Below are 109867 nucleotides of genomic sequence, written 5' to 3'. Positions count from 1 at the left end.
GGCGCCCCGGGCGGGGGCGGGGGCCCCGGGCCCCCGGGGCCCCCCCCGCCGCCGGGCGGCTGCTGCGGATAGGAGGGCAGCCCGCCCGGCCCGGCCTGCGGTCCGGCGGGCGGGGCGGTGGGTGGACCGGGCGGCGCGGCGGCGGGCGCGGGCGGCGGCGCCCAGGGCCTCGGCGGCACCGACGGCTGCCCGCCCCCACCCTCCCGTTGCGGTCCGCCCTGCCCGGGCACCTGGCCGTTGCCGTCGTTCGTCACCGTTCCGACCCCCGATCCTCGCCGGGCCGCGCCCTGCGGCCCGCATGAACAACAGACGACGATCGACGCCGTGTCGTTGCAGGAGGGACGAAGCTTACGCGCGGGATCTGCCCGCCGGCCGGGCACCCGGGTACCGGTAACTCCCCCGCGAGCGCCCGGGACTCAGATCCCCAGCCGCGCCGCGATGCCGTCGAGCAGGGCGTCGAGCCCGGTCTCGAACTGCCAGTCCGCGTCGTCCTTGCGGGTCGCCTCGTTGATGTAGCGCCGGTAGGTCGGGTAGCGGCCGGTGTTCATCAGCCATGTCATGCGCGGGGCCAGGGCGACGCGTGTCTCGTCCGCGCTGGCCCAGCCCTGCTCCTTCATCAGCTCCGCGAGGCCGATCTCACGGTCCACGGCGCCCTTCACATAGGGCGCCGCCACCGGCACCGTCACCCTGCTGCGCACCATCGGCGGCTCCCTCGGCGTCGCCGCCCTCGGAGCCGTGCACATCGGCCGGATGACGGCCGAACTCGCCGACCGGCGGACTGCACGGCGTCCTCATCGGCGCGGCCGTCCTGGCCGTGGCCGCCTTCGCGCTGGCCTGGTGCGTCGGCCGGGAACGGAGATCTGCCGAGCGCGTCCGTCCGCCTTCGGGTACACGTCTGTCTTCGGGTACACATGAAGCGCAACTGTCGCGACAGCGTGGTACCAGCACAGAGGAGGCGTGTTGACGGTGGGGGAAGCGGACGAGCCCGTAGCGGTGTCCCGGCGGATCGAGGCCCCGGCGGGTGAACTCTTCCGGATCCTGGCCGATCCCAGGCGCCATCTGGACATGGATGGTTCCGGCATGTTGCGGGGAGCGGCCTCCGAGGGGGTGATCTCGGGCGTCGGCGACGTGTTCGTCATGAAGATGCACTACGCGCGGCTGGGCGACTACGAGATGAACAACCACGTCGTGGAGTACGAGCAGGACCGGCGCATCGGGTGGGAGCCGAGGCCCGGGCGTGGCTATCCGGACGCGTCCTCGGCCGAGGGCCGGCTGGGGCATCGGTGGATATTCGAACTGGTCCCCGACGGGGCCGGAGCCACGGTCGTGACGGAGATCTTCGACGCCTCCCGACTGCCGGAGGGCAGGCGCGCCGAGCTGCGCCAGGCTCGTGCCGTGTGGATCACCAACATGACGAAGACACTGGAGCGGCTCGACGAGCTGTGCGGCGAGCGGTCGGGCGGAGCGGGGTGACGGCGGTTCACGGCTGAGGCCCACGACGCGACGGCAAGGAGATCGAGCGGTCGCTCGACGGCTGAAAGGGCCCCGCGCCACGGCTGAAAGCGCCCCGCACGACGGTTGAAAGGGCCCTGTGCCATGGCTGAAAGCGCCCCGCGCCACGGCTGAACGGCCGTCGGCGCGGGGCGCCGCTCAGTCGGGCCGGCCGTCGCGCAGCAGCGCCAGGGTCTGCTCCAACTCGGCCCGCAGCACATCGCCCGCCGCCTCCGCGTCGCCCCGCTCGACGGCCCGGACCAGGGCGGTGTGGGCCTCCTCGCCGTGGTCCGGTGCGCCGGCGCGCAGGGCGAGCAGGTCCACCAGGTCGATCAGGCCTTGCCGCAGCCGGGGGGTGAACTCGGCGAACAGGTCGGTGAGCACCGGATTGTGCGCGGCGGCGACCACCGCAGCGTGCAGCGCGATGTCGGCGTCGACGAAGGAGGCGTCGTCGCCCGCGGCGGCGGCCTTCCGGGCTTCCAGGGCGGCGCCCAGGGTGGTGAGGTCGGCGTCGGTGCGGCGGCGCGCGGCGAGCTGGGCGGCCTGGACCTCGATCAGCATGCGCACCTCGAAAACGTCCGTGACGGCCGCGCGGCGGAGCCGGGCGGGCCAGTCCTCGGCGGGTTCGGTGGCGATGACGAAGACGCCGGAGCCCTGGCGGGCCCGCACCAGCCCGGCGCCGGCCAGGACGCGCACGGCCTCGCGCACGGTGGAGCGGCCCACGCCGAGGGTCTTGGCCAGGGTGGTCTCGCCGGGGAGCCGGGTGCCGACCGGCCAGTGGCCCCCGGTGATCTCCTCGCGCAGCCGCGCGGCCGCCTGTTCGACCAGGGGAGTGGGGCGGAGGGTGCCCAGCGGCATCCGGTTCACCTTTCGGGGTGCGGTCGTCGTCTCGACGTCTTCTTCTCCTGTGCGGAGGCTCCCAGTTTCCCAGAGAGTCCCCGCTCCCCAGGTTGTCAGCTTGTCTGAGGAGCTGACATGTGGCTAACCTGTCCCGCATGACGCTGCGCGGGCTTCTCCTCGGCTGCCGCGGCGGGGCCTGATCCGACCGGCACCCCGCCGCGGGTGCCGTGCGTGCCGGTCGCCCTCCGACCGAGCGAAGGAAAACCGGCCCCATGGCTGTTCAGCACGACGAGCCCACCCAGCACCAAGAGTCCGACCGGCACGACGACATCCCCTCCTGGAACCCGCAGCGGCCCGGCCCCATGCCGTACCACCGCTACCGGTCCGTGTACGACCGGGTCGCGGTGCCGCTGACCGACCGCGCCTGGCCGGCCCGGCGGATCGAACGGGCGCCGCTGTGGGTGCCGGTCGACCTGCGCGACGGCAACCAGGCCCTGGCCGAGCCGATGGACACCACGCGCAAGCGCCGGATGTTCGACCTCCTGGTCGCGATGGGCTTCAAGGAGATCGAGATCGGCTATCCCTCGGCGAGCCGGACCGACTTCGACTTCGTACGGCACCTGGCCGTGAGCGACGCCGTCCCCGCCGATGTGACCGTGGTGGTCTTCACCCCGGCCCGTCGCGACCTGATCGAGCGGACCTTCGCGGCCATCGAGGGCCTGCCCCGCTCGGTGGTGCATCTGTACACCGCCACCGCCCCCGTCTGGCGCGAGGTGGTGCTCGGCCGCGGCCGCGCCGAGGTGCACGAGATGATCCGGGACGCCGCCGGGCACCTGGCCAGGCTCGCCGAAGCCCGCCCGGAGGACATCCGGTTCCAGTTCTCCCCGGAGGTCTTCAACCTCACCGAGCCCGACTTCGTGCTGGAGGTCTGCAACGGCCTCACCGCGCTGTGGGACGCCTGCCCCGAGCGGCCAGTGATCCACAACCTGCCCGCCACCGTCGAGTGCGCCACCCCCAACGTGTACGCCGACCAGATCGAGTACATGCACCGCCACCTGGAGCGGCGCGCCGACGTCATCCTCTCCGTGCACCCGCACAACGACCGCGGCACCGGGGTCGCCTGCGCGGAGCTGGCCGTCCTGGCGGGCGCCCAGCGCGTCGAGGGCTGTCTGTTCGGCAACGGCGAGCGCACGGGCAACGTGGACCTGGTCACCCTCGCGCTCAACCTCTACGCCCAGGGCGTGGACCCGATGCTCGACTTCTCCGACATCGACGCGATCCGCGACACCGTCGAACACTGCAACCGGCTGCCGGTCCACCCCCGCCACCCCTACGGCGGCGAACTGGTCTACACCGCCTTCTCCGGCACCCACCAGGACGCCATCAGCAAGGGGCTGGCCCACCACGCCCGGCGGGCCGCCGAGTCCGGCGTGCCGGAGGGCCGGGCGCCGTGGGCGGTGCCGTACCTGCCCATCGACCCCGCCGACGTGGGACGCAGCTACGAGGCGGTCATCCGCGTCAACAGCCAGTCCGGCAAGGGCGGCATCGGCCATCTGCTCCAGGCCCACTACGGCCTCGACCTGCCCAAACGGCTCCGCGCCGACTTCTCCCGGACCGTCCAGGCCGCCACCGACGACAGCGGCCGGGAGGCCACGGCCAAGGACCTGTGGGAGCTGTTCCGGGCCTCCTACCTCGCCCCCGGCCACGACGGGCCGATCACCCTCGCCTCCTGGACCACCGAGGAGACCGCCCCCGGCCTGCACCGCTTCGTCTGCGAGCTGCGCACGGGGGAGGGCGGTACGGGGGACGGCGAGCGCCGGTACGAGGGCACGGGCAACGGGCCGCTGTCCGCCTTCGCCGACGCCCTGGCCGGGGCCGGGATCGCCGTGGACATCCTCCACTACGCCGAGCACGCGACCGCCGCCGGACCCGGCAGCCCCGCCGTGGCCTACGTCGAATGCCGCGTCGCCGGCACGACCCGGTGGGGGGCCGGTCAGGACACCTCCGTGCTCACCGCCTCGGTGTACGCCGTCCTGGCCGCGGTGAACCGCGCGCTGTGACCGGCGAGGCGTGAGGAAGGGGCGACGAGAGGGGCGGGGCGCTCGCTAGACGCCGAGCTTGGCGGTGTGCAGCGCCGCCACCGCCTCCTTGTCGCCCTCCAGCTCGACCCGGGCGGCGTCCTGACGGCCGAACAGGAAGACCGCCAGCTCGCCCGGCTCCGCGGTGACCGTGACCACCGGGGTGCCCCGGTGCGCCACCGCCGTACGGCCGTCCGGGCGCCGCAGCACCAGGCCGACCGGGGACTTGCGGCCGAACACCTTGGCGATCCGCTCGATCCGGGACCACAGCGCGTCGGCGAGGACCGGGTCGAGCTCGCGCGGTTCCCAGTCCGGCTGGGCCCGGCGGACGTCCTCGGTGTGGACGTAGAACTCGATGGTGTTGGCCGCCTCGTCCACCTGCTTCAGGGAGAACGGGGACATCCGCGGCGGGCCCTCGCGGAAGAGCCGGACCAGCTCCGCGTACGGCTTCGCGGCGAACTCGGCCTGCACCCGGTCCAGCCGCCCGGACAGCGGCTTGATCACCAGGCCGGCGGCCGCGTCGGCGCGGCGCTCGCGCACCACCAGATGGGCGGCCAGGTCATGGGTGGTCCAGCCCTCGCACAGCGTCGGGGCCTCGGGTCCGGAGGTCTCCAACAGGTCGGCCAGCAGCAGGCGTTCGCGCCTCGCGTGAGTGGACATACGGCCCACCCTAAGGCCGCCGTCCGGCCCTCGCCACGGCGCCGCGCGGCACCCGTCACTCCGGGAGCGGCTTGGTCAGCTTCTTGCCGTTCAGGCTCCCGCTGAGCGTCAGGGCACAGGAGACCTGGTCCTGGCCCTGGATCCGGTAGGTGCCGAGGGCCGGGTAGAGCGCGTAGTAGTAATACATCCGGCCGTCGTTCGGTATGGACTTCAGGCGCTCCTTGGCGTCCGTCTCGCACAGCGTGAGCGCCTTGTCCTGGATCGCCTTCTCGGTGGCGAAGTCCCCGGTCAGGGTCTCGTTGGCGATGACCTCACCGTCGTGCGGACCGTCGCACCCCCGCTTCTCGACCTTCGTCACGCTGCTGTCCAGCGCGGGGTGGTCGAAGCACTGGCCGGGCTTGAGCACCACGTACGGCACCAGGTCGCCCGGGTCCGCGGACTCGGAGGCCGAGGGGGTGGAACCGCCGTCGGGGACGTCACTGCCGCCGCCCAGCGGCGCGCCCTTCCCGGGGTCCGCCGAGCCGGACGGATCGGCGGAGCCGGAGGAGGAGGGCGAGGGGGACGCCGACTCGGAGGCCGAGGCCGACGGGGAGCCCGACGACTTCGGGTCGGCCGACGCCTCGGTCTTGCCGCCGTCGTCCCGCGTGCCGAGCACGATCCCGCCGATGACCAGCGCGCCGGCCACCACCGAGGCCACGGCGATCGCCGCGACCCTGGCCCCGCCCCGGCCGGGGCCCGGCGGGGGCAGAGGCGGCAGAGCGCCGGGGGGAAGCGCGCCAGGAGGAAGCGCACCGGGCGGGAGCGCGCCAGTGGGCGGGCCGAAGCCGCCCGACGGCGGCAGCGGGGCTTGCGGCGCGGGCGGGCCGGGCTGTGCGGGCGGGCCGAACCCCTGCTCCGGGGGAGGGCCGAACCCCTGCTGCGGGGGCGGTCCGAAACCCTGCTCCGGCGGTGGCCCGAACCCCCCGCCGTTTCCGGGCCGGTTGGGATCGTGCGGCGACGGCGGAAACGTCATGCCCGAAGCATGCCCCATCCCACCGACATACCGGCCATCGGGCCGGGCGGTCGCGAGTGCAGAATGGTCGCATGACCGGCTCCGACCGCCCCTCCTCCCTCGACCCGGCCCTCGCCGCCCGCCTCAAGCGGAACGCCGACGGTCTCCTCCCCGCCATCGCCCAGCAGTACGACACCGGCGAGGTGCTGATGCTCGGCTGGATGGACGACGAGGCGCTGCACCGCACCCTCACCACCGGCCGCTGCACCTACTGGAGCCGCAGCCGCCGGGAGTACTGGGTCAAGGGCGACACCTCCGGGCACATCCAGCTGGTGAAGTCCGTCGCCCTCGACTGCGACGCCGACACCATCCTGGTCAAGGTCGACCAGGTCGGCGCGGCCTGCCACACCGGCGACCGCACCTGCTTCGATTCCGACGTCCTGCCGCTCGGCCAGTAGGCTCGCCGGCCATGACCCAGGGTGCGCACACGATGGACCTCGAGACCTTCCGCAAGCTGGCGGCCGACCGCCGCGTCATCCCCGTCAGCCGCCGGCTGCTCGCGGACGGCGACACCCCGGTCGGGCTCTACCGCAAACTGACCGCCGAACGCCCCGGCACCTTCCTCCTGGAGTCCGCCGAGAACGGCCGGTCCTGGTCCCGCTACTCCTTCATCGGCGTACGCAGCGCCGCCACCCTCACCGAGCGCGACGGCCGCGCGCACTGGCTGGGCACCCCGCCCGTCGGCGTGCCCACCGACGGCGACCCGCTCCAGGCGCTGCGCGCCACCATCGAGACCCTGCACACCCCCCGCGACCTCGGGGGACTGGTCCAGCTGCCGCCCTTCACCGGCGGCATGGTCGGCTACCTCGGCTACGACATCGTGCGCCGGCTGGAGAAGATCGGCGAGAGCGGCCGGGACGAGCTGGGGCTGCCCGAGCTGACCATGCTGCTCACCTCGGACCTGGCCGTACTCGACCACTGGGACGGCACCGTCCTGCTGATCGCCAACGCGATCAACCACAACGACCTCGACACGGGCGTCGACGAGGCGTACGCGGACGCCGTGGCGCGGCTGGACGCGATGACCGCCGACCTCGCCCGGCCCGTCCCCACGGACCCCACCGCCCTGCCGGCCTCCGAGCTGCCCGAGTACACGGCCCGGTGGGGCGGGGCCGACTTCATGGCGGCCGTGGAGGACGTCAAGGAGCGCATCCGCGCCGGCGAGGCGTTCCAGGTCGTGCCCTCCCAGCGGTTCGAGACCCCCTGCGGGGCCAGTGCCCTGGACGTCTACCGCGTGCTGCGGGCCACCAACCCGAGCCCGTACATGTACCTCTTCCGCTTCGACGGGTTCGATGTCGTGGGCTCCAGTCCGGAAGCGCTGGTCAAGGTCGAGGACGGCCGGGCGATGGTGCACCCGATCGCCGGTACGCGCCCCCGCGGCGCCACTCCGCGCGAGGACGCCGCCCTCGCCGACGAGCTCCTCGCCGACCCCAAGGAGCGGGCCGAGCACCTCATGCTCGTCGACCTCGGGCGCAACGACCTGGGCCGGGTCTGCGAGCCCGGCAGCGTCGAGGTCGTCGACTTCATGTCGATCGAGCGCTACAGCCACGTCATGCACATCGTCTCCACGGTCACCGGCCGGCTCGCCGAGGGCCGCACCGCCTTCGACGTGCTCACCGCCTGCTTCCCCGCGGGCACCCTCTCCGGCGCGCCCAAGCCGCGCGCCATGCAGATCATCGAGGAGCTGGAGCCGAGCCGCCGCGGCCTGTACGGCGGGTGCGTGGGATACCTCGACTTCGCCGGCGACTCCGACACCGCCATCGCCATCCGTACCGCGCTGCTGCGGGACGGCACGGCGTATGTGCAGGCCGGGGCGGGGATCGTCGCGGACTCCGACCCGGCGGCGGAGGACGCGGAGTGCCGGAACAAGGCGGCGGCGGTGCTGCGGGCCGTGCACACGGCGGGGCGGCTGGAGCGGGGCTGACGTCCGGGGCCGCTGCCGCGGGTCGACGTTCCGGGGCGCCGTTCCCGGACGTACGGGTGACACCCGCACCGAAGCATCGAATCAGGCATTCCGTATCCCCGCGGCGGGCTTGTCCGAGCCGTGGGGGATAGTGGTACGCGTGAGTGCAGCAGCCGTACCCCAGCCCCGGGCCCACCATGAGCCCACCGCCTCAGCCGCGCGCGGCCGCAGACGCAGCCTCGGCGTCGCCCTGCTGTCCGGGGCGCTCGGCGCCGCGCTCGTGCTGCTGGCCACCAGCCGCACCTGGGCCAAGGGCACGGCCGCGGTCGCCAAGGGCACCCTGCCGCAGCATGCGAACGGTGACGACATCACCGGGCTGCCCGGGGCGCTGGCGGTCGTCGGCCTCGCCGCGCTGGTCGCGGTGTTCGCCGTCAACCGCGTCGGGCGCTGGGTCGTCTCCGGGCTGCTGACCCTCAGCGGGGCGGGCATCGTGGTCAGCTCGGTGCTGGGCGCCTCCGACAAGGCGGCGCTCGAGGAGAAGGCGTCCCAGGCGACCGGCCTGGCCGACAGCGCCATCCACGACGTCGCGTACACCCCGTGGCCCTGGGTCGCCATGGGAGGCGGGGCGCTGCTGCTGCTCGCCGGCGTGCTCGCCCTGGGCTACGGCCGCCACTGGCCCGCCATGTCCGGCCGGTACGAGCGTGCGGGCGACAGCGGCAAGGGCGGCGGCGGGAGCCGCGGGGCGGGCCGCGCGCGGCGCGGTGGCGCGGCGCCGGACCCGGAGCGGCCCGAGGAGCTGTGGAAGGCCCTCGACCGCGGAGAGGACCCGACGGAGGCCTGAGCGTCCCGGCCGGGCACCCCTGATGGAGCGGACCCCCGCTCACGGCGGTTTCGGCCGTCGGGGACAATGTCCTGGGAGCGTTCGCCCCGCGCGCCCGGGACCCGGGGGCAGTAGAGCAACGAGGAGTATTCATGGCGGGTAACAACCACGGACACACCCCGGCCGCCTGGACCGGCGTCACCATCGCCTTCATCGGCTTCTGTGTCGCCGCCGCGTTCATCGTGCTGGCCAACCCGATCGGCTTCTGGGCGGGCATGGTCGTGGTGGTCCTCGGCGGCGTCGTCGGTGCGGCGATGCGCGCGGCCGGGCTCGGGCAGGCGCCGAAGCGGCAGCCGCAGGCCCAGCCACAGGCGCAGACCCAGCAGTGAGCCGGGGGCGGGGCTGAGGCGACCCGCCTGATCCGCCTCGAGGCGCGGCGCGGGGCCCGGGCGTACGGCCGTACGGCGGCAGATACGCGGGCCCTGAGCTGCGCCTTCGCGTATCCGCCGCGAGACTCGGCGATGTGACCGAGAACCGGCCCGTGCGGCGGCTGGCCGCGCCCCTGGGGGTGCTCGCGGCGGTCGTGGGCGCCTTCGCCTTCGTGGGGCTCGTCGACCCGAACGAGCCGGGCCACTACCCGGCGTGCCCGCTGCTGAGGCTCACCGGCCTGTACTGCCCCGGCTGCGGCGGGCTGCGCGGCGCGTACGCGGTCGCCCACGGGGAGCCGCTCACCGCGCTCGGGGCCAACGCGCTCGCTGTCCTCGGCTATCTCGGCTTCCTCGCCGTCTGGCTGCGCTGGTTCCTGGACCGCGCGCGGGGGAGCACGGCGGGGCCGGTGGTGCCGCTGCGGGCCGCGCACGGGTGGCTGATCGGCGGGGCGGTTCTCGGCTTCACCGTTATCCGGAACCTCCCCTTCGGAAGTTTTCTCGCCCCGTGACCGTTGAAGATGAAGGCGGCCGTCGGTTCCGTACCGGTCCCGGCGGCGGCCGGGGGCGCTGGTCCGCGTCAACCGGATGCGAGACCTCGGTCCTCCGGCAGATACCATCGCAGTGCCTGGTGAATCGGTCGCGTCCCCGTGGACGCCCGCTGCGCCAGTAGTGATCAGAAGCTCCATCCCGTCCGGAAGGGGGCCGCTCGCGTGAGTGTGCTCGACGAGATCATCGACGGAGTCCGTGCCGACCTCGCGGAGCGGCAGGCGCGCGTCACCCTCGACGAGCTCAAGGAGCGGGCCGCGAGGGCACCCCAGGCCAAGGACGGGGTCGCCGCGCTCAAGGGCGACAGTGTCAAGGTGATCTGCGAGGTCAAGCGGTCCAGCCCGTCCAAGGGCGCGCTCGCCGCGATCGCCGACCCGGCCGGGCTCGCCGCCGACTACGAGGCGGGCGGCGCGGCCGTCATCAGCGTGCTCACCGAGCAGCGGCGGTTCGGCGGCTCGCTGGCCGACCTGGAGGCCGTCCGCGCGAAGGTCGACATCCCGGTGCTGCGGAAGGACTTCATCGTCACCTCCTACCAGCTCTGGGAGGCGCGGGCGTACGGCGCGGACGTCGCCCTGCTGATCGTCGCCGCGCTGGACCAGCCGGCGCTGGTCTCGCTCATCGAGCGCGCCGAGTCGATCGGGCTGACGCCGCTGGTCGAGGTGCACGACGAGGACGAGGTCGAGCGGGCGGTGGACGCCGGGGCGCGGGTGATCGGCGTCAACGCGCGGAACCTGAAGACGCTCCAGGTGGACCGGGGGACCTTCGCGCGGGTCGCGCCGGAGATCCCGGACCACATCGTGAAGGTCGCGGAGTCGGGCGTGCGCGGCCCGCACGACCTGATCGCGTACGCGAACGACGGCGCGGACGCCGTGCTGGTGGGCGAGTCGCTGGTCACCGGCCGGGACCCGAAGGGCGCGGTCGCGGACCTGGTCGCGGCGGGAGCGCACCCCGCGCTGCGGCACGGGCGGGACTGAGGCCTTCTCCATGGACACGTACGCGCGCTTGGCCCGGGGGTGCCGCCCCCGTGGCTGTCGTGCGCCCGCGAGGCGGGTGCGGGGACGGCGCGTGCGGTACCACATCGGCTGCGAGCCGGGGCAGATCAATGGGCGCCGATGGCGTGAGGCGCTGGTGCCGCGCGGGGCGCGCGGGTAGCTCCCGGCCGGGTGCGGCTCCCTTGGCGAGTCGACCGGTGGTGAGTCGGCCGGTGGCGAGTCGACCGGTGCTGGATCGGCCGGTGGTGAGCCGGTCGGCGCTCATGCGTGGCGATCTTCGTCATTTGTCCGTTATGACGTCTGGGGCGGTCGCCCCGATGTGATGTTTCGGGGCGTGCGCCCCGACTGAGGAGTACGTCAGATGCCGTCTGACTTCTTTGTCCCGGACCCCGAGGGTCATCTCCCCAGCGCCGAGGGGTATTTCGGCGCGTTCGGCGGTCAGTTCATCCCCGAGGCGCTGGTCTCCGCCGTCGGCGAGGTCGCCGCCGAGTACGACAAGCTGAAGGCCGACCCGACGTTCGCCGCCGAGCTCGAGGACCTGCTGGTCAACTACGCGGGGCGGCCCAGCGCGCTGACCGAGGCGCCCCGGTTCGCCGAGCACGCCGGCGGCGCGCGGATCTTCCTCAAGCGCGAGGACCTCAACCACACCGGCTCCCACAAGATCAACAACGTGCTGGGCCAGGTGCTGCTCGCCAAGCGCATGGGCAAGACCCGGGTGGTCGCCGAGACCGGCGCCGGGCAGCACGGCGTCGCCACGGCCACCGGGTGTGCCCTGTTCGGGCTCGAGTGCGTCATCTACATGGGCGAGATCGACACCGAGCGGCAGGCGCTCAACGTCGCCCGGATGCGGATGCTGGGCGCCGAGGTCATCGCCGTGAAGACCGGCAGCCGGACGCTCAAGGACGCGATCAACGAGGCGTTCCGCGACTGGGTGGCCCATGTGGACCGCACCCACTACCTGTTCGGCACCGCCGCCGGGCCGCACCCGTTCCCGGCGCTGGTGCGCGACTTCCACCGGGTGATCGGCGTGGAGGCGCGGCGGCAGATCCTGGAGCGGGTCGGCCGGCTGCCGGACGCCGTCGCGGCGTGCGTCGGGGGCGGGTCCAACGCCATCGGGCTGTTCCACGCCTTCCTGCCGGACGACTCCGTGCGGCTGTTCGGCTTCGAGCCGGCCGGGCACGGCCTGGAGACCGGGGAGCACGCGGCCACGCTGACCAAGGGGGACCCGGGGATCCTGCACGGCTCCCGGTCCTATGTGCTGCAGGACGAGGACGGGCAGATCGTGGAGCCGTACTCGATCTCGGCCGGTCTGGACTACCCGGGGGTGGGCCCGGAGCACGCCTATCTGAAGGACGTGGGGCGGGCCGAGTACCGGGCCGTCACCGACGACGCGGCCATGGAGGCGCTGCGGCTGCTGTCCCGGACCGAGGGCATCATCCCGGCGATCGAGAGCGCGCACGCCCTGGCGGGGGCGCTCGAGCTGGGGCGTGAGCTCGGGAGCGACGGGCTGCTGCTGGTGAATCTGTCGGGCCGTGGCGACAAGGACATGGACACGGCGGCGCGGTATTTCGGGCTCTACGAGGGAGAGAAGTGATGAGCGCAGAGCTGCTGGGGTCCGTGCTCGCCAAGGCCGGGGCGGAGGGGCGCGCCGCGCTCATCGGCTATATGCCGGCCGGCTATCCGACCGTGGACGGCGCGGTGCGCGCCATGACGGCGATGGTCGAGGGCGGCTGCGATGTGATCGAGGTCGGGCTGCCGTACAGCGACCCGGTGCTGGACGGCCCGGTCATCCAGACCGCCGACGACATCGCCCTGCGGGGCGGGGTGCGCATCCGCGATGTGATCCGTACGGTCGGCGAGGTCCACGAGCGGACCGGGGCGCCCGTGCTGTGCATGACGTACTGGAACCCGGTCGACCGGTACGGGGCCGAGCGGTTCGCCGCCGATCTGGCGGCGGCCGGCGGCGCGGGCTGCATCCTGCCGGACCTGCCGGTCCAGGAGTCGGAGGGATGGCGGAAGGCCGCCGAGCAGCACGGCCTCGCCACGGTCTTCGTGGTGGCGCAGAGCACCGGCGACGAGCGGCTGGCGAGGATCACCGCGGCGGGCAGCGGCTTTGTGTACGCGGCCTCGATCATGGGCGTCACCGGCACCCGCGATTCGGTGGGGGAGGGGGCGCGGGAGCTGGTGGAGCGCACCCGCGCGACGACCGACCTGCCGGTGTGCGTGGGGCTCGGGGTGTCCAACGCCGGGCAGGCCGCCGAGGTGGCCGAGTACGCGGACGGCGTCATCGTCGGGACGGCCTTCGTCCGGCGGCTGATGGACGCCGAGGACCTGGAGTCGGGGATCGCGGCCGTGCGCGCCCTGGCGGGTGAGCTGGCGGAGGGAGTCCGCGTCGCTCGTTAGGGGGAATACGGGGCGGAGGGGCTCAGCGGGGCTCCTCCGCCTCGTTAGGCGAGGGCGTGAGCGAGAAAAACCGTGAGGGGAAGCGCAGCGCCCGGGAGCGGCTGCGGGAACAGCGAGAGAAGGAGCGGCTCCGCGCCAGGCGCAGGCGCACCATGGGCGTGGCCGGGGCTGTGGTGGCCGTGCTCGGGGTGGCCGCGGGCGTGGGCATGGTCGCCTCGAAGAGCGGCGAGGACTCGTCGGGGAAGTCCGGGAGCCGGGCGGTCGCGCCCCGCGGCGCGGCGGGCACGGTGATCACCTCCGGGAAGGCGGGCGCGAAGAAGACGCTGACCGTCTACGAGGACTTCCGCTGCCCCGGCTGCAAGCAGTTCGAGGACGTCTTCCGCACGACCGTGCACCGGCTCCAGGACAAGGGGCGGATGAAGGTGCGCTACCACCTGGTGACGATCATCGACGGGAACATGGGCGGCACCGGCTCGCTCCACGCGGCGAACGCGGCGGCCTGCGCACAGGACGCCGGGAAGTTCCGGGCGTACCACGACGTGCTCTACAAGAACCAGCCCCCGGAGACCGAGGACGCGTACGCGAACAAGTCGAAGCTGATCAAGCTGGCGGGCAAGGTCCCGGGGCTGGACACCCGGACCTTCCGCAGGTGTGTGGAGGACGGCCGGCACGACGGGTGGGTGCGGAAGTCCAACGCCGCCTTCACCCGCTCGGGCTACAACAGCACACCGACCATCCTGCTGGACGGGAAGGCGGTCTACGGCGACCCGGACAAGCCGCTGAGCCCGCGGAAGCTCAAGCGGATGGTGACCAAGTAGCTCGTTATGCAGCCGTTGTGGCGGGTGGGTTGCCGCATCCGCCGCCCGGCAGGGTAGCGTCGACTTCGACATGGACCTCGCATACATTCCCAGCCCGTCGTCCGGCGTGATCTATCTCGGCCCGATCCCGCTGCGCGGCTATGCCTTCTGCATCATCATCGGTGTCTTCGTGGCGGTCTGGCTCGGCGGGCGGCGCTGGGTCGCCCGCGGCGGCCGGGTCGGCACGGTCGCCGACATCGCCGTGTGGGCGGTGCCCTTCGGGCTCGTCGGTGGTCGGCTGTACCACGTCATCACCGACTACGAGCTGTACTTCACCGACGGTCGCGACTGGGTGGACGCCTTCAAGATCTGGGAGGGCGGCCTCGGGATCTGGGGCGCGATCGCGATGGGCGCGCTCGGCGCCTGGATCGGCTGCCGGCGCCGGGGCATCCCGCTCCCGGCGTATGCCGACGCGGTCGCGCCGGGGATCGCCTTCGCCCAGGCGATCGGCCGCTGGGGCAACTGGTTCAACCAGGAGCTGTACGGCAAGCGGACCGATGTGCCGTGGGCGCTGAAGATCGACGCCGACCCGGGGATAGGGCGGGTGGCCGGGACGTACCAACCGACGTTCCTGTACGAGTCGCTGTGGTGCGTGGGCGTGGCGCTGCTGGTGATCTGGGCGGACCGGAAGTTCAAGCTGGGGCACGGCCGGGCGTTCGCGCTGTATGTCGCCGCGTACACGGTGGGCCGCTTCTGGGTGGAGTACCTGCGGGTGGACACCGCCCATCATGTGCTGGGCCTGCGGCTGAACAACTGGACGGCGGTCGCCGTCTTCCTGGCGGCGGTGGTCTACTTCGTGCTCTCCGCGAAGAGGTCCCCCGGGCGCGAGGAGGTCGTGGAGCCCGCCGCCGTGGCCGAGGCCGGGGAGGGCGAGGACGGCGGCGAGCCGGCCCGCGCGGAGAGCGGCGAGGACGGAACCCAGGCGAAGGCCGGAACCAAGGCGAAGGGCGAGGCCGAGGCGAGGAGCGAGGCCAAGGCGGACGGTGAGGCGAAGGCCGGGCCCGCCGAGCCGGCCGAGCAGTCCAAGTAGTTTCCGAGCCCCCCGAGGCCGCCGGACCCGCGAGGGTCCGGCGGTCTTCGCGTTTGCGCAGGTCAGCGAGGTAAGTTCGGCCTTCCTTGCTGGCGGCGGCAGGGAATTCGCGCGTACCTTCGAGCTGTTGGGTCGAGGGCGGCCATGCCCGCACACCCCCGAAGGGAGCACCATGTCGGTCATCGAGGGCACCGAACAACCTCACATCGCGCACCGCGACAACCACACCCACCGCGATGTGAACGGCGGCTGGCTGCGCCCCGCCGTGTTCGGCGCCATGGACGGTCTCGTGTCCAATCTCGCCCTGATGACCGGCGTCGCCGGCGGCTCCATGGACCGGCAGACCATCGTGATCACCGGCCTGGCCGGGCTGGCGGCCGGCGCGTTCTCGATGGCCGCCGGGGAGTACACCTCCGTGGCCTCCCAGCGCGAGCTGGTGGAGGCCGAGCTGGAGGTCGAGCGGATCGAGCTGCGCAAGCACCCGGTGGACGAGCTGGAGGAGCTGGCCGCGCTGTACGAGTCGCGGGGCGTGGAGCCGAAGCTGGCGCGCCAGGTGGCCGAGCAGTTGTCGAGGGACCCGGAGCAGGCGCTGGAGATACACGCCCGCGAGGAGCTGGGCGTCGACCCGGACGACCTGCCGTCGCCGCTGGTCGCCGCGGTGTCCTCGTTCGGCTCGTTCGCGCTGGGCGCCCTGCTGCCGGTGCTGCCGTATCTGCTGGGGGCCACCGCGCTGTGGCCGGCCGTGGTACTGGCGCTGATCGGGCTGTTCGCGTGCGGTGCGGTGGTGGCGCGGGTGACCGCCCGTAGCTGGTGGTTCAGCGGGCTGCGGCAGCTGGCGCTGGGTGGCGCGGCCGCCGGTGTGACATATGCCCTGGGCACACTCTTCGATACCGCGGTGGGTTGATTTACCATACGGCGAGCCGCAAGATTACGCCGTTACCCGACGGTTTCAATCCGTTTACCGGCGGGCATAACGCCGTAGCGCCGTGGGCAGCGTCGCCCGCTTCGCGCTGACGGCGGGGTGATCGTTTGATCCCCCTTGCCTCACTTCATCCCTCGTGCACGTTGTCCGCATGGTGGAACGAGCTATCCACTTCTCGGGATCCGACTCATCATGTAACCTGCACGAAAATTTCTTGGCGGAGGGCCAGCGTCGTCCCTCGGCACACCCACATGCCGTAGACGACGACGGGAGAGCCGATGCGTTCCGCGTCCCACCCCGCCCGACAGGGGATGTACGACCCGCGCGATGAGCACGACGCCTGTGGCGTCGGCTTCGTGGCGACCCTCACCGGCGAGGCCAGCCATGAGCTCGTGGAGCAGGCTCTGACCGTCCTGCGCAACCTCGAGCACCGCGGGGCCACCGGTTCCGAGCCGGACTCCGGTGACGGCGCGGGCATCCTGGTGCAGGTCCCCGACGCCTTCCTGCGGGAGAGCGTCAGCGGCTTCGAGCTCCCCGAGGCCGGCTCGTACGCCGTGGGCATCGCCTTCCTCCCGGACGGGGAGGCCGAGGGCGCCGCCGGCCACATCGAGCGCCTCGCCGCCGAGGAGGGCCTGACCGTCCTCGGCTGGCGCGAGGTCCCGGTCGCCCCCGAGCTGCTGGGCAACGGCGCGCGCGCCACCATGCCCGCCTTCCGCCAGCTCTTCGTCACCGACGGCGCCAGCAGCGGGCTCGCCCTGGACCGCAAGGCGTTCGTGCTGCGCAAGCGCGCCGAGCGGGAGGCCGGGGTCTACTTCCCGTCGCTGTCCTCGCGCACCCTGGTCTACAAGGGGATGCTGACCACCGGCCAGCTGGAGCCGTTCTTCCCCGACCTGTCCGACCGCCGCTTCGCCACCGCGATCGCGCTGGTCCACTCACGCTTCTCCACCAACACCTTCCCGAGCTGGCCGCTGGCCCACCCGTACCGCTTCGTCGCCCACAACGGCGAGATCAACACGGTCAAGGGCAACCGCAACTGGATGCGCGCCCGGGAGTCGCAGCTGGTCAGCGACCTGTTCGGGGACAAGGGCCTGGAGCGGATCTTCCCGATCTGCACCCCCGACGCCTCCGACTCCGCGACCTTCGACGAGGTCCTGGAGCTGCTCCACCTCGGCGGCCGCTCGCTGCCGCACAGCGTGCTGATGATGGTCCCCGAGGCCTGGGAGAACCACCCCTCCATGGACCCGGCGCGGCGCGCCTTCTACCAGTACCACTCCACGCTGATGGAGCCCTGGGACGGCCCGGCCTGCGTCACCTTCACCGACGGCACCCAGGTCGGCGCGGTCCTGGACCGCAACGGCCTGCGGCCCGGGCGCTACTGGGTCACCGACGACGGCCTGGTCGTACTGGCCTCCGAGGTCGGCGTCCTGGACATCGACCCGGCCAAGGTGGTGCGCAAGGGCCGGCTCCAGCCGGGCCGGATGTTCCTGGTCGACACCGCCGAGCACCGCATCATCGAGGACGACGAGATCAAGGCCGCGCTCGCCGCCGAGCAGCCGTACGGCGACTGGCTGGACGCGGGCCTGATCGACCTGGCCGACCTGCCCGAGCGTGAGCACATCGTGCACACCCACGCCTCGGTTACCCGCCGCCAGCAGACCTTCGGCTACACCGAGGAGGAGCTGCGGGTCATCCTGGCCCCGATGGCCAAGACCGGCGCCGAGCCGATCGGCTCGATGGGCACCGACTCCCCGATCGCCGCCCTCTCCGAGCGGCCGCGGCTGCTGTTCGACTACTTCACCCAGCTGTTCGCGCAGGTCACCAACCCGCCGCTGGACGCCATCCGCGAGGAGTTGGTCACCTCGCTGATCTCCTCGCTGGGCCCGCAGGGCAATCTGCTGGAGCCGACCCCGGCCTCCTGCCGCAGCGTCACCCTGCCCTTCCCGGTGATCGACAACGACGAGCTGGCCAAGCTCATCCACATCAACGCCGACGGCGACATGCCGGGCCTGAAGGCCGCCACCCTCTCGGGCCTGTACCGGGTCGGCGGGGGCGGCGAGGCGCTGGCCGCGCGGCTGGCGGAGATCTGTGCGGAGGCCGACGCCGCCATCGAGGACGGCGCCCGGCTGATCGTGCTCTCCGACCGCCACTCGGACGCCGAGCACGCCCCGATCCCCTCCCTGCTGCTCACCTCCGCCGTCCACCACCACCTCATCCGCACCAAGCAGCGCACCCAGGTGGGCCTGCTGGTCGAGGCGGGCGACGTCCGCGAGGTGCACCATGTCGCGCTGCTGATCGGCTACGGCGCCGCGGCCGTCAACCCCTACCTGGCCATGGAGTCCGTCGAGGACCTGGTCCGCGCCGGTACCTTCTTGCCGGGCCTCGAGGCCGAGACCGCGATCCGCAACCTGATCAAGGCGCTCGGCAAGGGCGTGCTCAAGGTGATGTCCAAGATGGGCATCTCCACCGTGGCCTCCTACCGCGGCGCGCAGGTCTTTGAGGCCGTCGGCCTGGACGAGGCCTTCGTGGACAGCTACTTCCACGGCACCGCCACCAAGATCGGCGGCGCGGGCCTGGACGTCGTCGCCCAGGAGGTCGCCGCCCGGCACGCCAAGGCGTACCCCGCCTCCGGCGTCCCCTCCGCCCACCGGGCGCTGGAGATCGGCGGCGAGTACCAGTGGCGCCGCGAGGGCGAGCCGCACCTCTTCGACCCCGAGACGGTCTTCCGGCTCCAGCACTCCACCCGCTCCCGGCGCTTCGACATCTTCAAGAAGTACACCGAGCGGGTGAACGAGCAGTCCGAGCGGCTGATGACGCTGCGCGGCCTGTTCGCCTTCAAGAGCGACCGGCCCTCGATCCCCCTCGAGGAGGTCGAGCCCGCCAGTGAGATCGTCAAGCGCTTCTCCACCGGCGCCATGTCGTACGGCTCCATCTCCCAGGAGGCGCACGAGACCCTGGCCATCGCCATGAACCGGCTGGGCGCCAAGTCCAACACCGGCGAGGGCGGCGAGGACCCGGAGCGCCTGTACGACCCGGAGCGCCGCTCGGCGATCAAGCAGGTGGCCTCCGGCCGCTTCGGCGTCACCAGCGAGTACCTGGTCAACTCCGACGACATCCAGATCAAGATGGCGCAGGGCGCCAAGCCCGGCGAGGGCGGCCAGCTGCCCGGCCACAAGGTCTACCCGTGGGTGGCCAGGACCCGGCACTCCACCCCGGGCGTCGGCCTGATCTCCCCGCCGCCGCACCACGACATCTACTCCATCGAGGACCTCGCCCAGCTCATCCACGACCTGAAGAACGCCAACCCGAAGGCGCGCATTCACGTCAAGCTGGTCTCCGAGGTCGGGGTCGGCACCGTGGCCGCGGGCGTCTCCAAGGCGCACGCCGACGTGGTGCTGATCTCCGGTCACGACGGCGGCACCGGCGCCTCCCCGCTCACCTCGCTCAAGCACGCGGGCGGCCCCTGGGAGCTCGGCCTGGCCGAGACCCAGCAGACGCTGCTGCTCAACGGCCTGCGCGACCGCATCGTGGTGCAGACCGACGGTCAGCTGAAGACCGGCCGCGACGTGGTGATCGCCGCGCTGCTCGGCGCGGAGGAGTTCGGCTTCGCGACCGCCCCGCTGGTGGTCTCCGGCTGCGTGATGATGCGCGTGTGCCACCTGGACACCTGCCCGGTCGGCATCGCCACCCAGAACCCGGTGCTGCGCGAGCGGTTCAGCGGCAAGCCGGAGTTCGTGGTGAACTTCTTCGAGTTCATCGCCGAGGAGGTCCGCGAGCTGCTGGCCGAGCTGGGCTTCCGCACCCTCGACGAGGCCGTCGGCCACGCCGAGCTGCTGGACACCGCCCGGGCCGTGGCGCACTGGAAGGCGCAGGGGCTGGACCTCGCCCCGCTGCTGTACGTCCCCGACCTGCCCGAGGGCGCGGCGCGCCACCAGGTGGTGGGCCAGGACCACGGCCTGGAGAAGGCGCTGGACAACCAGCTGATCAAGCTCGCGGCCGACGCGCTGAACGCGGAGAGCGCCGAGGCGGCCCAGCCGGTCCGCGCCCAGGTCGCGATCCGCAACATCAACCGGACCGTGGGTACCATGCTCGGCCACGAGGTGACCCGGAAGTTCGGTGGCGCGGGCCTGCCCGAGGACACCGTCGACATCACCTTCACCGGCTCGGCCGGCCAGTCCTTCGGGGCGTTCCTGCCGCACGGCGTCACCCTGCGGCTGGAGGGCGACGCCAACGACTACGTCGGCAAGGGCCTGTCCGGCGGCCGGGTGATCGTCCGCCCGGACCGGGGCGCCGACCACCTGGCCGAGTACTCGACCATCGCGGGCAACACCCTCGCCTACGGCGCCACCGGCGGCGAGATGTTCCTGCGCGGCAGCGTCGGCGAGCGGTTCTGCGTCCGCAACTCGGGCGCGACCGTGGTCTCCGAGGGCGTGGGCGACCACGGCTGCGAGTACATGACCGGCGGCCGGGCCGTGGTGCTCGGCCCGACCGGCCGCAACTTCGCGGCGGGCATGTCCGGGGGCATCGCCTACGTCGTCGACCTGGACCGGGACAACGTCAACGCCGGCAACCTCGATGCGATCGAGCCGCTCGACGACGCCGACCAGCGGTGGCTGCACGACGTGGTGCGCCGCCACCACGAGGAGACCGGCTCCACCGTCGCGGGCACCCTGCTCGCCGACTGGGACGCCGCCCTCACCCGCTTCAGCAAGATCATCCCCACCACGTACAAGGCAGTGCTCGCCGCCAAGGACGCCGCCGAGCGAGCCGGGCTCTCCGAGTCCGAGACCACCGAGAAGATGATGGAGGCGGCGACCAATGGCTGATCCCAAGGGCTTTCTGACCACGGACCGCGAGGTCGCCAGGACCCGCCCGGTGGCCGAGCGCGTCAAGGACTGGAACGAGGTCTACGTCCCCGGCTCGCTGCTGCCGATCATCAGCAAGCAGGCCGGCCGCTGCATGGACTGCGGCATCCCGTTCTGCCACAACGGCTGTCCGCTCGGAAACCTGATCCCCGAGTGGAACGACTACGCCTACCGCGAGGACTGGCGGGAGGCCAGCGAGCGGTTGCACGCGACCAACAACTTCCCCGAGTTCACCGGGCGGCTGTGCCCCGCCCCGTGCGAGGCCGCGTGCGTGCTGGGCATCAACCAGCCCGCGGTGACCATCAAGAACGTCGAGGTCACCATCATCGACAAGGCATGGGAGACGGGCGACGTCACCCCGCAGCCGCCCGAGCGGCTGTCCGGCAAGACCGTCGCCGTCATCGGCTCCGGGCCGGCCGGACTGGCCGCCGCCCAGCAGCTGACCCGGGCCGGCCACACGGTCGCGGTGTACGAGCGCGCCGACCGCATCGGCGGGCTGCTGCGCTACGGCATCCCCGAGTTCAAGATGGAGAAGCGCCACATCAACCGGCGCATCGAGCAGATGCGCGCGGAGGGCACCAAGTTCCGCACCGGTGTGGAGATCGGCCGCGACATCGACGCCGCCAAGCTGCGCAAGCGCTACGACGCCGTGGTCATCGCGGCCGGCGCCACCACCGCCCGCGACCTGCCGGTGCCCGGGCGCGAGCTCAAGGGCGTCCACCAGGCCATGGAGTACCTGCCGCTGGCCAACAAGGTGCAGGAGGGCGACTACGTCACCGCCCCGATCAGCGCCGAGGGCAAGCACGTGGTGGTGATCGGCGGCGGCGACACCGGCGCCGACTGCGTCGGCACCGCCCACCGCCAGGGCGCCGCCTCGGTCACCCAGCTGGAGATCATGCCGCGGCCGGGCGAGGAGCGCTCCCCGGCCCACCCCTGGCCGACCTTCCCGATGCTCTACAAGGTCACCTCGGCCCACGAGGAGGGCGGCGAGCGGGTCTACTCCGTCTCCACCACCCACTTCGAGGGCGACGAGGACGGCAATGTGCAGTGGCTCCACCTGATCGAGGTGGAGTTCAAGGACGGCAAGCTCGAGCAGAAGCCGGGCACCGAGCGGAAGATCCCGGCCCAGCTGGTCACCCTGGCCATGGGCTTCACCGGCACCGACCAGGAGAACGGCCTGGTCAGGCAGTTCGGCCTGGAGCTGGACGCGCGCGGCAACATCGCCCGCGACGCGGACTTCGCCACCAACGTGGACGGCGTCTTCGTGGCCGGCGACGCGGGCCGCGGCCAGTCGCTGATCGTGTGGGCCATCGCCGAGGGCCGCTCGGCCGCCCGCGGCGTGGACCGCTACCTGGCCGGGACCAGCGCCCTGCCCGCCCCGATCCGCCCGACGGACCGCGCCCTGACCGTCTGACCCCACCCTCAGGCGCTCCCCGAGACTCCGCCCGTACAACGGCGTACGGAACGGTGCACGGCGCCCGCCCCCTCCCGACCGGGGGCGGGCGCCGTGTGTTGTCCGCGCCCCCACCCGCCCGCCTTGACATTGCCCGGAGACCATCACACCATCATTCCACTAACTGATTAGTGAAAGGGTGGTGGTGGCTGGTGGAATACCGCATCGACCGCCGCAGCGGCATCGCCACCTACCTCCAGATCGTCCAGCAGACCAAGCAGGCGCTGCGCCTGGGACTGCTCCAGCCTGGGGACCGGCTGCCCACGGCCAAGGAGGTCGTCGCGGCCACCGCCATCAACCCGAACACCGTCCTGAAGGCCTACCGGGAACTGGAGCGCGAGGGCCTGGTCGAGCCGCGGCCCGGCCTCGGCACCTTCGTACGGCGCTCCCTGGCCCGCCCCGGCGCGGCCGCCGACTCGCCGCTGCGCGCCGAACTGGCCGCCTGGACGGACCGGGCGCGCGCCGCCGGTCTCGACCGCGAGGACATCGCCGCGCTCATCGCCTCCGTCCTCGACGAGCGCTTTCGCGACGACGACACCACCACCGCCCGCACCGCCACCGGCGAGAGCACGGTCCGAAACGGGGAGAACGGGTGACCCACCGACACGATCCCTCCACCGCCCTGGAGGCCACCGGGCTGGGCAAGAGATACCGGCGCGGCTGGGCCCTGCGGGACGTCTCCTTCCGGCTGCCCGCCGGGCGGATCTGCGCCCTGGTCGGCCCCAACGGCTCGGGCAAGAGCACCCTGCTGTCCCTGGCCGCGGACCTGCTCGCGCCGACCACCGGGACCGTACGGGTCTTCGGCGCCGACCCGAGGTCGGCCGAGGCCCGGCGGCGCGTCGCCTTCGTCGCCCAGGACAAGCCCCTCTACCCGCGCTTCACCGTCGCCGAGACCCTCCGCCTGGGCCGCGAGCTCAACCCCGGCTGGGACCAGGCCGCCGCCGAGCGCTTCGTCGCCGAGGCCGAGGTGGAGCCGACCGCGCGCGTCGGCTCCCTCTCCGGCGGGCAGCGCACCTGCGTGGCCCTGGCCCTCGCCCTCGGCAAACGCGCCGACCTGCTGCTGCTCGACGAACCCATGTCCGACCAGGACCCGCTGCGCCGGCACCGGACGATGGGCGCCCTGATGGCCGAGGCCGCCGAACACGGCACCAGCGTGGTCATCTCCACCCATGTGCTCGCCGAACTCGACGGCGTCTGCGACTACCTGCTGCTGGTCGGCGGCGGCCGGATCCGCCTCGCGGGCGAGACCGACGCCCTCCAGTCCGCCCACCGCCTCGTCACCGGCCCGCGCGGCCCCCACGGCACGACACCCGCCGAGATCGCCCGCCACACCGTGGTCGAGGCCCGCGCGACGGGCCGTCAGCTCACCGCGCTGATACGCCCCCGGGGCGCCCCGGCCGAGGACGGCTGGATCGTCCGGGAACCCACCCTGGAGGAGGTCCTCCTCGGCTACCTGCGCGCCCCCGACGCCCCGCCGCTGCTCACGGCCGGAGCGCGTCCGGCCGCCCCGGAGGCCGGGGCGTGAACACGGTCCCGGCACGGCCCGCCGCGCCCCGCGAACACCCGCCCGTACGAGGGCTGCTGTGGCTGGTGGGGCGTCAGCACCGGGCCGCCCTCTGCGCGGGCCTCGTCCTGGTCGCGGCCGTCGCCGCGTACATCCTGTGGATGCGCGCCGACATGGTCGGCTATCTGCGGGCGCACGGCATCGAGGACTGCGCGCAGTGGCGCGCCGGCTGCGGGCCGCACTCCGAGGCGTACGCCCACGTCCACCGCGCCTACCGCGACCCGCTGCTGAACACCGGGCGGCTGATCCTCGCCCTGCCCGCGCTGGCCGGCGTCTTCCTCGGCGCCCCCCTGTTCGCCCGCGAACTGGAGAGCGGCACCTACCGGCTGATGTGGTCCCAGTCCGTCGGCCGGGTCCGCTGGGCCGTCGCCAAGCTCGCGCTGCCCGCCGCCGCCGTGCTGGCCGGCACCACCGCCCTGTCCGCCCTCTACACCTGGTGGTGGCGGGCCGCCCGGCTCGCGCTGCCGGACGTCGCCTGGGGCACCGCCGTGCCCTTCGACACCACGGGCCCGGCGCAGGTGGCCCTCGCCGCGCTGCTCTTCTTCCTCGGCGCGGCGATCGGACTGCTGCTGCCGCGCACCCTGCCCGCCATGGCCGCCACCCTGGCGGCCGGCGCCGGCGCCCAGTACGGCCTGGACACCCTGCGCCCGCACCTCATGCCACGCACCACCGTGGTCTCCGACGCCACCGGCGACTTCGGGCGCGTCCCCGACGAGGTCTTCCACACCTCCTGGCGCGGCGGGCCCCTGGGACAGCTCACCCCCTCCGGGGCGAAGATCCCGCTGGAGCGCTGCCTGTCCGCCGACGGCGGCAGCGGCACGGAGAACTGCCTCGCCCGGCTCGGCGCCACCCGGCGGGCGTACGAGGAACTGCACCCGGCGGGCCACTACTGGCCCCTCCAGTGGATCCAGGCCGGGATCTGCCTGTCCGCGGCCGCCGCGCTCGCCGCGTTCTGCGTGTGGTGGGTCCGGCGCCGACCCGCTGTGAAGGAGACGGCGTGACGACCGGAACCATCTCCCGCCCCGGCCCCCGCGCCACCGGCGCCGGCCCGGGCCCGCGCGGCCCGCTCTGGCTGGCCTGGCGCCGCCGGCGCGCCGCCCTGCTGGCGGGCGGCGTGCTCGTCCTCGCCCTCGCCGGATACCTCGCCCACCAGCGCACCGGAATGGCCGCCTTCGTCGCCGACCACCACCTGACCGGCTGCCGGCTGTGGCAGGACTGCGGGGGCAGGCGGGTGGGGTCCGAGAGCGACCGTCCCACCGCGCTGGCCCAGGCCTACAGCCACCTGGGGACGTATCGCACGCCGCTGCTCACCACCGGGCGGCTGATGCTCGCCCTCCCCGCCGTCATCGGGGCCTTCGTCGGCGCGCCCCTGGTCGCGCGCGAACTGGAGAGCGGCACCGCCACCGTCGTCTGGTCCCAGTCCGTCGACAGGAGGCGCTGGCTCCTCGCCACCCTCGCCGTCCCCGCCGCCGCCACCGTGGCCGCCACCACGCTGCTGGCCGCGCTGTTCACCTGGTGGTGGTGGCCCGACCGCGCCCTGTTCGACGGCGTCGCATGGGGCACCGCCGTGCCCTTCGACGCGGCCGGCCCGGCCCCCGTGGCGCTGTCCCTGCTGTCCCTCCTCCTCGGCACGGCCTGCGGACTGCTGCTCCGGCGGACCCTGCCCGCCATGGCCTGCGCCCTCACCCTCACCGCCGGCGCCCTGTACGGCCTCCAGTGGCTGCGCCCCCGGCTGCTGTCCCCGCACACCGCCACCGCGAACGCCGGCACCTACCCGGAGACGCCCGCCGACGCGTGGCGGCTCGACTCGGGCTACCTCACCCGGTCCGGCGGCCGGATCGCCGAGACCGGCTGCGACTCGATCGCCGACCCGGCCTCCCGCATGCGCTGCTTCGACCGCCACCACCTGCTCGCGCAGTACGCGGACTACCACCCCCTCGGCCACTTCTGGCCCCTCCAGTGGATACAGGCGGGCATCTGCCTGGCCGCGGCCGCCGCGCTCGCCGCCTTCTGCCTGTGGTGGATCGGGCGCCGACGGGGCTGACCCGCGACCGCCCGCCGGCCCCCTCCGCCGTCCGCTCCGATCGGAGTCCCCTTCCCATGGCCCGCTCGCCCGCCCTCGACACCGCCCCGGGCCTCCCGCGCACCCGCCCCGGGACCGGGCCCCGGCCGCCCCGCCGCCCGGGGCGCGCCGCCGTCGCGCTGGCCCCGGCCGGGCTGACGCTGGCGCTCGGCCTGTGGGGGATCCGCCGCGGAAACAGCATGTGGCGGGACGAGTCGACGACCTATCAGGTCGCCCACCGCTCCGTCGCCCAGATCGTGCGTCTGCTCGGCGACGCCGATGTCGCCCACGGCGTGTACTACCTGCTGATGCACGGCCTCTTCGCCCTGTGGGACGGCGGGCTGCTCGCGCTGCGGCTCCCCTCGGTGCTCGCCATGGCCGCGGCGGCCGCCGGGGTGGCGCTGCTCGGCCACCGGCTCGCGGGCCCACGGACCGGCCTGGCGGCCGGGACGGTCTTCTCGCTCGCCCCGGCGGTGCAGCGCTACGCGCAGGAGGGGCGCTCGTACGCCCTGGTCTGCGCCGCGGTCGTGGGGAGCACCCACCTGCTGCTCTCCGCCGTCGCCCGGCCCCGCAAGCGGACCTGGACCGGATACGCCGCCGCCGCGTCGGCGACCTGCCTGCTGCACGAGTTCGCGGTCCTGGCCGTGCTCGCGCACGGCGCCACGCTGCTCTGCGCCCGCGTCCCCGCGCCCGTCCGCTGGGCCTGGGCCAAGGCGGCGTCGGCCGTGGCCGTCGTCCTGGCCCCGCTGGCGACAGTCAGCCAGCAGCAGGCGGCGCTGGTGGGCTGGATAGCCTCCCCGGGCCCGCCCGAGCTGCTGGGCTTCGCGGCCCTGGCGCTGGTCGGGCTCGGCTGCGCCAAGGCCGCGCCGGCCGCGCCCGGCCCGCTCCCGCTGCCCGCCCTCGCGCTGCCCCTGCTGACTCTGCCGGGGGCCACGCTGCTGGCGGTGTCCTTCCTCCACCCGATCTACGTCGACCGGTACGTCCTCTACTCCTGCGCCGGGCTCGCGCTGCTCGCGGGCGCGGCGCTGGAGGCCGTACTGCGCGCCGTGCCGCGCCCGAGGGCCGCGGCCGCGGCGCTGGCCGCCGTCGCGGTGGCCGCTCTGCTGCCGTGCTCGATCCACCTGCGCACGCCGCAGAGCCGCCTGGACGACCCGATGGCCGCGGCGCGCGCCGTACGGGAGCTGACCAGGCCCGGCGACGGGGTGCTGTTCATGCCCGCCAGGCGGCGGGAGCCGATCCTGTCCAGCCCCGGGGAGTTCCGGGGCCTGCGGGAACTCGCCCTGGCCCGGCACGCGGTGGCCTCGGGCACCCTGCACGGCATCGAGCTGCCCGCGCCCCGCATCCGCGCCCGCATGCTGACCGCCGAGCGGATCGCCGCGGTGACCGACCCACCCGACCAGCCGCTGGACGACACCCCGCAGGAGCGGGTGAAACGCGAGGTGCTCGACCGGTACTTCCGCCGGTGCGCCCAGCGGGAGGTCCAGGGGATGGTGGTCGTCCTGTACGCCCGCCCCGGCCGCTGCTGACCCGGGCGCGGCAGGTCACGGGGCCCGCCGCGCCCGGCTCCTCACCCCTCGCTCACCCCTCGTCCTCCGCCAGGCGGGCGGGGAAGCCGCCGGTGGCGATCGGGCCCCAGCGCTCGGGGGTGATCCGGATCAGTGACTTGCCCTGCTTGACCATGGCGGCGCGGTACTCGTCCCAGTCCGGGTGCTCGCCCGCGATGTTGCGGTAGTACTCGACCAGCGGCTCCACGGACTCGGGGGTGTCGATCACCTCGGCGGTGCCGTCGATCTGGACCCACGGCCCGTTCCATTCGTCGGACAGCACGATCACGCTGACCGCCGGATCGCGCCGCGCGTTGCGGACCTTGGCGCGCTCGGGGTAGGTCGAGACCACGAGCCGCCCCGCGTCATCGACGCCGCATGTCAGGGGCGAGGCCTGGGGCGAGCCGTCGGCGCGGCGGGTCATCAGGACGGCGCGGTGGCGCGGCCGTACGAACTCCAGCAGCTCGTCGCGGCCGACCCGGGTGTTGGTGGCGATGGAGGGGCTCATGCGACCGAGCGTACGACGTCAGGAGCGTCGCGCGGTCAGGTGTCGCACTCCAGGACCGTGCGGCACAGCCCACAGCGGGCCCGCATCCTGCCGCGCACCGGGACCCGGATGCGCTGCCGGCAGGTCGGGCAGGGGAAGGAGACGCGCGGCGGGGAGCCGGTCTCGAAGGCGTACCCGGCCGCGCCGACCGCCGGCGGCGCCTCGGGGTCGCCCAGCGCCCAGCGACGGTCCCGCGCGTAGCGGCGGCGGCCCGCCCAGCCCGACGCGGCCAGCGGCGGCTGCCGCTCGTCGCGCCGGGCCACGGCCAGACCCTCGTCGTACGCCTCGTACGCCTGCGGGCTGGTGAACCAGACGGCGGGGTCCTCGCCGAACGCCAGGGCCCGCTTGGCCAGCACGTACCCGAACTCCTCCGGGGTCAGATAGCCGAGCTTCTGGCTGGAGACCGAGTCCTCGCGGTAGGCGTCGAGCAGCAGCCAGCCCGCGCCGAGGTACGCGGCGGTGGTGTCGGTGAGGATCTCGTTGTCGCGGGTGCCGGGGAACGCCAGGTCGAGCCGGTGCAGATAGACGTGGGTGACCTCGTGGGCGAGGGCCGCGCCGATGTCGCGGCGGTGGGTCTTGAAGCGGGAGTTGAGCTCGATGAAGTACTCCGGGCCGGCGGTCAGTTCGATGTTCGCGGCGTGTCGCATCTCGCGGAAGCTCACGATCACCCGGGCGTCCGGCAGCCGCAGGTGCCGCACCATGACCCGCGCGACGCGCTGGACGCCGAGATACAGGTCGTCCTGGTCGGAGAAGGCCACATCGCCGGGGGCCACGCTCAGCCCGTAGGTGCGCACCCCGTCGTACGACAGCCGCCGGTAGAGCGCGGTCAGCGCGGCCCGGACGGTCTCCAGGTGCGGAAAGCCGTGCTCGATGTCGCTGCCCGGTGCCCTCACACCGCCACCCCGTCCCCGCTGTTCGCCGTGCCCCATATTGTCACTTTACGGGCGTCCGCCCTGGCCGTGGCGCAGGCCGGGGCGCTCGGTGTGGCTGGAAAGCGCCCCTTGTCATGTCGTTCGAGCCGTCCGGATAATCGCAACGCACTTGGCATGAGCCTGGCAAGTGCCCCAACCCCCCACGAAAGGAATCCCGTTGCGGAACCTCCGGAAGCCCGTCAAGAGATCGGCCGCCGTCGGAGCGGTCGCTCTCGCCGCGTTCAGCCTGATGCCCGGCACCTCCCTGGCCCAGGCCAAGGGCGCCGAACCCAGCCCCTCCGTGGCTCAGGCCAAGAGCGCCGAGCCCGTCCCCTCCGTCGTGGGCGGCACCCGCGCCGCCCAGGGCGAATTCCCCTTCATGGTGCGGCTGTCCATGGGCTGTGGCGGCGCCCTCTACACCCAGGACATCGTGCTCACCGCCGCCCACTGCGTGTCCGGCAGCGGCGCGAACACCTCCATCACCGCCACCGCCGGCGTCGTGGACCTCCAGAGCTCCAGCGCCATCAAGGTCAAGTCCACCCGCGTGCTCCAGGCCCCGGGTTACAACGGCACCGGCAAGGACTGGGCACTGATCAAGCTCGCCAAGCCCATCAACCAGCCCACCCTCAAGATCGCCGAGACCACCGCCTACAACAAGGGCGACTTCACCGTCGCCGGCTGGGGCGCCGCCAGGGAAGGCGGCGCCCAGCAGCGCTACCTGCTCAAGGCCACCGTGCCGTTCGTCGACGACGCCACCTGCAAGACGGCGTACAGCGACCTCGTCGCGGGCGAGGAGATCTGCGCCGGGCTCATGGACACCGGCGGCGTCGACACCTGCCAGGGCGACTCCGGCGGCCCGATGTTCCGCAAGGACGAGGCCGGACAGTGGATCCAGGTCGGCATCGTCAGCTGGGGCGACGGCTGCGCCCGGCCCGGCAAGCCCGGCGTCTACACCGAGGTGAGCACCTTCGCCAAGGACATCAAGGCGGGCGCCACCCAGCTCGGCGGCTGACCCACCACTCGCGCCCCTGGCCCGTCGGCCAGGGGCGCGAACGCGTCGGCTCTGCCCGTACGCGTCAGCTCTGCCCGTAACAGAGGCAGAAGGGGTGCCCCGCCGGATCGCTGAACACCCGGAACCCGGACCGCTCCCCGCCGCTGTCGTACAGGAACGTCGCCCCCAGCGCGATCACCTCCACCTGAGCGCGCTCCACGTCTTCGATCGTGTCCACGTCGAAGTCCAGATGGAACTGCTGCGGATGGTCCGGGTCGGGCCAGCGCGGCGGCCTGTGGTCCGGGGCCGCCTGGAAGGCGAACCGCTGGCCCTCCGGAGAGGTGAGCGTCACCCACCCCGGGTCGCTCTCGTGCACCCGCCCGCCCAGGATCCCCGCGTAGAAGCGGGCCAGCGCGACGGGGTCGGGACAGTCGATGACGGTGCACTGCAGCTTCGCGATCACGAGCGTGAGCATAGGCGCCCCCAGAAACCCCGGCCCGGATGGAACCCACGGCTCCGTACCGCACTCCTCCACGGTGGAGGAGCTCAACCGGGGAGAGCACTCCGAGCGGTCGACCGCCTCCAGACCCTCACCCAACCCCCCACAGGGACCGGAGGCGGTCCCGCGACCCCCGCCCCGGCCACCCACTGGTCACCGGACCGCTCCGGGCCGCATAGGGTCACTGGTCATGAAGCACACCGAGACCGAGGGGACCGACGGGACCGCCGCCATGAGCACCAACGACGACATCGACGAGTCCGTCCGCGCCGAGCTGACCCGGCTGCGCGACTCCATCGACAACATCGACGCGGCCGTGGTCCACATGCTGGCCGAGCGCTTCAAGTGCACCCAGCAGGTCGGCTACCTCAAGGCCGCCCACAAACTCCCCCCGGCCGACCCCGCCCGGGAAGCCCGCCAGATCGAGCGCCTCCGCGACCTCGCGGAAAGCGCCAAGCTCGACCCGGCCTTCGCGGAGAAGCTCCTGAACTTCATCATCGCCGAGGTCATCCGCCACCACGAGACGATCGCGCGCTCGTAGGCGCGGCAGCGGGGAACGGGGGGCGGCGGGCGGCGCGGGCCCGGCGCGGCCGCGTGGCCCCGGTGTGCCCGCGACCGCCCGCGCCGCCCACGCCTGGGCCGGGACACACCACCACACGCCGGGCGCACCACCCCCCGGACCCGCGCGGAACCCCACCGCCCCGAGGAACCCCTTCCCACGCGTGTGACGCCCGCGGGGAGTAGGGCAGCATGTCCCCATGTCCGTACTGACGCGCGACGAAGCGCAGACCCGAGCCCGCCTCATCGAGGTGCACCGCTACACCATCGACCTCGACCTGACCCGGGGCGACGAGACCTTCGGCTCCATCACCACCATCCGCTTCAGCGCGCGCGAACCGGACGCGGACACCTTCGTCGAGCTCAACCCGGCCGCCCTGCACCGCGTCGTCCTCGACGGCCGGGAGCTGCCCCTCGACAACGCCGAGGACCTGATCGCCGAGGAGCGGCTGCCGCTCACCGGCCTCGCCGAGGGCGAGCACGAGCTGCGCGTCGAGGCGGACATGCGCTACTCCCGCACCGGCGAGGGCATGCACCGCTTCACCGACCCCGCCGACGGCGAGACGTACCTCTACACCATGTGCTGCATGTCCGACGCCAACGGCGTCTTCGCGGCCTTCGACCAGCCCGACCTCAAGGCCGTCTTCGAGGTGCACGTCACCGCCCCGCCCGAGTGGACCGTCCTCGGCAACGGCATCGCCACCCGCGTCGGCGAACCCGACGAGGGCCGCTGGAGCGTCGCGCCCACCCCGCCCATCAGCACCTACCTGGTCGCGCTGGCCGCCGGCCCGTACCACTCGGTGCGCACCGAGCACGCCGGACTCCCCTTCGGCCTGCACGTACGCCGCTCCCTCGCGCCCTACCTCGACGCCGACGCCGAGGAGCTCTTCGACATCACCCGCCGCTGCTTCGACCGCTACCACGAGATCTTCGAGGAGCCGTACCCCTTCGACTCCTACGACCAGGCCTTCGTCCCCGAGTTCAACTCCGGCGCCATGGAGAACCCCGGCCTCGTCACCTTCCGCGACGAATTCGTCTACCGCTCCGCCGTCACCGACGCCGAACGGCAGACCCGCGCCATGGTCATCGCCCACGAGATGGCCCACATGTGGTTCGGCGACCTGGTCACCATGAAGTGGTGGGACGACATCTGGCTCAACGAGTCCTTCGCCGAGTACATGGGCTACCAGACCCTCACCGAGACCACCCGCTACACCGACACCTGGGCCGACTTCGGGGTCCGCCGCAAGAACTGGGGCTACGACGCCGACCAGCGCCCCTCCACCCACCCCGTGGCCCCCGAGCCCGAGCAGGTCCCCGACACCGGCGCCGCCCGCCTCAACTTCGACGGCATCTCCTACGCCAAGGGCGCCTCCGCGCTGCGCCAGCTCGTCGCCTGGCTCGGCCAGAAGGACTTCCTCGCCGGCATCAACACCCACTTCGCCCGCCACCGCTTCGGCAACGCCACCCTCGCCGACTTCATCGACTCCCTCGCCGAGGCGTCCGGCCGCGACGTGCACACCTGGGCCGACCGCTGGCTGCGCACCACCGGCGTGGACACCCTCACCCCGACGATCACCGCCAACGGCGGCCAGTGGACCGCCGAGATCCACCACCGGGGCAGCCACGACACCGGCACGACCCGCCCGCACCGCATCGCCATCGGCCTGTACGACCACGAGCCCGCCGCCCCCCACAAGCTGGTGCTGCGCGACCGCGTCGAGGCCGAGCTGAACGGCGCGCCCGGCGACGCGCCGGACGGGACCCCGGGCGGCGACGGCTCCACCCTGACCCTCTCCTTCACCGGCCCCCGCCCCGACCTGCTGCTCCTCAACGACGGCGACCTCACCTACGCCAAGATCCGGCTCGACCCCGGCTCCTGGAAGACCGTCGTACGCTCCCTGTCCGGCCTCCCCGACGCCGTCGCCCGCGCCGTCGTCTGGAACGCCGCCCGCGACATGGTGCGCGACGGCGAACTGGCACCCGGTGCCTATCTCGACGCCGCCCGCGCCCACCTCCCGCACGAGACCGACATAGCCATCGTCCAGGGCGTCCTGGCCTTCGCCCGCACCCAGATCGCCGACCGCTACCTCCCCGCGCACCGGCGCGCCGCCGCCCTCGCCACCATCACCGCCACCTGCCGCGACCTGCTGCGCCGCACCGAGGACGGCTCCGGCCCCGGCCTGCGGCTCGCCGCCGTACGCACCTTCGTCGACAGCGCTACCTCGGCCGCCGAGCTGCGCGACTGGCTCGACGGGGACACCGTGCCCGGCGGCCCGGCCCTCGACCCCGAGCTGCGCTGGCAGATCCTCGGGCGGCTCGCCGTCCTCGGCGCCGCCACTCCCGACGACATCGACGCCGAACTCGCCCGGGACTCCAGCGCCACCGGCCAGGAGGGCGCCGCCCGCTGCCGCGCCGCCCTCCCCGACGCCGACGCCAAGCGCGCCGCCTGGGCCGCGCTCTTCGCCACCGACGGCGGCCCCGAGCTGTCCAACTACCTCGTCACCGCCACGGCCGGGGGCTTCTGGCAGCCCGAGCAGCACGGCCTGCTCGCCGAGTACGTCCCCGCCTACTTCCCGGCCGCCGTCGCCGTGGCCACCCGCCGCGGTCCCGCCATCGCCGACGCGGTCGCCCGCTGGGGCTTCCCGACCACGGTGGACGCGACGACCCTGCGGCTGGGGGAGGAGTGCCTGAGCGCCGACGACCCGTCCGCCGCCCCGTCCCCGGCGCTGCGCCGCCGCCTCGCCGACCAGATCGACGACCTGCGCCGGGCGCTGCGGGTCCGAGAAGGGCAAGAGGCCGAGGAGGCCAAGGAGGCCAAGGAGGCCGAAGGGACCGAGAAGGCCGAGGAGGCCGAGGAGGCCGAAGCGGCCCAGGGGGCGCAGCGGGCCGAGGCGTAGCCGGCCGGCCCGGGCCGGCCTGGCCCGGCCGGTGCCTGCGCGAGGCCCGGGCGGTGCCTGCGCGAGGCCCGGCCGGTGCCTGCGCGAGGCCCGGGCGGTGCCCGCGCGAGGCCCGGGCGGTGCCCGCGCGGTTGCCTGCAGGAGGGCCGGGCGGTGCCCGCAGGAGGGCCGGGCGGTGCCCGCAAGCCCCGGCCGGTGTCCGCAAGCCCCGGCCGGTGTCCGCACGACGCCCGGCCGGTGCCCGCACGGGGTCCGCACGAGGCCCGCGCGGTGCCCGCAAGCCCCGCGCGGTGCCCGCACGAGGGCCGAGCGGGGGCCGAACGAGCCCGCACCCGGCCCGTTCGGCCCCCGCCGACCCCGCCGACCCCGCCGACCCCGCCGACCCCGCCGACCCCGCCGACCCCGCCGACCCCGCCCGGAATGCCCCCCGGAGGCTCCCCACAGGACCCCCGGAAGACTTCCCGGAGGCTTCCCGGCGGGCTTCGCAAGGACCTTCCGGCCCCTTGCGACGGGGGTGTTCACCTGTTCGCGGCGCCGTTCGCGACAGGGCTTCGACCTGCCCGGCCCGGACGGGGCCGGGCGGCGGCCCGTCGGGTATTGGATGTCTCTGCCCGGCGCCAAGCGATTACCAAGACGGCGTGGCGAAATCATGGGGTGCCGTTGGCCGAACACACCCCCGTCCGGCGTCGGCGCCGCCGAGGCACGGCGTCGGCCCGCCCGGCCGGTGGCAGCCTGCTGGCGTGATGTGGACGAAGTGGGTGCGGGTGGAGCCGGAGCTGCGGCCCGGCGGATTCGCGCCGGTGATGGCGACCGGCATCGTCTCCCAGGCCGTCGGGGCGGCAGGCGCGCGACGGCTGTCCGACGGGCTGCTCGCGGTGGCCGTGGCGCTGTACGGACTGCTCCTGGCGGGCTGGGCGCGGCGGCTGGCGAGACATCGGCGGGACGTGGCGCGGGAGCTGCGGGAGCCGGCGAAGGTGTTCGGCTTCTTCACCTTCGTGGCGGGATCCGACGTCCTCGCCACCCGGCTGGCGGCCGGGCCGGGGCGGCCGGTGGCGGCGGTCCTGCTGGCCGTGGCGCTGCCCGTATGGCTGGCCCTGATGTGGTGCGCGGCGCGCGTGGTGCGCGGTCTCGGGGTCGGGGGAGTGCCGCGGCACGTGGACGGCAGCTGGTTCCTGTGCGTGGTGGGCCTGCAGTCGTTGGTGCTGGCAGGGGGCGCGCTGGAGCCCCACCGGGCCCTGGCGGCGAAGGTGGCCGGCTGGGTGCTGGGGGTGGCGCTGTACGTGGCGGTGGCCGCGGCGGTGGCGGGCCGGGTGGTGTCCGTCGGCCTGCGGCCGCGGGAGCTGACCCCGCCGTACTGGGTCACCATGGGCGCCTGCGCCATCAGCCTGCTGGCCGGCGCCCGGCTCGTCCCCCAGGGGCTCGACCCCGCGCCCACGGGCGGGGCCGTGGCCGATTTCCTGCTGGCGATGTGGGGCTGGATAACCCTTCTGGTACCGGTGCTGCTGGCCGCCGGGATCTGGCGGCACGGAGTGCACCGGGTGCCGCTCGCCTATGAGCCGACCTGGTGGACGATCGTCTTCCCGCTGGGCATGTACGCCATGTCCTCGGCCGTCCTCGGCACCACCGAGGGGCAGCACCGCCTGGTGTCCGTGGGGCACGCGATGGCGTGGGGTGCCTCTGGGGCATGGACGCTGGCCGCGCTCGGCGCGTTGCTCCCCCGGCTGCCGGGGGGTGCCCCAGGCCGGGGATCCGGTCAGAAAAAGAGGTCAAGAAAAGGCAAGGCCCGTCGTCAGGCGCCCTTCGCGTCGTGAGGGACGCCGGCTAGCGCCCCCGGGCCAGGCAGGTTTGAGGCCCCGTCAACTTCCGTTAACTTTTTGCCTCCCGGGCAGGACGTACGCCTGAGGCAAGCATTGCAAAGTGCAAGAAAAAACAGTTTCAGGTGATGCTAAATGGCCGAAAGCAGGCAGGCTGTGTGGCTGAGACGCGAGTGATGCTGTGGCGCGAACCGAAGCCGGTCACGTCCGCTGCCGGGGAGACGGCGCGGGCCCCGGCCCCATCCCAAGGAGTAGCTCCGTGGCGCGTCGCACCACACGATCGCAGGCCGAGGCCGCCGCGTCAGCGGTGACCGAACGCCTGCTCCGGGCCGGGGCGGCCCTGCGCCGCACCGCCACCACCCCGGACCTGCGGGCCGTCTACCGGACCGACCAGGCCGTGGAGGACTCCCCGTACCGGGAGCGCTGGGCCCACGACAAGGTGGTGCGCTCCACCCACGGTGTGAACTGCACCGGTTCCTGCTCGTGGAAGGTGTACGTCAAGGACGGGCTGATCACCTGGGAGACCCAGCAGACCGACTACCCCTCGGTCGGCCCCGACCGGCCCGAGTACGAGCCCCGGGGCTGCCCGCGCGGCGCCTCCTTCTCCTGGTACACCTACTCGCCCACCCGGGTGCGCTACCCCCACGCCCGAGGCGTGCTGGTCGAGCTCTACCGCGAGGCCAAGGCGCGGCTCGGCGACCCGGTCGCCGCCTGGGCGGAGATCACCGGCGACCCCGCCAAGCGCCATCGCTACCAGTCCGCCCGCGGCAAGGGCGGGCTGGTCCGCATCGGCTGGGAGGAGGCGCTCGAGATCGCGGCGGCCGCGCATGTGCACACCCTGAAGGCCTACGGCCCCGACCGGATCGCCGGCTTCTCCCCGATCCCCGCCATGTCCATGGCCTCGCACGCCGTCGGCGCCCGCTTCATGTCGCTGATCGGCGCCCCGATGATCTCCTTCTACGACTGGTACGCCGACCTGCCGATCGCCTCCCCCCAGGTGTTCGGCGACCAGACCGACGTACCCGAGTCGGGCGACTGGTGGGACGCCGCCTACCTGATGCTGTGGGGATCGAACGTGCCGGTCACCCGCACCCCCGACGCCCACTGGATGGCCGAGGCCCGCTATCGGGGACAGAAGGTGGTGGTGGTCTCCCCGGACTACTCGGACGCCACCAAGTTCGCCGACGAATGGCTGCACCCCCACCCCGGCACCGACGGCGCCGTCGCCATGGCGATGGGACACGTCATCCTCACGGAGTTCTTCACCGAGCGGCAGGTCCCCTACTTCACCGACTACGTCAGCCGCTTCACCGACCTGCCCTTCCTCGTCGAACTCGTCGAACGGGACGGGACCCCCGGCGGCCACACACCCGGCAAGTTCCTCACCGCGGCCGACCTGCGCGCCACCCACCCGGACCTGGCCGCCCACGCCGACGAGGCGGCCCAGCGCTGGATGCCGGTGCTCCACGACGCGGACACCGACCGCCCCGTCGTCCCCGGCGGCACCCTCGGCGACCGCTGGAGCAGGAGCGGCGAGGGCCACTGGAACCTCGACCTGGCCGGCATCACCCCCCGCCTCACCTTCCACCGCACCACCGGCGCCCGGACCATCGACGTCGAACTGCCCCGCTTCGACGAACCCGGCGCCACCGTCCGCCGCGCCGTCCCCGCCCGGCGGATCGGCGGCCGGCTCGTCACCACCGTCTTCGACCTCCTCCTGGCCCAGTACGCGGTCGGCCGCCCCGGCCTCACCGGACAGTGGCCCACCGGCTACGACGACGCCTCCGTGCCCTCCACCCCCGCCTGGCAGGAGGCCATCACCTCCGTCCCGGCCGCGGCCGTCATCCGCGCCGCCCGGGAATTCGCGGACACCGCCGAGAAGAGCCGCGGCCGCTGCATGATCGTGATGGGCGCCGGCACCAACCACTGGTTCCACTCCGACACCATCTACCGCTCCTTCCTCACCCTGCTGCTCCTCACCGGCTGCCAGGGCGTCAACGGCGGAGGCTGGGCCCACTACGTCGGCCAGGAGAAGGTGCGCCCCTTCACCGGCTGGCAGCAGCTCGCCACCGCCGCCGACTGGGTGCGCCCCTCCCGGCAGATGGCCGGCACCCCGTACTGGTACCTGCACACCGACCAGTGGCGCTACGAGCGGTACGGCGCCGACGCCCTGGCGTCCCCCACCGCCCGCGGCCTGTTCACCGGCCGGCACACCGCCGACCTCGTCGCCCAGTCCATGCGGCTCGGCTGGATGCCCTCCTACCCCACCTTCTCCGCCAACCCCCTCGACCTCGGCCGCCGGGCCAAGGAGAGCGGACAGCCGGCGGGGGAGTGGATCGCCGGACAACTCGCCGACGGCGCACTCGACTTCGCCTGCGAGGACCCCGACGCGCCACAGAACTGGCCCCGCGTGCTCACCGTCTGGCGGGCCAACCTCATCGGTTCCTCCGCCAAGGGAAACGAGTACTTCCTGCGCCACCTGCTCGGCGCCCGCGACAACGCCACCGCCGAGGAGGCACCCCCAGGCAACCGCCCGACCGACGTCACCTGGCGCGACGAGGCCCCCCGCGGCAAGCTCGACCTGCTGATGGCGCTCGACTTCCGGATGACCTCCACCACCCTCTTCGCCGACCTCGTCCTGCCCGCCGCCACCTGGTACGAGAAGCACGACCTGTCGTCCACCGACATGCACCCCTACGTGCACGCCTTCACCCCGGCGATCATCCCGCCCTGGCAGGCCCGCACCGACTTCGAGATCTTCCACGGCCTCGCCCGCAAACTCAGCGAACTCGCCGCCGGACACCTGGACGTCGCCCACGACCTGGTGGCCTGCGCCCTCATGCACGACACCCCCGGCGAGACCGCCCAGCCCGGCGGCACCGCACCCGACTGGCGCGACGGCCGTACCCAAGCCGTACCCGGCCGCAACCTCCCCGACTTCGCCCTCGTCGCACGCGACTACACCGCCGTCGCCGACCAGCTCGCGGCCTTCGGCCCGCTCGCCGAACGCCAGGGCATGCGGGTCAAGGGCGTCAGCGTCGACCCCACCCCCGAAGCCGGCTGGCTGGCCGACCGCTGTGGCACCGCCACCTCCGGCGCCGCCAAGGGACGGCCCCTGCTGGACACCGACACCAAGATGTGCGAAGCCATCCTCGCCCTCTCCGGCACCACCAACGGGCGCGTCGCCGCCGAAGGATTCCGGCAACTCGCCGAACGCTGCGGCGCCGACTCCGGCCTCACCGAACTCGGCCACTCGGTCGCCGAGCGCCGCGTCGCCTTCTCCGACACCCAGACCCGCCCCGTCCAGGTCGGCGCCAGCTTCGAATGGTCCGGCAAGGAGGCAGTGGACCGCCGGTACGCGCCCTTCACCATCAACACCGAACACCGCAAGCCCTGGCACACCCTCACCGGCCGCCAGCACTTCTACCTGGACCACGACTGGATGGCCGAACTCGGCGAACAACTGCCCGTCTACCGGCCCCCGCTGGACATGACCGCCCTGGGCGAAGCCCCGCCCCCCGGCACCGCCGACACCGGCCGCTCGGTCACCGTCCGCTACATCACGCCGCACTCCAAGTGGTCCATCCACTCCGAGTACCAGGAAAACCTGATCATGCAGACGCTGGCCCGCGGCGGCCCCGTCATCTGGATCGGCGTGGAGGACGCCGAGGCCATCGAAGTGGCCGACAACGACTGGATCGAAGCCGTCAACGCCAACGGCGTCGTCGTCGCCCGAGCCGTGGTCTCCCACCGCATGCCCAAAGGCACGGTGTTCATGTACCACGTGCAGGAACGGCTGGTGAACGTGCCCAAGTCCGAGGCCACCGGCGGCCGCGGCGGCACCCACAACGCCCTCACCAAGCTGCTCATCAAACCCACCCACCTCATCGGCGGCTACGCCCAGCTCTCCTTCGCCCCCAACTACTACGGACCCACCGGCAACCAGCGCGATGCCCTCACCGTCATCCGGCGCCGGTCCCAGAACGTGGAGTACTGACATGCCCCGCCGCCAGCCGACCGGGCCCCGGGTGATGGCCCAGGTCGCCATGGTCATGAACCTCGACAAGTGCATCGGCTGCCACACCTGCTCGGTCACCTGCAAACAGACCTGGACCAACCGCTCCGGCACCGAATACGTCTGGTTCAACAACGTCGAGACCCGCCCCGGCCAGGGCTACCCCCGCGGCTACGAGGACCAGGACAAGTGGCAGGGCGGCTGGCGGCTCAAGGGCGGCCGCCTCGTGCCCCGCGCCGGCGGCCGCGCCCGCCGCCTCGCCCGCCTCTTCGCCAACCCCGAACTCCCCTCCCTCGACGACTACTACCAGCCCTGGACCTACGACTACGACAACCTCACCACCGCCCCCCTCGGCGAAGACCTGCCCACCGCCCCGCCCCGCTCCCTCATCGACGGCCGCCCCACCGACATCACCTGGGGCCCCAACTGGGACGACGACCTCGGCGGCGGCCCCGAACACCTCGCCGGCGACCCCGTCCTCGCCAAGATGACCGAGAAGGTCCGCCTGGAGTACGAGCAGGCTTATCTGTTCTACCTGCCGCGGATCTGCGAACACTGCCTCAACCCGTCCTGCGTCGCCGTCTGCCCCTCCGGCGCCCTCTACAAGCGGGTCGAGGACGGCATCGTCCTCGTCGACCAGGACCGCTGCCGCGGCTGGCGCATGTGCGTCAGCGGCTGCCCGTACAAGAAGGTCTACTTCAACCACCGCAGCGGCAAAGCCGAGAAGTGCACCTTCTGCTACCCGCGGATCGAAGCCGGAGAGCCCACCGTCTGCTCCGAGACCTGCGTCGGCCGGCTCCGCTACCTCGGCGTGCTCCTCTACGACCCCGACAAGGTCGGCGAAGCCGCCGCCGTCCCCGACGAGAAAGACCTCTACGAGGCGCAACTCCGCTGCTTCCTCGACCCCCACGACCCGGACGTGGCCCGCACCGCCGAAGCCTCCGGCATCCCCCACGACTGGATCGAGGCCGCCCGCCGCTCCCCGGTCCACGCCCTCATCTCCCGCTACAAGGTCGCCCTGCCCCTGCACCCCGAATACCGCACCATGCCCATGGTCTGGTACATCCCCCCGCTCTCCCCCGTCGTGGACGCCCTCACCACCACCGGCCACGACGGCGAGGACCCCGCCAACCTCTTCGGCGCCATCGACGCCCTGCGCATCCCCGTCTCCTACCTCGCCGAACTCTTCACCGCCGGCGACCCGGAACCGGTCGAAGCCGCCCTGTGCCGACTGGCCGCCATGCGCTCCCACATGCGCCGGATCAACCTCGGCGAGGAACGCGACCCCGCCATCGCCCACGCCGTCGACATGGACCAGGACACCATCGAATCCATGTACCGCCTGCTGGCCCTCGCCAAATACGAGGAGCGGTACGTCATCCCCACCGGCTACGCCGCCGGCGCCGGCCACGAGGGGATGAACGACGGCTGCAGCCTCGACGGCGACGGACTGCCCGGCATGATGCCCGGCGCCTTCCCGGACGCCGACACCTTCCACGCCCCACCCGTGCCCACCCCCGCCGGAGCCGGAAGCGGAGCAGGAACGGGGCTCGCCGGCCGCTTCAACCTGCTCAACTGGAACGGCCGGGGACGCCCCAGCGGACTGTTCCCGCAGCGCGGAGAGGCCACCGAGTGAACCCCGCCACCCCCGCCGTACACCAGGCCGCGGCCCTCCTCCTCGGCTACCCCGACCAGCGGTGGCCCGACCGGCTGACCCTCGTCCGGGAAGCCCTCGCCCACCTCACCGGCCCCGGCACCACACCACTCCTGCGCTTCTGCGCCGCCGTCCAGGACACCCCCGTCCTCGACCTCGCCGCCCGCTACGTCGTCACCTTCGACCGCAGCCGGCGACGCACCCTGCACCTCACCTACTACACCGACGGCGACACCCGGCGCCGCGGCGGCTCCCTCGCCGACTGGAAGGCCCGCTACCGCGCCCACGGCTGGGAACCCCCCGAGGACGAACTCCCCGACCACCTGCCCCTGGCACTCGAATTCGCCGCCCGCTGCCCCGGCCCGGGCACCGAGCTGCTGAGCGAACACCGCCCCGCCATCGAACTCCTCAGAATGGCCCTCGCCGACCACCACAGCCCCTACGCCGACGTCCTGCTCGCCGTCTGCGACACCCTGCCGGGCGCCTCACCCGCCGACCGCGCCACCGCCCTCGCACTCGCCCGAAGCGGACCACCCGCCGAAGCCGTCGGCCTGGCCCCCTTCTCCGCCACCCCCCGGCACGCCGGCCACCTACCGGGAGGAACCGGCCGATGAACCACATCGACATCGCCCTGTGGGGCGTGCTGCCCTACCTCGTCCTCGCCCTCTTCACCGCGGGCACCGCCTGGCGCTACCACTACGACCGCTTCGGCTTCACCACCCGCTCCAGCCAACTCCACGAAAGCCGCCTGCTGAGCATCGGCGGCCCGCTCTTCCACTTCGGACTGCTGTTCGTCGCCGCGGGCCACGTCGTCGGGCTCGTCGTCCCCGAATCACTCACCGAGCGACTGCATGTCACCGAAGGGCTCTACCACGCCAACGCCCTGCTCGTCGGCGGCACCGCCGGCCTCGCCACCGCCGCCGGCCTCGCCCTGCTGCTCTACCGGCGCCTCAAGGTCCCCGCCGTACGCGCCGCCACCAGCCGCAGCGACCGGGCCGTCTACCCCGTACTCGCCGCCGTCCTGCTGGCCGGACTCACCGCCACCGCCACCGGGGCGAGCGCCGACGCCTACGACTACCGGCAGGGCGTGTCCGTCTGGTTCCGCAGCCTGTTCGCCCTCGACCCCGACGTCCCCGCCATGGCCCACGCGCCCCTCGTCTACCGGCTCCACGCCCTGCTCGGCATGGCGCTGTTCGCCCTCTGGCCCTTCAGCCGGCTCGTACACGCCTTCACCGCACCCCTCGGCTACCTCGCCAGGCCCTACGTCGTCTACCGCTCCCGCACCCCCGCCCGGCCCTACCGCCACCCCGCCCTCACCGGGCCCGACGACGCGGACGCACCCCTCCGGAAGCGGCGGCGAGCACATCGCTGAACCGCGCCGGACCCGACCCCGACAGCCCGGCCCCCCGCAGGTCGGGCTCGTCGGCGACCGCGCTCAACGCCCGCAGCCCCCGCGCGAGCCCCGCCCGCTCGGCCGCGGGCAACCGCCCCACCAACACCGCGATCTCCCCGCGCCGGTACTCCAGAACCCGCGCCACCAACTCCGCGCCCCCGTCCGTCAACCGCAGCACCACCTCCCGGCGGCTGTCCGGATTGACCTGCCGATCCACCAGCCCCCGCGACTCCAGCCGGGCCACCGTCCGCAGCGCGGTGGACGGATTCACGCCCAACCCCGCCGCCAGCTCCGCCAACTTCGCGGGCCCGCACCCGTCCAGCACCATCAGGGCCCGCAGCTGCGTCAGCGTCAGCGTCTCGTCGATCGAGGCCAGCGCACGCGCGGAAATCGCCACCAGCAGCCGTGAGGCGGCCATCACCGAAGCGATCAGCTCCTCGGCCAGGCCACCGTCCTCCGGCTGCTCATCCATGCCCGCCCCCGCCCACTCGTCCCACCGGTCCCGGGCATCCTAGGGGCGCCTCGTGGATCACGCCGGGCTCCCGACGCCTGCCACGCCCGCCCCCGCCCCCGCGGCCGAAAACCGGCCCCCCGAACAGGGGCGCGCGACCCCACACCGTACGCCCCTCACCCCGCCCGCCATTACCACGTACGAGTGGACCCGCGCCCGCCCCCCACCGAACCGCCCTCCCGCGAAGTACTTTTAAGCCGTCCTCACCCGTGAGCCGTCCTCACTCCTGAGCCGTCATCGCCGTGCCGCCACGCGCGAAAAGCCGTGGCCCGGACCGTGGCACAGACCATGGCCCGGACAGCCCCGGGACCCCGTCCCCGCCCCCGCACACCCACCCCGCACACCCAGCCCAGCGCCCCCGGACGCCGGTCGAACCGTCGAAGGCAGCCCCCATGAGCACCACCCAGCCCCCCACCCCCGCCGCGGCCCCACCCGACCACCCCCTGGACCTCGCCGGCATCGGCATCGGCCCGCTCAACCTCTCCCTGGCCGTCCTCGCCCACCGCATCCCCCACCTCCGCACCGCCTTCTACGAACAACGCCCCGCCTTCCACTGGCACCCCGGGCTCCTCATCGACGGCGCCACCATCCAAGTCCCCTACCTCGCCGACCTCGTCACCCTCGCCGACCCCACCAGCCCCTGGAGCTTCCTCAACTACCTCAAAACCCACGACCGGCTCTTCCCCTTCTACATCGCCGAGCGCTTCCACATCGAACGAACCGAATACGACGCCTACTGCCGCTGGGTCAGCCGCCAACTCCCCGGCCTCCACTTCAGCCACCAGATCGACGCCATCCGCTGGAACCACGACCACCTGCTCTTCGAGATCGACTACACCGAACTCGACCCCACCGGCGAAGCCCGGCACATGGGCCGCAGCTACGCCCGCGCCCTCGTCCTCGGCGTCGGCACCGAACCCCACGTCCCCCCGCCCCTGTGCCCCCTCGTCGACACCCCCGGCGTACCCGTCATCCACTCCGCCGACTACCTCCAACACCGCGACCGGCTCCTGGCCGCGGGCCACATCACCGTCGTCGGCTCCGGCCAGTCGGGCGCCGAAGTCTTCCTCGACCTCCTCCGCAACCGGCCCCCGGGCGCCGAAGGACTCCACTGGCTCACCCGCACCCCCGCCTTCGCCCCCATGGAATACAGCAAACTCGGCCTCGAACACTTCACCCCCGACTACGCCCGCTACTTCCACGCCCTGCCCGAGTGCGTACGCGACCAACTCCTGCCCCGCCAATGGCAGCTCTACAAGGGCATCGCCCACGACACCATGACGGCCATCCACGACGAGCTCTACCGCCGCACCCGACACGGCCGCTGGCCCGACGCCGTCCTCACCCCCGGCGTCACCGTCCGCACCGCCGGCCGCATCGCCACCGCCCGCCTCGAACTCCACCTCGAACACCACCAACAAGGCACCCGCACCCGCCACACCACCGAAGCCGTCGTCCTCGCCACCGGCTACCGCGAACGACGCATCGAGACCCTCATCGCCGCCCTCGACCCCTACATCCGCCGCGACCACCGCGAACGCCCCCGCATCGACGAACACCACCGCATCGTCCTCGACCCCCTCGTCAAAGGCCCCATCTACGTCCAGAACGCCGAACGCCACGCCCATGGCGTCGGCGCTCCCGACCTCGGCTTCGCCGCCTGGCGCTCCGCCGTCATCCTCAACTCACTCACCCCCCGGCCCACCTACACCCTCCCCGCACGCACCGCCTTCACCACCTTCGGCCTGACCCCCACCACCCCCGGCGGCCCCACCACCGCCGGCGGCCACCTCCCCGAGCAGCGCGACAGCTTTCGATCACCCGACACCCAAGCCATGCTTGGGTGATGGCCAACAGACAACTCAGAGTCGCCGCATACGCCGTCTGCATCCAGGACGGCAACATCCTCCTCGCCCGATGGGTCGGCCCCGACGGTAAACAATGGACCATGCCCGGCGGCGGCATCCGACACGGCGAAGACCCCTACGACGCCGCCATCCGCGAAGTCGAAGAGGAAACCGGCTACACCGTCGAGATAGACCAACTGCTGGGCATCGACTCCGTCCACCACCGCTACGCCCGCCGCCGCGGCCGCGACGCCGACTTCCACGGGCTCCGCGTCGTCTACACCGCCCACGTCACCGGCGGACAGCTGCGCCACGAGACCAACGGCTCCACCGACCAGGCCGCCTGGATCCCACTCGACCGCGTCGCGGAACTGCCCCGGGTCCCCCTCGTGGACATCGCCCTCTCCCTGCACCGGACCCGCCCCGCGCAAGGCCGCGTCCAGACGTCCGCCTGACGAGCGTCCTCCCCACCCCCTACGCTCTCCTGCCACCACCACCGACCCAGGAGCCCACCCCATGGACCAGGCCTCCCCGCAGCCCACGACCGCCCTGCCCTACGGCACCCCCGAAGCCCCGCGCGTCGCGGTCCGCGGCGAGGCCCGCCTCGAATTCGACCCCGAGATCGCCCGCCTCGGCATCAGCGTCAGCGCGCGCGGCAGCGACCGCCGCACCGCCCTCGAAGACCTCACCCGCCGCAACGGCCAGGTCATCGAGCTGGTGAAGTCCTACGGACAGGCGGTCGAGAAGCTGGAGACCGGCGCCTTCGCCATCACCCCGCAGCTCACCGCCAAGGGCCGCCACGAGCGCGTCCACGCCTACCACGGCCGGGTCCACCTCTCCGTCACCATCGCCGACTTCACCGCCCTCGGCGAGCTCACCACCCGCCTCGCCGACCTGGAGCTCACCCAGGTCAACGGCCCCTGGTGGGCCCTGCGCCCCGACTCACCCGCCCACGGCGAGGCGCGCCGCCAGGCCGTACGCGAAGCCGTCCAGCGCGCCCGCGAGTACGCGGGCGCGCTCGGCGCCCGGCTCGTCGCCCTCGTCGAGCTCGCCGACCTCGACGCGGAGAGCACCGAGCAGCCCTACCCGGTCACCTTCGGGGGGACACGCAGCGCCGGCGGCTACGGCGCCGCACCCCAAGCCGCCCCCGCCCTGGACCTCGAACCCCAGCGCCAGACCGTGTACGCCCAGGTCAACGCCCGCTTTACGATGTCCCCTCCGCAGCTGTGAAACCGCCCGGAAACCGCTCATCGGAGCACCGCCCTGCACGTTTCATTAGTTGTCGACGAGCGGTCACCCAAAGGCCATGGAGGAGTGGCAGGTTCCCGGTTCTTTACCCGCCGGTAAGTCATAGGCTCGCCGCATGCGCCGAGCAAAAATCGTCTGTACCTTGGGACCCGCAACCGACTCGTACGAGCAGATCAAGGCGCTCGTCGAAGCCGGAATGGACGTGGCCCGCTTCAACCTCAGCCACGGCACCTACGCCGAGCACGAGGAGCGTTACCGGCGAGTCCGGAAGGCCTCGCTCGAAACCGGTCGCAGCGTCGGCATCCTCGCCGACCTTCAAGGCCCGAAGATTCGTCTCGGCCGCTTCCGCGAAGGCCCCGTACTCCTTGAACGCGGCGACGAGTTCACCATCACCGTCGAACCCATCGAGGGCGACCGCCTGCGCTGCGGCACCACCTACAAGGGCCTGGCCACCGACGTCAGCCGGGGCGAGCGCATCCTCGTCGACGACGGCCGGGTCACCCTTGAAGTAGTGGACGTCGAAGGCCCCCGCGTGCACACCATGGTCATCGAGGGCGGCATGGTCTCCGACCACAAGGGCCTCAACCTCCCCGGAGTCGCCGTCTCCGTCCCGGCGCTCTCCGACAAGGACATCGAGGACCTCCGCTGGGCGCTGCGCACCGGCGCCGACATCATCGCCCTCTCCTTCGTCCGCAACGGCAAGGACGTCGTGGACGTGCACCGCGTCATGCGGGAGGAGGGCGTCCGGCTCCCGGTCATCGCCAAGATCGAGAAACCGCAGGCGGTCCAGGACCTGGAAGGGATCGTCGACGCCTTCGACGGAATCATGGTCGCCCGCGGCGACCTCGGCGTCGAGATGCCGCTGGAGCAGGTGCCGCTGGTCCAGAAGCGCGCGATCAAGCTCGCCAAGCGGAACGCGAAGCCGGTGATCGTCGCGACCCAGATGCTCGACTCCATGATCGAGAACTCCCGCCCCACCCGCGCCGAGGCCTCCGACGTCGCCAACGCGGTCATCGACGGCACGGACGCGGTGATGCTCTCCGGCGAGACCAGCGTCGGCAAGTACCCGATCGAGACGGTCAAGACCATGGGCCGCATCGTCGCGGCGGCGGAAGAGGACATCCTCGCCAAGGGCCTCCCGCCCCTCACGGAGCGCAGCAAGCCCCGCACCCAGGGTGGCGCGGTCGCCCGCGCCGCCGCCGAGATGGGCGACTTCCTCGGCGCGAAGTTCCTCGTCGCCTTCACCCAGAGCGGCGACACCGTCCGCCGCCTCTCCCGCTACCGCTCACCCATCCCCCTCCTCGCCTTCACCCCCGAGCACTCCACCCGCTCCCAGCTCAACCTCACCTGGGGAGTGGAGACCTTCCTCGGCCCCATGGTCGACTCCACGGACGAGATGGTGGCCCAGGTCGACGAGGAACTCCTCCGCATCGGCCGCTGCCGCAAGGGCGACCTCGTCATCATCACCGCCGGCTCCCCGCCCGGCGTCTCCGGCTCCACGAACCTGGTGCGCGTGCACCGCATCGGCGAGGGCGGCGACTTGCGGTAGCGGTGCGTGTCCGGGGCTGGTCCTGGTTCGGGCCGGAGTGCGGGGCGGTGGGCGCGCGCTCAGTACTTCGGCCCGATGTGGGCGTCCATGAGGGCGACGGAGGCGCGCTTGGCGACGGAGATGTTCCAGGCGTTCGGCTGCTTCCACTCGACGCCCAGCCGGTCGAGCGTGTCGGTGTACAACTTCCGGATGTCGTCCGACCTGTTGGTGAAGAAGTACCTTGGGTACTCGTACCGCTTCCGCACCCCGCCGACCTCCTTCGCCGTCCAGTTGGTGATCCGGCAGCCGTCGGAGTGCACGAGTCCCCGCACGAACTCCCATGGGTGCGTATCCACGATCTCGAGTTGCCAGGGCTCCAGAACGATCGGCCGCTGGTGCTTCTTTCCCGGCCCGTGCTGCGGGAACAGGCAAGGCCAGTGCTTGCTGTAGCCGGTCACCATGACGCATCCCTGCCGCTGGACGCGGTACACCCTGTTGTCGGGGCACAGGGCACGCACCGCCGCTTCACAGGCTTCGATGAGGCCCGGCCAGGCATCCGCGCACGCGACGCGCAGAAAGTACACCCCTTTCTTGAGGCGGCTTATGCAGCCGTCCCCGAGATAGAGGCCGAGCAGATACGCATAGGCGGCGGGCTCTTCCGGTAAGCGCGGCATGGATGCACACCTGGGACAGGTGCCGCCCCGGGGCAGGGGCTTGATCCGGATTTGCCACGCACGGATCGCGGCGCGGGATATCCCGGTCTGCTTGCTTACGGAGTTGAGGCTGTGGCCTTGGCCGACGAGAGCGAGGGCTCGCTTGCGCGTTTCCAAGTCGTACACACTGACGAGTGTGGAGAGCGCGAGGGCTGCGGCCTGCGCGCTCGAAGAGATGTTCACTTTATCGAGTGAACGGCCTCAATTCGGCGGTGACCTTGGAATTGAAGGTAAAGTGCCCCGGGTGGGATTCGAACCCACACTGAATACCTTTTGAGGGTATCGTCTCTACCGATTGGACTACCGGAGCCCCTGTGTTCTGAAGGTGAGTGTAGCCCCTTCGTGCGTCAACGGTACACGAGATAGGTAGGCTCAAGGTGCAGAACCTGCCACGACCGAGGAGCCACGTGAGCACCACCGACGCCCCCGACGCGCAGTCGCACGTCCCCCCACACACCACCCGCGTGGTCATCGCCGAGGACGAGGCCCTCATCCGCCTCGATCTCAAGGAGATGCTCGAGGAGGAGGGGTACTCCGTCGTCGGCGAGGCGGGCGATGGGGAGACGGCCGTCGCGCTCGCTCAGGAGCACCGACCCGACCTGGTGATCCTCGATGTGAAGATGCCGGTCCTCGACGGCATCTCCGCCGCCGAGCGGATCGCCGCCGACCGTATCGCCCCGGTCCTGATGCTCACCGCCTTCTCGCAGCGCGAACTCGTCGAGCGGGCGCGGGACGCGGGGGCGATGGCGTATCTCGTGAAGCCGTTCAGCAAGAGCGACGTGGTCCCGGCCATCGAGATGGCCGTCTCCCGGTTCACGGAGCTGAAGACGCTGGAGAAGGAGGTCGCCGACCTCGCCCAGCGGCTGGAGACCCGCAAGCTCGTGGACCGCGCGAAGAGCATTCTGCAGACCCAGTACGGGCTGACCGAGCCCGCCGCGTTCCGCTGGATCCAGAAGACCTCGATGGACCGCCGGATGTCCATGCAGCAGGTGGCCGAGGCGGTCATCGAGGACGCGGAGGAGAAGAAGCAGCAGTAGGGGCGGAGGAAGCGGCAGGGACAGAGGCGGGGCCGTCGAGCAGCGCCCGTACGTCCTCGGCTTCCGCCGCTCCCAGCCGCTCGTGGATCGCGAGCGCTTCGCGCCAGCAGGCCTGGGCGCGATCGGAGTGGCCGAGCCCCGCCAGCGCCCTGCCGAGCACGGTCAGGATGATGGCGCGCCGCCATTCGCCGCCGATGATACCCAGGGCGAGGGCCTGCTCGGCGTGGGTGGCGGCCGGCGCGGGGAGGCGCATGGCCAGGTGGGCCTCCGCCAGCCGGTAGTGCGTCATGCCTTCCCAGAGGCGCTGCCGGTTCTCGTGGAAGAGGGCGGCAGCGGCGGTCAGTTGCTCGACCGCTTCCCCGGCCCGTCCCGCCTGCGTCAGCGCGATCCCGAGAGCGTAGTTTCCGTTGGCGAGGCGCAGCGTTCGGCCCAGGCCCTCGTACATCGCGACCGCGTGCCGCGCCAGCTCGACCGCTTCGGCTGTGCGGCCGTGTGCGAGGTGGACCCGGGACAGGTTGCACAGCGCGGCCGCTTCGCCGGGGCGGTCGTCGGTGGCGCGGAAGGCGTCGATCGCCCGGCGGAGGCAGTCTTCCGCCTCCTCGGGCCGGCCCAGGAAGTGGGCGCGGATGCCGCGCCGGTTCATGACGAGGCCGACGATGCCCGGGTCGTGCGCCGCGGCGCCGGTGTCCATGGCACGCCGTGCTTGCTGCTCCGCCCGCGTGTGCTCTCCGCGCAGATCGAGCGCATGGGACAGGGCGGTCCGGGCGCGGCGTTCGGCGCGGAGGTCCCCGGCGGCCTCGGCAGCCGCGCTGAGCCGGTCGGCCACGGCTTCGTACCGGTGGGTGCTTGCTCCGGACTCGGCGAGGTCGGAGGAGGTCAGGAGCAGGTCGGCCGCGCGGCGCAGGGTGGCGCCTGAGGCGGGGCGGGACGCGGTCTGGGCGACGCATGAGAGCAGGCAGTCGGCTTCGCCGAAGAGCCAGTCGAGGGCGGCTTCCCGGTCGGGGAAGTCGAGGCCGGGGTGGCGGGTGGGGGTCAGGTGGTCGACGAGGCGGTCGCCGGGCCGCTGCTGGGCGTAGGCGCGGGCCGCCGTGGCCAGGTAGAAGTCGAGGAGGCGGGAGAGGGCCGCGTCTCGGTCCTCCGGTGGCTGGTCGCGCTCGGCGCAGGCGCGCGCGTAGAGGCGTACGAGGTCTTGGTAGCGGTAGCGGCCGGGGGCCGCGGATTCCAGCAGTGAGGTGTCGATCAGGGACTCCAGGAGATCCTCTGCCTCGAGCATGTCGAGGTCGAGGAGGGCGGCCGCCGCCGGGAGGGAGATGTCTGTCCCGTCCGCGAGCCCCAGGAGGCGGAACGCACGCGCCTGCGCCGGCTCGAGCTGGCCGTAGCCCAGCTCGAAGGTGGCCTTGACGGCGAGGTCGCCCGCTCGCAGCTCGTCCAGCCGCCGCCGCTCGTCGGCGAGCTTGGCGGCGAGGACGGATACGGTCCAGGTGCGGCGTGCGGCGAGCCGGGAGGCGGCGATGCGGATGGCCAGCGGCAGGAAGCCGCAGGCGGCCACCACGTCCAGGGCGGCCTCGCGCTCCGGGTGGACGCGTTCCTCGCCCACGATGCGGGTGAAGAGGGTGAGCGCTTCGTTGGGGCTCATCACGTCGAGGTCGACGAGGTGGATGCCGGGCAGGTCGACCATGCGGATGCGGCTGGTGATGATGGCGGCGCAGCCAGGGGCCCCGGGCAGCAGTGGCCGTACCTGGGCGGCGTCGCGGGCGTTGTCGAGGAGGACCAGGACGCGGCGGCCGCCGAGGAGGGAGCGGTAGAGGGCGGCGCGGTCCTCGACGCCGTCGGGGATCGCGGAGTCGGGGGTGCCCAGGGCGCGCAGGAAGGAGCCGAGGACGGCTTCGGGGGCGGCGGGGGTGGGGCCCGCGCCCTGGAGGTCGGCGTAGAGCTGTCCGTCGGGGAACTGGGGGCGTGCGGTGTGCGCCAGGTGGACGGCGAGCGTGGTTTTGCCGACACCGTCGATCCCGGCGAGGGCCGAGATGGCCATGACCCCGCCCTCGGCCGCGGTGAGTTGCTGGCTCAGCTCGCGAACGAATGCCGCGCGCCCGGTGAAGTCCGGCACGGTGGCGGGGAGTTGGGCGGGTGTCGGCGGTGGGGAGGCTGTGGGGTGCTCCGCCGTGCCGCTGGGGGCCGAAAGCTCCGGGTCGACTCGGAGGATGCGCTGTTGTAGGTCACTGAGCTCTGCTGAGGGGTCCACGCCGAGTTCCTCGGCCAGCAGTCGCCGGGTGTCGGCGTACACGGCCAGCGCCTCGGCCTGCCGTCCGCTGCGGTAGAGCGCCAGCATCAGCAGTTCGCGCAGCCGCTCGCGCAGCGGATGCGCGGCGGTCAGCGCGGTCAGTTCGGAGACCGCCTCCGCGTGAAGGCCGAGTTCCAGGTCGAGGTCGAGGCGGGTTTCGAGCAGGGAGAGGTGCCATTCCTCGAGGCGGGCGCGCTGTGTTTCGGCGTACGGGCCGGGTACCCCGGCCAGCGGCTCGCCGTCCCACAGGGCCAGTGCCTCGTTGAGCAGGCCGCGTGCCTGCGCGCGGTTCCCCGCGTGCCGTGCCTTTTCGGCCTTGGCGGCCAGCTCGGCGGCCACCTCGGCATCCAGCGGCCCGGCGCCGGTGCGGATGGCGTACCCGCCTGACTGGCTGACCAGGGCGTTCGCCTCCGGGCCGAGGGCCTTTCGTAGCCGTGAGGCGTAGGTCCGCAGCGCGGCGAGAGCGGCGTCGGGTGGGTATTCGCCCCAGAGGTCATGGATCAGCTCGTATGCGGTCGCCGTCCGGCCGCCGCGCAGCAACAGTGCAGCGAGCAGCGCCCGCTGTTGTGGTGAGCCGGTGTTGACGGGTTCCTCGTCCCGCCAGACCCGGACCGGTCCCAGGAGGGAGAAGCGCAGGTGCTCCGAGAGGCGCTGCTCGTGGCGCACGGGGGCGGGTGGCTCGGGATGCGGGGGGTCGGCTGTCGCCTGGGGTGCGGGTGCGGGTGCGGGTGCGGGTGCGGGTGCGGGTCCGGGCTCGGGTCGGCTCTTGGGGGCTGGGGCCTCCAGTCCGCGGAGGACGTCCAGCGCCTCCGTCGTACGGCTCGCGTCGTGGAGGGCGCGGGCCAGTTGGGCGTGGAACAACTCGTGGTGGGGGTGTTCCTCGGTGAGTGCGCGGAGTTCGGGGATGACCCGGCCGGGCCGGCCGAGCCGCAGGTCCGCGTCGATGCGCAGGGACAGTGCTTCCAGGCGCTCGGCTTCCAGGCGCCGGGCGTGTGCGGCGAGGCGGGGGCCGGCGGTGACCCCGGCGAGGGCGGGGCCGCGCCACAGATGGAGGGCGGTGGCGAGCAGTTCGCGGGCGCGCTGGTGGCGGGCTTCGGTCAGGTGGTTCCTGGCGTCGTCGACCAGTGCGGTGAACCGGGTCAGGTCCAGGTGCTCGGGGTCGAGCAGGAGGGTGTAGCCGATGGGGTGGGTGGCCAGCAGGCGCTGTCCGGCGCCGGGTCCGCCCGCCCGGTCGATGCGGCGGCGCAGTTGGCTGGCGTGGGTGTGCACTTGGGCGCGGGCGGTGGCGGGCGGGGCGTCGCCCCAGAGCTCTTCGCTGAGGGTTTCCACGGGTACGGGGTGTCCGACGCGGAGGAGGAGGGAGGCGAGGAAGGTGCGGGCGCGCACCGATGTCGGGGTGACCTCGGTGTCGTTCACGACGAGTTCGACGGGGCCGAGGAGCCGCGCTTCGGTCCTCATGGGGTGACTCCGGCGCGGCCGTCGCCGTGGACGAGGCTGTCGCGCTGGTCGAGGAGTGCGGGGGGCAGCAGGCCGTATTCGCGCTCCCAGCGGTCCAGTTCGTCGGTGATCAGGCGCAGGGCGCGGGTGTGGGCTCCGGTGGCGTGCAGCGCGCGGGCCAGGAGGACGACGATGCTCTCATCGGCGGGGTGGTGGGCGTGGAGGTCCTGTAGTTCGGCCGTGGCGCGGGCGGCGGCGCCGAGGGCGAGCAGCGTGGCGGCGTGGCGCTTGCCGAGGTCGAGGCGGATTTCCGCGAGGCTGAGGCGGATGCTGCGGACGTAGGGGGAGGGCTGGAGGTCGGCGAGGGGTTCGCCGCGCCACAGGTTCAGGGCGGTGTCGTAGTGGGCGAGTGCGGTCTGGGTGTCGCCGTCGCCTTCGGCCGTCTCGCCGTCTTCCAGGAGGCCGCGGAAGACGGCCACGTCGATGGTTTCCGGGGCGGTGTGCAGGACGTAGCTGACCTGGTCGGGGGCGTGTCCGGGGTGGGTGACCAGGCGGGGTGGGGTGGCGTCCGCCCCATCGGTGAACTGCCGCAGCAGGTGCCGGAGATGGTGGATGTGGACGTGGATGGCCTGCGTGGCGGAGGCGGGGGGAGGGCCGGTCCAGACGCGCTCCCGGAGGGTGGCGATGGTGACGGCTTGTCCGGGTGAGAGCAGCAGGATGGCGAGTACGGCGCGGCGCTGCGGGGGGCCGAGGGCGGTTTCCGCGCCCTCGTGGGTGGCCCGCACGGGGCCCAGGAGCCGGAATCGGAGGGACAGGGCCTTCACCCCTCCCGTGAGTTGGCAGGTGATTGGCGATTGATGAAAGGTAGCCTAGCAGTGCGCTTAGTGGACGTTAAGTGGGTGCAGAGTGGAAGCAGAGCGGATGCAGAGGGGAAGGGGGAAACCGCGAACTGTCCTGCCGTGTGCGGGCGTTCATCGATTGTCTATAGGCAGCAGGCACCCTGGATGAACAGTGCGCTTGCGACATGCCTAGTCCAGCGTGCGCTCAGGCAGGGCCTCCGGGGGTGGTAGCCCGGGGTGCCCTGCCTTGCTGTGCTTTTCCGCTAACTCTGGCCTAACGCCGCCGACTTCGGCTACCGTCTTGTCCAACTCGCCGCGCGCCGCGTGGGATTCGGGCTCTCCTACCAAGGGCCTTCGAGGAGTCCCCTGCCGTCCGCGTGCGAAGAGCTGGACTAGGCAGAGTCGAAGGAGCGTGTGCTGCGGTGTATCCGTCTTCCCTTGTGTGGTTGCTGGCCGGGGTCGTGGTGATCCTGGCCTTCTTCGTACTGGTCGGCTATCTGGCCAGGGTGTTGCGGGCGGCGCAGCGGCTGCCCGGGGTGATCAGCGCGCTCGGGGTGTTCGTCGGGGTGTTGCCCGCGATTCTCTACGCGTTGTATCGCGTGGTCGGCGTGGCCTGAGCCGGTGGCCGGCTGTGATGGGTGAGGGCCTGCCCGTACCGTCGCGGTGCGGGCAGGCCCTCGGGGGGCGGGGGTGTCAGTCCTCGCCGAGGTAGGCCTTTCGGACGGACTCGTCGTGCAGCAGCTCGGCGCCCGTGCCGGACAGCACGATGTTGCCGATCTCCATCACATGGCCCTGGTCGGCCAGGGAGAGGGCGGCCTGGGCGTTCTGTTCCACGAGCAGGATCGTGGTGCCCTGGGCCTTCAGTTCGGCGATCGTCTGCATGATCTTCTGCATCATGATCGGCGAGAGGCCCATGGAGGGTTCGTCGAGCATGAGCAGTTTGGGGCGGGACATCAGGGCGCGGCCCATGGCGAGCATCTGCTGTTCGCCGCCGGAGAGGGTGCCCGCGGCCTGGGCGCGGCGTTCGCCGAGGATGGGGAAGAGGTCGTAGGCCTTCTGGATGTCCTGGGCGATGCCGGCGGCGTCCTTGCGCAGGAAGGCGCCGAGTTGGAGGTTCTCGGCGATGGTCAGGCGCGGGAAGATGTGCCGGCCCTCGGGGGAGTGGGCGAGGCCGAGGGCGACGATTTTGTGGGCGGGGATGCCGTTCAGGGGCTTGCCGTCGAAGCGGATGGAGCCGCCGAGCGGTTGCAGCAGGCCGGAGAGGGTGCGCAGGGTGGTGGTCTTGCCCGCGCCGTTGGTGCCGATGAGGGTGACGACCTGGCCGGCCTCGACGGTGAAGGAGATGCCTTTGACGGCCTCGATCTTGCCGTAGGCGACGCGCAGGTCCTCGACCTCGAGCAGTGCGGTCACTGTCCGTCCTCCGTACGTGCTGTGGTGCTCTTGGGGGCCCCGCTCGGCCCGGTGCCCTGCTGTGCCTCGGCGGCCTCGACTTCGGCGGCCTCCTCCTGGCCGGGCGCGCCTTCGAAGGGGGTGCCGATGTAGGCGGCGATGACCCGCTCGTCGCTCTGGACGACGTCGGGGGTGCCCTCGATGAGTTTCTGGCCTTGGACGAGCACGGCGACGCGGTCGCAGAGGTTGAAGATGAAGCGCATGTCGTGCTCGATGACGAGGACGGCGGTGCCCTGGTCGCGGATGGCGAAGACGAGTTCTTCGGTGGCGCGGGTCTCCTGGGGGTTCATGCCGGCGGTGGGCTCGTCGAGGAGGAGCAGGCCGGGGTCGCTGGCGAGGGCGCGGGCGATTTCCAGCTTGCGCTGTTCGCCGTAGGGGAGGTTGCGGGAGAGGTGGTCGGCCTTGTGGGCGAGCCCGGTGAATTCGAGCAGTTCCATGGCGCGTTCCTTGGAGGCGGCTTCGGCGCGTTTGAAGCCGGGGCCGCGCAGGAGGGCGGACCACAGGCCCTCTTTGGTGCGGGTGTGGCGGCCGACGAGGACGTTTTCCAGGACGGTCATGTTGGCGAAGAGCCGGATGTTCTGGAAGGTGCGGGCGACGCCGGCCTGGGTGACGAGGTGGGGTTTGGGCGGCAGGACGGTGCCTTTGTAGGAGACGCTGCCCTCGGTGGGGACGTACAGCCCGGTGAGGCAGTTGAAGAAGGTGGTCTTGCCGGCGCCGTTGGGGCCGATGAGGCCGACGATCTCGCCGGAGTTGACGGTGAGGTCGACGGAGCGTACGGCGGTCAGTCCGCCGAAGCGCATGGTGACGCCGTTGGCGTTGAGCACGGGAGAGGTGGTGGTCGTCATCTCTGTTACGCCTCCGCCTTGGTCACGCCGACGGCGTTGCCGGAGAGCTGGGGCTGGTCGGGGACGTCGAGCTGGCCGGTCTCGTGGTATTCGAGCTGCTGACGCCGGTTGGGGATGATCCCTTCGGGGCGGAAGCGCATCAGGAGGATGAGCGCGATGCCGAAGGCGAGGAGCTGGTAGTCCTGGAGGAACTCCAGCTTCTTGGGGATCAGGAACAGGAGCGTGGCGCCGAGGAGCGGGCCGCCGATGGTCCCCATGCCGCCGAGGATGACGGCGGCGAGCAGGAAGGTGGAGTTGGGGGGTACGGGTCCGGCGAAGACGTACTGCTCGGGCACGACGGTGGACTGGACATGCGCCCAGACGGTGCCGGCCACGCCGGCGAGGGTGGCGCCGAGGGCGAAGGCGATGAGCTTGACGCGGAAGCCGTTGATGCCCATGGCGGTGGCGGCGGTCTCGTCCTCGCGGATGGCGACCCAGGCTCGGCCGATGCGGGAGTTGCCGGCGCGGCTGAAGACCAGCACGACGACGATCGTCACCAGCAGCATCAGCAGGAAGTAGTTGGCGTTGGTGTCGAGCGTGTGGCCGAAGACGGTGTGGTCTTCCCCGAAGTTGAAGCCGAAGATCTCCAGCGGCGGGATGTTGGGGATGCCGTTGGGGCCGTTGGTGACGGATGGGCCGGAGGTGCCGTCCAGGTTGAGGACGGCGATGCGGAAGATCTCTCCGAAGCCGAGGGTCACGATGGCGAGGTAGTCGCCGCGCAGCCGCAGGGTGGGTGCGCCGATGAGGACGCCGAAGATCAGGGAGACGACGGCGCCCGCGATGACCGCCGCCCAGAAGGGGAGGTGGACGTCGATGGTGGACGATCCGGCTCCGGAGACCAGGGCGGCGGTGTAGGCGCCGACGCCGAGGAAGGCGACGTAGCCGAGGTCGAGCAGGCCCGCCAGGCCGACGACGATGTTGAGGCCCAGGGCGACGGTGGCGAAGACGAGGATGTTGACGCCGAGCTCGGTGTAGCTGGCCTTGTCCTGGGTGAAGGGGAAGACCAACGCGGTCACCAGGGCCGCGATGAGGGTGACGGAACGATACTTCGCGGTGAGCGCGCTCAGGCGGGTGACCACCCCGGCCTTGAAGAGGGCGGCGGCGGCGAACCCCGTGGCGATCAGGTAGCCGAGGAACGGCTCGGGGTCGTCCGCGTCGGTCTGGATGCCGTAGTTGACGACGTAGAGCCCGATCGCGAAGACGGCGGCGATGATGAGGATCTCGGCCCAGGACGGCAGCTCCGCCGGGCGCTTGAGCGGCCGGGCGTCGTTCGGGAGCAGGAAGGCCGCGGCGGCGGGGATCAGACTGGCGACGGCGGCGACCCAGGCGCCGGGTTCCCAGTTGGCCAGGCCGCCGAGGTCGACGGCGATGGCGATGACGGTGAACCAGGTGGTGGCGAAGGTGCCCAGGGCCATGAGCCGCAGGGCCTGGGTGGAGCCGGCGGGGGTGAGCCAGCCGAGCCCGCGCACGTCCATGGCGGAGAGCGCGAAGACGGTGGTGAGCAGGCCCAGCACCAGGGTGAGGAGCTGGAGGCCGCCGGGGTAGCCGTTGAAGGTGAGGTCGCCGGGGAACTCGGAGGTCCAGGTCCAGGCGAGGAAGGTGGAGGCGACGGAGGCGAGGCCGCCGGCGGCGGTGATCGCGCGCAGCGTGGTGGGGCGCCCGCCGGTGGGGGCGTTCTCGCCCGTGGTCTTGCTGGTGTCGGTGGTCATGTGTGGTCCCTCCTCACGCCCGGTCCGCGACGCGTTCGCCGAGCAGGCCCTGTGGCCTGACCAGCAGGACGACGATGAGCAGGGTGAAGGCCCAGACGTCCTTCCAGGCGCCACCGCCGAGCTGTTCCATGCCCGGGATGTCCTGGATGTACTTGATGGCCAGGGCTTCGACGATGCCGAGGACGACTCCGCCGAGCATGGCGCCGTAGATGTTGCCGATGCCGCCGAGCACGGCGGCGGTGAAGGCCTTGAGGCCGGCGATGAAGCCCATCTCGAAGCTGATCTGTCCGTACTTCAGCCCGTGTGCGAGCGCGGCGACGGCGGCGAAGGCGCCGCCGATGGCGAAGGCCATCACGATGATGCGGTCGGTGTTGATGCCCATCAGCTTGGCGGTGTCCGGGTCCTGCGCGGTGGCCTGCATGGCGCGTCCGGCACGGCTCTTGGAGACGAACAGGCCCAGGGCGAGCATGCACAGCGGGGCGGCTATGAGGAGGAAGACATCGCCGCGCTGGATGTGCAGATTGCTGAGGATCTCCAGGGACTTGCCCTCGAACTGGGGGAAGCTGCGCGGCTGGTCGGCATCCGGGTAGAAGGCCCAGACGGCCTGCTGGAGCGCGATGGACAGGCCGATCGCGGTGATCAGGGGCGCGAGCCTGGGTCCTCCGCGCAGTGGCCGGTACGCGAAGCGCTCGGCGGCCGTGGCGATGCCCACCGAGGCGATGACGCCGCCGACGAGCATGAGGGGCAGGGCCAGGGAGAGCGCGGTGCCGCTGGGCAGCCAGAGGTAGATGGTGAGGGCGCCGAAGCCCCCGACCATGAAGATCTCGCCGTGGGCGAAGTTGATGAGCTGGACGATGCCGTAGACCATGGTGTACCCGATGGCGATCAGGCCGTAGAGGGCGCCAAGGGTCAGGCCGTTGACCAGCGTTTGCGGCAGTTCGTGCACCGCAGGGCCTCCGATGAGCGTGTCGGATATGACACCGCGCGGGGGCGCTGTTGCGCCTCCGCGCGGCTGGGGGTCGATGGGCGGGGCAGTCCCGCAGGGTCAGTCGTTGAAGGTCCTGCTGACCGCGTCCTTCCAGACGCCCTTCTCGACCCGGTAGACGGTGAGCTGCTTGTTGGTGGTGTCGCCGTACTCGTCGAAGGAGACCTTGCCGGTCACGCCGTCGAAGGAGACCTTGTTCAGGGCCTCGGTGATCTTGGCGCGGGCGTCGTCGGGCAGCTTGCCGTCGTTGTCCTGGACCACGGCCTTGACGGCCTGGACGATCGCCCAGCCGGCGTCGTAGGAGTAGCCGCCGTAGGCCGCGTAGGGGTCCTTGTAGCCCTGGGCCGCGTACTCCTTGACGAAGTTCTTGGCGGAGGGCAGCTTCTCGACGGGGTAGCCCACGGAGGTGGCCAGGTCACCGTCGTTGCTGGTGCCGGAGGCCTTGATGAAGGCGGGGTCGTAGATCCCGTCGCCGCCCATGATCGGGACGTCGGCCCCGGCCTGCTTGACCTGGTCGGACAGGAGGCCGCCCTCGGGATACTGGCCGCCGAAGTAGACGGAGTCGGCGCCGGAGGACTTGACCTTGCCGGCGATGCCGGAGAAGTCGGTCTCCTTGACGGTCAGGTGGTCGGTGCCGACGACCTTGCCGCCCAGGCGCTCGAACTCCTGGGAGAAGATCTTGGCGAGGCCGGCTCCGTAGGTCTGCTTGTCGTCGACGACGAAGACCTTCCGCTTCTTGGCGTCCTTGTAGTAGTACTGCGCGGCGAAGCGGCCCTGGATGACGTCGGTGGTGGCGGTGCGGAAGTAGGTCTTGAAGGGGCGGACCTTCTTGCCCGAAGCCCAGTCGGGGCCCTGGCTGAGCTCCGGGTTGGTGTTGGCGGGGGATATCTGCGCCAGGTCGGCCTTGGCGAACACGCCCTGCATGGACTGGGAGACGCCGGAGTTCAGCGGGCCGACCATGGCGACGATCTCGTCGTCGTCGACCATCGAGGTGGCGTTCTGCTTTCCGGAGGACGGGACGGCCTGGTCGTCAAAGGCCTTGATCTTGAAGGTGACCCCGGGCACCTCGTTGTTCTTGTTGGCCACCTTGGTGGCGAGGTCGACCGAGTTCTTGATGCCCTGGCCGAGGGCGGACAGTGAGCCGGTCAGCGGGGCGTCGACACCGATGACGACGGTGGTCTTCTTGTTGTTGTCGCCGCCGCTGTCACTGTCACTCTTGTCGCGCGATCCACAGGCGCTGAGGGTGAGTGCTCCCGCAGTGACCGCGGTCGTGATGATGAGCAAGGAACGGTGTCGCACGAGGAATCCTTTCCCTGGCCGGCCCCCTCTTCCGGGCGCCGAGTCCTCGCCGGAGGTCCTGGAACGGCCGTGTGGGTGTTCGGTGAACACCCGAAGGTGTGGTGACTGGCTGTGACTCTAAGCGCGGGGCGGAGCGCGGGGCAGAGGTCCAGGCCATGATGTGACTGTCTTGTTATGACACAGGTCACCGAGGCCCGTCCGTGTAGCGGAACCTAAGGGATTAATCGGGCCTATCGCCTGAATTCATAAGGTCCGGATACTGAGAATCTGCAGTTCCGCTAAGTAGTGCGGCGAGTTGGCGGCGCATGTGTGGACTGACGTGCGATCATGTACACAGAAAGATCACCAAGACGGGTCTTGAGAAAAGTCAAGACCCTGTTTCGCATTGCGTGAATGTTACAGACGGTTACGATCGCCGGTCCTGTCGCCGGTCATGCCGAGGTCATGCCGGGGGGCGCCAGTTCTCCGAGCTGCGGGTCGCGCCGTGCTCGGCCGTACAGCGCCGCCGGGTCTCCTGCCTGACCAGCTTCCGGGCGGCGCCGGCGCCGTGCCGCTTCCGCTCCGCGCGGGCGGCGCGCACGACGTCGTCGTAGATCTCGTACTGCTGGTTGGACAGCCCCTTCTGCTCCCAGTCGAGCCCGGCCCATCTGCTGCCCGCCAGGTCCTGCCCGGCCCAGTACGAGATGAGGTCGTAGCACAGCTCGACGGCCGAAGTCGTGGGCGGTGTGGGGGAGTTGGGTGCGGGGCGGGGGCCCGGGCCGCCGCACGCGCTCACCGCCGCGGCGAGTATCAGCGCGAGGACGCCGGCGACGCCGGGGCGGATCAGGGCGCGGGTCCGCGCGCGGGTCGATGCCCCCATGGGGAAACGGTAGAGCCCGCCGGGGCGGGCGGGCAACGGCCGTGCGCGGGGGGCTCGTTCGGGTGGAGGGGGTGTTCTCGGTGGCGCCGTGGCGCCACGGGGGAGGCCGGGCGGCCCGGCGGCGGGGCCGGGCCGCCCGCCGGGCGTCAGCTCGCCGGGCCGTCCTCCGTGTCGCCCGCTCGGGTGACATGGGTCAGCGCCTGGTCGACGTCGACCTCGCGCAGCAGGCAGGTCAGCCGGGCGGTGCACACGCGCCGGTCCTGCTCGTCGGTGATGACGATCTCGTACGTGGCGGTGGAGCGGCCCCGGTGGACGGGCGTGGCGACGCCGGTGACCAGTCCGGACCGGACGCCGCGGTGGTGGGTGCAGTTGAGGTCGACGCCGACGGCGATCTTAGAGCTGCCGCCGTGCAGCATCGAGCCGACCGAGCCGAGGGTTTCGGCCAGGACCGCCGAGGCGCCGCCGTGCAGCAGCCCGTACGGCTGGGTGTTGCCCTCGACGGGCATCGTGCCCACCACGCGCTCGGCGGAGGCCTCGATGATCTGCACGCCCATGCGGGTGCCGAGGTGTCCGGCGGAGAACAGCGCGGGGAGGTCGACGCCGAGCGCCGCGTATTCGTCGATGACCTCTTGCGGAAACTTCACGCCGGTCTGCTCGCCCATGGGGTCCTGCTCCAATCGTCCGTGTGTCCTGCCGTCGTCCTGGTGGCGGCCGGCTCCTGCCGGCCGGCTGAGCAAACGCTCAGGCGGGGTCGCTCGGTTCCAGGCGGACCACCACCGACTTGCTGGCCGGGGTGTTGCTGGTGTCCGCGGTGGCGTCCAGCGGGACCAGGACGTTGGTCTCCGGGTAGTAGGAAGCCGCGCAGCCGCGTGCGGTGGGGTAGTGGACGACCCGGAACCCGGGGGCGCGGCGCTCGCTGCCGTCCGTCCATTCGCTGATCAGGTCGGCGTACGAGCCGTCGGCGAGGCCGAGTTCGCGCGCGTCCTCCGGGTGCACCAGCACCACGCGCCGGCCGTTCTTGATGCCGCGGTAGCGGTCGTCCAGGCCGTAGATGGTGGTGTTGTACTGGTCGTGGGAGCGGAGGGTCTGCAGCAGCAGACGGCCCTCGGGCGCCGTCGGGTACTCGACGGGCGCGGCCGTGAAGTTGGCCTTGCCGGTGGCGGTGGGGAAGCTGCGTGAGTCGCGCGGGGCGTGCGGCAGCGCGAAGCCGCCGGGCCTGCTCACCCTGGCGTTGAAGTCCTCGAAGCCGGGGATCACGGCCGCGATGCGGTCGCGGATCGTGCCGTAGTCCTTCTCGAACTCCTCCCAGGGGGTGCGGCTCTCCGGGCCCAGCACGCGCCGGGCCAGCCGGCAGACGATGGCGGGCTCGGAGAGCAGGCCGGGGCTCGCGGGCTCCAGGCGCCCGCGGGAGGCGTGCACCATGCCCATGGAGTCCTCGACGGTGACGAACTGCTCGCCGCCGCCCCGCACATCGCGCTCGGTGCGGCCGAGCGTGGGCAGGATGAGGGCCCGCGCGCCGGTGACCGCATGGGACCGGTTCAGCTTGGTGGACACATGGACGGTGAGGCGGGCGCGGCGCATCGCGGCCTCGGTCACCTCGGTGTCGGGGGAGGCGGCGACGAAGTTGCCGCCCATGGCGAAGAAGACCTTGGCCTGCCCGTCGCGCAGCGCCCGGATGGCGCGTACGACGTCGAGGCCGTGCTCGCGCGGCGGGGCGAAGCCGAACTCGCGCTCCAGGGCGTCCAGGAACTCCGGGGCGGGGCGCTCGAAGATGCCCATCGTGCGGTCGCCCTGCACATTGCTGTGCCCGCGCACCGGGCACACGCCGGCGCCGGGCCGGCCCACATTGCCGCGCAGCAGCAGGAAGTTGACGACTTCCCGGATGGTGGGCACGGAGTGCTTGTGCTGGGTCAGGCCCATGGCCCAGCAGACGATGGTGCGCCGGGAGGCGAGGACCATGCGCAGCGCCTGGTCGATCTCGGCCCGGGTGAGGCCGGTGGCGCGCAGGGTCTCGTCCCAGTCGGCGGCGCGGGCGGCGGCGGCGAACTCCTCGAAGCCGTGGGTGTGCTCGCGCACGAACTCCTCGTCGACCGCGCCGGGGGTGGTGTCGGCGGCTTCGAGGATCAGCCGGTTCAGGGCGCGGAAGAGGGCCTGGTCGCCGCCCAGCCGTATCTGGAGGAACAGGTCGGTGAGCGCGGTGCCGCCGCCCACCAGGCCGCGGGCGGTCTGGGGGTTCTTGAACCGCTCCAGGCCGGCTTCGGGCAGCGGGTTGATGCTGATGATCTTCGCGCCGCCGGCCTTGGCCCGCTCCAGGGCGGAGAGCATCCGCGGGTGGTTGGTGCCCGGGTTCTGGCCGGCCACGATGATCAGATCGGCCTTGTGGAGGTCGTCGAGCAGGACGCTGCCCTTGCCGACGCCGAGGGTCTCGGTGAGTGCCGAGCCGGAGGACTCGTGGCACATGTTCGAGCAGTCGGGCAGGTTGTTGGTGCCGAACTCGCGGGCGAAGAGCTGGTAGAGGAAGGCGGCCTCGTTGCTGGTGCGCCCGGAGGTGTAGAAGACGGCCTCGTCCGGGCCGGCGAGGGCGTGCAGCTCCTCGGCGATGATGTCGAAGGCGCGCTCCCAGGTCACCGGCTCGTAGGACGCGGCGCCCTCGGGCAGGTACATCGGGTGGGTGAGGCGTCCCTGCTGGCCGAGCCAGTAGCCGCTGCGGCCGGCGAGGTCGGCGACGGGGTGGGCGGCGAAGAACTCGGGGGTGACCCGGCGCAGCGTCGCCTCCTCGGCGACGGCCTTGGCGCCGTTCTCGCAGAACTCGGCCTTGTGGCGCTTGTCCGGCTCGGGCCAGGCGCAGCCCGGGCAGTCGAAGCCGTTCTTCTGGTTGACCTTGAGGAGGGTGAGCGCCGTGCGGCGCACGCCCATCTGGCGCTGGGCGATGCGCAGCGTGTGGCCGATGGCGGGCAGCCCGGCGGCGGCGTGCTGCGGGGCTGCGACCTCGGGTGCGTCCTGCACCGGGTCGCCTGCGGGCGGCTTGGCTGCCATGTCGCTCTCCCTCTCCCGTGGGCCCGGGTCCTTTGTGCTCGGTGTGGCGTGTGCTCGGTGTCGCGTGTGCTCGGGTGTGACGTGTACGGACCGATCCTTTCATGACGCACGCGGTTCGTGGGCGGGAGGCGGGAGGGCGTTGTCGGTGGGGCGTGGCAGGATCGGGGGCGTGGCAGAGAAAGCATCGAAGAAGACCGCAGCGCCCGCGTCCGCCGACCGTGCGGGAGACCGCCCCCGGCTCCTCCTGCTGGACGGGCATTCCCTGGCATACCGGGCATTCTTCGCGCTGCCGGCGGAGAACTTCAACACCACCACCGGCCAGACCACCAACGCGATCTACGGCTTCACGTCGATGCTGGCCAACACGCTCCGTGACGAGCAGCCCACGCATCTGGCGGTGGCGTTCGACGTCTCGCGCAAGACCTGGCGCTCCGAGGAGTTCACCGAGTACAAGGCGAACCGCTCCAAGGCGCCCGACGAGTTCAAGGGCCAGGTCGAGCTGATCGGCGAGCTGCTCGACGCGATGAACATCACCCGCTTCGCGATCGAGGGCTTCGAGGCCGACGACATCATCGCCACCCTCGCCACCCAGGCCGAGGCCGAGGGCTTCGAGGTGCTGATCGTCACCGGCGACCGGGACTCGTTCCAGCTGGTCAGCGACCATGTCACGGTCCTCTACCCGACCAAGGGCGTCTCCGAGCTGACGCGCTTCACCCCCGCCAAGGTCGAGGAGAAGTACGGCCTCACCCCCCGCCAGTACCCGGACTTCGCCGCGCTGCGCGGCGACCCGTCCGACAACCTCCCGGGCATCCCGGGCGTGGGGGAGAAGACCGCGGCGAAGTGGATCAACCAGTTCGGCTCCTTCGCCGAACTGGTGGAGCGCGTCGACGAGGTCAAGGGCAAGGTCGGCGACAAGCTCCGCGACCACCTGGAGGCCGTCAAGCTCAACCGCCGGCTGACCGAGCTGGTGCGGGACGTCGAGCTGCCGGTCGGCCCCGACGGCCTCAAGCGCCTTCCGTACGACCGGCAGGCGCTCTCCGTGATCCTTGACGCGCTGGAGTTCCGCCACCAGAACTTCCGGGACCGCGTCCTGGCCGCCGACCCCGGCGCCGCCGAGGAGGAGCCCGCGGCCGCGAGCCCCGGCGTGGAGGTGGACGGCTCGGTGCTCGACCCGGGCGACCTCGGCCCGTGGCTGGAGCGGCACGGCGCGGAGCCGCTCGGCCTCGCCACCGTCGACACCCTGGCGCTGGGCAGTGGCAGCGTCAGCCAGATCGCCCTGGCCACGGCCTCGGGCCCGGCCGGCTGCTTCGACCCCTCGGCGCTGGACGAGGCCGACGAGCGGGCGTTCGCCGCCTGGATCGCCGATCCCGGCCGGCCGAAGGTGATGCACGACGCCAAGCGCGTCATGCGGGTCTTCGCCGAGCACGGCTGGGCCGTGGCCGGGGTCACCATGGACACCGCGCTCGCCGCCTACCTGGTCAAGCCCGGCCGCCGCTCCTTCGCGCTGGACACCCTGTCCGTGGAGTACCTGGGCCGTGAGCTGTCCCCGGCCGCCGCCGCGGACAGCGGGCAGCTCGCCTTCGGCACCGACGAGCAGGCCGAGCAGGACGCGCTCATGGTCCAGGCCCGGACGATCCTGGACCTCGGCGCGGCCTTCGGCGAGCGGCTCGCCGAGGTCGGCGCGGTCGAGCTGCTCCGCGATGTCGAGCTGCCGATCTCCGCCCTCCTGGCCCGCATGGAGCAGGCGGGCATCGCGGCGGACCGGAGCTGGCTCGACCGCATGGAGCAGCAGTTCGCCGGGGCCGTGCAGCAGGCCGTCAAGGAGGCCCACGCCGCGGTGGGCCACGAGTTCAACCTCGGCTCGCCCAAGCAGCTGCAGGAGGTGTTCTTCGGCGAGCTCGGCCTGCCCAAGACCAAGAAGACCAAGACCGGCTACACGACGGACGCGGACGCTCTGGCCTGGCTGGCCACCCAGACCGACCACGAACTCCCGGTGATCATGCTGCGCCACCGCGAGCAGGCCCGGCTCCGCTCCACCGTCGAGGGCCTGATCAAGACCATCGCCCCCGGCGGCCGCATCCACACCACCTTCAACCAGACCGTGGCGGCGACCGGCCGGCTCTCGTCCACCGACCCCAACCTGCAGAACATCCCGGTGCGCACCGACGAGGGCCGGGCCATCCGGCGCGGCTTCGTCGTCGGCGAGGGCTTCGAGTCGCTGCTGACCGCCGACTACAGCCAGATCGAGCTGCGCGTCATGGCCCATCTGTCCGAGGACGAGGGCCTGATCGAGGCGTTCACCTCCGGCGAGGACCTGCACACCACGGTCGCCTCCCAGGTGTTCGGCGTGGACAAGTCCGCGGTGGACCCGGAGATGCGCCGCAAGATCAAGGCGATGTCCTACGGGCTGGCGTACGGCCTGTCGGCGTTCGGCCTCTCCCAGCAGCTGGGCATCACCCCGGACGAGGCCCGCAAGCTGATGGACACCTTCTTCGAGCGGTTCGGCGGGGTGCGCGACTACCTCCAGCGGGTCGTCGACGAGGCCCGCGCCACCGGCTATACCGAGACCATGCTCGGCCGCCGCCGCTACCTCCCCGACCTCAACAGCGACAACCGCCAGCGCCGCGAGATGGCCGAGCGCATGGCGCTCAACGCGCCGATCCAGGGCACCGCCGCCGACATTGTGAAGATCGCGATGCTGCGGGTGGACGAGGCGTTGACGCGAGAGGAACTGTCGTCGCGGATGCTGCTCCAGGTCCATGACGAAATCGTGCTGGAGGTCGCCCCCGGCGAGCGCGAGCGGGTGGAGGCCCTGGTGCGCCGGGAAATGGCCGGGGCCTTCCAACTCCGGGCCCCGCTGGACGTGTCCGTCGGCTCCGGCGCGGACTGGGAATCCGCGGCGCATTAGGACCCGGCCCGCGGGGCACGAGGACTCACGCAGGGCCGGTGGGGCCGCCTCGGGGGACGATACGGGCGGTACGTACCGGTAGCTGCGGAGCGGCAAGTTGCCGTAATGTCACGAGGGTTGACGCTCCGGGGGGAGCGTGCAGTGCTCGACGGGAGGGGCAATCGCATGGCACCGCACATCGGCCGACGACTGCGCAAGGGGGCGGCCACGACGGCGGTGGCGGCGGTCGTGATGGCCGCCCTCACCGCCTCGCAGGCCCCCGGGTTCGCCGGTACGGCCCCGGACCGGCACCACGACAGCGCGGGCGAGACGCCGACCCCGCCCACCGAGGCCCCGATCGACGGCGGCTCCTCCTACCACACGGATCTGCCGCCGCTGCGGAAGCCCGGCAAGCCCGGCGCCTCCATCGACCTGCCGGGGCTGCCGGACGGCGTGGCCACCGCCGAGGCGGGCATACCCGCGACCGTGCTCGACGCGTACAAGAAGGCCGAGGCGGCCCTCAAGGAGTCCAAGCCCGGCTGCAACCTCCCCTGGCAGCTGCTCGCCGCGATCGGCAAGGTCGAGTCCGGCCAGGCGCGTGGCGGCCGGGTCGACGCCGAGGGCACCACCTACTCGCCCATCCTGGGCCCGGTGCTCAACGGCAACGGCTTCGCCAGGATCACGGACACCGACGGCGGCGCGTACGACGGGGACACCACCCACGACCGGGCCGTCGGCCCCATGCAGTTCATCCCCTCCACCTGGGCCACCTGGGGCAGGGACGGCAACGGCGACGGGGAGAGGAACCCCAACAACATCTACGACGCCGCGCTCGCCGCCGGCGCGTATCTGTGCGCCAACGGCCGCGATCTGTCGGTCAAGGCCCACCTGGACCAGGCGATCCTCGGCTACAACCACTCGCAGGAGTATCTGGCCACGGTCCTGTCCTGGTTCGAGTACTACAAGAAGGGCACCCACGCCGTGCCCGACGGCACCGGTGTGCTGCCCGACCCGGACAAGGTCGGCAGCGGCTCGGGCAGCGGGAAGGACGGCGGCAAGGGCGACAAGGGCGGCAAGGGGGACAAGGGCAAGGACCACAGCGACTCGGGGAGCCCCACCCCGCTCCCGGACCCGACCCCGGGCGGCGGCGACAACTCCACGTCCGAGCCCCCCACGCCCGGCTCCGACGACCCCGGGACGCCCACCCCCGGGACGCCCACGCCCGAGCCCCCGACGCCGGGGACCCCCGCCCCCACCCCGTCCGCGGTCGCCAAGCTCAAGACCGTCGGCACCACGGAGCTGACGGCCACGGCGGGCACCGAATTCGCCGTCAAGCCCCGGGTCCGCGCCGAGGCCACCGACGGCAAGCCGGTCCCGGGTGTGCTCGTGCGGTACGAGATCCGCGGCGAGACCGACGCCCGCTTCCCGGGCGGCGCGACCCGCGTCACCGCCATCACCGGCAGCGACGGCACCGCCACCGCCCCGGCGCTGCGCGCGGGCGAGACCACCGGCTCCTTCACCGTCCGGGCCACGGTCGTGGGCCGCGGCGTGGACGCCGCCGACTTCCCCGCCACCGTCAAGGCCCGCCCCGTGCCGCAGGCCGACGCGCTGGTCCGCACCGACGACAAGGTCCTCAAGGCCGAGGCCGGCGGCTCCTTCGCCGACACGGTCGCGGTCAAGGCGACGTACAAGGGCAAGGCCGCGGCCGGGGTGGCCGCGACCGCCACCATGATCACCTCCGACTCGGCGAAGGCGGACAAACCCACCCAGAACGACAAGGGCCCCTACTTCAAGGACGCCAAGGGTCAGCCGATCCGCACCCTCACCGCCCTGAAGACGGACGCCAACGGGCAGCTGATCCTGCCCAAGATCTACACCGACGACCAGACGGGCACCTTCCTGCTCCGCCTCACCACCGCCGGCGGCGCGACCCTGACCATCGAGCTGACCGTCACCCAGCCCGCGGCCCAGGAGACCACCGGGTAACCACCGGCCGAGGCCACCACGCACCGCCCCTGTCGCCCCACCCGGCACAGGGGCGGTGCGCGTGTGCGCCCAGGTGTTCTCATCTTCGCCGCCCGTTGCTACGGTGCCCCGACCCCTGACGAACCGTCAGACACGCGACCGCAGCAACGAAAGGCCGACACATGCGCGCCCTCGCCGCCGCCGCGATCGGACTGGCCGCCGCATTCGCTCTCGTCCTGACAGTGACGGCCCTCGGCGCCCCCGGCGGGAAGACCTCCCCGAAGCCCCTGCTCACCACCGTCCCCGAGCACCCCTGAGCCCCGCGGGAGGGACCGACCGCCATGCGCCGCAAAGCCAGCCTGGTGCTGCTCGCCTTCGCCGTCTTCTTCGCCGCCCTCGCCCCGCTGCTGCGCTGGTACGCCTTCCCGCGGCTGGCCAAGATCCCGCCCGACGAGTACCAGACCGCCGTCCTGGAGGCCAAGCCCGCCGTGCTCCTCGACTACGGCACCATGCGACCCAAGAAGGTCCCCCAGGTCAGCATCGTGCAGACGCTCCGCGGAAACGTGGCGGCGGCGAAGAAGGCCGGGAAGGCCGCCGGGCGCGACGTCGTCGTCTGGGACGCCCTGTCGTACATTGCCGGGCCCGACGGCAAGATGGTCTCCAAGATCCCCGAGCGCTACGTCTTCGACGCCCACTCCCAGGACCCGGTCCACCAGGGCGGCGAACACGTCGACGGCGACCCGGTCCGCCGGGAGGGCATCGAATTCAAGTGGCCGTTCCTCACCGAGAAGCGCGACTACACCTACTTCGACGCCCAGACCAGGACCTCCGCGCCCATCCACTACAAGGGCACCCGCACCTTCCGCGGCCTGGAGGTCTACTACTTCGAGCAGACCATCCCCTGGACGAAGGTGCCCCTGCCCAAAACCATGCCGGTCGAGGGCATCACCCCCGAGACCGTCCGCAAGGCAGGCACCACCCGCTGGTACACCACCAAACGCATGTTCTGGGTCGAGCCCACCACCGGCGCCCCCGTCAACGGGGAGGAGATCCACCGGGAGGAGCTGCGCGGCGGCACGCTGCTCGGCGACCGCGACAAGGTGACCGTCTTCTCCGGCCATGTGAAGATGCGCGAGGACTACATCGCGCACACGGTGAAGCTCGTGAAGTCCCAGCGGCAGCTCGTCCTCCTCCTCACCACCTATCTGCCCTGGGGCTTTCTGGCCCTCGGCACCGGGCTGCTCGCGCTCTCCCTCGTGCTCGAGGCCCGGGGCCGCCGGCCCGGCAGTGACACCGACACCCCCGACGAGGCTCCCGCCCCGCCGCCCGCACCGGCCCCGGCGCCCCCGGTGGCCCCCGCGTCCCCGGTCTGAAGCGAGCCGGCGGGGCTGTCGGTGGCGGCCCGTAGCGTACGCCCATGCCTACCACCACCTGCCTGCCCACCGCCGAACTCGTCGATCAGCTCGTCGAGCTGGCCCGCCTGGACTGGACGTCCGGCGCCACCGCGGCCGCCGCCGAGCGCTTCGGCTGGACGCCGGTGGACGACGGCTCCTGGACGGCCGCCTTCGCCACCAACACCGGCCACTACGTCGTCCCCGACTGGTTCGCCGCGCCGCCGGAGCGGCGGACGGAGGACGAGGAGTGCCACATCCCGTTCTGCTACTACTACGAGGCCGACGACTTCGACCAGGAGCTGGCCGCCGGCGGCCTGAGCGGAAACATCGACTGGCTGGCGAAGCAGCACGCCCAGGACCCCGAGTGGCGCTTCGACCGCGACGCCGACCGCGCCCACTTCGACGCCCAATGGCTGCTCGCCGTCACCCTCTTCACCCGGCGGCTCGGCGCCCCGGAGGTCACCACGCGCGACGAGGAGCGCAAGACGCCGTGGCACTACGCGGCATGGCGCTGCGGGGCGAACGCGCTGGTCGTCGGCCAGTGCACGGACAGCGGCTCCTACGACACCTTCGAGCAGGCGCTCGTGTGGATCGCCCCCTACCCGGCGGACCGCCCGTTCCCCGACGCGGGCGCGTTCGACGGCCTCATCGAGTGCTGACCGGGGCGACCGGGGACCCGACGAAGGCACGGGGGCTGAGGGGGCCGGTGCCCCCGGGGCCTGCGGGCCCGATGCGTCGGGAGTGCGGGGCCCGGGCGGGCGGAGCGGGAGGTGGGCGTCGAGCCGCCTGGACGGGGTGGGGGCCGGCCCGGGCGGGCCGGGGGGCCTCGCCCCCGGGCCGGGTCAGCGGCGGGCGTTGGTACGGCGCGTCGGCTCGGCGGTCGCCGGGTCCTCCGGCCACGGGTGCTTGGGGTAGCGGCCGCGCAGCTCAGCGCGCACGGACCGGTACCCCTCCCGCCAGAACGACGCCAGATCGGCCGTGACCGCGGCCGGGCGCCCGGCCGGTGACAGCAGGTGCACCAGCAGCGGCACCCGCCCGCCCGCGATCCGGGGCGTCTCCTGCCAGCCGAACAACTCCTGCACCTTGACGGCCAGCACCGGCTGCTCCTGGCCGTAGTCCACCCGCACCCGCGAACCGCTGGGCACCCGCACCCGCTCCGGGGCCAGTTCGTCCAGGCGCACCGCGTCCCCGGTCGCCCACGGCAGCAGCCGGGCGAGCGCCTGGCCCGCGTCCACCCGCTCCAGGTCGGCCCGCCGCCGCGCCCGGTCCAGCTCCGGGCCCAGCCAGGCGTCGAGATCCGCCAGCAGCGCCGGGTCGGACACATCCGGCCACGGGTCGCCCATCTCCCGGCGGAGGAACGCCAACCGCTGTCGCAAGGCGACCGCTTCCGGGGACCAGCGCAGCAGCTTGAGCCCCTCCTCGCGCAGCCCGTCCCGCAGCGCGGACCGCACCAGAAGCGGGTCGGGCGCGCCCAGCGGCCGCGCCGCCAGCTCCACCGCCCCCAGCCGCTCCACCCGCCGCGCCACCACGTCCCCGCCGGACCAGCGCACCTCCTCGCCCCGCTGGTACAGCGCCGACGCCGCGGTACGAGCCGTCTCCTCGTCCACCACGGCCGCGAGCCGCACCCGCGCCGACGCCGCCGAGACGGGCCGGTCCGCGACCGCCACCGCCAGCCACGGCGCGTCCCGCAGCCGGGACCCCTCACCGAGCTCCGCGCCGGTGCCGGAAGCCATGAGATACGACCTCTCCCCGCGCCGCCGCGCCACCCGCTCCGGAAACGCCAACGCGGCCACCAGCCCGACGACGGCGTCGTCGCCGAAGCCACCCCGCGCCCCGCGCCCGCCCCCTGATTCCGCCGGTCCTGGCTGGGAGGCGGGCGCCGGGTCGCCCGCCACCGCCGGCGCACCCCCGCTCGGCGTGGCGCCCGGCGGCGTGGTCGAGCCAGGGGCGTGCGCCGGGTGGGCGGAGGGGCGCGACGCGCTTATCGCGCTCACCGCGCTCTCCAGGCGGCGTGCCTCTTGGCGCCAGCGGGCGCTGTACGCGTCGGTGCCGCGCCGGGCGGTGCGCCAGGCGGCGGCCAGGTCGTCGCCGTACTCCCGGGGCGGTTCCTCGCTGAGCAGCGCCACCGCCTCGGCCGCCCGGCGCGCGCCGACCTCGCGCGCGCCGTCCAGCAGGGCGCGCGCGAGCCTCGGGTGGAGCCCCAGCCGGGCCATCCGGGTGCCCCGGTCCGTGGGTCGCCGGGATCCGTCCACGGCGCCGATCGCGGTCAGCACCTCGCGCGCGGCGGTCATCGCCCCGCCCGGCGGCGGGTCGAGCAGCGCCAAGCCGGAGGCGTCGGGGTCGCCCCAGCAGGCGGCCTGCAGCGCGAAGGCCGTCAGGTCCGCCACAGCGATCTCCGGGGACGGGAAGCGCGGCAGCCGGGCGTCCTCCGCCTCCGGCCAGCAGCGGTAGACGGTGCCCGGCGCCTCACGCCCGGCGCGGCCCGCCCGCTGCCGGGCCGCGGCCCGCGACGCGCGTACGGTCGTCAGCGCGCTCAGCCCCCGCGCGTGGTCCATCCGCGGCTCCCGCGCGAGACCGCAGTCCACGACGACCCGTACCCCCGGCACGGTCAGGCTGGACTCGGCGACCGAGGTGGCCAGCACCACCCGCCGCCGCGCCGCCGGCCCCGCCGCGCCCGCCAGCACCGCGTCCTGCGCGGCGGCCGGCGCGCGCCCGTGGACCTGGAGCACCTCCGCGCCGGCCGCGCCGAGCAGCCCCGCGACCCGCGCGATCTCCCCGACGCCCGGCAGGAAGCACAGCACGTCCCCCTCCCGCTCGCGCAGCGCCCGCCGCACCACCGCCGCGACGTGGTCGAGGAGGGCGGGGTCCACCCGGGTGCCGTGCGGCGGGCGGACGGGGCGCTCCGGCGGTGCCCACACCACCTCCACCGGATGCGACACCCCCTCGGCGGACACCACCGGCGCCGGCCCGCCGCCTTGCCCGCCGTGGCCCAGCAGCCGGGCCCAGCCCTCCGCGTCCGTGGTCGCGGACGCCGCGATCAGCCACAGGTCGGGCCGCAGGGTGGCCCGTACGTCCAGCAGGAAGGCGGCCGCCGTATCGGCGTCCAGGTGCCGTTCGTGGCACTCGTCGAGCACCACCGCGTCGATCCCGGCGAGCTCGGGGTCGCGCTGCAGCCGCTGCAGCAGCACGCCGGTGGTGACCACCTCCACGACGGTCTCGCGGCCCACCCGCCGCTCCCCGCGCACCGTGAAGCCGACCCGGCCGCCCACCGCCTCCTCGCCCAGCAGCCACGCCATCCGCCGCGCGGCGGCCCGCGCCGCGATCCGCCGCGGCTCGGCGACCAGCACCCGCCGCGGGGGCCGGCCGGAGGGTCCCACCGCCCCGGCGAGCGCCAGGGGCACCAGCGTCGTCTTGCCGGTCCCGGGCGGGGCGCACAGCACCGCCACGCCCCGGTCCTCCAGCGCGCGCAGCAGGGCGGGGACGGCGTCGCGTACGGGAAGCGCGTCGAGCGCGTCGGCGCGGGGTGTGGGGCGGCTGGTCATCCGAACATCCTGTCAGCCGGCCGAGCCTGCGCCGCCGCCCGGACGCCCCCGTTCCGCCGCCCCGGCATCAGTCCCGTTCGCACACGAAGATCGCCGTCCCCGGGATCAGATTCCCGCGCAGCGGGGACCAGCCGCCCCACTCCTGGTCGTTCCAGGCGGGCCATTCCGGTTCCACGAGGTCGAGTAGCCGGAAGCCCCCGGCCACCACGTCCCGCACCCGGTCGCCCAGGGTGCGGTGGTGCTCCACATAGACGGCCCGGCCCGTTTCGTCCTGCTCGACGTAGGGCGTGCGGTCGAAGTAGGAGGCGGCGACGCTCAGCCCCTCGGGGCCGGGTTCGTCCGGGAAGGCCCACCGGATCGGATGCGTCACCGAGAACACCCAGCGCGCGCCCGGTCGCAGCACCCGGTGCACCTCGCGCATGACCCGCACCGGGTCGGCGACGAAGGGGATCGCCCCGTACGCGGAGCAGGCGAGGTCGAAGGAGCCGTCCCTGAAGGGGAGCGCCGTGGCGTCGGCCTGGACGAGCGCGACCGTCCCCGAGCCCCCCGTGCCGGCCGAGCCCTCCGCGCCTCCCGAGACAGCCGCGCCCTCCGCGCCTCCCGAGACAGCCGCGCCCCCCGAGACAGCCGCGCCTGCCGAGACAGCCGCACCCGCTTCGGAGTCCCTCCGCAGCGCGTGCCACAGCTGCCGGTGCGAGATGTCGAGCGCCACCGGCCGTGCCCCCCGCGCCGCCAGCCAGCGCGAGCACTGCGCCGCGCCCGCCCCGACCTCCAGGACGGCCAGCCCCCTGAGGGCGTCCGCCGGCCCGAGCAGACCGGCCTCGGCCTCGTCGAGCCCCTCGGGGCCCCAGACGAAGCGGTCGTCGCCCAGGAAGCCGCCGTGCTCCTCCTGGTACTCGTCCGCGTTGCGGTCCCACCAGCCGCGGTTGGCCCTGCTGCTCTCCGCGGCGTCGGCGGTGCGCCGGGTGGCCGCGGGTTCCTCGGGGTCGCCGGCCATGGGCTCGGCGGGGTCGTCGGTTGCACGAGGCATGTGTTCTTGGACCATCGGGCGCGTCGTCGTACTCTCTGTATCGACCTGTGGCTGTGGGGAACGGCTGGACTCCGCGTCGCAGCACGGACCGTGCGATGTGCCGGGTTTGGGGCTGAATGTCCCGCGTGTGCTCTTCGTGCATTGACCCTGCCCGGCTGCCCCCGTATGCTACAAGTTGCGCTGCGGGCCTGCGCGCCTCAGACGGAGCAGGCCGCGCTCGCACCTGTTGTAGTCCCTCGGTCACCGAGGCGCTTTTCGATCCCTCGGGAAGAGATCAACGCCTCCGAGGCTGTCCGGCTTCTGCAGTGCGATACGGGTCCCCGGCGTAGCAGTACCTACGACTTCATGTCCGTACCGGAGCCCTTTCCCACATGACGAGCAGCACCGAGGCAACCCGCACCACCCCGCAGGTGGCGGTAAACGACATCGGTTCCGAGGAAGCCTTCCTCGCCGCGATCGACGAGACGATCAAGTACTTCAACGACGGCGACATCGTCGACGGCGTCATCGTGAAGGTCGACCGGGACGAGGTCCTGCTCGACATCGGTTACAAGACCGAAGGCGTCATTCCTTCCCGTGAGCTTTCGATCAAGCACGACGTCGACCCGAACGAGGTCGTGGCCGTCGGCGACGAGATCGAGGCCCTTGTTCTCCAGAAGGAGGACAAGGAAGGCCGCCTGATCCTCTCGAAGAAGCGCGCCCAGTACGAGCGTGCCTGGGGCACCATCGAGAAGATCAAGGAAGAGGACGGCATCGTCACCGGTACCGTCATCGAGGTCGTCAAGGGTGGTCTCATCCTCGACATCGGCCTCCGTGGCTTCCTCCCCGCCTCCCTGGTGGAGATGCGCCGCGTCCGCGACCTTCAGCCCTACGTGGGCAAGGAGCTCGAGGCCAAGATCATCGAGCTGGACAAGAACCGCAACAACGTGGTCCTGTCCCGCCGTGCCTGGCTGGAGCAGACCCAGAGCGAGGTCCGCCAGACCTTCCTCACCACCCTCCAGAAGGGTCAGGTGCGCTCCGGCGTCGTCTCCTCCATCGTCAACTTCGGCGCCTTCGTGGACCTGGGCGGCGTGGACGGTCTGGTCCACGTCTCCGAGCTGTCCTGGAAGCACATCGACCACCCGTCCGAGGTCGTCGAGGTCGGCCAGGAGGTCACGGTCGAGGTCCTGGACGTCGACATGGACCGCGAGCGCGTGTCCCTGTCGCTCAAGGCGACCCAGGAAGACCCGTGGCAGCAGTTCGCCCGGACCCACCAGATCGGCCAGGTCGTCCCGGGTAAGGTCACCAAGCTGGTTCCGTTCGGTGCGTTCGTCCGCGTGGACGAGGGCATCGAGGGCCTGGTCCACATCTCCGAGCTGGCCGAGCGCCACGTGGAGATCCCGGAGCAGGTCGTCCAGGTCAACGACGAGATCTTCGTCAAGGTCATCGACATCGACCTCGAGCGCCGCCGCATCAGCCTCTCGCTGAAGCAGGCCAACGAGTCCTTCGGTGCCGACCCGTCCGCGGTCGAGTTCGACCCGACCCTGTACGGCATGGCCGCGTCCTACGACGACCAGGGCAACTACATCTACCCCGAGGGCTTCGACCCCGAGGCCAACGACTGGCTCGAGGGCTACGAGAAGCAGCGCGAGGAGTGGGAGCGCCAGTACGCCGAGGCGCAGCAGCGCTTCGAGCAGCACCAGGCGCAGGTCATCAAGTCCCGCGAGGCGGACGAGCAGGCCGCTGCCGAGGCGGGCGGCGCCGCCCCGGCGCAGGGTGGCCAGGCGTCCGGCGGTTCGTACTCCTCGGAGTCGGCCGACAACTCCGGCGCCCTTGCCTCGGACGAGGCGCTGGCCGCGCTTCGCGAGAAGCTGGCCGGCGGCCAGAGCTGAGGATCGGCCGCGTCGGCTCCGGCTGACGGGCTGACCAGCGGCTGACAAGGCCCGACGTGAGGCCCGCTCTCCTTGGAGAGCGGGCCTCACGCATGCCCGGGGCGCCGTACCGTGACGGAGTCGACCGTGACGCTCTCTGCCCGGTCGATCACGACGCCCTCGCGGCCGCCGGCGATCGTGATGCCCCGCACCGTCCAGTACGAGGCGCCGTCCAGCCGCAGGCCGTACGCGGCGCCGTCGCGTGCCGTGAGCACCGCTCGTGGGGAGCCGGTGAGCGTGATCCGGGCGTCCGCGGTGCCGGAGGCGGTGATCACCAGGCCGCCGCGGTATCTGCCGTCGGCCAGCTCGATGGTGTCGCCGGGCCTGGCGGCCGCGAGGGCGCTCTCGAGCTGGGTGGTGTCGGAGACCTGGATCGGCCGTGCGGCGGTGCTCTCGTGGCCGTCCTCGGCGGCCGCCCCGGCGGCGACCAGCCCGCCGACGGCGAGGATTCCGGCGGCGGGCGCGGCGATGAGGCTGCGGGTGCGGGAGGGGGTGCGGGAGTGCATGGGGGTTCCGCCTTCCTGCCGTGGTCAGGGGTGGCACCTTCGTGACGCGTAGGAGTTCTGGTGACTGAACGTGAGACGACGGCGTGAACCTCTGACGGATCGCGAAGTTAAGCGCGCTGCAGGGGCGCGTCAACCCCTCGGAGACCGCCCATGACACGCATCCGGCCTGCGTCCGGACGGCCGGCAGCGGCCCCCCGCCGCCCAGCTGACGCCCAGTGAGCGGGGGAGCGGCGCTCCGGCCCGCGCGGCCGGAGGAACCACGGCGCCAAGTGCCGTACGGAACGGGCATCCTGCACTCCCGCCACGCGCGCCGCGCCCCGCGGCGTACTGTCCTGAAGTGATCGATCGCGCGCATGTCGTGAAGACGAGGACGGGGCCCGGGAATGCCGCGCCCCCGCCCGACGTTCCCCGAGCGGAACACAAGGAGGAGCGGTCACAGTGCTAGATCCGCAGGATTTGTACGCGTGGGAGCCGAGCGGACTCGCGGAAGTCGACGCGATAACCTCCCGGGACTCGGCCGGGGTGGTGCTGCTCTACCACTTCGACGGCTACATCGACGCCGGTGAGACCGGCGACCAGATCGTGCGCCGGTTGCTCGGCGGGCTGCCGAACCAGGTCGTCGCCCGCTTCGACCACGACCGCCTCGTCGACTACCGGGCGCGCCGCCCCCTGCTGACCTTCAAGCGCGACCGCTGGACCGACTACGAGACCCCCGCGATCGAGCTGCGCCTGCTGCGCGACGCGACCGCCGCCCCCTTCCTGCTGCTCTCCGGGCCCGAGCCGGACGTGGAATGGGAGCGCTTCGCGGCCGCCGTGCGCCAGCTGATCGAGCGGCTCGGGGTGCGGCTGTCGGTGAACTTCCACGGGATCCCCATGGGCGTGCCGCACACCCGCCCCGTCGGCATCACCCCGCACGGCAACCGCACCGACCTGATGCCCGGCCACCGGGGCTACTTCGACGAGGCCCAGGTGCCCGGCAGCGCCGAGTCCCTCATCGAGTACCGGCTCGCCGAGGCCGGCCACGACGTGCTCGGCGTCGCCGCCCACGTCCCGCACTACCTCGCCCGCTCCGCCTACCCCGACGCGGCGCTCACCGCGCTGGAGGCGATCACCGCGGCCACCGGCCTGGTGCTGCCCGGAGCGGCCCACGCGCTGCGCAACGAGGCGCTCAAGACCCAGGAGGAGATCGAGCGGCAGATCTCGGAGGGGGACGAGGACCTCGTCGCCCTCGTCCGCGGCCTGGAGCACCAGTACGACGCGGTGGCCGGGGCGGAGAGCCGCGGCAGCCTGGTCGCCGAGCCGGTCGAGCTGCCCTCCGCGGACGAGCTGGGGGCCGAGTTCGAGCGCTTCCTCGCGGAACGGGAGGGCGACGGCAGCGCGTAGGAAAGTCGCGGAGCGCCCGGGGAGGCCGGGGGAGCGCTCGTCTAGGCTGACCCCATGCTGAGGCTGGGGCTCACGGGCGGAATCGGTGCGGGCAAGAGCGAGGTGTCGCGCTTGCTGTCCTCGTACGGAGCGGTGCTGATCGACTCCGACCGGATCGCCCGGGAGGTGGTCGAGCCCGGCACCCCCGGACTCGCGGCCGTCGTCGCCGAGTTCGGCCCTGGCGTCCTCGCTCCCGACGGCGCCCTGGACCGCCCCAAGCTCGGCGGCATCGTCTTCGCCGACCCGGAGCGGCTGCGCGCCCTGAACGCGATCGTGCACCCCCTGGTCCGCGCCCGCTCCGCCGAGCTGGAGGCGGCCGCCGGGCCGGACTCCATCGTGGTCCACGACGTGCCCCTCCTCACCGAAAACGGCCTGGCGCCCCTGTACGACCTGGTGCTCGTCGTCGACGCCGCGCCCGAGACCCAGCTCGACCGGCTGGTCAGGCTGCGCGGCATGACGGAGGACGAGGCCCGGGCCCGGATGGCGGCCCAGGCGACGCGCGAGCAGCGGCTGGCCGTCGCCGATGTCGTGATCGACAACAACGGGCCGCTGGAGGAGCTGGAACCGCAGGTCAGAAAGGTCTGGGCGGAGCTGTCCGAGCGGATGGCGGACGGCACGGGCAGCGCGACGGCCGACCCCGGGACCCGCGACGGCTGACCCCGGGACCGCGGGCAGCGACGGCTGACCCCGGGCCCCGGCTCTGTCGGCCTCCGGCGGGAATGCGCCGTGCGGCGGCATTGTTGAAGACCCGTACCAGCGATCACCTCGTCCGACGATCATCTCGCAGCGATGGTGATCGTCAGCGCGTTCCGGGAAGGAAACGGTCGTGCCCGAGCCCACGCCCGAGACCCATGTCATCGACTACCGCGCGGCCGAGCAACTGCTGGCCGCCCGCGACCCGCGCGGCGCCGTGAAGCTGCTCGATTCGGTCATCACCGCCCACCCCGAGAACACCGCCGCCCGGCTGCTGCGGGCCCGCGCCTTCTTCGGCGCGGCGCAGCTCAGGGCCGCGGAGCTGGAGTTCCAGCTCGTCCTGGAGCGGGAACCGGACAACGCCTTCGCCCACTTCGCCCTCGGCCGCACCCTGGAGCGCGCCAATCGCCCCGCCGAGGCCACCCGCCACTTCCGCCTGGCGGCTGCCCTCGACCCGCGCCCCGACTTCGTCAAGGCCGCGCGCTTCGGCGAAAACGGCTGACCCGTCTCACTCGCCGCGGGCCCGTCGGATACGGGCCGCGCACCGGCGCGTACGGCGGCACGTCCCGCCCGGGCTGGTAGTGCGGCCCCTGCCGGATGTGCCGGAGGACCAGCACCAGATCGGTGAGGGTGACGGCGGCGAGCACCCCGCAGACGGCGGCCCAACCGGGACGGTGGGCCAGCCAGAACGCCACCGTGCCCGCGACGGTCCAGGCCAGCCCCCACAGGGCCAGCGCGCACCGCATGCGCAGCGGGCTGCGCGCGTGCAGCGGCTCGTCGCCCGTACGGATCATCCGGCTCGGCATGGCGCACCATCTCCCACTTCGAATCTACCGCCGCGTCCCCCGGCACCCCCGCACCCTCCGCGCCGACCGGCCTGCCGCCATCGGGCCCGCCCGCCCTCCGGACCGCAGCCATCGGGCCTGCCGCCCCGCCCGCCATCCGGCCCGCCGCCATCTGGGAGCATGGCCTGAGCACGTCAGCACTACCTCCTGAGGAGCCGCGCGATGATCCGCGAGTCATGGGACGAGACGGCCGCCCGGAGGGCCCGCATCCGCGGCTGCCTGCTCGGGGGAGCGATCGGCGACGCCCTGGGCAACCCGATCGAGTTCCTGTCCCTGAGCCGGATCCGCGAGACCTACGGGCCGGACGGGATCACCGCTCTCGTCCCGGACTCCGACGGCGTCACCGGCCGGATCACCGACGACACCCAGATGACCCTGTTCACCGCGGAGGGGCTGATACGGGCCTGCGCCAGGGCCTCCCTCAAGGGCATCGGCGGCGCCGAGATCGCCATCGTGCGCAACGCCTACCTGCGCTGGCTCGAGACCCAGACCCACCCCGCGCCGCCCCCCGCCCGCGAGGAGCACGACCTCGTCCGCTCCGGCTGGCTGCGCGAACAGCCGTGGCTGTACGCCCGCCGCGCCCCCGGCAACGCCTGCCTGTCCGGCCTCGAACACGACCACATCCCCACCCACTCCGACCCGCTCGACGGCACCCCCGGCCCGGTGAACACCGGCTCCAAGGGCTGCGGCACCGTGATGCGCTCCGCCCCCTTCGGCCTCACGGGCGCGAGCGCGCGCGACTGCTTCGAACTCGCCGCCCGCTGCGCCCGGATCACCCACGGCCACCCCACCGGCTCGTACGCGGCGGGCGCCCTGGCCGCCATGATCGCCCACCTCGTCGAGGGCGACTCCATGGAAGGCTCCGTCCTGCGCACCCTCGAACTGCTGGCCCGCTACCCGGGACACGAGGAGACCAGCGCCGCCCTGCGCAAGGCCGTCGCCCTGGCGGCGGAGGGGGAGCCCAGCGCGGAGAAGACCGAAACGCTCGGCGGCGGCTGGATCGCCGAGGAGGCCCTGGCCATCGCGGTCTACAGCGCCCTCGCCCACGCGACGCCGCGGCCCGGCCTCTACAACAAGGGCGGCGGCATCGGCTACGACCCGAAGTGGCGGCGCACCCCCCTCCAGAGAGCCCTGCTGCTGTCCGTGAACCACTCGGGCGACAGCGACTCGACGGGCTCCATCTGCGGCAATCTGCTGGGCGCCCACTACGGCGACCTCCGCCTGCCCCCGATGTGGCTGACGCGGATCGAGGGCCGGGGCACCATCGCCGAAGTCGCGGACGACTTCTCCTCCGTGTTCCACCAGTCGATCGAGATGTACGAGTACGACGGCAGGATCTTCCCGGACTCGCGCTACCCGCTCTACTGAACGGGCCGCCGGACCACCCACTCGGGCACCGATCCACTCGAGCGCCAATCCGTTCGAGCGCTGTCACACCCGCCTGTTACGGTGCGGGGGTGGCGAAACTCAACCAGATCATCGCCGTGGAGAAGGGCGTCAAGTCCAAGTCGCAGCAGGACCTGACGGCAGCCCACCACGGACTGCAGAAGCCGGCCCTGCTGGCCGGCATATCCCGTACGTACCAGCCGAAGGACGAGGAAGGCGAGCAGCTGCCGCCCGAGTCCACCCGGGTGCAGGTCAAGGCCGAGGACGTGCTCCGCGACACCGCGGCCGTCCTGACCCGCCTCTTCGACGTCACCGCCACCAAGGACTGGTCGAACTGCACGGCGAAGGCGGACGTGACGGTCGAGGGCCGCACCCTCCTGCGCGATGTGCCGGTCTCCTACCTCCTCTTCCTCGAGAAGCAGCTGACCGACCTCAACGCCTTCGTCCGCAAGCTGCCCGTCCTCGACGCCGCCGAGTCCTGGTCGCTCGACCCCTCCACGGACTCCTGGAAGACCGAGCCGGTCCGCACCCTCCGCACCAAGAAGGTCCCCCGCAACCACGTCAAGGCGGAGGCCACGGACAAGCACCCGGCCCAGGTCGAGGTCTATTACGAGGACGTCCCGGTCGGCTACTGGACCACCGTCAAGTTCTCCGGCGCCCTCCCCGCCCGCCGCGTCAACGAACTCCTCGACCGCGTCGCCAAGCTCCAGCAAGCGGTCAAGTTCGCCCGCGAGGAGGCCAACGGCGTGGAGGCCACCGAGCAGCGCGTCGGCGACGTGGTCTTCGGCTACCTCTTCGGGTAGCGTGATGAACTCCCCGTCCGCCCGAGCGCGGACGGGGTGCGCGAGGAGCGCAAGCTGAAGCTGAAGCTTGTCGTGACGGCGCGGTCGTCAGTGGAGGTTCGAATCCTCCTCCCGGCGCTCATCCACGAGCCGGGATGGCCCAAGTCCGGTAGAGGCAGACCGCGATCAATCTCAGACTCTCGCTCCAGACTCAGCATTCGCCGCCGATCGCCGTATCGACCGGGCCCGGGCCTGGGTCGTCGGATGCCGGTTCAACTCCGGCCCGCGCAGCTTCTTCTCCGATGCGTGGTAGTTCAAAGGTAGAACACGACGACGTGATGACTGACCCGTGCCCTCAACCGATCCGGCGTGCGCAATTGGGCGGCATCCCAGGGCTCGGGGGCAGGCTACGCCCCCGGGCCCGCTCCCTCTCCAGGGCCGCCCCGTTCACGGGGTGGAGGATGTCACTCGTACTCGGTGCCGCCCTTGCGCGTCAGATACGCGCCGCTGACCACCTTGGCGATGGCCCGTCCGCCGAGCACCGGGCTGTACCGGTCGCTCGTCGCCCGCACCACCACCCCCTCCCTGATGTGCAGCCCGGTGCCGGAGACGGTCTCGCGCCCCTCGGCCAGTTCCAGCACCCGCCCGGCGTCGTACGGCCCGGCGTACAGCGTCGGGACCACCGGCAGCCGGCCGTCCAGTGCCTTCGCCATCTCCTCCGGATCCAGCCAGCGCACCCGCCCGCCGACGTCCACCGCGACGTCGAACACGGCGTACCCGGGGACCCCGCGCCGGCTGTCGGTCCCGTACCCGAGGTCCTGCACCCCGTCCCCGTACACCTCGCCGAAGATCCCGACCCGCGCCGCACCCAGCTCGGCGGCCACCCGCGCCGCCACGGCGGGCACGCCGTGCCCGCGCACGGCACGCCAGTAGAGGTTCTTCTCGTCCTGCACCAGCGCCAGCCGCTGGGCCCCCAGGCCCTTCGACGTCACGCGCACCTCCCCGCCGTCCGCGCAGTACGTCAGGCAGCACGCCGTCCCGTGCAGCTTCTCGGTGACCGCGACGGGCTCCCCGTCCTCGAACACGTCCGGGTAGCGCTTGAGGTTCTCGATGTCGATCCACGGCAGCAGATCCGGCGAGGGCTCCACGTCCCCGCTCATCGAGATCGGCACCGGCGGCACCCACTTGACGATCCCGAGCCGCTCGGCGAAGTCCACGCCCTCGCGGGCCGCCCGCTCCAGGTCCACCTCCGCCAGCGCCCGCGGGCGGCACACCAGCCCCTGGGACAGCTCCCCGCGCAGCCGGATCGCCTTGACCCGGTTGTGCCCGGCCCCCGCCAGCTTGCCGGTCAGCCCCAGTTCGCCGATCAGTTCCGTGGGCAGCACCGCCTGCTCCGGCACGTACACGGCGAACTCACCCGACCGGAAGGCTCCCTTGGCCACCACGGCCCGGTACAGCCCCACCTGCGCCAGCTCCAGCGCGTCGGCGTTCGGGTGCTCATGGATGGTCAGCCGCTCGGCGGTGACGCGCAGCGTCGACATGCTCGGGTCCCCCGTCCCTCGTTGTGTGGTGTGCCACCACTGTGGGGCGTGGGCGAGCGGACCGGCCACCGATTTTGCGGCGGGGCGGGCCCGGCACGGCCGGTCAGGCCGCGCCGGGCCGCTCCGCGCGGTCGCCGCGGAGCCAGCGCTGGATCTTGTGCAGGAAGGGGTAGCGCTCGCGCTGCTCGCGGGCGCTGCGGTCGAGTTCTTCCATCAGGCGCATGGAGCGCTGTTCCATGTCCAGCTCGTCGAGGATCCGGTCGATCTCGGCGAGCAGGGCGCCCTGGAGCTGCCACTGGCGCGGGTGCTGCTGCACCCGTTCGAGGAGGGTGTGGGCGACGACGTCGCGGCTCGCGTGGGCCTTGACGAGCTCGCTGGCCAGCCGGGTCTCGGCCTCCTCGGCGTTCGCGCTGACCTGGGTGGTGACCAGGACGGCGAAGCTCTCGACGGCCGCGGCCAGGTGGACGAAGAGGTCCTCCAGGGCGGTCGCCACGTCGGAGGGGAACAGCGGCTCGTCGGTCCGTTTCTTGGCGAGGTCGGTGAGGGTGCGGGCCAGGACGCGCAGGACGACCATGCAGATCTCCAGGGTGTCCAGGCCGGTGCGCAGCACGACGCGGTAGAGCAGCCCCTCCTTGACGCGTGGGTTGAGCCGCAGGCTGTCCTCCGCCTGCCGGAGGGCGGCGTCCACCTGGGCGATGTCCTGGTCGAGGCGACGGGCCTCGTGGAGCCGGGCGGCGGCGCGCTCGACAGGGGTGTGGCCGCCCAGCTCCTCGCCGATGTGGAGCAGCAGCCGGCGCATGCGGCGGGCGAGGTCCTCGATGGACTCGCCGGCGGTCTCCACCCACACCGGCGGGGCGAACAGCAGGTTGAAGGCCAGCCCCACCCCGGCGCCGATCAGGGTCTCCAGCACCCGGTCCCAGGCCGTGTTCGCGACCCGGGTCACGCCGAGGACCAGCATCGCGCTGATCGCCACCTCGGCGACGAACTCGCTGACCCGTACGAAGTGGCCGACGGTCAGCGCGACCAGGATGATCAGTCCCAGGCTCCACCAGGTCAGCCCCACCAGCGCGCTGAACCCGATCGCGATCATCACGCCGACGACCACGGAGTTCACCCGGCGGATGCCGGTGGTGATGGTGGCGTAGAGGGTGACCTGCACCACCAGCAGGGCGGTGAGCGGGGCGGTGAGCGGGGCCGGCTCGCTGCTCAGCCGCAGGGCGACGACATACGCGATGGTCGCGGCGGCCGTGGAGCGCAGCGTCTGCACGACCACCGGGTCTTTCCGCCGTTTGACGAGGTCCGCCACTGGGTCGAGAACATCTGGCACGTTCTGCCCCTTCCCGCATCAGGAGTCACACAGGCATCACTACGTCGGCTTGCCACCTGAGCGGCCCCTCACACGCCACCCGGAACCACGGACGGACTAACGTGTGCGCCGTGATCACGCCATTCAACGAGCCCGGCGGCGCCGCCCCGCTGCCGGGCAGCACGGGCCCCGCCGCCACCGTGGAGGCGCGGCCGCGCCAGGTCGGCCGCGTCCGCACGCAGTACGCGCCGGACCCGGACGGCGACCCGGACCCGGGGGAGATCGTCTGGACCTGGGTGCCGTACGAGGAGATGGACGGCCGGGGCAAGGACCGGCCGGTGCTCGTCGTCGCCCGGGAGCGCGGCGGGACGCTGCTGGCCGTACAGCTGTCCAGCAAGCGGCACGACGGCGACCGCGAGTGGGTGGCCATCGGGGCGGGGCCCTGGGACCGGGCCGGGCGCGACTCGTGGGTGGACCTCGACCGGGTGCTACGGGTGCACCCGGAGGGCATGCGCCGGGAGGCCTGCGCGCTGGACCGGCCGCGCTTCGACCGGGTCGTGGCCCGGCTGAGGCAGCGCTACGGCTGGAGCTGAGCGGCGCGGCGGGCTCCTGCCTGGGCCGAGGCGGACGCCGGGGGCCGGGGCCGGGGGCCGGGGGTGGGGCGGGTCAGGCGTCGGCCAGCGCCAGCAGCTTGGTGACCGTGTTCCAGTTGCGGGCCGTCGCCGTCACGCCGAGCCGCACCCGGGTGACCTTCTCCGCCAGCTTGGAGCGGCCGATGCCGCCTGGCGTGCGCAGATAGATCTCCCGCCCGGACAGTCGGAACTCGTCCGGGGCGTACGGGGCCGGGTCCACGGCCTCCAGCGCGGCCGGGTCGGCCGGCGCGGCCGACAGGAACACCACGTGCAGCGTCTTGGGCTCGGCCGCGGCCTCGGGGTACGGATTCGCCTCGACGGCGGCGGCCAGCTCGTCCCGGGTACGGACGATCACCGGCACCGTCAGCCCGAGGTCGGCCGAGATGCGGTCGGTGATCGTACGGGCGGTCTGCTCGGGCGGGGTGCCGGGGTCGGCGAAGACGATGTTGCCGGTCTGCAGATGGACGGTGACGTCCTCGAAGCCCAGGTCCCGCATCAGCTCGCGCTGGCGCGCCATCGGGAACTTGTTGTGGCCGCTGACATTGATGCCGCGCAACAGCGCTATCTGGGACGACATGGTGAGGACTCCTCCGGATGAGATGACCGGATCCTACGCTCGCGTCCAGTAGCGTGACTCCTCCGGATGCGCGGAGCGATCAGGGGGCGACGAGGTGTCAAGGGCCGCTGGCGGTGGGGCCGATGACCGGGACCGGGAGGGCTGCGACGCGCCGGGGGCGCCGGGGGCGGCCGTACGACCCGCCGCGGGGGCTGCTGCGGGGCCCGCGGCAGGGGCCACGGTGGGGAACGAGGTCTCCGGCACCGTCCACGGCCCCGTCGTACAGGCCGGGCAGCTGCACGGCGACGTGCACTTCCACTATCAGGCTCCGCCCGCCCGGCCCCCGGCGCGGGTGCCGCGGCAGGTGCCCGCGGGCACGGCGTCGTTCGTGAACCGCACGGCCGAGCTGGCGGAGCTGGACGGCTGGCTGACCCCCGACGTACCGGACGCACCGGACGCACCGGACGGACTGGGCGCACCGAGCGGACTGGGCGAACCGGACGGACGGAACGGGGCGGGAGCGCCGGGTGGGCCGGACGGGTCCGGCGGCCCCGGGGGCGCCGGGTCACCGCGGATCGCCCTGCTCAGCGGCCTTCCGGGCGTCGGCAAGCGGGCCACCGTACGGCGCTGGGTGGAACGCGCCCGGGACCGCTTCCCCGGCGGCCAGCTGTACGTGGACTTCGCCAGGCTGCGCCGCGAAGGCGCGGCCGGAGGCGATGTCTCCGAAGGGCTGCGCCACTGTCTGCGCTCCATCGGCGTCGCCGAGGAGTATCTGTCCGGCGACCTGGCCGAGCTGACCGCCCACTACCGCAGCCACAGCGCCGAGCGCCGGGTCGTGGTCGTCCTCGACGAGGTGAGCGAGCCCGCCCAGGTCCGGGCGCTGATCCCCAACGCGCCCGGCAGCGTCGTCCTGGCCACCAGCCGGGACCGGCTCGGCGAGCTGGTGTGGGACGGCGCCCGGCTGCTGCCCGTGGAGCCGCTGAGCGCCGACAGCGGGAGGCGGCTGCTCGCCCGGCTGTGCGGCGAGGACCGCGTACGGGCCGAGCCGGAGGCCGCGGCGCGGCTGGTGGAGTGGTGCGGCGGGCTGCCCGTGGCGCTCTACGTGGTCGCCGCCCGACTGGCCGTCCACCGGCGGCTGACGCTGTCGGCGCTGGCGGCGGAGCTGGCCGACGAGAACCGCCGGCTGGCGGGCCTGAGCATGACGGGGGAGCGGGGCATGGGCGGACCGCGCATGGGTGACTCGCGCCCCGGGGAGGAGCACACCGTGTCCGCCGTCTTCACCGTCGCCTACCGCGACCTCCCCCAGGACGTTGCCCGCCTGTACCGGCTGCTGGGCGCCTGCCCGGGCCGCAGCTTCGACACCGGCGGCGCCGCGGCCGTCGGCGGGCTGCCCGCCTCCGCCGTGACCCCGCTGCTGGACGCCCTGGAACGGGCGTCCCTGCTCGACGTCGGCGAGGACGGCCGCTACCGCCTCCACGACCTCGTGCGGCTGCACGCCCGGGACCTGGCCGGCGGGGAGGAGCGGGAGGCCGCCCTGGCGCGCGCCATGGAATACCAGCTGACCGGGGCCGCCTTCGCCGACCGGGCGATCATGGGTCGGCGGCTGCGGATCGCCGACCACGAGGAGCGGATGCGGCGGGCGGGCCCCGACCCGTTCGACCGGAACCGGAGCGGGGGCGAGGGGGACGGCAGGGAGGCGGCGCTGGCCTGGCTCGAGGCCGAGCGCGCCGACGCCCTCGCCGTACTGCGCGCGGCGGCCGCCCACGGCGGCATGGACCGGCAGACCTGGCAGCTCGCCGAGGCCCTCACCGCGCTGTATCTCCACCACCGCCACCTGGCCGACTGGATCGAATCCGGCGAGCTGGGCGCCGAAGCCGCCGCGCGGGACGGTCAGCCGGCGGCCGAGGCACGCCTGCGCGCCCTCCTGTCGCGACCGCTGATGGACCTGGGCGAGTTCGAGCGGGCCAGGCAGCAGCTCGACATCGCGATCCTCCGCTCCGACGAGGCCGCGGCGGCCACCCCGGAGGACCGCCGCCTGACCCTGCTGCGCGGCTCGGTACAGGAGTTCAGCGGGCGGTACTGGGACCGTTTCGACCCGTCCCGCGCCGCCGAGGCGTACGCCGCCGCCCGCGCGCTGAGCGCCGAGGCGGGGGAGGAGCGCGGCGTCGCCATCGCGCTGTACTTCCTGGGCTGCTCGCAGAGCGCGACCGGACGCCACGAGGAGGGACTCGCCACCCTCCGCGACGCCGACGAGCGGCTGCGCGGGCTCGGCGACGTACGCATGGCGGCGCGCGCCCAGGCCGCCATCGGGGTCGCGTACGAAGCCCTGGGCCGCACCGCGGAGGCGGTGGAGGCCCTGGAGGAAGCGGCCCGGGCACTGCGTGATCGGAACGCCACGCACTACGAGGCCCAAGCCCTCGAGACGCTTGCGGACATCGCGGCCCGGACGGGCGACACGGCCTCGCTGCGACGCCATCTGCGCCGCGCGGTCGAGATCCACGAGTCAGGCGGCAGCCCCCGTGCCCCGGAGCTCCGCGCCCGCCTGGAAGCGGCGGAGACGAACACGAGCTGACGGCCCGCGCCGGGCGGAGCCACCGGCGGTCTGTAGGAGGCCGGCGTTGGCCGGCTCTTGGTTGCGGCGGGGCGTGTCTTCGGTACTGGTCGGCCCGGGCCGGGGTCTGCGCGGCGGTCCGCGAGCCGGTACCCGCGGGCGTGCGCGCCGAGGCCGTCGCGAGCAGGTCAGGCGTGCGGCGGGCCCGTCGGGCGGGCGCGCAGGGCCACGGCCTCCTCTCGCCCTCCCATCCGCAGGGTGGCGATGCCCTCCAGCGGCCGACCCGCGCGCAGCCACCCGTACACCACGGCGGCCAGCAGGCCCGGGTCGCGGACCGGGCCGGTGGCCGACGCCTCCGCGATCCGGCCGTCCCGCAGGGCGGCCAGGCAGTCGCCGCCGGTCGTCACGGCGGCGGCCATCACGCTGCCCGGATAGCGGCCCAGCGTCTCGCGGGCCCACCGCAGGGCGGCGGCCGGCGTGGCGGCCGGCTCGGGGCGGGTGAGCACCGAGGCGCTCTCGACCAGCCGCCGGTCCGGCTCCCGGTCCTGGCAGCACAAGTGGCGGTACACACCGTCCGCGCCCTCCCGATCGCCCGCCTCGCCTCGCGCGCCGCTCACGGACGCGGGAAAGCGGCGTACGGTCACGGTGTCGCCGTCCACGGCCGTCACGACCACCGCCGAGCGCACCTCTTGGCGCTCGGGGACCGGATCGTCGAAGGCGCGTACGGGCGGTGGCGGGGTGGCCGGTTCCGGCAGCCGCAGCAGCGCGTACAGGTCGGCGCGCAGCCGGGCCAGCGCCCGGCCCGGCTCGGCGAACGCCGCAGCGCCGATCTTGGCGAACCGTTCCGGGTCGTGTTCGGCGATCGCGCGCTCGATCTGCTCGTACAACCCCAGGCCGCTGGGGCTTTCCGGACCGCCGGGGCTCTCCGGACCGCCGGGACTGTTCGGGCCGGTGAGCCGGGGTGCGACGCGGCCCAGTTCGGCCATGGGGGTGCCGGGCATCGACTCGTCCCCGAAGGCCGCCAGGATGACGGGTTTCGCGAGCGCGGCGCCGTAGAAGGTGACCGAGCCGTGGTCGCCGATCAGCACGTCCGCGGCGACGAGGGTGGCCTGCCAGCCCGCGGTCGGCGGGATCAGCAGCAGGCCCGCCTCCCGGGCCGAGGCCTGGCCGGCGCGCAGGCTCCAGGAGCCGTGGGCCGACGCCACGTTGGGATGGGTGACCAGCGCGACCCGGTACTCGTCCAGCGGCAGTTCGGCCAGCAGCCGCGCTGGGAGGTCCGGTTGGCGGCCGAGGAGCGACTGGCCGCGCCAGGTGGAGCTGACCATGACCAGGCGCTGCCCCTCCGCGACGCCGAGGGCCTCGCGGTAGCGGGCGCGAAGTCCGCGGGAGGACAGGAGTTCGTCGTAGCAGGGGTCGCCGACGAGGAGGGTGCGGCCGACCGTGCCGGGGTGGAGCGCGGCCAGCTGGTCGGCCTGGTCCGGGTGCGAGATCGTCAGCCACGCGCGCTCCAGCAGGGCTTCCGGCACCAGGCCGGAGACCCGCTCGTGGGGGCCGCGCGCGTCGGGGACCAGCTTGTGGAACCCCACGCCGTGGGGGAGGACGAGGACGGGGGCGTCGGTGCCGGAGAGGTCCGCGTTCTCGGTGGCCGTCACGATCAGGTCGCAGGGCACGCGGGTCAGTTGGTCCCACGGCATGACGCGCGCACCGTGGGCGCGCAGCAGGTCGTGGACCCCGTCGCTGAACGCGGAGGTCGGGTCGTAGCCGAAGACCACGTGGACGCGCGGGTCGTCGCGGAGGACCGGGGTGAGGGCGTCGAGGACGCGGATGGTCGAGGTGACGGTGCGGGCCACCGCTATCAGGGTCCGCTCGCCGTCGAACGTCGTCCAGCGCGCGGCGTCCGGGCCGACGGGCGTACGGAGGGGAAGCGGCTGGCAGCCGTGCGCGGGCGGCTGCGGGGGATTGAAGGGTTGCGGGGCCGCGGGCAGGTGCGGCTGCCGCGGGGGCGCGGTCGCGGTGGCGGTCGCGAGTGCTGGCCTGGCCTCGGGCGTGAGGGCGGGCGGGCCGGCGGACGCGCCGGCGGCCGGGGTGGTGGCCGGGGCGCCAGGCGGAGGCGTGGTCAGCTGCTCATCGGCGCTCGGCGCTCGGCGCTCGGCGCTCGGCGCTCGGCGCTCGGCGCTCGGCGCTCGGCGCTCGGCGCTCGGCGCTCTTGGCCATGCTCTCCATACCCTCTCGCAAGCCGCCCGACAACCCCTTCCATCGCCCTCACCTCATCCATCCGCCGCAGCCCCCACCGTAAGACAAGGCCCGCCGAGGACGGTCGGCCCGCCGGAGCGGACCGGGCACGCATGCCTGCATGATGGGGGCTGTGCGGCTCGAAGCGATCTCCTGGGAACGGCTGACCGGCGCGCTCGCCGACCGCGTCGCGGGTCTGGCGGCGGCGGACGGCGGACCCTGGCTGAGGGTGGCGGTCGACGGGGCCCCGGCGGCGCGCACCGGGGAGCTGGCGGACCGGCTGGCGGAGGAGCTACGGCTGCGGGGGCGGCCGGTGCTGGTGGTCGCGGCGGGCGGCTTTCTGCGGGCGGCGTCGCTGCGCTACGAGTACGGGCGGCGGGACGCCGACGCGTACTACGACATGTGGCTCGACACGGGCGCCCTGTGGCGCGAGGTCTTCGACCCGCTGGAGCCCGCGCCGCGCGGCACGGGGCGGGTGCTCCCCGATCTGTGGGACCCGGTGACCGACCGGGCCACCCGCTCCCCGTACGTCGAACTGCCGCCGGGCGGGGTGCTGCTGCTCCATGGCGCGCTGCTGCTGGGGCGCTGGTTCCCGTTCGACCTGTCCGTGCATCTGCGGTTGTCCCCGGCCGCGCTGGCCCGCCGTACGGACGAGGACGCACAGTGGACCCTGCCCGCATTCGCGCGGTACGAGGAGGAGGTGCGGCCCGCGGAGACCGCGGATGTGGTGGTCCGCGCGGACGACCCGCGCCACCCGGCCTGGAGTGGTAGGTCGTGCTGACGCTGCCGTCGGTCGAGTCCATGGCCTTGACGTGCTCCCTCTTCAAGAGGGGCTTCGGCCCGCCTCAGAAGAGCGGCTGCGGAAGGATCCCTTCCAGGGCCAGCAGCGTGCGTTTCGTCTCCAGACCGCCGCCGAAGCCGCCTATGCCGCCGCCGCTCTCGACGACGCGGTGGCAGGGCACGACAACAGGCAGCGGATTGCTGCCCATGGCCACGCCGACGGCCCGGGCGGCGCCCGGATCGCCGACCCGGTCGGCGAGGTCCCCATAGCCGACGACCGTGCCGTACGGGACGTGCTCGGCCAGCTCGCGCAGCACGCGGCGGTTGAAGCCGGTGATGAGGGACCAGTCCAGGGGGACGGTGAACTCGGTCAGCGCACCGGTGAAATAGCGCTCCAGCTGGCGCACGGCCGAGCCGAGGTGCGTCAGACAGGGCGGCGTGCCTCCCGAGCCGACCGGTGAGTCGGCGGGTGAGGCGACCGGTGAGCCGGCGGGAAAGCCGAAGGATGAGTCGGCCGCGGCGGCCAGGGAAGCCGGGGCGGGCTCCGGGGCCGTGCCGAGCCGGGCGGTGAGCCGCGCGACGGCCTCGGCCGCCCTCGCCTCGTCGGCGTGGAAGACGACCTGGGCCAGGCCCTGGTCCGTGGCCGCGAGCAGCAAGGGGCCGATGGGGGAGTCCACCACGCTCCAGCACCAGGCGCGGGCCTCACGGCGCGCCTCCGGCGCCTCCGGCCTGTCCGCCGGTGCCTCGGCGTTCGCCGGTCCTGCCGCCTTCGCCGGACCTTCGGAGATCGCCGGACCTTCGGAGATCGCCGGCCCTTCAGAGATCGTCACGGTTTCAGCGTAGGCCCCGGGACCGACAGCGCTCCCCCGGGCCGGGCGGGGCCGGGGCGCCGCGGCCGGTGCCAGGGCTGCCGCTCTCGGTCCCGGGGCGAGCGGAGCGGGGCGGCGGCCGGGGACCGGGCCCCGCCCCGGGGTGGGCGGAGCGGGGCGGCGGCCGTGGAGCGGGCCCCGCCCCGGGGCCGTCGCGGCGGCGCTACGACGCCGTCGCGGGGGCGGCCGGCACCTCGTAGCCCGCGTCCTCCAGGGCGTCCCGCACGACGTCCGGGTTGTTGGTGATGATCCCGTTCACCCCCATCCGCGCGACGTCGACCGCCGCCGACGCGTCGTTCACCGTCCAGGCGTAGACCTCGAACGGACGGCCGTGCGCGCCGTCCACCTCATGGACCGCGGCGACATACTCGGCGTCGATGGTCTTGTAACTCGGGTTGATCTGGTCGGCGAACTCCGCGTAGGTCTCCAGGTCGCCGATCGCGGGCGTGCCCAGAAACCCGGTCTTGACGTCCGGCCGAAGGTCGTGCACCTGCCTCACGGCGCCCGCGTTGAAGCTCTGGATGATCAGCTTGTGCTTGACGTGGCGGCGGTCCAGCCAGCCCGCTCGGCGCAGCTCGCGCAGGGTCTGGCGCTCGATGTCCGGATACAGCTCGGGGGCCTTGAGTTCCACGAGGAGTTTCTGGTGGTTGTGTTCCACCCGATCGAGGTAGTCCTCGAGGGTCGGCACGCCCTCCCCCGCGAACTCGGGGCCGAACCAGCTGCCCGCGTCCAGCTGCTCGATCTCGTCGAGGGTGAAGTCGGAGATCTTCCAGGGGGCGCGGTCCGGGAAGACCTCCTCGACGTCCGTGGTCCGGCTCAGCGTGGTGTCGTGCATGACGATCAGCTCGCCGTCCTTGGTGCGCTGGACGTCGTTCTCCACCCAGGTGATGCCGAGGTCGTCGGCCGCGTCGACGGCGGCGAGGGTGTTCTCGGGGGCGTAGGCGGAGGCGCCCCGGTGAGCGATGGTGACGGTGTGGTGCGACTGCTCGCCGGTGTGGTCGGTCTGGCCGGCCTGGGCGGCCGCCGGTGAGAGGAAGAGCGCGGACATGCCGATGAGCGCGCCGGTGAGGGCGGCGGCGGGGCGGATGCGCATACGGACTCCTCGCGTCGTCTGACTCGCGTGACTCGCGGACGGGCAGAGGGTCCCAGTCGTGCCGTCCCGGAGGATAGGTCGCGGATGGACAGAGTGAAGCACGCGCCCGCCGGTCGGGCGGGCGGGGCGCGAGCGGGGTCACCCGCGCACGGCCCCGGGTTCGGCCGGTCGGCCGTTGTCGGTGGTGGGTCGTACCGTGGGGGACATGCGGCCCGTATCCCAGATCGAACGCAAGGTGGCGCCTTTCGAGGTCGTCAGCCCGTACCAGCCCAGTGGCGACCAGCCGACGGCGATCGCCGACCTGGAGCGGCGCATCCGCGCCGGTGAGCAGGATGTCGTCCTGCTCGGCGCGACCGGCACCGGAAAGTCCGCGACCACCGCGTGGATGATCGAGAAGCTCCAGCGGCCGACGCTCGTCATGGCGCCCAACAAGACTCTCGCCGCCCAGCTCGCCAATGAGTTCCGCGAGCTCCTGCCGAACAACGCGGTCGAGTACTTCGTGTCCTACTACGACTACTACCAGCCAGAGGCTTACGTACCGCAGTCGGACACCTACATCGAGAAGGACTCCTCGATCAACGAGGAGGTCGAGCGGCTGCGCCACTCCGCGACGAACTCCCTGCTCACCCGGCGTGACGTGGTCGTCGTGGCGTCCGTCTCCTGCATCTACGGCCTCGGCACCCCGCAGGAATACGTGGACCGCATGGTGCCGCTGAAGGTCGGCCAGGAGATCGACCGCGACCAGCTGCTGCGCCGCTTCGTCGACATCCAGTACGCGCGCAATGACCTGGCGTTCACACGGGGCACCTTCCGGGTCCGCGGCGACACCATCGAGATCTTCCCGGTCTACGAGGAGCTCGCCGTCCGGATCGAGATGTTCGGCGACGAGATCGAGGCGCTCTCCACCCTCCATCCGCTCACCGGCGAGGTCATCAGCGACGACCAGGAGCTGTATGTCTTCCCCGCCTCCCACTACGTGGCGGGCCCCGAGCGCATGGAGAAGGCCATCGCCGGGATCGAGGCCGAGCTGGAGCAGACCCTGGCCAGGCTGGAGAAGCAGGGCAAGCTGCTGGAGGCCCAGCGGCTGCGGATGCGGACGACCTACGACATCGAGATGATGCGCCAGATCGGCACCTGCTCCGGCATCGAGAACTACTCCCTGCACATCGACGGCCGCGAGCCCGGCTCCCCGCCGCACACCCTGCTGGACTACTTCCCGGAGGACTTCCTCCTGGTCATCGACGAGTCCCATGTCACCGTCCCGCAGATCGGCGCGATGTACGAGGGCGACGCCTCCCGCAAGCGGACGCTGATCGAGCACGGCTTCCGGCTGCCCTCCGCCCTCGACAACCGCCCGCTGAAGTGGGAGGAGTTCCTGGAGCGCACCGGCCAGACCGTCTACCTCTCCGCCACCCCCGGGCCCTACGAGCTCTCGCGCGGCGACGGCTTCGTGGAGCAGATCATCCGCCCCACCGGCCTCGTCGACCCCGAGGTCGTGGTCAAGCCCACCGAGGGGCAGATCGACGACCTGATCCACGAGATCCGCACGCGCACGGAGAAGGACGAGCGCGTCCTGGTCACCACCCTCACCAAGAAGATGGCCGAGGACCTCACGGACTACATGCTGGAGCTGGGCATCCAGGTCCGCTATCTGCACAGCGACGTGGACACGCTGCGCCGCGTGGAGCTGCTGCGCGAGCTGCGCGCGGGCGAGTTCGACGTCCTGGTCGGCATCAACCTGCTGCGCGAGGGCCTGGACCTGCCGGAGGTCTCGCTGGTGGCGATCCTCGACGCCGACAAGGAGGGCTTCCTGCGCTCCGGCACCTCGCTGATCCAGACCATCGGCCGCGCCGCGCGTAACGTGTCCGGCCAGGTCCATATGTACGCCGACAAGATCACCCCGGCGATGGAGAAGGCCATCGAGGAGACCAACCGGCGCCGCGAGAAGCAGATCGCCTACAACAAGGCCAACGGGATCGACCCGCAGCCGCTCCGCAAGAAGATCGGCGACATCGTGGCGACCCTCGCCCGCGAGGAGATCGACACCAAGGAGCTGCTGGGCACCGGCTACCGCAAGGCCGACGGGAAGGGCGCGGCCAAGGGGCAGAAGGCCCCGGTGCCGGCCCTCGCCGGGCACAAGGCGGGCAAGGGCGGCAAGGCGGGCAAGGACGGGGCGCTGACGGACCGTCCGGCCGCCGAACTCGCCGAGCTGATCGAGGAGATGACCGACCGGATGCGGGCCGCCGCCGCCGAGCTGCAGTTCGAGGTCGCGGCCCGGCTGCGCGACGAGGTGGGGGAGTTGAAGAAGGAGCTGCGCCAGATGAAGGAGGCCGGGCTGTCCTGACCCCCGATCCGGCCGCCGCCCCCGGGTCCGTACGGGCGTGACACCGCCCGTGTCGGCGCGATGTGTTGCAAGACCGACACAAAAGCCGGTGCGGGCGGCTGGCGGGCCCTTCCCAGTGCATAGGGTTCGAGCAGGCCGTGCGGACCGGGCGGCCGCGGGGATCGAGACACGAGAGTAGGGACAGCGCGTGACGGTCAACATGTCCAAGGGACAGGCCATCAGTCTGCAGAAGGCCGACGGGGGCACCCTGACCGCGGTGCGGATGGGACTTGGCTGGCAGGCGGCTCCCCGGCGCGGGTTGTTCGGTTCCCGTACGCGGGAGATCGACCTCGACGCCTCGGCCGTCCTGTTCGCCGACAAGCAGCCGGTGGACGTGGTCTTCTTCCGCCACCTCGTCAGCGACGACGGCTCGGTGCGCCACACCGGCGACAACCTGGTGGGCGGCGCCGGCCAGGGCGGCGACGACGAGGCCATCCTGGTCGACCTGCAGCGGGTGCCGGTGCACATCGACCAGATCATCTTCACCGTCAACTCCTTCACCGGCCAGACCTTCGCCGAGGTGCAGAACGCGTTCTGCCGGCTGGTGGACGAGACCAACGGCCAGGAGCTGGCCCGCTACACCCTCACCGGCGGCGGGCAGTACACCGCGCAGATCATGGCCAAGGTGCAGCGCGACGGCGCCGGCTGGCAGATGAAGGCCGTCGGCGAGCCGGCCAACGGCCGCACCTTCCAGGACCTGATGCCGCACATCCTGCCGCACCTGTGAGCGGCTGACCCCATCGGCCCGGTAGGCGCACCGCCCACCGGGCCGATGTGCTCCCGGCGAGCCGAAACGCACCGACACACCACCGAACGCAACGAGGGGACGCAGCCATGACGGCCGAGCTGGTCCGAGGGCAGAACCACCCCCTGCCCCAGACCCGTTTGGAGATCCGGGTCTCGGCGGGCCATCCGATCGTGGCCGGGGCCACGCTCGGCGACGAGCAGGGCACGGTACGGGGCACCGAGTGGGTCGCGCACCCGGCCGCGCCCCAGCTGCCGGGCATCGACGTGTCCCGGCAGGCCGCGGCGGACCACCGCCTCGCCGTGGACCTCGGCGCGGTGCCCGAGGCCGTCCACCGGGTCAATGTGCTGCTGGCCCTGCCGACGGGCGTCGGCGGCCCCATCCGCTTCGGCGCCATGCCCGCGCCGTTCGTCGCCGTCACCGGCCTCGACGGCACCGAGGTCGCCAGCTACACCATCACCGACCTGGACTCGGAGTCCGCGGTGGTCGCCCTGGAGCTGTACCGCAGGCAGGGCGCCTGGAAGGTGCGCGCCGTGGGCCAGGGCTACGCGGGCGGGCTGGCCGCGATGCTGCACGACCAGGGGCTGCCGGAGGCCGCCGCGCTCGCCGCGCGGATCAACGAGGCGGTCGCCCAGGGCATGGCCCGCTCGGTCGCCCCGCCGCCGCCCGGCCCGGACGGCGAGGGGCGGGTGCGCACGGCCACGGCCGGCGGCGGTGCCGCGGCGGCCGAGCCGGCCGCCGCCCCCCAGCAGGCGCCCCCGCCCGCGCCCCCCGGCACCGCCCCGGGCGGTCCGGGCTCCGGCGGGCCGGGCTCGGGCGGTCCGGGCTCGGGTGGTCCGGTCAACTACCAGCACCCCGGCCGCCGTACGTCCGCGCCGCCGACGCCCCCTCCGCCCGCCCCGCCCGCCGAGCCCGGTCGCCCCGCCCAGCCCGTCGCGGGCGACGCCTCCGGCTGGACCATGGACGAGCGGCTCTACAACCAGGTCTGGGGCATGTTCGAGGACCTGGCCCGCACGGCCGCCGCCTACCGCAGCGCCGTCGACTTCGCCGACTCCCGCATGGAGAAGGAGCTGGACGGGGTGCTCTCCGACCCCCGCACCCGCTTCGGCCCCGAGGCGGACGCGGCCCGCGCGCAGGCCCGCGCCAAGCACACCGCCCTGGTCGAGCAGGCCCGCGCGGTCCTCGACCGGGACCTGGCCCAGCTCGCCGCCGAGGCCGAGGTGGTCGAGCCCGCGCTGCCCCCGGCGTTCGCGCGCTGGGACAGCCCCGTCTGGCAGGCCTACCAGGTGCCGATGGAGATCCCGATGGCGCTGCGCCTGGGCGAGCTGCACCTCCCGGAGCGCCGGGACCTGCGCATCCCCATGCTGGTGCGGCTGCCGCTGGAGCGCGGGCTGTGGATCGACAGCGGGCGGGACGGCCTGTCCGAGGCGGTCGCGGTGGACTCCGGGGAGCTGCGCCGGCTGGCCGCGGACACGGCGGTCGCGCATGCCGCGCGGCTGCTCGCGGTCTACCCGGCGGGCGAGTTCACGGTCCATGTGATCGACCCGGCGGGCTCGGCCGCGGCGTCCTTCGCCCCGCTGCTGCGCTCCGGCGTGCTGCGCGAGCCGCCCGCGACCGGGGCCCAGGGGGTGAGCGCGATGCTCGCCGCGCTGACCCGCCGGGTGGACCTGGTGCAGATGGCGGTCCGCAGCGGCGCCGCGGACGCGCTGCCGCCCGACCTGGACATCGCCGAACAGCTGCTGATCGTCCATGACTTCCCGCACGGCTTCGACGACCGGGCCGTCACCCAGCTGCGCTATCTCGCGGACGAGGGGCCCTCGGTGGGCGTCCATCTGATGATGGTCGCCGACCGGCGGGACGCACAGGCCTACGGCCCGGTGCTGGACCCGCTGTGGCGCTCGCTGCTGAGGGTCACCCCGGTCCCCGACGAGCACCTGGCCGACCCCTGGGTGGGCCACGCCTGGACGTACGAGCCGTCGCTGGTGCCGGCGGGCAGCCAGGTGGTGGAGCAGGTGCTGGCCCGGGTGGTCCAGGCCCGGCAGGCGTACGGACGCTGAGCCATGACGTCCCGTCATTACCCGAGAAAGCGGTGCTGACCAGCGGATTTACCCATCTCTTTACTCTTCCTTGGTGATTCCTGTACTCTTCTTGATGCGGAGGGGAGTACTCCTGTCGCGGCGTTCCCGTCAGTACGGATCGCGTCCGGCGCCTGGCCGGGCCGGATGCGATCCCGGGGCGTCGGCCCGTGGCCCCGGCCAGGGCGGAAGAGACCTCCGGCAGCGACGACGCTGAACACTGCCGTACGAATGCCGGAGGAACCGTGGACGTTTCCTGGACCCTGTGGGTCCTGACCATCGTGGGCCTGTGCGCCCTCATCACCGTCGACTTCTTCGTCGGCGGCCGCAAGCCGCACGAGGTCTCGCTCAAGGAGGCGGGGATCTGGACCGCCGTCTGGATCGCCCTCGCCGGGCTGTTCGGGCTCGGGCTGCTGCTCTTCGCGGGCGGTCAGCCCTCGGGCGAGTTCTTCGCCGGATTCATCACCGAGAAGTCCCTGAGCGTCGACAACCTCTTCGTCTTCGTGCTGATCATGGCGAAGTTCGCGGTGCCGACGATCTACCAGCAGCGGGTGCTGATGGTGGGCGTGCTCATCGCCCTGGTGCTGCGGGCGGTCTTCATCGGCGCGGGCGCCGCGATCATCTCGACCTTCTCCTGGGTCTTCTACCTCTTCGGCGCCTTCCTCATCTGGACCGCGTGGAAGCTGATCAAGGAGGCGCGCGCGGACGAGGAGGACGAGGAGTTCGAGGAGAACCGCCTGCTCAAGGCGGTCGAGAAGCGCTTCCCCTCCACCAACAGCTACCACGGCACCAAGCTGTTCGTCGTCGAGCACGGCAAGCGGCTGATGACCCCGATGCTCATCGTCATGCTGGCGATCGGCACCACGGACGTCCTGTTCGCGCTCGACTCGATACCCGCGATCTTCGGCCTCACCCAGGACCCGTACATCGTCTTCACGGCCAACGCCTTCGCGCTGATGGGCCTGCGCCAGCTGTACTTCCTCATCGGCGGGCTGCTGAAGAAGCTGGTCCACCTGTCGTACGGGCTGTCGGTGATCCTCGGCTTCATCGGCGTGAAGCTGGTGCTCCACGCGCTCCACGAGTCCGGGGTCCACGTCCCCGAGATCAGCATCCCGGTCTCGCTCGGGGTCATCTGCTCGGTGCTCGCCGTCACGACCATCACCAGCCTCTACGCCTCAAGGAAGCAGGCCGAGCGGGAGGCGGCGGCCGGGGAGCGGGGCGAGGAGACCACGGCCGAGGAGCGCGACAGCGTCGACGCCCGGCCGTGACCCCCGGCCTCGGCGCCCCGCCCTGATCCCGGCGTCGAGGCCGACCCCGGCCAGGGAGCCGGCGGCCGCACCCGCCGGCTCCCGTCCAGGACCCGCCCCGAGCCGCCCTGACCCCGGGGCGGGTCCTAGGGGGCCTGGACCGCCGCCTCCCCGGCCTCCATCGGCCGTGGGAGGGGGCGGTCCGTGCCGTCCGCCGGCTGGGGCGGGCGGGTCTCCGGGAGCAGCGCGAAGCAGCACAGGCTGAGCAGCGCCACGCCCGTCAGATACGCGGCGACGCCCCACGGCGGACCGTCGCCGCGCGACAGGGCGGTCGCCACCAGCGGGGTGAGTCCGCCGCCGAGCACGCCGCCCAGGTTGTAGCCGAGCGCCGCGCCCGTGCAGCGCACCCTCGGCTCGTACAGCTCGGGCAGATAGGCCGCCGTGACGGCGAGCATCGCGACGAAGGCCAGCAGCGCGCCCAGGAAGCCGAGGAACATCAGCGGCGCCCGCCCCGTGCGCAACAGCGCCACCATCGGGAACATCCAGAGCACCGTGCCCGTGCAGCCCGCCAGGCACATGCTCCGCCGGCCGAGGCGGTCGCCGAGGTGCGCGGCCAGGGGCGTGACCGCGCCCTTGACCGCCACGGCCGCCATGACGCAGCCGAGCATCACCGTGCGGTCCACCCCCAGCCGCTCCGTCCCGTAGGCGAGGGACCAGGTCGTCACCGCGTAGAAGACCGCGTAGCCCACCGCGAGGCCCCCCGCGGTCAGCAGCACCAGCCGCCAGTGGCCGCGCACCACCTCGGCGAGCGGCGCGGCGGCGCGCTCGTCACGCTCGGCCAACTCCAGGAACCGCGGGGACTCGGGGAGCTGGGCGCGCAGCAGCAGCCCGGCCGCCACCAGCACCCCCGCCGCCCAGAACGGCACCCGCCACCCCCAGGAGCGGAACTGGGCCTCGCTGAGCGTCGCGGACAGGGTCAGCATCACGCCGTTGGCGAGGAGGAAGCCGACGGCCGGGCCGACCTGCGGGATGCCCGCCCACAGCCCGCGCCGCCGCTCCGGGGCGTGCTCGGCGGTCAGCAGCACCGCGCCGCCCCACTCGCCGCCGAGCCCGAGACCCTGCAGGAAGCGCAGCACAAGCAGCAGCACGGGGGCCGCCGTGCCGATCGAGCCGTAGGGCGGCACGAAGCCGACCGCGACCGTCGCGACCCCGGTGAGCAGCAGCGACAGCAGCAGCACCGGCCGTCTGCCGTAGCGGTCGCCGAGGGGGCCGAAGACGGCCGAGCCGAGGGGCCGGGAGAGGAAGCCGACGGCGAAGGTGCCGAAGGCCGCGAGGGTCCCGGCGAGCGGGGAGACGGTGGGGAAGAAGAGCGGGCCGAGGACGAGGGCGGCCGCGGTGCCGTAGACGAAGAAGTCGTAGAACTCGATGGCGGTGCCGGCCAGGGACGCGGTGGCGAGCCGGACCATGGACGGGGAGCGGTCGTCGTGCATGAGGCGGGCGTCGTGCATGAAGCGCCAACCGCCGCCGCGCGCCCGCGGTTACGGGATCTCGGGCGCGGGGGAGGGCGCGCGGCGTACGGGCGCGGCGCGCGCTCCCCTCACGCGTCGCTCACCAGCCGCGCTCGCGCCACTCGCCGAGGTGCGGGCGCTCGGCGCCGAGGGTGGTGTCGTCGCCGTGGCCGGGGTACACCCAGGTCTCGTCCGGCAGGCGGTCGAAGAGCTTGGCCTCGACGTCGCCGATGAGGCTTTCGAAGGCCTTGGGGTCCTTGTGGGTGTTGCCGACCCCGCCGGGGAAGAGGCAGTCGCCGGTGAAGACGTGCGGGTGGCCGTGCGGGTCGTCGTAGATCAGGGCGATGCTGCCCGGCGTGTGGCCGACCAGCCGGCGGGCGGTGAGCTCGACCCGGCCGACGCGCAGCGTGTCGCCGTCCTCGACCGGTACGTCGGTGGGGACCGGGATGCCCTCGGCGTCGTAGCGGCCCGCGTAGGTGCGGGCGCCGGTGGCCTCCACCACCTCGCGCAGCGCGCCCCAGTGGTCGGGGTGGCGGTGGGTGGTGACCACGGAGGCGATGCCGCCGGCGCCGATGAGCGACAGCAGGGTGTGCGGCTCGGCCGCGGCGTCGATGAGCAGCTGCTCGTCGGTGGCGCGGCAGCGCAGCAGGTAGGCGTTGTTGCTCATGCGGCCGACCGCGACCTTGGAGATCATCAGGTCGGTCAGTTCGTGCACGTCCGCCGGTCCGCCGACCTTCACCGCTCCGCTGTACGTCATGGGCTCAGCCTAGCGGCGGGAGGGTCGGCAGGGGCGCGTCGGGGCAGGACAGGCCGGACCCGTCCGTGCGCCCGGTGAGCCACCCCAACAGGGCGGCGGGGGAGCCCTCGACGGTGACGGCGGGACCGGCGCCCTCGCCCGCGCGGCCGGTCCACCGGACCCGGCCGCCCCAGCCCGAGACCAGCCGCAGCGGCGGCACCTCGGGGTGTCCGGCGAACTTCACCTCGGCGAGGAAGTCGAGCTCCCGCTCGACGAACTCGGCGGGCAGGTCCGCCAGGGTGTAGCCGATCCCGAGGTCCACATGGTGCAGCTCGACCTCGACCAGCCTGCGGAACGGCAGCCGGCCGGCGGGCTCGATGACCCCGCGCCGCATGGTGACCTCGTACGACCAGCGGGCCGCGGGCAGCGCCGCGGCCGCCGAGTAGAAGCGGAAGGCGCTGGTGCGCAGGTCGTCGAGGTGGACCGGCAGCGGGCGGCCCGCCGCCTCCTCGATGGCGCGGTCCCGCGCGTCCTCGCTGGGGTACATGGGGGTCGGCACCCCGGTGCGGGCCCATGTGAGGAGATTCACCAGGGCGTCCGCGTTGCGTGCCAGATGGGCCAGCACGTGGCCGCGGGTCCAGCCGGGGAGCAGCGAGGGCTCGCGGACGGCCGTCTCGTCCAGCCGGGAGACCCCGCTCAGCAGCCGGTCGGTCGCGCCCCGTACCGCGGCGGCGTCACGTGCGTAGTCGGTCATGTTCCGACGGTAGTCCGCGCCACACGTTCGGGTGAAGCCGTCGTCCTCGGTCCGCAAATCGAATGTGCGTGCTATAGGCTCGTGTGCTGCATCCTTAAGACATCGCCGCAGCGCCCCCATACCCTGGGTCGGGGGGCTTTCGCCTCGCTCCGGCTCTGCGCCCCGGCAGAGCCCCTCACGGGAGCGGGGCCCGCGGACCCCCACCTCTCTCAAGAAAGGTGCCGACCGGCGTGGCCGACCGTCTCATCGTCCGTGGCGCTCGCGAGCACAATCTCAAGAACGTCTCGCTCGACCTCCCTCGCGACTCCCTCATCGTCTTCACCGGGCTCTCCGGGTCGGGCAAGTCGTCCCTCGCGTTCGACACGATCTTCGCGGAGGGACAGCGCCGCTACGTCGAGTCCCTCTCGTCGTACGCCCGCCAGTTCCTGGGGCAGATGGACAAGCCCGACGTGGACTTCATCGAGGGCCTGTCCCCGGCGGTGTCCATCGACCAGAAGTCCACCTCGCGCAACCCCCGCTCGACGGTCGGCACCATCACGGAGGTCTACGACTACCTCCGGCTGCTGTTCGCCAGGATCGGCAAGCCGCACTGCCCCGAGTGCGGCCGCCCGATCGCCCGCCAGTCGCCGCAGGCGATCGTCGACAAGGTGCTCGAGCTGCCCGAGGGCAGCCGCTTCCAGGTGCTGTCCCCGCTGGTGCGCGAGCGCAAGGGCGAGTTCGTCGATCTCTTCGCCGACCTCCAGACCAAGGGCTACAGCCGGGCGCGGGTGGACGGCACGACCATCCAGCTCTCCGAACCGCCGAAGCTCAAGAAGCAGGAGAAGCACACCATCGAGGTGGTCGTCGACCGCCTGACCGTCAAGGACAGCGCCAAGCGGCGGCTGACCGACTCGGTGGAGACGGCGCTCGGCCTCTCCGGCGGCATGGTGATCCTCGACTTCGTGGATCTCGAGCAGGACGACCCGCAGCGCGAGCGGATGTTCTCCGAGCACCTCTACTGCCCGTACGACGACCTGTCCTTCGAGGAGCTGGAGCCGCGTTCCTTCTCCTTCAACTCGCCCTTCGGCGCCTGCCCCGACTGCACCGGCATCGGCACCCGCATGGAGGTCGACCCCGAGCTGATCGTCCCGGACGAGGAGAAGTCGCTCGACGAGGGCGCCATCCACCCCTGGTCCCACGGCCACACCAAGGACTACTTCGCCCGGCTGTACGGGGCGCTCGCCGACGCCCTCGGCTTCCGTACGGACATCCCCTGGGCCGGGCTGCCGCAGCGCGCCAAGAAGGCGCTGCTCAACGGGCACCGCACGCAGATCGAGGTCCGCTACCGCAACCGCTACGGGCGGGAGCGCGCCTACACCACGGCCTTCGAGGGGGCGGTGCCCTTCGTCAGGCGGCGGTACTCGGAGGCGGAGAGCGACTCCAGCCGCGAGCGCTTCGAGGGTTATATGCGCGAGGTGCCCTGCCCCACCTGCCAGGGCACCCGGCTCAAGCCCCTCATCCTGGCCGTCACGGTGGAGGGCCGCTCCATCGCGGAGGTCTCCGCGATGTCGATCAGCGAGTGCGCCGAGTTCCTGCGGGCGCTCAAGCTGAGCGCCCGCGACAAGGCCATCGCCCAGCGCGTGCTGAAGGAGGTCAACGAGCGGCTGCGGTTCCTGGTCGACGTCGGCCTGGACTACCTCTCGCTCAACCGCGCGGCAGGGACCCTCTCCGGCGGCGAGGCGCAGCGCATCCGGCTGGCCACCCAGATCGGCTCCGGCCTGGTGGGCGTGTTGTACGTGCTGGACGAGCCGTCCATCGGCCTGCACCAGCGCGACAACCACCGGCTCATCGAGACGCTGGTGCGCCTGCGCGACCTGGGCAACACGCTGATCGTCGTCGAGCACGACGAGGACACCATCAAGACCTCGGACTGGGTGGTGGACATCGGCCCGGGCGCGGGTGAGCACGGCGGCAAGGTGGTGCACAGCGGGCCGCTCGCCGAGCTGCTGGCCAACGAGGACTCGATGACCGGGCAGTACCTGGCCGGGAAGAAGGCCATCGAGCTGCCGGCGATGCGCCGGCCCACGGACCCCGCCCGGCGGCTGACCGTGCACGGCGCCCGGGAGAACAACCTGAAGGACATCGACGTGTCCTTCCCGCTCGGCGTGCTCACCGCCGTCACCGGCGTCTCGGGCTCGGGCAAGTCCACCCTGGTCAACGACATCCTCTACACCCATCTGGCCCGCGAGCTGAACGGGGCGCGGGCCGTCCCCGGCCGGCACACCCGGGTCGCCGGCGACGACCTGGTCGACAAGGTGGTCCATGTCGACCAGTCGCCCATCGGCCGCACGCCGCGCTCCAACCCGGCGACGTACACCGGCGTGTTCGACCATGTGCGCAAGCTGTTCGCGGAGACGATGGAGGCCAAGGTCCGCGGATACCAGCCCGGGCGCTTCTCCTTCAACGTCAAGGGCGGCCGCTGCGAGAACTGCTCCGGCGACGGCACCATCAAGATCGAGATGAACTTCCTGCCGGATGTGTACGTGCCGTGCGAGGTCTGCCACGGCGCGCGCTACAACCGGGAGACGCTGGAGGTGCACTACAAGGGCAAGTCCATTGCCGAGGTGCTGGACATGCCCATCGAGGAGGCGCTCGACTTCTTCGAGGCCGTGCCGACCATCGCCCGCCATCTGCGCACGCTGACCGAGGTCGGGCTGGGGTACGTCCGGCTCGGGCAGCCCGCGCCGACCCTCTCCGGCGGCGAGGCGCAGCGCGTCAAGCTGGCGAGCGAGCTGCAGAAGCGCTCGACCGGGCGCACGGTCTACGTCCTGGACGAGCCCACCACCGGGCTGCACTTCGAGGACATCAGCAAGCTGATCAAGGTGCTCTCGGGGCTGGTCGACAAGGGCAACACCGTGATCGTCATCGAGCACAACCTCGATGTGATCAAGACCGCCGACTGGGTCGTGGACATGGGCCCGGAGGGCGGCAGCGGCGGCGGTCTGGTCGTCGCCGAGGGCACCCCGGAGGAGGTGGCCTCCGTCCCCGCCAGCCACACCGGCAAGTTCCTGCGGGAGATGCTGGGCGGCCGGGTGAGCGACGCGGCGGTGCCGGCCGCGCGGAGCGGCGGGAGCAAGGCCGCCGCGAAGGTCCCGGCCAAGAAGGCCCCGGCCAAGAAGGCCGCAGCGAAGAAGGCCGCGGGGAAGACCGCCGTCAAGAAGGCCGCGTCGAAGACGGCGGCCGGACGGCGCGCGGCCGCGAAGTAGCGCGACCGGAGCGTGCCGCGCCCCGGCGAGGGCGCGGCACGCTACCCGGTCCGCGGCACGCTTCTGGTCCGCGGCACGCTCCCGGTCAGAGCTCGCTCGCGTAGGGCGGCTCCGCGCCCGCCCGGGAGCAGGTGACCGCGGCCGCCCGCGCGGCGAAGCCGAGCACGTCCTGCCAGGCCGCGTCGTCCAGCTTCGCCACCGCGTCCGCCGACAGCGCCTGGTGCGCGGCCAGCCGGTGCAGCAGCGCCGCGTTCACCGTGTCGCCTGCCCCGATGGTGTCCACCACCTCGACCCGTACGCCGGGCACCGAGCAGCCGCCCCCGTCCCGGGTGAGCACGCTGACGCCGTCCCCGCCGTGGGTGAGCACCACCGCCGCCGGGCCCGCCGCCAGCCACTCCCGGGCGGCCGCCGCCGGGTCCTGGGAGCCGGCCAGCCAGGCGGCGTCCTCCTCCGACAGCTTCAGCAGGCCGACGTGCGGCAGCCAGCCGTGGAACCGCGCCCGGTAGGCGTCGGCGTCGGGGATCAGACCGGCGCGGATGTTGGGGTCGAGCGCGGTGAACACGCCCCGCGCCGCCTCGCGCCGCAGCAGCGCCTCGTACGCGCTCGCGCCCGGCTCCAGCACCAGCGAACAGGTGCCGAAGGACACGGCCGCGACCGAGTCGGGCAGCGCCGCGGGCAGCTCGAACAGCCGGTCCGCGGTGCCCTCGACATAGAAGCCGTAGCCCGCCGAGCCGTCGTCGCCTATCGAGGCGACCGCCAGCGTGGTCGGCTCCGCACCGCGCTGCACCAGCGCGGTGTCCACGCCGTCGTCACGCAGCCCTCGCAGCAGCGCCTCGCCGAAGCCGTCCGTGGAGATCCGGGAGCAGAAGGCGGTCGGCGAGCCCAGCCGGGCCAGCGCCACCGCGGTGTTGTACGGGCCGCCGCCGCGCCGCGGCAGCAGCGCGGGCAGCGCCGGCTCCGGCGCGGGGTCGTCGGCCCGCACCGGGCCGTCGGGGGCCGGGCGGCCGGGCACCAGGTCGATCAGGGCTTCTCCGGCGACGACGATCACGGGGCGCTTCCTCACGTAGTGGATGGACTGGGGGCACAGCCGCACGAGGTGCGGTGCACGAAGGCACAGGGCAGCCGGACGGTCCGCGGCGGGCGGGCGGTGTCCTCCAGCCGGTCGAGCAGCAGCCTGACCGCGGTGGCGCCGATCTCGCGGCTGGGCTGCGCGATCGCGGTCAGCCGGGGCGAGAACACATCGCCCCAGGAGAAGTCGTCGAAGCAGACCAGCGCCATGTCGTCCGGGACGCCGAGGCCCGCGTCCTCCAGGGCGCGCAGCGCGCCGATGGTCATCGCGTTGTTCCCGGTGACCAGCGCGGTGGGCGGCCGCGCGGCCGCCAGCAGCCGATGGGTGGCGGCCCGGGCCCCGTCCGCCTCGGAGTCGCCGCCGGCCAGCAGCTCGGGAGCGAACGGCAGCCCCCGCCGGCGCAGCCCGGCGCGGTAGCCGGCGATCCGCTCCTCGGTGGTGCTCAGCCCGGGCGCGCCCGCGACCAGGCCGATGCGGGTGTGGCCGAGGTCGGCGAGGTGGAGCACGAGCTGTTCCACGTGGAAGGCGTTGTCGGCGCCCACCTGGTCGTGGGCGTCGCCGACCAGACGGTCGAGGAAGACGGCCGGGACTCTGTGGCGGGTCAGATAGTCGATCATCGCGCCGGGCTCGGCCGAGGCCGCGACGATCAGCCCGTCCACCCGCCGCTCGTGGAGCAACTGGACGGCCTTGCGCTCATGGAGGGGGTCGTCGTGGGGGTCGGCGACGAGCAGGCCGTAGCCGTGCTCCAGCGCGCCGGCCTCCACGCCCCGCAGGATCTCGGTGAAGTACGGATTGCTGGTCGCCGACACCGCCAGGCCGATCGAGCGGGTGCGCGCGGTGACCAGGGAGCGGGCGAGCGTGTTGTGGGTGTAGCCCAGGGCGTCGATGGCCTCGAGCACCGCCTCGCGGGTGCCCGGGAGCACCGGACGGGTCTCGTTGAGCACGTGCGAGACGGTGGCCACCGACACGCCCGCGCGCCGGGCCACATCGGCCATGGTCGCCATGGGGCAGGAACGTACCTCATCGAAAGCCGCGCGTAAACGCTTGCGCAAACGTTTACGCGCGACGGACGGCAGAATCGGGACGAGCGCGCGCCGGGCGGCCGGGCGGCTCCGGACTGTCACTCCCCGCCAGTAGGGTGGTGACCATGGCCGACCCGAGCAGCTACCGCCCCAAGCCGGGACAGATCCCCGAGTCGCCGGGGGTCTACAAGTTCCGAGACGAGCACGGCCGGGTGATCTACGTCGGAAAGGCGAAGAGCCTGCGCCCGCGCCTCTCCTCGTACTTCCAGGACCTGGCGAACCTCCACCCCCGCACCCGCACCATGGTGACCACGGCCGCCTCCGTGGAGTGGACCGTGGTGAGCACCGAGGTCGAGGCGCTGCAGCTCGAGTACTCCTGGATCAAGGAGTTCGACCCCCGGTTCAACGTCAAGTACCGCGACGACAAGAGCTATCCCTCCCTCGCGGTGACGCTCAATGAGGAATTCCCCCGGGTCCAGGTCATGCGCGGCCCCAAGAAGAAGGGCGTGCGCTACTTCGGTCCCTACGGCCACGCCTGGGCCATCCGCGAGACGGTCGACCTGATGCTGCGGGTGTTCCCGGTGCGGACCTGCTCCGCCGGGGTGTTCAAGCGCTCCGCCCAGATCGGCCGCCCCTGCCTGCTCGGCTACATCGGCAAGTGCTCCGCCCCCTGCGTCGGCCGGGTGACCGCCGAGGAGCACCGCGAGCTGG

89 protein-coding genes, 1 tRNA gene and 1 pseudogene (1 of these 91 running past the window's edge) are annotated in these 109867 nt (G+C 72.7%); 55 read left to right on the top strand and 36 right to left on the bottom strand.

Annotation, left to right across the window (positions count from 1 at the left end; genetic code table 11):
• Together ABFY07_RS16535 and ABFY07_RS16530 are read right to left on the bottom strand one after the other, a co-directional pair.
• A pseudogene (locus tag ABFY07_RS16535) lies at positions 1-254 on the bottom strand (hypothetical protein); the annotation flags it as partial.
• 162 nt (positions 255-416) lie between these two features.
• Positions 417-701 (bottom strand): TetR/AcrR family transcriptional regulator C-terminal domain-containing protein, encoded by a 285-nt coding sequence (locus ABFY07_RS16530; protein WP_346175231.1) that lies wholly within the window; start codon positions 699-701, stop codon positions 417-419.
• Positions 702-960: 259 nt separating this feature from the next.
• Between ABFY07_RS16530 and ABFY07_RS16525 the strand changes: the two genes are divergently transcribed.
• A complete protein-coding gene (locus ABFY07_RS16525) occupies positions 961-1473 on the top strand; it encodes an SRPBCC family protein (protein WP_428836939.1) in 513 nt (170 codons plus the stop codon).
• A 177-nt stretch (positions 1474-1650) separates the two neighbouring features.
• Here ABFY07_RS16525 and ABFY07_RS16520 read toward each other — a convergent pair whose 3' ends face one another.
• A complete protein-coding gene (locus tag ABFY07_RS16520; RefSeq protein ID WP_346175230.1) occupies positions 1651-2349 on the bottom strand; it encodes a FadR/GntR family transcriptional regulator in 699 nt (232 codons plus the stop codon).
• A gap of 254 nt (positions 2350-2603) precedes the next feature.
• Between ABFY07_RS16520 and leuA the strand changes: the two genes are divergently transcribed.
• Positions 2604-4391, top strand: a complete 1788-nt coding sequence (gene leuA, locus ABFY07_RS16515) for a 2-isopropylmalate synthase (protein ID WP_346175229.1) — start codon at positions 2604-2606, stop codon at positions 4389-4391.
• Between the two features lie 45 nt (positions 4392-4436).
• Here leuA and ABFY07_RS16510 read toward each other — a convergent pair whose 3' ends face one another.
• Together ABFY07_RS16510 and ABFY07_RS16505 are read right to left on the bottom strand one after the other, a co-directional pair.
• The gene (locus ABFY07_RS16510) at positions 4437-5069 is read right to left on the bottom strand and encodes a TIGR03085 family metal-binding protein (RefSeq protein ID WP_346175228.1); all 633 of its coding nucleotides are present in this window, start codon (positions 5067-5069) and stop codon (positions 4437-4439) included.
• Between the two features lie 55 nt (positions 5070-5124).
• Positions 5125-6081 carry a hypothetical protein gene (locus ABFY07_RS16505; protein ID WP_346175227.1) on the bottom strand — a complete coding sequence of 319 codons (957 nt, stop codon included), beginning with the start codon at positions 6079-6081 and terminating at the stop codon, positions 5125-5127.
• A gap of 71 nt (positions 6082-6152) precedes the next feature.
• Between ABFY07_RS16505 and hisI the strand changes: the two genes are divergently transcribed.
• The 19 genes from hisI (at position 6153) to ABFY07_RS16415 (ending at position 27488) form a co-directional block, all read left to right on the top strand.
• Positions 6153-6518: a phosphoribosyl-AMP cyclohydrolase gene (gene hisI, locus ABFY07_RS16500; protein WP_065958518.1), complete on the top strand. Its 366-nt coding sequence runs from the start codon at positions 6153-6155 to the stop codon at positions 6516-6518.
• Positions 6519-6529: 11 nt separating this feature from the next.
• Positions 6530-8044, top strand: a complete 1515-nt coding sequence (locus ABFY07_RS16495; RefSeq protein WP_346175226.1) for an anthranilate synthase component I — start codon at positions 6530-6532, stop codon at positions 8042-8044.
• A 139-nt stretch (positions 8045-8183) separates the two neighbouring features.
• A complete protein-coding gene (locus ABFY07_RS16490) occupies positions 8184-8864 on the top strand; it encodes a TIGR02234 family membrane protein (RefSeq protein ID WP_346175225.1) in 681 nt (226 codons plus the stop codon).
• A gap of 131 nt (positions 8865-8995) precedes the next feature.
• Positions 8996-9232, top strand: a complete 237-nt coding sequence (locus ABFY07_RS16485; protein ID WP_346175224.1) for an HGxxPAAW family protein — start codon at positions 8996-8998, stop codon at positions 9230-9232.
• A gap of 134 nt (positions 9233-9366) precedes the next feature.
• A complete protein-coding gene (locus ABFY07_RS16480) occupies positions 9367-9780 on the top strand; it encodes a DUF2752 domain-containing protein (protein WP_346175223.1) in 414 nt (137 codons plus the stop codon).
• Between the two features lie 201 nt (positions 9781-9981).
• Positions 9982-10791 (top strand): indole-3-glycerol phosphate synthase TrpC, encoded by an 810-nt coding sequence (trpC, locus tag ABFY07_RS16475; protein WP_346175222.1) that lies wholly within the window; start codon positions 9982-9984, stop codon positions 10789-10791.
• 10 nt (positions 10792-10801) lie between these two features.
• Complete coding sequence (trpM, locus tag ABFY07_RS43145; protein WP_428836938.1) at positions 10802-10969, top strand: tryptophan biosynthesis modulator TrpM; 168 nt, start codon at positions 10802-10804, stop codon at positions 10967-10969.
• 201 nt (positions 10970-11170) lie between these two features.
• A complete protein-coding gene (gene trpB / locus ABFY07_RS16470; protein ID WP_346175221.1) occupies positions 11171-12403 on the top strand; it encodes a tryptophan synthase subunit beta in 1233 nt (410 codons plus the stop codon).
• On the top strand, positions 12403-13212 hold the full coding sequence (trpA, locus tag ABFY07_RS16465; protein WP_346175220.1) for a tryptophan synthase subunit alpha: 810 nt from the start codon (positions 12403-12405) through the stop codon (positions 13210-13212). The genes trpB and trpA overlap by 1 nt, the downstream gene beginning before the upstream one ends.
• A 56-nt stretch (positions 13213-13268) precedes the next feature.
• Positions 13269-14030 (top strand): DsbA family protein, encoded by a 762-nt coding sequence (locus ABFY07_RS16460; protein ID WP_346175219.1) that lies wholly within the window; start codon positions 13269-13271, stop codon positions 14028-14030.
• Positions 14031-14100: 70 nt separating this feature from the next.
• Positions 14101-15099, top strand: a complete 999-nt coding sequence (lgt, locus tag ABFY07_RS16455) for a prolipoprotein diacylglyceryl transferase (protein WP_346175218.1) — start codon at positions 14101-14103, stop codon at positions 15097-15099.
• A 172-nt stretch (positions 15100-15271) separates the two neighbouring features.
• On the top strand, positions 15272-16003 hold the full coding sequence (locus ABFY07_RS16450; RefSeq protein ID WP_346175217.1) for a VIT1/CCC1 transporter family protein: 732 nt from the start codon (positions 15272-15274) through the stop codon (positions 16001-16003).
• A 296-nt stretch (positions 16004-16299) separates the two neighbouring features.
• Entirely contained in the window at positions 16300-20844 is a 4545-nt protein-coding gene (gltB, locus tag ABFY07_RS16445) for a glutamate synthase large subunit (RefSeq protein WP_346175216.1), read from the top strand.
• On the top strand, positions 20837-22297 hold the full coding sequence (locus tag ABFY07_RS16440; RefSeq protein ID WP_346175215.1) for a glutamate synthase subunit beta: 1461 nt from the start codon (positions 20837-20839) through the stop codon (positions 22295-22297). Before gltB ends, ABFY07_RS16440 begins: the two co-directional genes overlap by 8 nt.
• A gap of 188 nt (positions 22298-22485) precedes the next feature.
• Positions 22486-22932, top strand: a complete 447-nt coding sequence (locus ABFY07_RS16435; RefSeq protein ID WP_346175242.1) for a GntR family transcriptional regulator — start codon at positions 22486-22488, stop codon at positions 22930-22932.
• Positions 22929-23861 carry an ABC transporter ATP-binding protein gene (locus ABFY07_RS16430; RefSeq protein WP_346175214.1) on the top strand — a complete coding sequence of 311 codons (933 nt, stop codon included), beginning with the start codon at positions 22929-22931 and terminating at the stop codon, positions 23859-23861. Before ABFY07_RS16435 ends, ABFY07_RS16430 begins: the two co-directional genes overlap by 4 nt.
• Entirely contained in the window at positions 23858-24901 is a 1044-nt protein-coding gene (locus ABFY07_RS16425; protein WP_346175213.1) for a translation initiation factor IF-2, read from the top strand. Before ABFY07_RS16430 ends, ABFY07_RS16425 begins: the two co-directional genes overlap by 4 nt.
• Positions 24898-25944, top strand: a complete 1047-nt coding sequence (locus ABFY07_RS16420) for a transporter (protein WP_346175212.1) — start codon at positions 24898-24900, stop codon at positions 25942-25944. Before ABFY07_RS16425 ends, ABFY07_RS16420 begins: the two co-directional genes overlap by 4 nt.
• Positions 25945-26000: 56 nt before the next feature.
• Positions 26001-27488 (top strand): glycosyltransferase family 39 protein, encoded by a 1488-nt coding sequence (locus tag ABFY07_RS16415; protein ID WP_346175211.1) that lies wholly within the window; start codon positions 26001-26003, stop codon positions 27486-27488.
• A 52-nt stretch (positions 27489-27540) separates the two neighbouring features.
• Here the strand turns inward: ABFY07_RS16415 and ABFY07_RS16410 are convergent, their stop codons facing one another.
• Both ABFY07_RS16410 and ABFY07_RS16405 read right to left on the bottom strand, forming a co-directional pair.
• A complete protein-coding gene (locus ABFY07_RS16410) occupies positions 27541-28014 on the bottom strand; it encodes a PPOX class F420-dependent oxidoreductase (protein ID WP_065958502.1) in 474 nt (157 codons plus the stop codon).
• Between the two features lie 35 nt (positions 28015-28049).
• Positions 28050-28982, bottom strand: coding sequence for a hypothetical protein (locus ABFY07_RS16405; RefSeq protein WP_346175210.1), 933 nt, complete (start codon positions 28980-28982; stop codon positions 28050-28052).
• A 160-nt stretch (positions 28983-29142) separates the two neighbouring features.
• Between ABFY07_RS16405 and ABFY07_RS16400 the strand changes: the two genes are divergently transcribed.
• Positions 29143-29976 carry a S1 family peptidase gene (locus tag ABFY07_RS16400; protein WP_346175209.1) on the top strand — a complete coding sequence of 278 codons (834 nt, stop codon included), beginning with the start codon at positions 29143-29145 and terminating at the stop codon, positions 29974-29976.
• A gap of 64 nt (positions 29977-30040) precedes the next feature.
• Here the strand turns inward: ABFY07_RS16400 and ABFY07_RS16395 are convergent, their stop codons facing one another.
• Positions 30041-30418, bottom strand: coding sequence for a VOC family protein (locus tag ABFY07_RS16395; RefSeq protein ID WP_346175208.1), 378 nt, complete (start codon positions 30416-30418; stop codon positions 30041-30043).
• A gap of 268 nt (positions 30419-30686) precedes the next feature.
• Between ABFY07_RS16395 and ABFY07_RS16390 the strand changes: the two genes are divergently transcribed.
• The 7 genes from ABFY07_RS16390 (at position 30687) to narI (ending at position 42767) form a co-directional block, all read left to right on the top strand.
• Positions 30687-30995, top strand: a complete 309-nt coding sequence (locus ABFY07_RS16390; RefSeq protein ID WP_065958616.1) for a chorismate mutase — start codon at positions 30687-30689, stop codon at positions 30993-30995.
• Positions 30996-31212: 217 nt separating this feature from the next.
• Positions 31213-33912 carry an aminopeptidase N gene (gene pepN, locus ABFY07_RS16385; RefSeq protein ID WP_346175207.1) on the top strand — a complete coding sequence of 900 codons (2700 nt, stop codon included), beginning with the start codon at positions 31213-31215 and terminating at the stop codon, positions 33910-33912.
• A 743-nt stretch (positions 33913-34655) separates the two neighbouring features.
• Positions 34656-35723, top strand: coding sequence for a tellurite resistance/C4-dicarboxylate transporter family protein (locus tag ABFY07_RS16380; protein WP_346175241.1), 1068 nt, complete (start codon positions 34656-34658; stop codon positions 35721-35723).
• A 262-nt stretch (positions 35724-35985) separates the two neighbouring features.
• Complete coding sequence (locus ABFY07_RS16375) at positions 35986-39723, top strand: nitrate reductase subunit alpha (protein ID WP_346175206.1); 3738 nt, start codon at positions 35986-35988, stop codon at positions 39721-39723.
• Position 39724: 1 nt separating this feature from the next.
• Entirely contained in the window at positions 39725-41377 is a 1653-nt protein-coding gene (gene narH, locus ABFY07_RS16370) for a nitrate reductase subunit beta (RefSeq protein WP_346175205.1), read from the top strand.
• Entirely contained in the window at positions 41374-42009 is a 636-nt protein-coding gene (gene narJ, locus ABFY07_RS16365) for a nitrate reductase molybdenum cofactor assembly chaperone (RefSeq protein WP_346175204.1), read from the top strand. The genes narH and narJ overlap by 4 nt, the downstream gene beginning before the upstream one ends.
• The gene (gene narI, locus ABFY07_RS16360; protein WP_346175203.1) at positions 42006-42767 is read left to right on the top strand and encodes a respiratory nitrate reductase subunit gamma; all 762 of its coding nucleotides are present in this window, start codon (positions 42006-42008) and stop codon (positions 42765-42767) included. Before narJ ends, narI begins: the two co-directional genes overlap by 4 nt.
• Here the strand turns inward: narI and ABFY07_RS16355 are convergent.
• Positions 42709-43260, bottom strand: a complete 552-nt coding sequence (locus ABFY07_RS16355; RefSeq protein ID WP_346175202.1) for a MarR family winged helix-turn-helix transcriptional regulator — start codon at positions 43258-43260, stop codon at positions 42709-42711. The two genes, narI and ABFY07_RS16355, sit on opposite strands and share 59 nt — an antisense overlap.
• 431 nt (positions 43261-43691) lie before the next feature.
• Between ABFY07_RS16355 and ABFY07_RS16350 the strand changes: the two genes are divergently transcribed.
• The 4 genes from ABFY07_RS16350 (at position 43692) to pyk (ending at position 47943) form a co-directional block, all read left to right on the top strand.
• The gene (locus ABFY07_RS16350; protein ID WP_346175201.1) at positions 43692-45146 is read left to right on the top strand and encodes a lysine N(6)-hydroxylase/L-ornithine N(5)-oxygenase family protein; all 1455 of its coding nucleotides are present in this window, start codon (positions 43692-43694) and stop codon (positions 45144-45146) included.
• The gene (locus ABFY07_RS16345; protein ID WP_346175200.1) at positions 45146-45601 is read left to right on the top strand and encodes an NUDIX hydrolase; all 456 of its coding nucleotides are present in this window, start codon (positions 45146-45148) and stop codon (positions 45599-45601) included. The genes ABFY07_RS16350 and ABFY07_RS16345 overlap by 1 nt, the downstream gene beginning before the upstream one ends.
• A 61-nt stretch (positions 45602-45662) precedes the next feature.
• Positions 45663-46376 carry an SIMPL domain-containing protein gene (locus ABFY07_RS16340; protein ID WP_346175199.1) on the top strand — a complete coding sequence of 238 codons (714 nt, stop codon included), beginning with the start codon at positions 45663-45665 and terminating at the stop codon, positions 46374-46376.
• Between the two features lie 133 nt (positions 46377-46509).
• On the top strand, positions 46510-47943 hold the full coding sequence (pyk, locus tag ABFY07_RS16335) for a pyruvate kinase (RefSeq protein WP_346175198.1): 1434 nt from the start codon (positions 46510-46512) through the stop codon (positions 47941-47943).
• Positions 47944-48002: 59 nt separating this feature from the next.
• On the opposite strand, the gene ABFY07_RS16330 is transcribed toward pyk, so the two are convergent.
• Together ABFY07_RS16330 and ABFY07_RS16325 are read right to left on the bottom strand one after the other, a co-directional pair.
• Positions 48003-48761, bottom strand: a complete 759-nt coding sequence (locus tag ABFY07_RS16330; protein ID WP_346175240.1) for a transcriptional regulator — start codon at positions 48759-48761, stop codon at positions 48003-48005.
• A 110-nt stretch (positions 48762-48871) separates the two neighbouring features.
• Positions 48872-48945, bottom strand: a tRNA-Leu gene (locus ABFY07_RS16325).
• A gap of 97 nt (positions 48946-49042) precedes the next feature.
• Between ABFY07_RS16325 and ABFY07_RS16320 the strand changes: the two genes are divergently transcribed.
• Positions 49043-49672, top strand: coding sequence for an ANTAR domain-containing response regulator (locus ABFY07_RS16320; protein ID WP_346175197.1), 630 nt, complete (start codon positions 49043-49045; stop codon positions 49670-49672).
• Here the strand turns inward: ABFY07_RS16320 and afsR are convergent.
• Both afsR and ABFY07_RS16305 read right to left on the bottom strand, forming a co-directional pair.
• Positions 49638-53411, bottom strand: coding sequence for an SARP-family global regulator AfsR (gene afsR / locus ABFY07_RS16315; RefSeq protein ID WP_428836937.1), 3774 nt, complete (start codon positions 53409-53411; stop codon positions 49638-49640). The genes ABFY07_RS16320 and afsR overlap by 35 nt on opposite strands.
• The gene (locus ABFY07_RS16305) at positions 53408-54175 is read right to left on the bottom strand and encodes an AfsR/SARP family transcriptional regulator (protein WP_346175196.1); all 768 of its coding nucleotides are present in this window, start codon (positions 54173-54175) and stop codon (positions 53408-53410) included. Before ABFY07_RS16305 ends, afsR begins: the two co-directional genes overlap by 4 nt.
• A gap of 476 nt (positions 54176-54651) precedes the next feature.
• Between ABFY07_RS16305 and ABFY07_RS16300 the strand changes: the two genes are divergently transcribed.
• Complete coding sequence (locus ABFY07_RS16300; protein ID WP_346175195.1) at positions 54652-54846, top strand: hypothetical protein; 195 nt, start codon at positions 54652-54654, stop codon at positions 54844-54846.
• A gap of 76 nt (positions 54847-54922) precedes the next feature.
• Here the strand turns inward: ABFY07_RS16300 and ABFY07_RS16295 are convergent, their stop codons facing one another.
• The 8 genes from ABFY07_RS16295 to ABFY07_RS16260 form a co-directional block, all read right to left on the bottom strand.
• Positions 54923-55639 carry an ABC transporter ATP-binding protein gene (locus ABFY07_RS16295; protein WP_065958481.1) on the bottom strand — a complete coding sequence of 239 codons (717 nt, stop codon included), beginning with the start codon at positions 55637-55639 and terminating at the stop codon, positions 54923-54925.
• Entirely contained in the window at positions 55636-56523 is an 888-nt protein-coding gene (locus tag ABFY07_RS16290) for an ABC transporter ATP-binding protein (RefSeq protein WP_346175194.1), read from the bottom strand. The genes ABFY07_RS16295 and ABFY07_RS16290 overlap by 4 nt, the downstream gene beginning before the upstream one ends.
• Positions 56524-56528: 5 nt before the next feature.
• Positions 56529-58271, bottom strand: a complete 1743-nt coding sequence (locus ABFY07_RS16285; RefSeq protein WP_346175193.1) for a branched-chain amino acid ABC transporter permease — start codon at positions 58269-58271, stop codon at positions 56529-56531.
• 13 nt (positions 58272-58284) lie between these two features.
• Positions 58285-59217, bottom strand: coding sequence for a branched-chain amino acid ABC transporter permease (locus tag ABFY07_RS16280; protein ID WP_065958478.1), 933 nt, complete (start codon positions 59215-59217; stop codon positions 58285-58287).
• A gap of 99 nt (positions 59218-59316) precedes the next feature.
• Entirely contained in the window at positions 59317-60555 is a 1239-nt protein-coding gene (locus ABFY07_RS16275; protein WP_346175192.1) for a branched-chain amino acid ABC transporter substrate-binding protein, read from the bottom strand.
• A gap of 442 nt (positions 60556-60997) precedes the next feature.
• Positions 60998-61414 carry a hypothetical protein gene (locus ABFY07_RS16270; RefSeq protein ID WP_346175191.1) on the bottom strand — a complete coding sequence of 139 codons (417 nt, stop codon included), beginning with the start codon at positions 61412-61414 and terminating at the stop codon, positions 60998-61000.
• A gap of 146 nt (positions 61415-61560) precedes the next feature.
• The gene (locus tag ABFY07_RS16265; protein WP_065958476.1) at positions 61561-62076 is read right to left on the bottom strand and encodes a hotdog fold thioesterase; all 516 of its coding nucleotides are present in this window, start codon (positions 62074-62076) and stop codon (positions 61561-61563) included.
• Between the two features lie 79 nt (positions 62077-62155).
• Positions 62156-64450, bottom strand: a complete 2295-nt coding sequence (locus tag ABFY07_RS16260) for an FdhF/YdeP family oxidoreductase (RefSeq protein ID WP_346175190.1) — start codon at positions 64448-64450, stop codon at positions 62156-62158.
• A gap of 169 nt (positions 64451-64619) precedes the next feature.
• Between ABFY07_RS16260 and polA the strand changes: the two genes are divergently transcribed.
• The 5 genes from polA (at position 64620) to ABFY07_RS16235 (ending at position 71355) form a co-directional block, all read left to right on the top strand.
• Positions 64620-67358 carry a DNA polymerase I gene (gene polA, locus ABFY07_RS16255; protein WP_346175189.1) on the top strand — a complete coding sequence of 913 codons (2739 nt, stop codon included), beginning with the start codon at positions 64620-64622 and terminating at the stop codon, positions 67356-67358.
• Positions 67359-67523: 165 nt separating this feature from the next.
• A complete protein-coding gene (locus ABFY07_RS16250) occupies positions 67524-69323 on the top strand; it encodes a lytic transglycosylase domain-containing protein (protein ID WP_346175188.1) in 1800 nt (599 codons plus the stop codon).
• A gap of 161 nt (positions 69324-69484) precedes the next feature.
• Complete coding sequence (locus ABFY07_RS16245) at positions 69485-69619, top strand: SPW_0924 family protein (protein WP_104531196.1); 135 nt, start codon at positions 69485-69487, stop codon at positions 69617-69619.
• Between the two features lie 24 nt (positions 69620-69643).
• Positions 69644-70675, top strand: coding sequence for a cell envelope lipid trafficking protein PgfA (gene pgfA / locus ABFY07_RS16240; RefSeq protein ID WP_346175187.1), 1032 nt, complete (start codon positions 69644-69646; stop codon positions 70673-70675).
• A gap of 44 nt (positions 70676-70719) precedes the next feature.
• Positions 70720-71355 (top strand): hypothetical protein, encoded by a 636-nt coding sequence (locus ABFY07_RS16235; protein WP_346175186.1) that lies wholly within the window; start codon positions 70720-70722, stop codon positions 71353-71355.
• Between the two features lie 183 nt (positions 71356-71538).
• On the opposite strand, the gene ABFY07_RS16230 is transcribed toward ABFY07_RS16235, so the two are convergent.
• Both ABFY07_RS16230 and ABFY07_RS16225 read right to left on the bottom strand, forming a co-directional pair.
• Positions 71539-74238: an ATP-dependent RNA helicase gene (locus tag ABFY07_RS16230; protein WP_346175185.1), complete on the bottom strand. Its 2700-nt coding sequence runs from the start codon at positions 74236-74238 to the stop codon at positions 71539-71541.
• Positions 74239-74305: 67 nt separating this feature from the next.
• Positions 74306-75283, bottom strand: a complete 978-nt coding sequence (locus ABFY07_RS16225) for a class I SAM-dependent methyltransferase (RefSeq protein WP_428836936.1) — start codon at positions 75281-75283, stop codon at positions 74306-74308.
• Positions 75284-75639: 356 nt separating this feature from the next.
• Here ABFY07_RS16225 and rpsA point away from each other — a divergent pair, with 356 nt between their 5' ends.
• Positions 75640-77139 carry a 30S ribosomal protein S1 gene (rpsA, locus tag ABFY07_RS16220; protein WP_346175183.1) on the top strand — a complete coding sequence of 500 codons (1500 nt, stop codon included), beginning with the start codon at positions 75640-75642 and terminating at the stop codon, positions 77137-77139.
• An 86-nt stretch (positions 77140-77225) separates the two neighbouring features.
• Here rpsA and ABFY07_RS16215 read toward each other — a convergent pair whose 3' ends face one another.
• Positions 77226-77684, bottom strand: coding sequence for a right-handed parallel beta-helix repeat-containing protein (locus ABFY07_RS16215; protein ID WP_346175182.1), 459 nt, complete (start codon positions 77682-77684; stop codon positions 77226-77228).
• Positions 77685-78122: 438 nt separating this feature from the next.
• Here ABFY07_RS16215 and ABFY07_RS16210 point away from each other — a divergent pair, with 438 nt between their 5' ends.
• The 3 genes from ABFY07_RS16210 (at position 78123) to ABFY07_RS16200 (ending at position 80301) form a co-directional block, all read left to right on the top strand.
• The gene (locus ABFY07_RS16210) at positions 78123-79067 is read left to right on the top strand and encodes a PAC2 family protein (protein ID WP_346175181.1); all 945 of its coding nucleotides are present in this window, start codon (positions 78123-78125) and stop codon (positions 79065-79067) included.
• A gap of 54 nt (positions 79068-79121) precedes the next feature.
• Positions 79122-79763, top strand: coding sequence for a dephospho-CoA kinase (gene coaE, locus ABFY07_RS16205; RefSeq protein ID WP_346175180.1), 642 nt, complete (start codon positions 79122-79124; stop codon positions 79761-79763).
• A 169-nt stretch (positions 79764-79932) separates the two neighbouring features.
• Positions 79933-80301 carry a tetratricopeptide repeat protein gene (locus tag ABFY07_RS16200; protein ID WP_065958464.1) on the top strand — a complete coding sequence of 123 codons (369 nt, stop codon included), beginning with the start codon at positions 79933-79935 and terminating at the stop codon, positions 80299-80301.
• Here the strand turns inward: ABFY07_RS16200 and ABFY07_RS16195 are convergent.
• On the bottom strand, positions 80270-80605 hold the full coding sequence (locus ABFY07_RS16195) for a DUF6343 family protein (RefSeq protein WP_346175179.1): 336 nt from the start codon (positions 80603-80605) through the stop codon (positions 80270-80272). The genes ABFY07_RS16200 and ABFY07_RS16195 overlap by 32 nt on opposite strands.
• 201 nt (positions 80606-80806) lie before the next feature.
• Between ABFY07_RS16195 and ABFY07_RS16190 the strand changes: the two genes are divergently transcribed.
• Positions 80807-82012, top strand: a complete 1206-nt coding sequence (locus tag ABFY07_RS16190) for an ADP-ribosylglycohydrolase family protein (protein ID WP_346175178.1) — start codon at positions 80807-80809, stop codon at positions 82010-82012.
• 89 nt (positions 82013-82101) lie between these two features.
• Entirely contained in the window at positions 82102-82833 is a 732-nt protein-coding gene (locus ABFY07_RS16185) for a DUF7873 family protein (RefSeq protein WP_346175177.1), read from the top strand.
• Between the two features lie 443 nt (positions 82834-83276).
• On the opposite strand, the gene ABFY07_RS16180 is transcribed toward ABFY07_RS16185, so the two are convergent.
• Positions 83277-84353: an RNA ligase (ATP) gene (locus ABFY07_RS16180; RefSeq protein WP_346175176.1), complete on the bottom strand. Its 1077-nt coding sequence runs from the start codon at positions 84351-84353 to the stop codon at positions 83277-83279.
• Positions 84354-84456: 103 nt separating this feature from the next.
• Positions 84457-85680, bottom strand: a complete 1224-nt coding sequence (locus ABFY07_RS16175) for an FUSC family protein (RefSeq protein WP_346175175.1) — start codon at positions 85678-85680, stop codon at positions 84457-84459.
• Positions 85681-85781: 101 nt separating this feature from the next.
• Between ABFY07_RS16175 and ABFY07_RS16170 the strand changes: the two genes are divergently transcribed.
• Positions 85782-86252, top strand: coding sequence for a type II toxin-antitoxin system PemK/MazF family toxin (locus ABFY07_RS16170; protein WP_428836935.1), 471 nt, complete (start codon positions 85782-85784; stop codon positions 86250-86252).
• 73 nt (positions 86253-86325) lie between these two features.
• On the opposite strand, the gene ABFY07_RS16165 is transcribed toward ABFY07_RS16170, so the two are convergent.
• Positions 86326-86868 (bottom strand): DUF1697 domain-containing protein, encoded by a 543-nt coding sequence (locus ABFY07_RS16165; RefSeq protein WP_346175173.1) that lies wholly within the window; start codon positions 86866-86868, stop codon positions 86326-86328.
• A 220-nt stretch (positions 86869-87088) separates the two neighbouring features.
• Here ABFY07_RS16165 and ABFY07_RS16160 point away from each other — a divergent pair, with 220 nt between their 5' ends.
• A complete protein-coding gene (locus tag ABFY07_RS16160; RefSeq protein WP_346175172.1) occupies positions 87089-89419 on the top strand; it encodes an NB-ARC domain-containing protein in 2331 nt (776 codons plus the stop codon).
• Positions 89420-89586: 167 nt separating this feature from the next.
• Here ABFY07_RS16160 and ABFY07_RS16155 read toward each other — a convergent pair whose 3' ends face one another.
• Positions 89587-91248, bottom strand: coding sequence for a CDP-glycerol glycerophosphotransferase family protein (locus tag ABFY07_RS16155; protein ID WP_346175171.1), 1662 nt, complete (start codon positions 91246-91248; stop codon positions 89587-89589).
• 515 nt (positions 91249-91763) lie between these two features.
• On the opposite strand from ABFY07_RS16155, the gene ABFY07_RS16150 reads away from it, so the two are divergent.
• Positions 91764-92411 (top strand): nucleoside/nucleotide kinase family protein, encoded by a 648-nt coding sequence (locus tag ABFY07_RS16150; protein WP_346175170.1) that lies wholly within the window; start codon positions 91764-91766, stop codon positions 92409-92411.
• Positions 92412-92475: 64 nt separating this feature from the next.
• Here ABFY07_RS16150 and ABFY07_RS16145 read toward each other — a convergent pair whose 3' ends face one another.
• Positions 92476-93090 (bottom strand): methylated-DNA--[protein]-cysteine S-methyltransferase, encoded by a 615-nt coding sequence (locus ABFY07_RS16145; protein ID WP_346175238.1) that lies wholly within the window; start codon positions 93088-93090, stop codon positions 92476-92478.
• Positions 93091-93442: 352 nt separating this feature from the next.
• Positions 93443-94372, bottom strand: a complete 930-nt coding sequence (locus tag ABFY07_RS16140; protein WP_346175169.1) for a glycerophosphodiester phosphodiesterase — start codon at positions 94370-94372, stop codon at positions 93443-93445.
• 205 nt (positions 94373-94577) lie between these two features.
• Between ABFY07_RS16140 and uvrB the strand changes: the two genes are divergently transcribed.
• The 4 genes from uvrB to ABFY07_RS16120 all read left to right on the top strand — a co-directional run bounded on the left by uvrB (position 94578) and on the right by ABFY07_RS16120 (position 100843).
• Positions 94578-96716, top strand: coding sequence for an excinuclease ABC subunit UvrB (gene uvrB / locus ABFY07_RS16135; protein WP_346175168.1), 2139 nt, complete (start codon positions 94578-94580; stop codon positions 96714-96716).
• Between the two features lie 187 nt (positions 96717-96903).
• Complete coding sequence (locus ABFY07_RS16130; protein ID WP_065958455.1) at positions 96904-97482, top strand: TerD family protein; 579 nt, start codon at positions 96904-96906, stop codon at positions 97480-97482.
• Positions 97483-97589: 107 nt separating this feature from the next.
• The gene (locus ABFY07_RS16125) at positions 97590-99557 is read left to right on the top strand and encodes a TerD family protein (RefSeq protein WP_346175167.1); all 1968 of its coding nucleotides are present in this window, start codon (positions 97590-97592) and stop codon (positions 99555-99557) included.
• Between the two features lie 263 nt (positions 99558-99820).
• Positions 99821-100843, top strand: a complete 1023-nt coding sequence (locus tag ABFY07_RS16120; protein ID WP_346175166.1) for a TerC family protein — start codon at positions 99821-99823, stop codon at positions 100841-100843.
• A 125-nt stretch (positions 100844-100968) separates the two neighbouring features.
• Here ABFY07_RS16120 and ABFY07_RS16115 read toward each other — a convergent pair whose 3' ends face one another.
• From ABFY07_RS16115 to ABFY07_RS16105, 3 genes are all read right to left on the bottom strand, one after another.
• Positions 100969-102330: an MFS transporter gene (locus ABFY07_RS16115; RefSeq protein ID WP_346175165.1), complete on the bottom strand. Its 1362-nt coding sequence runs from the start codon at positions 102328-102330 to the stop codon at positions 100969-100971.
• 100 nt (positions 102331-102430) lie between these two features.
• Entirely contained in the window at positions 102431-103087 is a 657-nt protein-coding gene (locus ABFY07_RS16110; RefSeq protein ID WP_065958452.1) for an MBL fold metallo-hydrolase, read from the bottom strand.
• Positions 103088-103091: 4 nt separating this feature from the next.
• Complete coding sequence (locus ABFY07_RS16105; RefSeq protein WP_346175164.1) at positions 103092-103820, bottom strand: maleylpyruvate isomerase family mycothiol-dependent enzyme; 729 nt, start codon at positions 103818-103820, stop codon at positions 103092-103094.
• 230 nt (positions 103821-104050) lie between these two features.
• On the opposite strand from ABFY07_RS16105, the gene uvrA reads away from it, so the two are divergent.
• Positions 104051-107065, top strand: a complete 3015-nt coding sequence (gene uvrA / locus ABFY07_RS16100; RefSeq protein ID WP_346175163.1) for an excinuclease ABC subunit UvrA — start codon at positions 104051-104053, stop codon at positions 107063-107065.
• Between the two features lie 85 nt (positions 107066-107150).
• On the opposite strand, the gene ABFY07_RS16095 is transcribed toward uvrA, so the two are convergent.
• Both ABFY07_RS16095 and ABFY07_RS16090 read right to left on the bottom strand, forming a co-directional pair.
• A complete protein-coding gene (locus tag ABFY07_RS16095; RefSeq protein ID WP_065958449.1) occupies positions 107151-108113 on the bottom strand; it encodes a carbohydrate kinase family protein in 963 nt (320 codons plus the stop codon).
• An 11-nt stretch (positions 108114-108124) separates the two neighbouring features.
• Entirely contained in the window at positions 108125-109138 is a 1014-nt protein-coding gene (locus ABFY07_RS16090) for a LacI family DNA-binding transcriptional regulator (RefSeq protein WP_346175162.1), read from the bottom strand.
• A 143-nt stretch (positions 109139-109281) separates the two neighbouring features.
• Between ABFY07_RS16090 and uvrC the strand changes: the two genes are divergently transcribed.
• A protein-coding gene (gene uvrC / locus ABFY07_RS16085) for an excinuclease ABC subunit UvrC (RefSeq protein ID WP_346175161.1) crosses the window boundary here: on the top strand, positions 109282-109867 show its start. It continues 1463 nt past the right edge of the window; the window shows 586 of its 2049 coding nt (coding positions 1-586); the start codon lies at positions 109282-109284; its stop codon lies beyond the right edge, outside the window.

This window comes from Streptomyces sparsogenes subsp. cuspidosporus, from assembly GCF_039532705.1.
GTDB classification, from domain to species: Bacteria; Actinomycetota; Actinomycetes; order Streptomycetales; family Streptomycetaceae; genus Streptomyces; species Streptomyces sparsogenes.
Note: the sequence above shows the minus strand (reverse complement) of the source record. Positions and strands in the feature narration are given on the sequence as shown.

What these genes read in the sequence shown, in the direction of transcription:
- leuA (WP_346175229.1), top strand. Translation starts at nt 2,604, where the DNA reads ATGGCTGTTCAGCACGACGAGCCCACCCAGCACCAAGAGTCCGACCGG.
- ABFY07_RS16245 (WP_104531196.1), top strand. Translation starts at nt 69,485, where the DNA reads ATGCGCGCCCTCGCCGCCGCCGCGATCGGACTGGCCGCCGCATTCGCT.
- ABFY07_RS16485 (WP_346175224.1), top strand. Translation starts at nt 8,996, where the DNA reads ATGGCGGGTAACAACCACGGACACACCCCGGCCGCCTGGACCGGCGTC.
- ABFY07_RS16215 (WP_346175182.1), bottom strand. Translation starts at nt 77,684, where the DNA reads ATGCACTCCCGCACCCCCTCCCGCACCCGCAGCCTCATCGCCGCGCCC.
- rpsA (WP_346175183.1), top strand. Translation starts at nt 75,640, where the DNA reads ATGACGAGCAGCACCGAGGCAACCCGCACCACCCCGCAGGTGGCGGTA.
- trpB (WP_346175221.1), top strand. Translation starts at nt 11,171, where the DNA reads ATGCCGTCTGACTTCTTTGTCCCGGACCCCGAGGGTCATCTCCCCAGC.
- ABFY07_RS16235 (WP_346175186.1), top strand. Translation starts at nt 70,720, where the DNA reads ATGCCTACCACCACCTGCCTGCCCACCGCCGAACTCGTCGATCAGCTC.
- ABFY07_RS16390 (WP_065958616.1), top strand. Translation starts at nt 30,687, where the DNA reads ATGAGCACCAACGACGACATCGACGAGTCCGTCCGCGCCGAGCTGACC.
- pyk (WP_346175198.1), top strand. Translation starts at nt 46,510, where the DNA reads ATGCGCCGAGCAAAAATCGTCTGTACCTTGGGACCCGCAACCGACTCG.
- ABFY07_RS16140 (WP_346175169.1), bottom strand. Translation starts at nt 94,372, where the DNA reads ATGCGCATCCGCCCCGCCGCCGCCCTCACCGGCGCGCTCATCGGCATG.
- ABFY07_RS16115 (WP_346175165.1), bottom strand. Translation starts at nt 102,330, where the DNA reads ATGCACGACGCCCGCCTCATGCACGACGACCGCTCCCCGTCCATGGTC.
- ABFY07_RS16110 (WP_065958452.1), bottom strand. Translation starts at nt 103,087, where the DNA reads ATGACGTACAGCGGAGCGGTGAAGGTCGGCGGACCGGCGGACGTGCAC.
- trpA (WP_346175220.1), top strand. Translation starts at nt 12,403, where the DNA reads ATGAGCGCAGAGCTGCTGGGGTCCGTGCTCGCCAAGGCCGGGGCGGAG.
- uvrB (WP_346175168.1), top strand. Translation starts at nt 94,578, where the DNA reads ATGCGGCCCGTATCCCAGATCGAACGCAAGGTGGCGCCTTTCGAGGTC.
- ABFY07_RS16530 (WP_346175231.1), bottom strand. Translation starts at nt 701, where the DNA reads ATGGTGCGCAGCAGGGTGACGGTGCCGGTGGCGGCGCCCTATGTGAAG.
- ABFY07_RS16415 (WP_346175211.1), top strand. Translation starts at nt 26,001, where the DNA reads ATGGCCCGCTCGCCCGCCCTCGACACCGCCCCGGGCCTCCCGCGCACC.
- ABFY07_RS16270 (WP_346175191.1), bottom strand. Translation starts at nt 61,414, where the DNA reads ATGGGGGCATCGACCCGCGCGCGGACCCGCGCCCTGATCCGCCCCGGC.
- ABFY07_RS16495 (WP_346175226.1), top strand. Translation starts at nt 6,530, where the DNA reads ATGACCCAGGGTGCGCACACGATGGACCTCGAGACCTTCCGCAAGCTG.
- ABFY07_RS16505 (WP_346175227.1), bottom strand. Translation starts at nt 6,081, where the DNA reads ATGACGTTTCCGCCGTCGCCGCACGATCCCAACCGGCCCGGAAACGGC.
- ABFY07_RS16260 (WP_346175190.1), bottom strand. Translation starts at nt 64,450, where the DNA reads ATGGCAGCCAAGCCGCCCGCAGGCGACCCGGTGCAGGACGCACCCGAG.
- narH (WP_346175205.1), top strand. Translation starts at nt 39,725, where the DNA reads ATGCCCCGCCGCCAGCCGACCGGGCCCCGGGTGATGGCCCAGGTCGCC.
- ABFY07_RS16355 (WP_346175202.1), bottom strand. Translation starts at nt 43,260, where the DNA reads ATGGATGAGCAGCCGGAGGACGGTGGCCTGGCCGAGGAGCTGATCGCT.
- ABFY07_RS16345 (WP_346175200.1), top strand. Translation starts at nt 45,146, where the DNA reads ATGGCCAACAGACAACTCAGAGTCGCCGCATACGCCGTCTGCATCCAG.
- coaE (WP_346175180.1), top strand. Translation starts at nt 79,122, where the DNA reads ATGCTGAGGCTGGGGCTCACGGGCGGAATCGGTGCGGGCAAGAGCGAG.
- gltB (WP_346175216.1), top strand. Translation starts at nt 16,300, where the DNA reads ATGCGTTCCGCGTCCCACCCCGCCCGACAGGGGATGTACGACCCGCGC.
- ABFY07_RS16125 (WP_346175167.1), top strand. Translation starts at nt 97,590, where the DNA reads ATGACGGCCGAGCTGGTCCGAGGGCAGAACCACCCCCTGCCCCAGACC.
- ABFY07_RS16165 (WP_346175173.1), bottom strand. Translation starts at nt 86,868, where the DNA reads ATGTCGTCCCAGATAGCGCTGTTGCGCGGCATCAATGTCAGCGGCCAC.
- ABFY07_RS16440 (WP_346175215.1), top strand. Translation starts at nt 20,837, where the DNA reads ATGGCTGATCCCAAGGGCTTTCTGACCACGGACCGCGAGGTCGCCAGG.
- hisI (WP_065958518.1), top strand. Translation starts at nt 6,153, where the DNA reads ATGACCGGCTCCGACCGCCCCTCCTCCCTCGACCCGGCCCTCGCCGCC.
- ABFY07_RS16190 (WP_346175178.1), top strand. Translation starts at nt 80,807, where the DNA reads ATGATCCGCGAGTCATGGGACGAGACGGCCGCCCGGAGGGCCCGCATC.
- ABFY07_RS16405 (WP_346175210.1), bottom strand. Translation starts at nt 28,982, where the DNA reads ATGGGGCACGGCGAACAGCGGGGACGGGGTGGCGGTGTGAGGGCACCG.
- ABFY07_RS16265 (WP_065958476.1), bottom strand. Translation starts at nt 62,076, where the DNA reads ATGGGCGAGCAGACCGGCGTGAAGTTTCCGCAAGAGGTCATCGACGAA.
- ABFY07_RS16290 (WP_346175194.1), bottom strand. Translation starts at nt 56,523, where the DNA reads ATGACGACCACCACCTCTCCCGTGCTCAACGCCAACGGCGTCACCATG.
- ABFY07_RS16225 (WP_428836936.1), bottom strand. Translation starts at nt 75,283, where the DNA reads ATGGTCCAAGAACACATGCCTCGTGCAACCGACGACCCCGCCGAGCCC.
- ABFY07_RS16510 (WP_346175228.1), bottom strand. Translation starts at nt 5,069, where the DNA reads ATGTCCACTCACGCGAGGCGCGAACGCCTGCTGCTGGCCGACCTGTTG.
- ABFY07_RS16230 (WP_346175185.1), bottom strand. Translation starts at nt 74,238, where the DNA reads ATGACCAGCCGCCCCACACCCCGCGCCGACGCGCTCGACGCGCTTCCC.
- ABFY07_RS16350 (WP_346175201.1), top strand. Translation starts at nt 43,692, where the DNA reads ATGAGCACCACCCAGCCCCCCACCCCCGCCGCGGCCCCACCCGACCAC.
- ABFY07_RS16195 (WP_346175179.1), bottom strand. Translation starts at nt 80,605, where the DNA reads ATGCCGAGCCGGATGATCCGTACGGGCGACGAGCCGCTGCACGCGCGC.
- trpM (WP_428836938.1), top strand. Translation starts at nt 10,802, where the DNA reads ATGGACACGTACGCGCGCTTGGCCCGGGGGTGCCGCCCCCGTGGCTGT.
- ABFY07_RS16090 (WP_346175162.1), bottom strand. Translation starts at nt 109,138, where the DNA reads ATGGCGACCATGGCCGATGTGGCCCGGCGCGCGGGCGTGTCGGTGGCC.
- ABFY07_RS16340 (WP_346175199.1), top strand. Translation starts at nt 45,663, where the DNA reads ATGGACCAGGCCTCCCCGCAGCCCACGACCGCCCTGCCCTACGGCACC.
- ABFY07_RS16180 (WP_346175176.1), bottom strand. Translation starts at nt 84,353, where the DNA reads ATGTCGACGCTGCGCGTCACCGCCGAGCGGCTGACCATCCATGAGCAC.
- afsR (WP_428836937.1), bottom strand. Translation starts at nt 53,411, where the DNA reads ATGAGGACCGAAGCGCGGCTCCTCGGCCCCGTCGAACTCGTCGTGAAC.
- ABFY07_RS16410 (WP_065958502.1), bottom strand. Translation starts at nt 28,014, where the DNA reads ATGAGCCCCTCCATCGCCACCAACACCCGGGTCGGCCGCGACGAGCTG.
- ABFY07_RS16520 (WP_346175230.1), bottom strand. Translation starts at nt 2,349, where the DNA reads ATGCCGCTGGGCACCCTCCGCCCCACTCCCCTGGTCGAACAGGCGGCC.
- pepN (WP_346175207.1), top strand. Translation starts at nt 31,213, where the DNA reads ATGTCCGTACTGACGCGCGACGAAGCGCAGACCCGAGCCCGCCTCATC.
- lgt (WP_346175218.1), top strand. Translation starts at nt 14,101, where the DNA reads ATGGACCTCGCATACATTCCCAGCCCGTCGTCCGGCGTGATCTATCTC.
- pgfA (WP_346175187.1), top strand. Translation starts at nt 69,644, where the DNA reads ATGCGCCGCAAAGCCAGCCTGGTGCTGCTCGCCTTCGCCGTCTTCTTC.
- ABFY07_RS16285 (WP_346175193.1), bottom strand. Translation starts at nt 58,271, where the DNA reads ATGACCACCGACACCAGCAAGACCACGGGCGAGAACGCCCCCACCGGC.
- ABFY07_RS16250 (WP_346175188.1), top strand. Translation starts at nt 67,524, where the DNA reads ATGGCACCGCACATCGGCCGACGACTGCGCAAGGGGGCGGCCACGACG.
- ABFY07_RS16105 (WP_346175164.1), bottom strand. Translation starts at nt 103,820, where the DNA reads ATGACCGACTACGCACGTGACGCCGCCGCGGTACGGGGCGCGACCGAC.
- ABFY07_RS16450 (WP_346175217.1), top strand. Translation starts at nt 15,272, where the DNA reads ATGTCGGTCATCGAGGGCACCGAACAACCTCACATCGCGCACCGCGAC.
- narI (WP_346175203.1), top strand. Translation starts at nt 42,006, where the DNA reads ATGAACCACATCGACATCGCCCTGTGGGGCGTGCTGCCCTACCTCGTC.
- ABFY07_RS16380 (WP_346175241.1), top strand. Translation starts at nt 34,656, where the DNA reads ATGTGGACGAAGTGGGTGCGGGTGGAGCCGGAGCTGCGGCCCGGCGGA.